This window comes from Arthrobacter sp. YA7-1 (assembly GCF_025960325.1).
Classification (GTDB): Bacteria; Actinomycetota; Actinomycetes; order Actinomycetales; family Micrococcaceae; genus Arthrobacter; species Arthrobacter bambusae_A.
The window spans coordinates 2,687,328-2,801,385 of the sequence record NZ_CP110114.1 but is presented as its reverse complement, the minus strand read 5'-3'; the positions used below and the strand labels follow the sequence as shown (position 1 = coordinate 2,801,385).

Below are 114,058 nucleotides of genomic sequence, written 5' to 3'. Positions count from 1 at the left end.
GGCCGCAAGGCTTCCACGTACTGGCCCTTCGCGGACGAGAGCGGATCAGTGGCGGAGTCCGACGGCGGGTGGGTGGCCCGGGGTCCCGGGTCTGAGGCCTTTGCCGGGCTTGCACCTCCGCTTGCCATGAACGAGGCGGATATCCACGCCGTGATTTCGGATTTCGCGGCGGCGGCTTCACGGGCGGTGGACGCCGGCTTCGACACGGTAGAGATCCACGGTGCGCATGGCTACCTCCTGCACGAATTCCAAAGCCCCCTCATCAACACGCGCAACGATGCGTGGGGAGGCAGCGAGGCCGGCCGAAACCGTTTGATGCTCGCGGTCGTCGACGCCGTCCGCGCTGTCATCCCCGATTCGATGCCGTTGTTGCTGCGGATTTCCGCGAGTGATTGGGCTGAGGGCGGCGTCGACATCGATGCCTCCGTGCGGCTCGCGCGGGCGGCGTCGGAGCATGGCGTGGACTTGGTGGACGTCTCCAGCGGGGGCGCTGTGGCCCACCAGCGGATCAAGGCCGGCCCTGGGTACCAGACGGGATTCTCGGAGCAGATCCGGCGCGAAGCGGGGGTTTCCACCGGTGCAGTCGGCTTCCTGACGTCCTCGGGGCAGGCAGAACATACGGTGGCCACGGGCCAAGCCGACGGCGTGTTCATGGCACGGGCTGCCCTCCGCGATCCGCACTGGTGGCTTCGCGCGGCTTTTGAACTCGGGTTCCCCCTGGATTGGGCGCCGCAGTATCAGCGTGCGGTTCCACGGCACAGCTTCTAGGCGCTAGTCCTTTGGGATGAGGCGGCTCCCGAAAGGCGCTCCGTAGTTCCCCCTCCGGGACGACCCCTGGAAGCGTGCCCGGGGCTAGGCTGGCTGCATGACTGTCCAGCTTCCCGGTTCTCCCCTAAACTCCCCGGTGCCCGCCTTGGCCCTGCGCGGCCTGGCGAAACGCTTCGGTGGCAAGATCGCGGTCGACGGGATCAGCCTGGACGTTCCCGCCGGCTCCTTCTACGGGGTTGTTGGTCCCAACGGGGCGGGCAAGACGACAACGTTGTCCATGGCCACCGGGCTCCTGCGGCCGGACTTCGGAACGGCACATGTGCACGGCGTGGACGTGTGGGCGAAACCGCTCGAAGCCAAGAAACTGATGGGAATACTGCCCGACGGCGTTCGCCTCTTCGACCGCTTGACGGGTGAACAGCTGGTCACCTATGCCGGCTTGCTCCGCGGCATGGACAGGGACGTCGTTGCCCACAGGGTGGGAGAACTGATGGCCGCGCTGGACCTGAGCGGCGACGCCGGCACCCTCGTGGTGGACTACTCCGCCGGCATGACAAAGAAGATTGCCCTCGCCTCGGCCCTCATCCATGCGCCCAGGCTGTTGGTACTGGATGAGCCCTTTGAGTCCGTCGATCCCGTGTCGGCAGCCAACATCAGGGGAATTCTTGACAACTATGTGGCCTCGGGAGGGACGGTCATCGTCTCGAGCCATGTCATGGACCTGGTGCAGCGCATGTGCGACCACGTGGCCGTCGTGGCTGCCGGCAGGGTCCTCGCCGCCGGAACCGTCGACGAGGTCCGCGACGGCGCCTCTCTCGAGGACCGCTTTGTGCAGCTCGTGGGCCGCGGAAACCAGACGGGAGGCCTCGAATGGTTGCGCACCTTCTGAGCCTGAAGTGGCGGCTCCTGCTGAACGGTTTCCGCCGCAGTCCGGCCCAGCTTGTGGGAATCGCGATCGGCGGACTCTATGCGTTGGGTGTTGTCGTGACCCTCGTGGTGACACTCGTCGCCCTGCGGTGGGCCGACGCCGAGACGGCCCACACCGCCGTCGTCCTCGGTGGCGCAGCCGCGATCGTTGCCTGGGCTGTGGTGCCGCTGATGGCTTCGGCCGCGGACATGACGCTTGACCCTTCCCGCTTCACCACGTCGACGGTTCCCATGCGCCAGCTACTGACCGGACTTGCCCTCGCCGGATTCATCGGATTGCCGGGCCTGTCCACAGTGATTGTGGCGTTGTTCACGGCGGCAACATGGTGGCGCAGCGTGCCGGCGGTGCTGGGCGCACTGCTGGGCGCCGTGCTCGGCGTGCTGAGTTGCGTGGTCTTGTCGAAAGTCATCACGACGGCGACTGCCGGCCTGGCTGCCTCCCGCCGCTTCAAGGATGTGAGCAGCATTGTGGTCTTTGTGCCGCTCGTGCTGATGGGACCGATTGTTGCCGGCGTCTTCAGGGGAGTGTCCGGTTCCACCGGCTATCTTCCCGAGCTTGCCCGGATGGTCTCCTGGACTCCGCTCGGTGCTTCCTGGTCGCTTGGCGGCGATCTCGCGTCGGGAGATGTTGCGGCTGCCGGCCTGAAGGCCTTGATCGCCCTGGCAACCCTCCTCGTGTTGTGTGCCGCGTGGAATGCCTTGCTCAAGCGGGCACTCGTCACTCCGCCGTATTCCGGTGGCTCGGGGAAACGCGGCGGAAAACTCGGCTTGTTCGGGCTGCTGCCGGCAACTCCCACGGGGGCCGTGGCTGCGCGGTCCCTCAGCTACTGGATCCGCGACCCGCGCTACGCAGCGTCGCTCATCGTGGTCCCGTTGTTGCCCGTGATTTTCCTGTTCCAGTCCGGGCAGTCCGGAAGCTATTCGATGCTGGTGATCCTGGGGCCAATCGCTGCGTTTATCCTCGCATGGTCGATCGCCGCTGATGTTTCCTATGACAACACCGCATTTGCCTTGCATCTGGCCACCGGGGTCCGCGGCATCCATGACCGGCTCGGCCGGGCCTTGGCCTGCCTGGCATTCGCCCTCCCGGTGGTGGTGATCTTCGCCGTCGGGCCCTTCTTCCTGACGCGGGATTGGAACTGGTCACCCGGTGTCCTGGGCCTTTCCCTGGGCGTCCTGTTTTCGGGCCTTGGCTTGGCCTCCATCGTGTCGGCGCGCTACACGTCCAACGTGCCGTTGCCCGGTGACAGCCCCTTCAAGAAGCCGCCGGGAAACGTTGCCCAGACGCTGGCGGTCCAGTTCGGGGGGATGGCGGTGCTGTTCCTCTTGGTGCTTCCTGAACTTGTCCTGGTCATCGTCCAGTCCGTCACGGGCGATCCGCTGTGGGGATGGATCAATCTAGCCATTGGTACGGTTCTCGGGGTGGCCTTGTTTGTGGCCGGTGTCCGGATCGGTGGCCGCTGGCTTGACCGCCGCGGGCCGGAGCTCTTCGCGCAATTGAGCGTCAACCGTTGATTCCATGACCAACAATGATAATTTATAGGACATGGGATAACCTCGAGTTTGAACCAGTCGATCCGGGAAACACAGCTAGAAAGGTCGTGGACGATGGAAGTTGTCATCCTTCCGGGAAGCAAGCAGATCGGGGCGCTCGCCGCGGACGCCATCGAGGCGCTGCTCCTCCGAAAGCCGAACGCCGTCCTGGGCCTCGCCACAGGGTCCTCTCCGCTCCCCGTTTACGACGAACTGGCGCGCCGCCACCAGGAAAGAGGCCTCGACTTCAGTCAGGCGCACGCCTTCGCCCTTGACGAATACGTCGGGCTCAAGCCGGGGCATCCCGAGTCGTACCGTGAAGTCATCCGCCGTGAATTCACGGACCGGGTTAATATCGACCCTGCCAATGTCCACAGCCCGGACGGTACCGCGGCGGACCTTCCCGCAGCCTGCGAAGCGTACGAAGACTCCATGCGCGCACTCGGCGGCGTTGACCTTCAGATCCTTGGTGTGGGCACCGACGGCCATATCGGGTTCAACGAACCCGGCTCCTCGCTCGCTTCGCGGACCCGGATCAAGACGCTGATCGAGCAGACCCGCAAGGACAACGCCCGCTTCTTCAAGAGCATCGACGACGTTCCGCACCACGTCGTCACACAGGGCTTGGGAACGATCATGGACGCCCGGCACGTGGTCCTGATTGCCACCGGGGCGCAGAAAGCCCAGGCGGTCAGGGACTTCGTCGAGGGACCGGTGGCGGCCATTTGCGCGGCATCCGTGCTGCAGATGCACCAGCACGCCACCATCCTCATCGATGAAGCTGCCGCGTCTTCGCTCAAGCTCGCCGACTACTATCGCCACACCTATGACAACAAGCCGAAATGGCAGAGCATCTGACACGGTGCATCTGATCGCGAAGCATCAGCGGCTAAGATGGATGGCATGACGACGCTGCCTCCGGACCCATTCGAAAACGATCCCATGCGCGAGCTTTCCGGAGCCGGAACTTCCACTGCAACCATTGAGCGCGAGGAATTGCGCCAGGAAGTGGAACCCGGTGACCGGGAGCGTTTCTCGCACTACGTCCGCAAGGAAAAGATCATGGAGTCTGCCCTCACAGGCGAACCCGTGATTGCACTATGCGGCAAAGTGTGGACCCCAGGCCGGGACCCGCAGAAGTTCCCGGTCTGCCCCGAGTGCAAAGAAATCTATGAAGGACTTCGCCCCGGTAACGACGGCGGAGACAAAGGCGGCTCGGGCGGCTCCAAGTAGCGAGCAAGCCCCAGTAGTAAGAAATCCCTGGTAGTCGGGTATTTCCTGATAGTAGGCGGGGGAGTGCTTTTCCCTGCCTGTGTGCTGCCCCGCGTGATTCGGCGCATCCGGAACAGATTGGTGTCTTTTGTGGTTATTTGGGCTTCGCTGGCTGCAGCGGCCTTGCTTGGAATCGTTGCTGGTCGGGGGGAAACCGCGTGACTGAAACGCTCTTCGGCGGCCCCGCGCTGCCCCCGGCCTATCCGGAACGCGCAGCCTGGGGAACCGCCCCGAAGTTGCGCGCCTGGCAGCAGGAAGCGCTGGACCTGTACCTGAACGCCAGCCCGCGCGATTTTCTCGCCGTGGCAACCCCGGGCGCCGGTAAGACCACCTTCGCCTTGCGGATTGCGTCGATGCTCCTTGACAGTGGAACCGTGAACCGCGTGACGATCGTCGCACCTACGGACCACTTGAAACGGCAGTGGGCGGACGCCGCGGCCAAGGTGGGCATTGCCATCGATCCGAACTTCAAGAATGCCGACGGCCAGCACGGCAGGGGCTTCGTCGGCGTCGCGGTGACCTACGCGCAAGTGGCCAGCAAGCCCATGCTCCACCGGGCGAAGACCGAGGCCGCCCGCACCCTGGTCATCCTCGACGAAATCCACCACGGCGGCGAAGCGTTGTCCTGGGGCGATGGATTGCGCGAGGCCTTCGATCCCGCTGCGCGGCGCCTGGCCCTCACGGGAACGCCTTTCCGTTCCGACACCTCACCCATCCCTTTCGTGGAATACGCCGAAGACCGGGACGGCATCCGCCGCTCGAAGGCGGACTACACCTACGGCTACGGCAATGCGTTGAGGGACCACGTCGTCCGGCCCGTGCTGTTCATGGCGTATTCGGGCCAAATGCGTTGGCGTACCAGCGCCGGAGACGAAATGGCGGCTTCCCTTGGCGAGGCTGCCGTGACCAAGGACATCACCTCCCAGGCCTGGCGTACTGCCCTGAACCCGAGCGGCGAATGGATTCCCGCCGTTCTTGCCGCCGCCGACAAGCGCCTCAGCGAGGTCCGCCGTACCGTGCCCGACGCCGGCGGCCTGGTGATCGCCACGGACCACGACGACGCCCGCGCCTACGCCGGTCAGCTCAAGAAGATCACGGGCCAGTCGCCCACGGTGATCCTGTCCGATGATTCCAAGGCTTCGCACAAGATCGAGGAGTTCACGGCGAGCGACAAGCGCTGGATGGTGGCGGTCCGCATGGTGTCCGAAGGCGTTGACGTCCCCCGGCTTTCGGTCGGCGTCTACGCGACGTCCACCTCCACGCCGCTGTTCTTCGCCCAAGCCGTGGGCCGTTTTGTCCGTGCCCGCAAACGGGGGGAAACGGCGTCGGTCTTCTTGCCGTCCGTGCCGCCGCTCATGGCCTTGGCGAACTCCATGGAAGCCGAGCGGGACCACGCACTGGACCGGCCCGAGAAGGAAGACGCGGACGGCCTCTTCAACCCCGAAGAAAACCTGATGGCCGAGGCCAACCGCGAAGAGAAGGCCTCTGACTCCCTGGAAAAGGGTAAATTCGAGGCCCTCGATTCCCAGGCATCCTTTGACAGGGTGCTGTTCGACGGCGGCGAATTCGGTACGGGAGCAGACATCGGCTCCGAGGACGAACTGGACTTCCTCGGGATCCCCGGGCTGCTCGACGCCGAACAGGTCGGAACGTTGCTCCGGCAGCGGCAGCACGACCAGCAGTCGAGGAAGAAGCGCCAGTCTCCGTTGGCCACCGCCGCGGCGCCGGCGGTTCCGGACCACCGCATGCTGATGGATCTGCGCAATGAGCTCGCCAAAAACGTCGCAGCATGGTCGGCCCGCACCGGCACCCCGCACGGCGTGGTCCACAACAAGTTGCGCGAGGTGTGTGGCGGACCGGCCGTGGCCCAGGCAAACGAAGAGCAATTGCAGTCGAGGCTGCGCAAGCTCCAGGATTGGTTCATCGGCCGGAAGTAGCTCTGCCTGGCAAGGCTACTGGCGCTTAGCGCTGCCCGAGTTCGACGCCGTTCTCTTCCAACTCGGCGTAGGTCTCGTCAAGATCCTCCGCGATGCCGGCGGTGAGCTCACCGATCACGGTCACGGAGTAGCCCGCCTGCACGGCGTCGAGCGCGGTGGCCCTGACGCAGTAGTCCGTGGCAATGCCGACCACCACCACTTCTTCCACTCCGTGGCTCTGCAGCCAGTCATCGAGCCCGAGGGCGTCCTCGTCCAGCTCGACGGAGGGGACGGCGCCGGGCGCGAGCTCGCCCATGGGCACTTCGTCTTCGGGTGCCAGGACTCCTTCGAACCCCGAATAGGCCGCTGTGTACTGTCCCTTGCGGAAGTACGCCTGGATGTACTCGGCGTCGAGATCCGGATGGAGTTCGGCGCCTTTGCTCCCGGCGCGGCAATGCGGCGGCCAACTGTCCACGAGGTCCGGTGTCTCCGAAAAGTGGCTGCCGGGATCCACATGCCAGTCCTGCGTGGCAACAACGTGGTCGAAGTGCTGGTGGTTGGCGTCAAGGTATTCGCTGATGGCGGCGGCGGTGGCTGCGCCACCTTCCACGGCGAGGGACCCGCCCTCGCAGAAATCATTCTGGACGTCCACGATAATCAGGGCACGGGACATTCAGTCCTCCTCATAGACGGTGGGGATCGCGGGCTCGCCGCGCTGCAACCTCCGGACTACCGGCGGGAGTTCGTTCATGGTGGCAGCGTGGCGTTCCTGTGCCCGGACCACGCCCTCAGGGCCTGTCCATCCAGGGAGCAGTTCGCCGTTCTTGATGAACTGCTGGAGCAGCGGGCGATCGTTGCCGTCGTCTTCCGGCCGGTGTCCGATGCCCACGATCTCGTGGGTCGCGATGCCGAGTTCGTTGAGTTTGCGCAGGGCGTATTTGCGACCACCCACGCTGGCCTTGTTCTTGGCTACTTTGGCCACGGGAACGAATTCGCCGGCGTCGTTGGTCCGGCTGACGAGCTTGTACACCATGCTGGCCGTCGGAGCTCCCGATCCGGTGACCAGGGAGGTGCCTACGCCATACACGTCCACCGGTGCCGATTGCAGGGCCGCGATCGCGAATTCATCGAGATCCGAGGTGACGACGATCCGGGTGTCGGTGTTGCCGAGGTTGTCCAGCAGATCGCGGACCCACTGGGCCTGGGCCACGAGGTCGCCGGAATCAAGGCGGACGGCCCCGAGCTTGTCACCCGCGAGCTCCACCGCGGTGCGTACCCCGACCTCGACGTCGTAGGTGTCTACCAGGAGCGTGGTCCCCGGTCCGAAGGCGGAAATCTGGGCTTGGAAGGCTTCGCGCTCGGTGTCATGCAGGAGCGTGAACGAATGGGCGGCCGTCCCTACGGTCTTGATGCCGTAGCGGCGGCCGGCCTCGAGGTTGGAGGTGCTGCCGAAACCGGCGATGACGGCGGCGCGGGCTGCCGCCGTCGCGGATTCCTCCTGGGTGCGTCGGGAGCCCATCTCGATGCACGGCCGGTTACCGGCCGCGCTGGTCATGCGGGAGGCAGCCGAAGCAATCGCGGTGTCGTGGTTGAGCACGGACAAAATGTACGTTTCCAGGATGCACGCTTCCGCGAACGTTGATTCGACGATCAGGATGGGGGAGCCGGGGAAGTAGGCTTCGCCCTCCGGATAGCCCCAAATGTCGCCCGAAAACCTGTAGTCCGCGAGGAAGTCCAGCGTCTGCCTGTCAACTACTTTGTGTTGATCGAGGAACGTGAGTTCGGCGTCTCCGAAACGGAAGTCCCTGATGCCCTCAAGCAGCCTGCCCGTGCCGGCGACGATCCCGTAGCGGCGGCCATCGGGCAGGCGCCGGGCGAAGGCCTCGAAGACGGAGCGCCGGTGTGCCGCGCCCGAATGGAGGGCAGCTTCGAGCATTGTCAGCTCATAGTGATCGGTGTACAACGACGTGCGGGGGTGGTCCCAGGCGACGGATCTGCTCACGGATTCACTCTAGTCCCCGGCGGCTCCCACGTCTCGCTGCGCTCAACGCGGGGCCCTCGCCGCCGTGGGCCCATCCAGCGGCTCCCACGTCTCGCTGCGCTCACCGCGGGGCCCTCGCCGCCGTGGGCCCATCCAGCGGCTCCCACGTCTCGCTGCGCTCAACGCGGGGCCCTCGCCGCCGTGGGCCCATCCAGCGGCTCCCACGTCTCGCTGCGCTCAACGCGGGGCCCTCGCCGCCGTGCGTGCAAGCGCCACCATTAGAATGGACAGATGACCACTACCGTCGGCCCCGGCACAGCCCCCGGCACCTATTCAGCCAGCAACACAGTCACAGACGCAGGCTTAAAGGGAAAAGAACGGACGGACATCTCGGAGCAGTCGTCCACCGACCTCCTCAGCGCCGCTGACATCCCTTGGAACCTCGTGATCTGGAACGATCCCGTCAACCTCATGAGCTACGTGAGCTACGTCTTCCAAAGCTACTTCGGCTATTCCGAGGCAAAATCCAACAAGCTCATGCTTGAGGTCCACAAGAAGGGCCGGTCCATCGTGGCGTACGGTGGCAAGGAACAAGTGGAGCAGCACGCGGTTGCCATGCACGGCTATGGTTTGTGGGCAACAGTTGAAAAGGCAAGCAGCGGCGACGGCCGGGGACGCAAGGGCGGCGCACGTGGCTAAGGCTTTCAAGTACGGACTCAAAGGCATCACCGGGTACCTTGAGCCCGCCGAGCGCGATCTCCTGCGCGGACTCCTGGATGACGTCATTTCAATGCTCGAGCCGGAGCTGTCGAGGAACGAAGATCCCCTGACGGCCTTGATCGGCCTGGACATGGACGTCAAGGAACCGTCCGACCGAGCCCTTTTGCGGCTGTTGCCGAACGTCATGAAGAACGACGACGCCGCGTCCCTCGAGTTCCGCCAGCTCACCGAGCGCTCGCTGAGGGAAGGAAAAATCGGCGCCCTCCGGGCCGCCGCGATGGGCCTGGACCGAAACGAGCTCGTCCTCACCCCGGAGGAGGCGAAGCTTTGGTCCATGGCCCTCAACGATGTCCGTTTGGTGCTGGCGGAGCGCCTCGATATCCGCGACGAAGCGGATGCCGACCATGTCCACGCCATGCAGGACTGGTCCCAGGCCGAAGACGTAGAGAGCTACCTGGCGCTCGTCTACAACTTCACCACGTGGCTCCAGGAATCGTTGGTCCAGGCCATGATGACCTCGATGGACCGGAAGCCCTGAGTGGAATTGCCGGGCCTTGTGGGCCTCCGTGTGACAAAACAGACACGAGGCCCCCGCCACATGTCATGGCTGCAGCACATGCCTTGGCTTATTCTTCTAGAATCATGAACTCAGCATCGGACCCGGTATCGGGTGGGGAGAGCGCCGCCGCCGCGCGGGAATCACAGCGCAAGCCGGATTCGCTGCGCAAGCCGGAATCACTGAACAGCCAGGCACACAACCCCTTGCTGGGATCACGCCCCATCGGTGTCTTCGATTCCGGTGTCGGCGGACTGACCGTGGCACGGTCCATCATCGACCAGCTGCCCCATGAGTCGATCATCTATGTGGGGGACACTGCCAACGGACCGTACGGGCCGCTCCCCATCGCCGAAGTCCGGGCCAATGCGCTTGGCGTCATGGACGAGCTCGTGGACTCCGGTGTCAAGCTCCTGACCATCGCCTGCAACTCGGCTTCGGCCGCGGTTTTGCGCGATGCCCGCGAACGCTATACGGCCCGTTACGGGATTCCCGTCATCGAGGTCATTCAGCCCGCAGTCCGCCGCGCTGTGTCCGCGACAAGATCCGGCCGGATCGGCGTCATCGGGACATCCGCCACAGTGGGTTCCCGGGCCTACGAGGACACCTTCGCCGCGGCGCCGGACCTGACGATCACTTCGGTGGCCTGTCCGGAATTCGTGAGTTTCGTGGAAGCCGGCATCACCACCGGTCCCGAACTGCTGGCCGCGGCCCACGAATACCTGGAGCCGCTCAGGGACGCAGGCGTGGACACCGTGGTGTTGGGCTGCACGCACTATCCCTTGCTCACCGGCGTGATCTCCTTCGTCATGGGGGAAGACGTCACCCTTGTGTCGAGCGCCGAGGAGACCGCCAAAGACGTTTACCGCGCCTTGGCCACCCACGGGATCCAGAGGACCGATCCCGGTGTGCCGCGGCACGACTTCATGGCCACGGGCGACGCTGTCCAATTCGAAACCCTGGCGCGCCGTTTCCTCGGCCCGGAGGTCCTGTCCGTACGCCACGTGGACCACGTGGCCGCCCAATACCCGACCGGAAGCCTCGCGCGGATCACTCCGGAAATGTTGGAGGCCGCCCGCGCCGGCGGCCATCATGCGAGGACGTCCAATTTCGTTGATCCTGCAGCATTCACCATGAACGAATTCGGCGCGGCCCGCGGGGGCCGCATCCAGTGAAACTGACCATTGTTGGCTGCACGGGTTCCTTCCCCGGTCCCGGCTCTCCGGCGTCGTGCTATCTGCTGACGGCGCACGACGGTGAGCGCCAGTGGAAGATCGTCATGGACCTTGGCAGCGGTGCCCTCGGGGCCATCCAGCGCTACACCGACCTCGAAGATATCGACGCCATCTTCCTGACCCACTTGCACCCGGACCACTGCATGGATCTCTGCGGACTGCACGTGGCCGTCCGCTGGAAGCCGGGTGGCTGGGGACGGGAGAGGATCCCCGTCTGGGGTCCCGCCGCGACAGCAGACCGTATGGCCACCGCCTACGGTTTGGAGTTGGACCCGGGAATGCACGAGGAATTCGACTTCAGCAACTGGAGTGAACGCCAATCCGTTCAACTCGGGCCGTTCACCGTGACACCGTACGCCGTGAACCACCCGGTGGAAGAGGCCTACGCCTTGCGCGTGGAGGTCACAGAGCCGGACAAAGACGGCAAAGCCGTGAGCCGGGTCCTCACGTACTCGGGAGACACCGACTCGTGCGCCGGACTCGAAGACGCCGCCCGCAACGCCGATCTCTTCCTGTGCGAGGCCGCTTTCGAAGAAGGGCGCGACGACGGCATCAAGGATGTGCACTTGACCGGCAAACGGGCGGGCCAGGCCGCGACGGCAGCAGGAGCCCGACGCCTCCTGCTGACCCATATCCCGGTCTGGACATCGCAGACCAAAGTCATGGCCGAGGCGCGGCCCGAGTTCGCCGGCGATGTCGCCGTCGCGGTTGCCGGAGTCCACTACACCGTCTGAAGGCCGCCGCCCGACGACGGGATCCGGCTGCGTCGTCCGATGGCGCAGTCCAACTGTGCTGTCCGGCGAGGGCCACGGGATCGCTAAGCTTGCAGTATGACTTCCGAAGCCACATCTGTCCCCGTCATCCGTGCCGACGGCCGCACACCCGATCAACTCCGTCCCATCAGCATCACCCGCGGCTGGTCCAAGCAGGCCGAAGGTTCTGCCCTGATCGAATTCGGCAACACCCGGGTGCTGTGCACGGCTTCCCTGACCGAGGGCGTTCCGCGCTGGCTTAAGGGCGAAGGCCGCGGCTGGGTCACGGCCGAGTACGCGATGCTGCCGCGGGCCACGAACACCCGTTCCGACCGTGAGTCCGTCAAGGGCAGGATCGGCGGACGCACGCACGAAATTTCGCGCCTGATCGGCCGCTCGCTGCGTTCCATCATCGACACCAAGGCCCTGGGCGAGAATACGATCGTGCTGGACTGCGATGTCTTGCAGGCCGACGGCGGCACGCGCACCGCGGCGATTACCGGCGCCTACGTGGCGCTCGCCGAAGCGATCCGCTTCGCCCGCGAGAACAAGATGATCGCGAAGAACGCACAGCCGCTGATCGACACCATCGCTGCGGTTTCCGTGGGAATCATCGATGGCATCCCGATGTTGGACCTGCCGTACGTGGAGGACGTCCGCGCGGAAACCGACATGAACGTGGTGGTCACGGGCTCCGGCAAGTTCGTTGAAGTGCAAGGCACCGCGGAGGGAGCCCCCTTCGACCGCGACGAACTGAATGCCTTGCTGGACCTTGCCCTGATCGGCACCGGCGAGCTGGCGGCAATCCAGCGCGAGACCCTGGCCGAGGCCCCGTGAGCGGGTCGACCACGCCGCGGCTCGTTCTCGCCACCCACAACAAGGGAAAACTGCGCGAACTCCGGGAACTCCTCAGGGGGCAAGTGCCAGGACTCGACGTCGATACCCAAGTGGTCGATGCGGCCGCAGCCGGCGCTCCCGATGTTGCCGAGACCGGCGTGACGTTTGCCGAGAACTCCCTCCTCAAGGCACGGGCCGTGGCTGAAGCCACAGGTATGGTGGCAATCGCCGATGACTCGGGACTGGCCGTGGACGTCCTGGGCGGAGCGCCGGGCATCTTCTCGGCCCGCTGGTCCGGCCGGCACGGTGACGATGCCGCCAACCTCGAGCTCTTGCTGGCGCAACTCTCCGACGTCCCCGACGCCCACAGGGGAGCCGCGTTCGTGTGCGCCGCGGCGCTCGCTGTACCGGCCGCCGTCGACGGCGGGGCGCGCGAGGTGGTCGAGTACGGACAGCTGGAAGGCACTCTGTTGCGCGAACCGCGCGGCGCGGGCGGATTCGGGTACGACCCCGTGCTGCAGCCCGAGGGGCTGGACCGCAGTTGCGCGGAGCTGAGTTCCGAGGAGAAGAACGCCATCAGCCACCGTGGCAAGGCGTTCAGGGCGCTGCTACCGGCCATCGTGGACGCCTTGCGCTAATACTCCCGCCCGGCATTAACCGGAAAAGGCGCCCCGCAACTGCAGGGTGCCTTTCCTATAAGTCAGCGGGTTTAGCGCTCGCCGTGCTTTCCGGCGTCGCTTCCGTCGACGAACTCCTCGGTGGGTTGCGCGCCCCGGTCCGTGGCTTTGCGCTTTGCCAGGATGCCGCGGAGGACCTCGACGGCCACGGGGACCACTGAGAGGAGCACGATGACCACGAAGATGATGTCCAGGTTGTCCCGGACCCACGGGACCTTGTCGCCGAGCAGGTAGCCGAGCAGCGTGACGCCGCCGCCCCAGAGCGCCGCCCCGATGACGTTGAAAATGAAGAACTTGCGCTTGTCCATCTGGGCGACGCCGACAATCACCGGGACGAAGGTGCGGATGATCGGAACGAAGCGGGCAAGGACCAGGGCCTTGCCACCGTGCTTTTCGAAGAAGGCGTGCGCGCTCTCGACGTTCTCCCGCTTGAACAGCTTGGAATCAGGCTTGTTGAAGATGGCCGGTCCGGCTTTGGAGCCGATGAGGTAGCCGCTCTGGTTGCCGATGATCGCAGAAACGACGATGAGGGCGGCAAGAGCCCAGATATTGAACTTGATGGTATCCGTGGCGACGAGGAGCCCGGCGGTGAAGAGCATCGAGTCGCCAGGCAGGAAGAAGCCCACCAGGAGTCCCGTTTCGGCGAACACAATGCCGCACACGAGCAGGACTACCCATGGGGCCAATGCGGGGTCGGCCAGGAAGACCTGGGGGTTCAGCCAGTCGGGGAGGAGCGCGGACATATGCGGCTGCACCTGCCCTGCACCCCCCAAAGCGGATACGGCAAAGTCGTTCATCGCAGAAAGGGTCACCCTTCAAGGGTACGGGACAACCGCCGTCGGGCCCTTGCGACTGTGCCTGGGGGTGTCTGACAGACACTGCCACCAATCGCCCGACATGCGTAGCGTGGTGGACGTGGAGAGAAGAGACGAGAACTTCTGCGTCCGCAGCCAACTGACCATGAATGACGAGGAAGAACGTTTGATGCGCGACGTAGCAATTCCCAGGACAGCGGCCACGGTCGCTCCTGCGTCAGCTCCGGTGTTCCCGTGGGGCGGTCTCCTGATCCTCGCCGCAGCAGGCTTCACCGCAGTGACTACGGAACTCCTCCCGTCCGGGCTGCTGCCGCAGATCAGCAGGGACCTGGGGGTAGACGAATCGGCCGTTGGCTCCCTGACGGCCGCTTATGCCGCAGTCATCGTCTTCACGGCCCTTCCCCTGTCCAGGCTCCTCGGCGGACGAGTCCCCCGTAAGGCGTTGTTGATCGGCACCGTGCTCGCGTTCGCGCTGAGCAATGTCCTGTTGGCGTCGAGCCCGAGCCTGGGATTGGCAGTTGCGGCAAGGCTCCTCGGAGGCGTGGCCCACGGGATGCTGTGGTCAAGCATGGCCCCCTACGTCGCCAGGATCGTTCCAGCGCGCTCCGTCGGAAAAGCAATGGCCATGGTCTTCAGCGGTAACAGCATCGCGCTGGCCGTCGGCGCCCCGATCGGCACGCTCATGGGCTCGGTCCTCAGCTGGCGCGCCTCCTTCCTTATTCTGGCCGGAGTCGGTGCGGTTCTCGCGTTCCTGGCTATTTGGTTGCTTCCTGGCACCCCCGACGAGGACAGTACTACGACGCCGACGCTCCGCGGGGCCCTGAAGCTCCCCGGCGTGATCGCGGTGGCTACAGCCTGGCCGCTCTTGCTTTTGGGCCACTTCACCCTCTTCACCTACATCGCGCCGTTCCTCCATGTCTCCGGCCTGCCGGATGCCTTCACGGGCATTTCGCTGTCCGTGGTGGGGGTCGCCAGCCTCGTGGGGATCTGGATTGCCGGCCTCACTGCGGATTCCCATCCGCGGCGCTCCCTGATTTCCGCGGTCGCCCTGCTGGTGCTGGCCTTCGGCCTCTTGCCGCTGCTTGGCGGCACGTGGGTGGGTGAGCTCGTGCTCGTGACCGTGTGGGGAACCGCCTTCGGGGCCGTCGGCATCTACAACCAGGCAGCAATCCTTCGCGCCGGCGGAGAGCACAAGGACGCCGCGAACGGCTTGACCGTGGTGACCATTCAACTAGGCATCGCCGTCGGCGCCGGATTTGGCGCCCTGGCCCTGACTACTGTCGGAGCCCTGTGGGTGCCGCTAGCTGCAGCCGTCCCGACGGCGGCAGCGCTCGCAATCATCCTGGCCAGCCGCCGCGGCGGCTACCCCGCCGGTCCCCGGGAGAATCGGCCCCGCTCCATCGCGAAGCGCGGGCGCTAGGCCTCGCCAGCTTCCTCCGGCGGGGCTACCTTGGGCGCATGAACGAAGAGCGTGCGCCAAGGCGCCATGGGCGGGAAGAGGAAGGGAAAGCCCGGGACAAGGCGGGCAAGACTATCCCGGGCGAAAGCCCGGGCGTCAAGGTGGACCCGGACTTCATCCCGGATGAAAGCTCTGAAAACCCTAATGAAGAGCGCGCCCGGGAAACCCCCGAAGAGACCGGAAGCTGATTCTCCGGACAGGCATCCGGCAACTGACCGCGTGATGCCGAAAGACCCCGTTCCATCATGTGTTCAGTTCCATCATGAGGGGCGGTAGTTCGTCGGCAAGTTCCCGGGCGAGGTATCCGGGGCTTCCTTTCCGGCTGGCCAGCCTGTCCCCGGCTGCGGCATGGAGGTGCGAACCCCAGCAGGCTGCCTGCGCATCCGTCGTTCCGCGGGCCCGGAGTCCGGCGATGGTGCCGGCCAGGACGTCTCCGCTACCGGACGTTCCAAGTCCTCCGGAACCGGTGGTGATCTCCCAGCAATCCGTGGACCCGGCTGTATCCGCCGGGCCGGTGTTCGGGGGTTGGACAATGACGCCCTGGCAACTGACCACCGCCTGGTACTGGTGGGAGACTTCGGCGATGTCGTTGCGGATGTCTTCAGGATCCTGCCCGAGGAGCAGGCCCAACTCGGTCAGGTTCGGAGTCAGGATGAGATGCCCGGCCCATGGCTGGATATCAGGCAAGAGTCCCCTCAGGACCCCCAGTGCGTAAGCATCGAGGACAATCGTCTGGTTCCCGTGGATCCGTTCCTTGACTACAAGGTTCCGGAGCAGTTGGGCCGTCTCGTCCGCGTCATCAAGGCCAGGCCCGATCAGCACTGCTTCCGCTGATTCCAGTTCCGGCTGCAACGCCTCGTGGGCTGTCGAACGGACGGAGCCGGAGGACGTTTCGGGCAAGCCGATCACCCCTGCCTCCGGCAGGGCGACTGCCAAAGCAACGGCCGTGGATTCAGCAACGGCAAGCGTGAGGCGGCCCGCGCCGGCACGAAGCGCGGCGGTGCCGGCGAGGAGGGCGGCCCCCGGTGTTTTGCGGCTCCCACCTACGACCAGCACCGTCCCCCGATCGAGCTTGTCCGAACCTGGTGCCGGCAGCGGCCAGCTTCGCAAAAGGGTGGGGGTTACCGGGATGGCCGGCAGGTCACGGACGGACATCGGCGTCGCTCCCGTGCTCGGTGAGCGTGACTCCTTGCTCCAGGAGATGGTCTGCGATATTGAAGCTCTGCAGCGTCCAGGGGCCGTGACCTTCGGCGCGGATATACCGCGTAACGGAAGCGTTCAGAATGGTGTTTGTGCCGGCTATATCCAGCAGTTCCTGTTCGGAAAGCCCCTCCAGAAGGTACCGGAAAAGCAGGATGACGGCGTCATGGCCGACCACGAGGACCCGTTCTCTTCCGGAGATCTGTTCAAGATCGGAGAGAAAGCTCCGCAGCCGCAGCGCGACATCGGTCCAGGACTCGCCACCCGGAGGCCTGTAGTAGAACTTCCCCAACCATCGGCGACGCCGGGCCTCATCGGGCAGCCTCAGCTCCACTCCCTTGGCGGTCAGCATGTCCAGGACGCCAAGCTCGCGGTCCCTGAGCCGCTCATCCACGAGGAGCGACACCTTCCAGCCCGCCGCCCCTACGACCATTTCCGCGGTGCGACGCGCCCGGGCGTACGGAGAGCACAAGACCACGTCCGGGCACTGCGACGGTGGGAGCCGGCTGAACGAACTACCGAGAGCGGTGGCCTGCTCGTAACCGAGGGGGGACAGGTCGACGTCGGCATCCCGCGCCGGGACCTCAATGACTTCCGCGCCGGACAGTCCAGCCTTCGAGGCTGCTACGTTTCCCAGGCTCTCCCCGTGACGCACCAGGATCAGCTCGACGGCTCCATGGCCGGATAGTGCCCGCATGCTTTCGCTCACAAGAATCTCCTTCGTCGAGACAGGGACCGGACTGCTTCGGTGTCGCCCCGATAGCCACACGGTCATCGGCGTCGCCGGAGGACGGCGTCTAGCCAAGTTCGGCGCCGCGTCCTTCCCTTGGGTCTATGCTACTGCTAAGCATGCTTATTATTCCGCGATGCTTGAGTTGACATGGGGAGGAGCAAAATGAACGTCCTGATCAAACTACTTGGCCTGGTTGTGGGCATGGGTGCCGGAATGGCGGCGAACAAGGCCCTGGAGGCCATCTGGAGCAAGTCCACCGGGAATTCCGCGCCGAAGGATGCAACCAATCTGGAGGACTCCCTGCCCGGCGTGGTGCTGTTCGCCTTCGCTGGGGGCGCCGTAGGGGCGGTCATCCACGTCCTGACCCAAAGGACAACCAAGAAGGCGTTGATCAGGCTGCAGAAGACGGCGGACGAGGTCTGAACGTTTGCAGGTGACAAGGCCAACAACCCCTGCTGCGCCATGCGGATCCCTTTCCACCTGTAACCTTGACCAGTGGCATTGGACTTTACGGCGATCGACTTTGAGACTGCGAACGGCTTCAGGGGTTCTCCGTGCTCGGTCGGCCTCAGCAAGGTCCGCGGCGGCGTCGTGGTGGAGGAAGCTTCATGGCTCATGCGGCCTCCGGTAAACCATGACCACTTCGAGTACCACAACACCCGGATCCACGGCATCCGCGCCGAGGACGTCGCCGGGGCTCCACGCTTTGGCGAAGTCTTCCCCGAAATCGGCGCTTTCATCGGCGACGATATCCTTGCCGCCCACAATGCGGCATTCGATCTCGGCGTCATCCGTTCCGGGCTCGAAGTCTCCGGTCTGCCGGGCCCCGCTTACGAGTACGTCTGCACGGTGATGTTGTCCCGGCGGTGCTACTCCTTGGTGTCCAATTCCTTGCCCTACGCGGCGGAGGAGGCCGGCGTTCCCCTCGTGAACCACCACGACGCCGCCGAAGACGCCCGGGCCTGCGCCGGAATCCTGGTGGACATCGCGCACCGGAACAACGCCAACAGCATCGCCGAGCTCTACTTGTCCCTCGGCCTGGCCATACCCCGGCAACAGGCTTTCCAGCCCGGAGACGGACTCTCCAAGCAAACCCTCGCCGCGCTCGCGGCCGTCGGTGGAGGGCGCAGCGCGGTCGCTGGCGGGTCCGGCGTCGGGAATGGCGCCGGCCAGCTTGGACGCGCCTGGGGCAATTGGCCTGAAGAAGGCGACAACCCGGCGCCCAACCCCGCAGCGGAACCGGGCCACCCGCTCTTCGGGCAGACAGTCGTTTTCACCGGCGAGCTTGCGATGGCCCGGCCGGAAGCGAAACAGCGGGCAGCGGAGATGGGAGCGAGCCCGGAAAGCCGTGTGACCGGAAGGACAACGGTCCTGGTGGTAGGCGACGGCTTTGTTGCCGGCGATCTCCGGAACGGCCGCCTCACGGGCAAAGCAAAGCGGGTCCTTGAGCTGCACAGCCGAGGCCAGCAGATCGAGGTACTTTCCGAGGGTGAGTTCCTGCAGATGGTCGGCGGACGCTAGCGGCCGCAAAATTCACACGGAGCAACAAAGCTTCCTGTTGTGTAGCAGCGCTCCTAGCCTTGAGCCATGGCACAGGGAAAACAGGCCGATACCGCAGGGTTCACCGCAGCTCCGGCAGGCAGCCGATGGCGCGCCGCCTTCGCCTTCCCCAATCCGGTCAATGAGTATGCCGCCAGGATCACGGCCGGGCTCGTGGTTCTTGCGGCAGTTGCCACCCTCCTGAGCGGCCTCGGTGGGGGACTCGTGCTGATCGCGGCAGGGTTCTGGCTGCGGGTGTTGTTCGGTCCGAGGATCTCGCCGTTCGCTGTGCTATCCGTCAAATTGCTGGCCCCCCGGGTGGGGCCGGCCAAGCTTGTCCCGGGGCCGCCCAAGCGATTCGCACAGGGAATCGGCGCTGCGCTCAGCACGGCCGCCGTGGTCCTGTTCTTCGCCGGTTTCGCCTTGGGCGCCTGGATCCTGCTCGCCTTGCTGATTGTCGCGGCGTCCCTTGAATCGTTTGCGGGATTCTGCCTGGGCTGCGCCATCTTTGGTTTCCTGCAGAAGCACGGACTTATCCCCGAAGACGTGTGCGAAGCGTGCAACAACATCGCGCTTCGCCGGGTTTGACGCGCTCATTGGTTTTGGGCCTCCGGCCACCTAGCCCACGGTGACAGCGATAAGCCGTTGCGCCATGCCACGGATGACCTCAGGGGCCTCAAGGGCTTCAAGCCAGTCCGAGGGCAAAGCTTCTTCGCCATGGAATGCCCCGAGGATATTGCCCGCGATCGACGCGGTGGAGTCACTGTCACCGCTGTGGTTCAGCGCCACGGCTATGGCCTGGCGGAAATGGGCGGCCGGATCCAGCTGGCCCCCGGCGGTGGCGCCGGTTGCCAGCACCGCATAGAGTCCGACGGCGAGTGCCTCCTCCGCCACCCAGCCCTCGCCCAGGTGCGCCGTGAGTTCTTCCGGGCTGAGCAGGGTGCCGGCCGAGGACATCTCCAGCGCCTGGCGGAGCCGCTCGAGGAGTTCGGGAGCCGCATCGGGCAATGCCGACACCACGCCCAGGGCATGTTCGGCCGCGGTCCGTGGATCGGAACCCGCTGTCAGTTTGTGTACGAGGACGCTGAAGGCACCGGCAGTTTGCCGGGCTGAAGGGTGTCCGTGAGTCAACGATGCGGCATCAGTGCTCAGCTTGTAGACGGTGGCTTCGGAAATGTGCGGGACCAGGCCGAAGGGAGCGGACCGCATGACCGTGCCGCAGCCCTTCGATTCCGGATTGACGGGCCGAAATTTGGTCCCCATCTGGCCCGTGGCGAGTCCGCTCAGGCAGGCGTTGCCCGGATGCCTGCGATGCCGGAGGACCTCCTGGCTGTCGATCCACCGCGGTTGGGGAACAGGGGCTGACGACGGCAACACGATGCCCTGGGTCGCGAGCCATCGCAGGTAGGCCAGCCATAGGCACGCCGTTTCATCCGCCGCGACGCCGTCGTTGGCCCATTCGAGGGCCTCCACGATGCCGTCGACGGTGTACAGCGTCATCTGGGTGTCGTCCGAGAAGTGGCTGCCGCCGTCGAGCTGGCCGAAAGAGGTGAGGCCTGCGGCGCCGAAGCGCGAACGGATGGTGGCGACGTCGTCGAACTCGACGGCGTAGCCAAGCGAATCACCCAAGGCACCACCCAACAGGCACCCGCGGACGCGGGACTCGAAGGATGGCACGGCGGAGGGGGACGGTTCAGCACTCATAGTGGTAATTTACCGTGGCTGCTTCGTCGCTCTTCACCTGCCCGCTTATTCGGTGGCTCGCGAACCAGGAGGCAGTGATGCGTGAACCCGCGTGGCGGAAAACCGAAAAACTCCGGACTACAGATTCTCCCTCGCAAATGAGCGGACCTTTTTTGCGTGGATCCGTACTTCGTTGGCGCTGCGGGCCGGTGCTGTCGCCATCGACCAGCTTGCTCGGAACATCGCGCCGCAGCCCGTGCGCATTGTCTTGTGCGTGGTGCTGTCCATCATCGGCGCGGGGCTCGCGACCCTTGCCTCCCGGAGGTGGGCGCAGATGGAGGCGGCGATGCGCAACGACCAGGCGTTGCCGTTCTTGATGATTGCAAGCGCCCTGTCCATCACCGCCCTCGCCTGCGCTGCGGTCGCCGCAATCGCGTTGGGCGGCTAGGCTCGGATTCAGGAAGCGTCCAGACTGGGCTGACACGATGCTGCGGGGCAAGGATGCGGTCCGCCGCGTGGCGTTGCCCTGGCTGGAGCATTCGCCTCCGCAAAAGAGAACCCGAACTTCGAATTAAGGAATCCCTCGAGATGACCACGACTGTGTCCATTCCCTCCTCCCGCGGCCCCGGGCTCCTTGCCCGGTCGTTCGCTGAAGCTCTGGGGACGCTGTTCCTTGTGGTTGTTGGCTTGGGTGTGTTGATCTTCATCAACCCCCAGGCGGTTCCGATGCCGGCCTCGCTGGCAAGCGGCCTGACTGTCGCCGCGGCCATGCTTGCTTTCGGTTACCTGTCGGGCGGCCACTTCAACCCGGCCATCACGGTTGGCCACCTGGTTGCCGGCCGGATGAAGCTCGTTGATGGGGCCGCATACGTGGGGGCCCAGATTGCGGGCGGCCTCTTGGGCGCTTTGGCGCTCTTCGCCGTCGTACGGACTGTGCCAAATATCCCGGATAGCCGAGCCGTCTTTGAAACCTCGACGTCGGGTTTCGGTGCGCATTCCCCCTTCCAGGTTCCGGTGACCGGTGTGATGCTCGTAGAGGTCCTCGGCGCTGCACTCCTGGTGGGGGTCTTCCTGGGGGTAACCGCCCGGCGCAATCCCAGCAAACTCGCCGCGCCGTTCGCAGTCGGCCTGACCGTCGCAGTCCTGCTGCAGCTGGGTCAATCCACCGGCAATCTCGCCTTCAACCCGGCCCGTGCCACTGCGTCCGCCGTCTTCAGCTCAAGCTGGGCGGTGGAGCAGCTTTGGCTCTTCTGGGTCGCACCGCTCGTGGGCGCCGCGATCGCCGGCCTCATCTTCCGAGGGTTCGGCGAGTCGACTCCTGCGGCTGTGACCGAGGTCGAGGAACCCGCAATTTCTGAGGACGCAGAATCGTTGCCGTCCGACGCCTGGGATGAAAAGTCCGACGACGACGCTGACCCGGCCCTTCCGGAAAGTGCGGCCGACGTTTCCGAGCCCGTTCCGACGCCCGTCGATGAGCCTGCCGAAGCCCCCGCCGCGGCACCCGTCGAAGAGAAGCCCGTCGTCGACCCGGCCCGTGAATTCTTCGATGGCAAGCGGGGCTGACGCAGGTATTCAGCTGCCGGGAACGCCCAGTTACGGCCGGTGCCGCCGCGCCGCACCATTAATGTCCGTGCCTCCGCTTAGCGTGAAAACATGAGGCTTTTGCACACGTCGGATTGGCATCTTGGACGATCGTTCCATGGCGTCGGGATGCTCGATGCCCAGCGCAACTTCATCGAGCAGATGCTGGCAGTCATCCGCGAGCAGTCGGTGGACGTCGTCCTGATTGCGGGCGACGTCTACGACCGCGCCCTCCCCGGCCTGGATGTCGTCAAGCTTCTGGACGACGCCCTCGTGCGCATCACGGACGCCGGGGCCAAGGTGGTGCTGACAAGCGGCAACCACGATTCCGCGATCCGCCTCGGGTTCGCTTCACGCCTGCTGGAGCGCGGAGGAGTCCATTTGAGGACCCGCGTGGAGGACCTCGATTCTCCCGTCCTGTTCCCCTTGGATAGCAACAGCGACAGCAACGACAACGCAGCCCAGGCCGGCGCGCCGGTGCTCGCCATCTACGGCATTCCGTACCTCGAACCGAGGCTTGTTTCCGAACGGCTCGGTACTCAAACCGCGAGTCATTTTGACGTCACCCAAGCCGCGGTGCAGCTCATCCGTGAGGACACTGCCCGGAGAAGCGAAGCAGGCCCGGTGCACTCCGTGGTGTTGGCACACACCTTCGCGAGCGGCGGCATTACCTCGGACAGCGAACGCGATCTGAGCATCGGCGGTTTGGGGGCAGTGCCCCTGGATCTCTTCGATGGCTTCGGCTACACGGCCCTGGGGCACTTGCACGGGCGCCAGGAACTTTCGGAGCACGTCCGGTATTCGGGTTCGCCGCTGGCGTACTCGTTCTCCGAAGCCAAGCACCGGAAGGGTGCATGGTTGATTGACATCGGCATCGACGGTGTTGAGGGCGTCGAGGAAGTACTGTGGACAGCTCCTCGGGAGCTGGCGATCCTCCGCGGGAAGCTTGCGGAGCTTTTGGAGTCGGAGCAATATTCCTGGGCCGAGACTGCGTATTGCCAGATCACCCTCACGGACTCAGCGCGGCCGGCGCAGGCCATGGAACAATTGCGTGCCCGGTTCCCGGACACCCTGGTGCTGGGCTTTGACCCCGAAGACGCCGCCGGAAGGGTCAAGGCCAGCTACAGCAGCAGGCTTGCCGAAGCCGAGGACGATCTGGGTGTGTGCTGCGGCTTCCTCGACCATGTGCGGGGAAGGCCCGCTGACGAGACCGAACTTTCCGCACTTCGTGAAGCCTTGGAAGCAGTCCGGCTGGAAGGAGCAGAGCTGTGAGAATCCACCGACTCGACATTGAGGCATTCGGGCCGTTTGCCGGACTTCAGTCGATTGACTTCGACCAGCTGGGGGCCCAAGGTTTGTTCCTCTTGAACGGTGCTACGGGTGCAGGAAAGACAAGCGTGCTCGACGCCATCTGCTTTGCGTTGTATGGCTCCGTCCCGGGCGCCCGCCAGGATGGCAAACGCTTGCGCAGCGACCACGCGGAGCCGGCTGCGGAGCCGCGGGTTGTCTGCGAATTTTCGGCGCGGGGCAGGCGCTTTGAGGTTACCCGTTCCCCGGCCTGGGACAGGCCAAGCGCCCGTGGACGCAAGGGCTTCACCACCCAGCAGGCCAAAACCCTTCTGCGCGAACGGGTCAACGGCTCGTGGGAGGAAAAGACCTCGCGCAACGACGAAGCCGGCATGGAAATCGGTGACGTCCTGGGGATGGACCGGGAACAATTCACCAGGGTGGTCATGCTCCCGCAGGGGGACTTCGCGGCCTTCTTGCGTTCCAAGGCATCCGACCGGCTCGATCTTCTGCAGAAGCTCTTCGGAACCCAGCGCTTTGAAGCGATCGAGCAACAGTTGGCACTCCAGGCAAACGCCGCGCGCGCGCAAGTGGAGGACAACCGGAACGTCCTGGAGTTGCTCGTGCAAAGGGCGGAGTCGGAGTACGCCCAACTTGGCATTGAAGAGGCCGACACGGCGGATCTTGATGGTCAAGGATCCAGTGGGCCCGCGCCTGAACTCCGGCTCGGGAACCTTGAAGCCCTGGCCCGGGCCGAATCTTTGGCGCGGCAGCAAGCCGCCGGCACTGCCGATGCCGTCCGGCTTCACCTGGCAGACAAGCTCACCTCCGCCCGGGAACGGGTCCAACGGCACGCGAAGCTCGACGCCGCCACGCGACGGCGCGAAGTGCTCTCCTCGAGCGCGGGCGAAGTGCGGGAAACCCGCGAGCGGCTCGGGCGCCACCGGAAAGCCGCCGTACTCGGCGGACAGCTCGACGCCGTAGACCGCGCCACGAACGCCCTCGGCCTGGCGGGCTCAACGGCAGAGTCGGCGACGGCGAAGCTTCGTGCCGCCGCCCTGGACCCAAGCGACCCCGGCACGTCCCTCGCCAGGATCCACGAAACGATGGCGGTCGTGGAAGCCCGGATCGGGGACGAACAAAAGCTCGAGGACATCAGTGCCAGGCTGGACGCACTCACCTTGTCGGCAGGGCAGCGCGAGTCGGCCAAAGCCGAACGCGCCCTTGCTTTGGCCGGCCTCCGTGGCGAGGCAATTGCCTTGGAGGGTGAACTGGCCCCGCTGGAAACGGCCGCTGTGGGGCTGCCCGTCCGCGAAGGCGAAGCAGCAGCAGCGGGGAACACCGTCAAGACCGTAGCCCGTTACGCCATCGCCCGGGATTCCTTGGCCGCGGCAGTGAAGCGCCACGCGTTGGCCCGGGCGCTTTCCCAGGACCTTCGCCAACTCTGGCTGGATCTCCGCGAGTCCCGGCTGGCCAATGCCGCCGGCGAGCTCGCCGCAAAGCTGCGGGATGGCGACGCCTGCCCGGTGTGCGGAAGCGCCGAGCACCCATCGCCGGCGGCTGCCGGGCTCACCGCGCTGGCACTTGCCGAGGAAGAGCAATCCGCCCACGAACGCTATGACGCGAGCGAACACGAACTGCTTCAGGCTTCGGCCGAGCTCGCGTCCGCCGAGCAGGAAGTCGCCGTACTCGCCGCCCAGGGCGGAGACATCGATCCGAAGGAAGCTGCTGCGGCGGAGGCGCGGGCCAAAGACGCCCTGGCTTCGGCGCGTTCCGCCGTCGAAGGACTTGAACGGGTCAAGGCAGACCTCGCACGCACCGCGGAGCGTATTTCCCGTTTGGAGGAGGAACAAGTCCGGGAGGACACTGCCGCGGCTCAGGCCGAATCCACCATGGTTCTGCTGGACGAGCAACGTGAGGCCTTGGACGCCATGCTTGGCGGTCTCCGTGATGGCTTCGACACGCTACGCAGCCGGATAGAGGCATTGACCGCGCAACGCGATCTCCTGCAATCGGCTGTGGCCGCGGGCGTCCAGCTGGAACGTGCCCGGGAGGCTGTGGATGATGCGTCCACAGCTTTGGACCGCGCCCTTTCGGCGAACGGGTTCGAGACCGCGGAGGCTGCGCGGCTCGAAATCCTCGACGAGCAGCATGCCGCCAGGCTTGAGGAAGCCATCAGGGCCGCCGAGACCGAGAACGCAAGACTCGCGGAACTCTTCGAATCCGAGGACCTCGTGCTCGCCGCAAAGGAAGCGCAGATCGGAGAGGTGCCCCTGACCGCCGTCGAGCTTGCCGCCCTCGAACAGGAGGCCGGGCAAAGCGAAGAAACGGCCCGCCGTTTGGCTCTATCTGCCGGGCTGGCTGCACGGACCGTGACCAGCCTGGCCGCAATCCGCTCGCAGTACGAAGAGGCTGCCGACGCCGGGCGCGGCCCCCGCGAACGCGCCCGGGTTCTCAACGAACTCGCCGAGACCGCCAGGGGGGCAGGTGACAACGGTTACAAAATGAGTCTCAACAGCTATGTCCTGGCCGCTCGCCTTGAACAGGTCGCGGCTGCGGCCTCGGAGCGGCTGATCGCCATGAGCGATGGCCGGTACACCCTGCAACACACCGACGCCAGGGCAGCACGCGGCGCGAAATCCGGCCTGGGCCTGGAAGTCGTGGACGAGTGGACGGGCCAGCGGCGGGACACCGCAACGCTGTCCGGCGGGGAGTCGTTCATGGCTTCGCTCGCGTTGGCCCTCGGGCTCGCGGATGTGGTCCAGCACGAAGCCGGAGGCGTGGACATCGAGACCTTGTTCGTGGATGAGGGCTTCGGGAGCCTTGACGAGCAATCCCTTGAGCAGGTCATGGATGCGCTCGAAGGACTGCGCGACGGCGGCAGGGTAGTGGGGCTTGTCAGCCACGTTGCCGAGATGAAGCAGAGAATCGGCAGCCAGTTGCAAGTGACCAAGAACCGGAATGGCTCCACTGTGCGGATCGTCGACGCCGCGGCGGCCTGACAATGCCGGTTTGAGGCGCTCCCGCAGGACCCGGCCCGCTGGAAAAGGCACAGCCGTCCGGTAGACTTGGAGGGTTACACCGGGTCGCGCGCATCGGGAGGAGGGACGATGCGCACCTTTCAGCGAACCCGGAATCATGAACTCCTCCCCACAGAACTCCACGGCGAGCACCGCACTGCAGGCTGCCTCTTCAGTTCCATCCGCGCCCCCGAAAGTCGCGCCCGCGAAGGCCGCGCCCCGTCGTTCGCGTCTGCCTGGCCGCTTCGCCCGCCTGCCTGAGCTCGCCGGCCGGAACTTCCTGCCGTTGGGACTCTTCGCACGGCTGCCCCTCGCCATGCTGACTGTCGGCACCCTCACCCTCGTCACGGCCGTCAGCCATTCCTACGCCATCGGCGGCCTCGCCGCGGGAGCCGTCGGTATCGGATCGGCCTTGGGAGCACCGGTGCTCGGTTCGCTCGCTGACCGCTCAGGGCAGCGCCCGGTCCTGCTCGTAGCCGCGGCTGTCAATGCGGTGACAGTCATCGCATTGCTCGTTGCCGCGTACCTGACGCCCGATTTCAGCACCCCCACGGACGCGGCCGTCATTTTGCTGACTGCGTTCCTGGCCGGAGCGAGTTGCCCGCAGGTGGGGCCCATGGCCCGTGTCCGGTGGATGGCGCTGACTGCCGGGAACTTGAATCCACGGAATCCGAACACTGGAGTCGGGGCGAATCCCACGGGTCACGGAAGTGTGGCGTCCAGCCGCGCAGACCTGGACACCGCTTTGTCCTACGAGGGCACCGCGGACGAAGTCACTTTCGTCCTGGGTCCGGCGTTGGTCGGCATTCTCGCCAGCCTCGTGGCCCCTTGGCTTCCGCTCGCATTGGCGGCCGTCCTGACAGCAACTCTCGTACCGGCCTTCGCCGTCCATCCCTCGCAATTGGCTGTGGTGCCGGCAAAGCGCAAGGCGCGCACCGGCGTCGTGAGCATCCCTGCCGAGCGGAAGTCGGGTGCCTTGGCGTGGCTGAAGGTCGCCGTTCCTGTGCTGGCCATGGTCTGCATGGGAACATTCTTCGGGGCAACCCAGAATGCCTTGAGCGCTTACTCCGCCCAGTTCGCCACGGCGGAAATTGCGGGACTGATGTATTCCGTCATGGGCCTGAGCTCCGCCGTCGCCGCGCTGTCCGTTGCCTATTGGCCGCGGCGCTTCGGCCTGGCCATCCGTTGGGTGCTCGCCGCGGCCGCGATGACGGCCTTCTCTCTGCTGTTGTTCCTCCCCGCCGGGATCTGGCCGATGGCCATCGTTCTCTTGGTGCTCGGAATCCCCGTGGGACCCGTCATGGTGACCGTCTTCAGCATCGGGGGAGTCGTGGCTCCGGCAGGTCGGATGGCAACCGTGATGACCGCCCTGGCGAGCGGCATCGTGGCAGGTACTGCGTTGGGCGCCTATCTTGCCGGCCAGTTGGCCCAGACGCAGGGCCCGGGCGCCGCATTTGTGGTGTCGACCGCTGCTTCGGGCGCGCTTCTGGTGCTCGGCATCGTTGCAGGACTGGTCCTTCGGCGCAAGCCAAGCACCCAGCACTAACGACGCCCGCTCACTTATGGGCCGCTTTCGGGGAACCCTCTTTCAGATCATCTGCACGAGCGTTGCCGGTTTTGGCCTCATACGTGAGCGAGCGTTGGAAGGGGACGGTGCGAGCCCATCGGCGGGGTCCGTTGCCTGGAGCCCACGGGCGGGTCCTTACGCCAGCTGGGCCCCTATGCGGGCCGCGCTCGCTGCCAGTGCTTCGCCGACGGCGGCCTGGTCCTGTTCGCGGCGGATGTAGACGACGGCGATCGCGGCGGGCCGCCCACCCGGCACCTGGATTGGGGCGGCCAGGGAAGACAATCCGGCGATGACCTCGTCGTGGCTTGCCGCGTAGCCGAGCCTGCGGGCTTCGGATGCTTCCGGGCGATAGGGCAGGCCAGGAGCGCGGACGGCCCATTCTTCCTTGCTCATGGTGGACTGGATGGCGATCCCAGGCGCCCCGGTGTTCACGGGGTGGCGCGTGCCGGGATGTTGTGCCAGGGTGGCGGCCGAGTGGCGCGGCTCGACCGTGACCAGCGTGACGCAGTCCTGATGGTCCCAGACCGCGACGAAAGCCGTCATGTTCAGGGTGTTGGCAAGCTGGGTCAGCTCCGGAAGGGCGGCCGTCTGGAGGTCGCGGGAGACACCCCTGGCCAGCACCGCAAGCCCGGGCCCGGGCTGGACACGTCCGGCGTCGTCGCGCACCAGCAGGGAGTGATCCTCCAGCGTGCGGAGGATCCGGTAGGCCACCGAACGATGAACACCCAAGGCGCCGGCGAGTTCCGCAATGGTCAGGGGGCGCTCGGCAGCCGCCAGGATTTCGAGGGCCTGGATGCCCCGGGAGAGGGTCTGCGACGGCGAGACTGTCGCCGTCGTTTCCTGCAGGCTCTTAGCGGCGCTGGGAGACATCATGCGCTCCATCCTATGTTGGGGCTAACGCGGCTTGCCCGCCGTCTTGTGCTGTGACACGCAAGAGACTATGGTTCTTTATGAGAATTTGTTGTTCAAATATAGAACAAATCCACATATAGAACAATCTCCTAGAACAATCTCCAGCCAGGGATCAACGATGATTGCCAAGTCCAGCCAGAATGCGGAGCCGGGACCCCTCGGCCGCACCTCGAGGCCGCGGGCACATCATTTCCGCGGCAGCCTGGGCCGCTTCGCCACAGGCGTTGCCATCGTGACATTCGACGGCGTCAGCAAGCGGCATGGCATTACCGTCAATTCCTTCACCTCGGTGTCCATGGAACCGCCGCTGGTCCTCGTCAGCATCGCCCGCAACACCAAAGCGCACGACGAGCTTGCCGGGCGCCCATTCACCGTCAATATCCTGGGCGCCGAACAGAAGCAGTTGGCCCTGCATTTCGCGGGCCGTCCAGGGCCCGAGCCCCATTGGGTCGAAGGCGACATTGCGCCCCGGCTATCCAACGTCCTCGCCTATTTCGAATGCACGCCATGGGCTGCCTACGACGGCGGTGACCACACCCTCTACCTGGGTCAAGTGGTGGATTTCAACTACCGCAGCGGCGACGCACTCGCCTTCGCCAACAGCTCCTTCACCACCATCCCGGAAAGCCAATTGGGAATGGAGGATCTTTTGTAGTTGATGCGGGGCCCGTCGACGTCGCATCCATATGCCGTTTCAGCTCAACCATCATTGGAGACAACCATGGGAATCCGGACCGGACAGCAGTACCTGGACAAGCTCAACTCGATGAACCCCCACGTCCTGATCGACGGCGAAACGGTCACCGAGAAGATCGCCGACCACCCGTCATTCAGGAACGTGGCCCGCACGTACGCGAAGCTCTTCGACATGCAGCATGACCCGAAGTATGCGGACGCCCTCACCTATGAGTCCCCGACGACCGGCGACCGGGTGAGTGCCTCGTTCCTGGTGCCGCGCAGCAAGGAAGACCTCGAGCATCGGCATGCAGCTATCCGCACCTGGGCTGAGTATTCCCTTGGATTCCTGGGCCGGACGGGCGACTACATGAACGGCGCCCTCACGGCGCTTGCCGCCGCGGAAAAATGGTTCGCCCAGGCCGATCCGATGTTCGGCGAAAACATCCGCAAATACTACGAGCATTGCCGCGAAAACGATCTCCTGGCCACGCACACCCTGATTCCACCGCAAGTCAACCGTTCGGTGTCAGGTTCCGAGCAGCTCGGCGGCCAGCTCTCGGCCAGGGTGGTGGAAGAACGCGAAGATGGCATTGTGGTCCACGGTGCGCGGATGCTCGCCACGATCGCACCGATCGCCGACGAGCTTCTCGTGTTCCCCTCGACGCTTCTGCGCTCGACGCCGGAAGATGCTCCCTATTCCTACGCGTTTGCCCTCCCGAACGATGCGCCCGGCATGCGCTACCTGTGCCGGACGTCGCTCTACAACGGCGGAGGCACCCACGACGAGCCGCTCGCCAGCCGATTCGAGGAGATGGACGCCGTCGTCGTTTTCGACCATGTGTTCGTGCCCAACGAGCGCATCTTCATGCTCGGGCATCCTGAGCTGTGCAATGCCTTCTATTCCGAAACCGGCGCCGGGGCCCTCATGACCCACCAGGTGGTCACGCGGACCATCGCGAAGAGCGAGTTCTTCCTGGGCCTGGCCTCCGAGATTGCCGCATCGATCGGGGTGGACGGTTTCCAGCACATCCAGGAGGACCTCGCGGAGCTGATCGAGACCGTCGAAATCGGCAAGGCCCTCATGGTGGCGGCGGAAGCCCAGGCCGCTCCGAGCCCGGACGGCGTGTTCCTGCCGCACTGGCCCACCCTGAATGCGGCCCGCAACTGGTACCCCAAGGTTGCCCAGCGTTTCCCCGCGATCATCCGGAAGTTCTCGGCGTCCGGCCTCATGGCCCTGCCGGGCGAAGCGGACGTGGCCAGTGAGGCATTGCCGGACATCGAGCTGTACCTGCAGGCGAAGACGCTGACCGGCCCGGAGCGCGTGCGCCTCTTCAAGCTCGCCTTCGATGCCAGCATTTCCGCGTTCGCCGGGCGCCAGGCCCTGTATGAGTACTTCTTCTTCGGTGACCCTGTCCGCATGGCGGCCGCCCTGGTGAACAGCTATGACCGCGAGCCGGCCCGCGCGCGGGTGCGGGAGTTCCTCGAGCGGAAAGACTGAACGCGCCACGGCGCGGACGACGACGACGGCGGCGAGCGTCGCCGTCGACTTCCGGCAGCTGTGCGGGAGGATCTGGCCAAACAGAGGGGCGCCCGCCCACGGAAAAAGGGGACTGACGGTGCTGACCGTCAGTCCCCTTTTCCGTTGCCGGACCGCTCTCAGGGCCTGGGGTAGATGGCGTTGGTGCGGTAGAGGAAGGCCGCGGTGGCGTCGCGGGCGACTGCGATGCCGGGCCGGAATTCCGACGTGCCGTCAGGGAGGGCCCAGCCGGTGGTGATCTTGTTGTTGGCGAGCCAGGTGATTTCCTTGTAGAAGGGGTAGTTGGCAGGCACATCGATGAAGTTGCTGCTTACCGTGACTGCAGGACTTCCGTTGAGGCGATAGATGAAGGCTGCCATGGCATCGCGGTTGACAGTGCCTTGTGGATGGAAGGTCGGTGCCCCGTTGGGGCCGTCGTTATAGCCGGTGGTAATACCTTGGTCTGCCAGCCAGGACACTTCCTTGTAGTAGGGGCTGTTCGTTGGATAATCGGCGAACTTCGGTGTTGCCGGCGGGGTGTACGCAGGGCTGCCCATGTAGCGGTAGATGAAGGCGGCCATGGCTTCGCGGCTGATGGACTCCAAGGGCCGGAACTGGCGGGTCTGGTCCGGCATGGCCCAGCCGGTGGTGATGCCTGCGTCAGCGGCCCAGGTGATTTCCTTGTAGAAGGGGTAGCTCGAGGTCACGTCGGTGAAGGAATACGACGCAGACGCCGATTCATTCTTCACGATGAGGTCGTCCACGTAGATGTCGGCCTGCTGCGTCGGGTGTTCCGAGCCCAGCATCACACTGCTCACGGACGTTGCCGAGATGTTGAGGGTGCTGGAGGAGAAGACGGACTTGTCATCGAACCAGACTTGGGCCGCCGTGGCGCTTCCATTGGCGGTGACGTCCATCGCGATATGGTGCCAGCTGTTGAGCGCAACGGTCCCGACCATCGTTGTATAGCTGAAGGTGCCGTCCGGCGCAGTGACCCTCAACACGAAGTTGGACGTGCTGTTGTAACGGAAGATGTCCATGATCCGTGTCGCCCCGGAGAAGAAGCGGAAGTAGGGAACATCGTTGCCTGCCACACCGGCGGTGGTGATGTTGAACCAGCCGGCCGCGTAGGCATGGGTGGTGCCTGAGGGAAGGGGCACGGACATATTGGAGATCGAACCGGCATCAATCGTTGCGTGCAGGTAGGCGGAGCATGCGCCGTCGTGGGCCATGGTCGAGCTGACAGCGGCCGTTCCGGTCCCTTGCGTGACGGGTGAGTACGGGGACAAGGTCCCGGATTCGAAGTTGTCGGCAACCACCGTGGTGCCGGGGAAGCTGTCCGTAGGTGCAGCGGTTCCCGGCTGGCAGGTGACCGACGCTGCCTCGGCGGGTGCCGCAACAATTGCCGCGCTTGCACCCAAAGCGAGGCCGAGAATTCCGGAGAGTCCCAACCGGTACAGTCGTTTCATTGTCCGTCCTCCAAGCTACGGTCGACACCCGGCTTCCTCGGAGGTGCGAGGAAGCCGGCTTTGATCTGCCTGTGGCGAAAGTTGTTGCGACGGTCCCCGGCCCAGGCACCCGGCAATGCCGTCGAGAACCAATGGCACCATGGGTGCGGTTACAGTTGCGTTACCAAATCCAGGATTGCAGTGCTGGCCGGTGCGGATTCTCCGCAAGGTCAAAGTCGGGTGTTGAACACGTCCCGCCCGAAACTCCGCAGCCCGGGTGCTCCGGCATATCCGAGACGGGGGACGGCGAAGATGTCCTCCATGGTGGCGAGAAGGCTGTAATGGTTGTACATCGTCCCGCTCGTGGTGCCTGGACTGCTGAATGGAGACAGCACCAGCGCGCCGATAAGTCCTCCGGCTGTTCCCCCCGGCAGGCCCGAGGGGCCGGTTGCGTTACCGTCCGCCTCGTCGAAGGTGATGACGAGCGCGCCGTCCTGCCTGTAGGCCGGTGAGTTGAGGATCGCGGGGACTTGTTCCTTGAGCCAGGCGTCGGCGCTCTCCAGCCCGCCGGGCTGTCCGTCGACGCAGGGGCTGTCGTGGCCGTCGTGGCAAAGGTTGGGGCTGATGTAAGTCAGGTTCGGGGTGGTGGCGGCAGACTGCAGGTCCTTCGCGAGGTTGGAGTAGTCCACGACGTTGTTTTGGCAGTCGGTGGAGGACGTGATGCTGGCGAAATAGACGAAGGGATTGTGGCGGGTGGCATACTGGTCATTGATTTTGGCGTTCTGGGAAGTGTCCTTGGCGCCCGGGTTCGGGTGGCGGCACGCCGTGCCCATGTCTTCCATGTATCCCTTCCAGGTTTTCCCGGCGTTGCTGAGTTGCCCGGCGAGCGTCGGGACTGAAGCGGGGTAAACGCAGCCCGATCCGAGCACCTGGCCCGGGTCCGCGGTTCCTGTCTGGACGAACGGGGCATACGTCGTGCAGTCATTGCGCGTCATCGGGTTGGATGCCTGTCCGGAGATCTGGGCGAGATAGTTGGGGTTGGAATGGTGGGCGACGCCGTAGTACTGGGTCAGGAGGACTCCTTGGCTGCGCAGGGTCTGGGAGAGGTAGGGGGCTGCCGAGTCCGGGCCCCAGGTCTTGTCGTAGCTCTGGTTTTCCAGATTGATCACGAAGACGTGCCCGATCTTCCCCGCTGCCGCGGCCGTCGGCAGGGGGCTGTCGGTGGGCGACGGGGCCGCCGACGTCGGGACCGTGGACGAGCCGGTCGTGGCGGTGGTGCTCGGACCGGGAGCCGGTGTTCCGTCACCCGACGGACCTTGGCAAGCCGTGCCGACCACCAAGAGCGCGGCAACCAGGACGACGCGCTCAACCCTGGGTCGGCGGTGCTGCGGACGGACGCGGCCCGGGACTCTTCTGCCGGATGTCATTCTGAGTTTCATCTGATCCTGCTTCCTCCACGATCCTGCCGATCCCGGGCGGCAGACTTGGCCGGCATGCCGGCAGGTCCGCGCCGAACGGTGACGCTTCGTCTTGGCGGTAGCAGGTATCGCGGAAGCGTTCCGGTTCGGACACTTTTGCACACTATGTCCAACGGGGCCATGGTTACCGGCTTCGGGTTCGCTGTGAATTCGCAGCCAAGGCAATGGATGCTGCCGCTCCACGTCCCGATCATGGACGAAGAGGGCGGGCCTTGTATCGGCGTGGGTTTGCCGCCACACTGGCTCCCATGCACGTGGACGAGCGGCGAAACAGCAGGAATTTCAAGACTGCGCGCCGTGCGGGCATCCCGATCGTTCTCGTCGCTTCCTTGGCGCTGGTCCTCTCCGGGTGCGTCGCCGGACCCCCGGGTGGCCCGGCGTCGCCGGGCGCAAGCCGGTCGGCCGGAACGTCGACGGCGGGGGCCGGCGCAGGGCAGTCCCGGGCGACGGGACAAATGCCCGTGGGGGACCTGCCCGGGTGGCGGCAGGTATTCACTGAAGACTTCAGCGAAGGGGACGTTCCGCTGGGGAGTTTCCCCGGGCCCGCGTACAACGCCAAATGGAGTGTCAATTACGCCGACGGGACACCGGACACGGCCGGTCAGCAAAGCGGTGGCAAGTCGGGCTACTACCCATCGAAAGTGCTCAGCGTCAAGGATGGGATGCTCGACATGTACCTGCACAGCGAGAAGGGTATCTCGATGGGTGCGGCACCCGCGCCGAAGCTGCACCCTGCCAACGGGCGTCCGTACGACAGCCTGTTGTACGGCCGGTATTCGGTGCGGTTCAGGTCCGAGGCATTGCAGGGGTTCAAGACGGCGTGGCTGTTGTGGCCCGATAGCGGAGTCTGGCCGCAGGACGGAGAGATCGACTACCCCGAAGGCGATCTGTCCAAGTCCTTTTACGGCGCAGTCCACCAGGCTGGCTCGGACAAGAACATCTTCCATGAAAACCCGTCCGGTGCCCGGTTCACGGCATGGCATACCGCGACCACCGAATGGACGCCCGGGCGCGTTGAGTTCTTCCTCGATGGTGTCTCGATCGGTGTCAGCACGGTCGGCATCCCCGACAAGCCGATGCATTACATCCTCCAAACCGAATCCTGCCTGACCGGCTGCCCCGCGCCGGCAACGGCCGGGCACCTGCAGGTGGCCTGGGTGGCAATCTGGGCGAAAGCGTAGGCGCACTGTCCGCACGTTCGTTATGGCGCCGGTTCCTCTCGCCGCGACCGCCGGTCCACGGCAACGAGCAGGCCCAAGGTCAGCACGGCCAAGCCGGATACAGCCGCCGATGGATGCCAGAAACCGGCGTAAAGCATCGCCGTCGAGAGCAGGATGGCCAAGGCGAGGCTGAAGCTCACCGCTATCGCCACGGCCAACGGGAGCATCTCGAATCCGGTTCCTTTCCGGATGCGCCGGGGTTTCAGGAACAAGATGAGGGCCGTTCCCGGGCCGGCGAGCAGGAACGGGCCAATGACAGCAAGGCGAAGTCCCTCCGGGCCGGTGAAGGACAAAGGAATCGACGCCACTGCCATAACCGCCACTACCGCGCCGATCGTCGCGACGCTCCGGTGCCTAGATGCCATTCGGTGCTCCTTGCAGGTGGTAGACCACACCGCCGGCATTGCGGGACTCCAGCGACCAGCCTCCCTGGAGGGCGCACCTGTCGATGAAGTGTTGCAAGCCTTCGCTCGGCCCCGTGTTGAGAACACCGGATGCGCTGACCTGGCTTGCAGTGACGATCAAGTAGGCGCCCGCGGACGGGACGAGCTGGGTTATCGACAAGCAGCCGGGCTGCGGGTCCCCAGGGCGTGCCGGCTCCGCTGGGAGGACCGTTTGGTACCGGTATCCGGCGTAGTGCGCATACCTCCAGGCCGTGTCGTGAACGGCCTCGATGAGGACCGAGCCATGCGGGGCGGTGGCGTACAGCTGATTGACGAGGGCGATCTCATCCGGAGTGAAATTCTCGATGGCATCATTGCCATACCGGGTGGCGACTGTGCCCGTGGCGATGATCGATCCGAGCAGCAGGAGTACGCCCATCCGACGCAGTCCGGGCGGACTCGGGCCACGGGGAAGCAGCGGAAGCACGACCAGGCTCGCGGCGAACGGAAGGCTGAAGAGGTAGATCCGGAGCAGCAGCTCGCCGCCATACGACTGGAGCGGAAACATGACGAAGGGCGCCACGGTCCCCAGTGCGGCAGCCAGCCACGGCCTCCGCAGCCGTCGCCCGCGGAGGCTGCCTAGTCCTGCGAGGACCCAGACCAGGGCTCCCTCCGCGAGCCGGGAGTAGACGATGAACTGGTGGGCCGGACTACCGCCCACCCTGTTGAGCAACGAGGCTGAAGCGGCGGCGTTGATGTTGCCGATGGACCCGAAGAGCGTGTGCAGGTGGCCGATGAGGAAAGGGGTGGCGGCCAGGACCAGCCAGCAGACCGGAAGCAGTAGCGCCAGGACCGGAAGGAAGCGCAGCCGGCACCTTCCGCTCAGGGCGAGCAGTGCCAGGATGGGGATCGCGGCAAAGGGAGTGAGCTGATGGGCAACCGTCATCCCGGCCAGCAGCACTACGCACACTGCGGCCAAGGTGATGAAGGCAGACCCCGGCAATTCGCCTGGTATCGGCGCCGGTTTGCCTGGTTCGAGTCGACGGGCAAGATTCCTGAGCCGGCCGGCGGGCTTGCCCGCCGGCTTCCACGGCCACCCGGGGAAAACCGTCAGGACACAGGCGATCAAGGTCAGCAGCAGCAGCAAGGCGCAAGCCTGTGGGGAGAGGTAGTCCTGCCCCACCCAGCTGGCCAGGTAGAACATCCACACGGCGGCCCATGCTTGCCTGGGACTGGAGCCAAGGCGCAGGGCCAGCGCCAGCAGGGCAGGCATGAACAGGACGTTGACGCCGACCGGCGCCCACGTGGCAACCCAGGTCAGGTCATGGACTCCCGTGGTATTCGAGAGCATCGCCAGCAGCCCGAAAAACCCGGGCCAGTTGAAGTAAGCGTCCAGCTTCCGGTCCAGTCCTCCGGTTTGCGTGATGTAATCCGTGATGCCCAAGTGGCGGTAGCTCGCCTCCAAACGGGGCAGGCCATGGATGATCGGGTCGGCCCCATGCAGGACGACGATCAACACCAGAAGCTGAACGACGAGCAGCCACGGGCGAAGAACCTTGAGGCCGAGGGAACCGACGAACCCGGCGAGGCTCAGGCCCAGGGCAAAAAAATAGCTGGGAGGCAGGACCTGGATCAGGCCGGCACCGCCAATGTCCTGGGCGTTTACTGTTTTGAGCGCCCACACCCCCAGGATCAAGGCAGTTGCCGCCATCACCGCGAGGGCACCCGGAATCCGCGGGTCACCGCGCTCGGCCCGATGTTGGGCGGGATGCAGGCGCTTCGGGCCGGAGGCGACGAGGGGCAACGTCCCGACGTCGGATCGGTGCAAGCGGGTGGAGGAGACACTCCAAGGGGCTTGTACGGCCATTACGGTGCCGGTACTCCGTGCGCAGGCGACCCGGAAGTGCGCCCGATATTCCGTCTGGTCCAGGCGGTTCCGTGGCCCCGTGAGAAACGGTGCAAGCGGCCGCCGGCGACCACGGCTGCTCCCAGTTGGGAGACCAACCAGAGCACGGACACTCCCGTGAGGCCAAAGTGCTGGGCGACTGCGGGAGCAGGTGCCACCGCGAGGACGCACGCGGCAATCGCGACCACCGTGGCTTCAGCCAAACGCCCGGTGGAACGGCACACCCCGTAATAGACCTGTGTGACGCAAGTGAACATCAGCGCCGGGACCAGGAACGGCAGCAGCACCCACGCCGAGGCGTAGCCGGACCCCAACAACGGCAGCAGCAGGGAGCCGGCCGCCAGCAGCAACACCCCGGCAAGCCCGGTGAGGAAGAGGCTCATCTGCAAAGCCCTCCGGACCAGGCCTGGAGGTGAAGGAACGCGAGGATCGGACGTGTCGGCAGCAATAGCGGTCTGGAGTGAATAGCCAGCCGATTGGGGCACGAAAAAGATCGCTGAAGCCAGCATCCAGACGACGTACCAGGCTGCTGCGGCCGAGGTATTCAGCGCCGCCGCAACGACGAGCGGGAGAACGTAGCCCGGCGCGCGGTCGGCAAGCATCAGCGCGTGCTGGCGAAGGCCCGGACCCCAGACTTTCACCACTTCGCGCCAGTTCGCTTGCGTCCACTCCAGGGCGGTATCTGTGCGTCCGAGCTGGCGCAGGCCGAGGAGCACGCTCGCCAAGGCACCCATGGCCACGGCAACGACGATGGCGGAAGGATCCCGGTAGCCGGCGAACAGGCAGACGGCGAGGGTGCCAAGCTGGAACAGGGCCTGCACGAGACTGCGCGTCAACGCGCGATCCGCCCGCGCCTGGGCGACGGCGATGTGGTCGAACTGGTATGCGACGGCGGCGAGGAGCGCCGCGGCGAAGAAGGCGGCGCTCATCACGGGGTTCGTCCACGCGGTGCCGACGCCGGATCTCTGGAAAGAGGTTACGACGAGCAAGCCGGTGGCCATGAGGAGCGACGAAAAGCTCACGGCGGCGACGCTTGCCGGAATCAGGGCCCGGCCCTGGTCGGCTTGGGCGGGAAGCACGGACAGCGTGGCCGGGCCGACGCCGAGCATGCCCAGTTGCACGGTCAGCATGGTGGCTGCGACCACAGCCGAGGCCAGCCCCAGGCGGTCGGCAGGAATCACGACGGCGGCGAGGGCCCAGAACAGCAGCCCGGCCGCCATTGGCGCAATGCGGGCCGCCGCGAGCCACACGGCGTTCCCGCCGAGGGACAGTCCGTGCCTGGGGAGTCGCAGCAAGGTGCTGCCAAAAGCCCCGTAGTTGTAGAGGACGAAGCCGGCCCAATAGGGGAGGTATCGGGGAGCGGTGGCCAAGGAGAGAAGGACCCCGCGGGCCGTCGCGAGCAGGGGCAGGAATACCAGCCAGGCGGCGCGGCGCGGGTGCTTGTGCATCGTGCGCGCCAAACCGGCGCCGTCCTGAAGCCATTGGTCGCGGGCGTATTCGAAGCTGTCAGCGAACCGGTGCCTGACGAAGGTGGTGGGCGAGACGCCGAGGCGGTATCCACCGGCCTCGAGCCGGATCCGGAGTTCTATGTCTTCGCCGGACCGGAAGCTTTCATCGAATCCGGCGTCCAGCAGCACGCTGCGGCGCATGAGGGTGGCGCTGACGCCGAACCAGGAGCGGACCCTGCTGTGGTTATGGTGCCAGGCGAGGGCGGCACCCCAGTAGCCCGCGCCGTCGGGCTCGCTCACCAGTCCGAATTGCAAGCCGTCGAAGCCGCCCGCCTGGAACTCCTTCATCAGGTTCTCCAGAACGCCAGGGGGCACGATGACGTCGGCGTCGATGAGAGCGACAAGGTCGGCGTGCGCGGCCCTGGCACCGAGCATCCGCGCCGCCGGGAGTCCGCGCCCCTCGTCGGAGATGACGCGTGCCCCGTACGAACGGGCTATCTGCACGGTGGCGTCATGCGAACATCCGTCGATGACGATGACCTCGCGGGGGTTCTGGTCAAAGACGGACTCCAGGCATTCGGCGAGCCAGTTGGCGGCGTTACGGGCCGGGATCACCACAGACACGTCCAGGACGCTGCCGGCGTCCTCGTTCCTGCTCACGGCCCGCCATCCACCAAGGAGGTGACCGTGCCCGCGACATAGTCCGAGGTCTGGTCCGCGGACCACGCCACCGGAAGGCGCAGCACGAAGCACGGAACGTCACCCAGCGCCCTGGTGACTACGGAGGTTTTCGCGGAGAAGTGCTCGCCCAATGGCACGAGGCCAGTGGCCCCCAGGGCCTCGATGAGTCGCCGGGAAACCAAAGGCAATTCCGAATGGAAGTTGCCGACAATGCGGGCCGCCATCCAGGCCTCTGTGCGGCGTTCCAACCTGGCTTCCGCTCCGTCGAAACGTTCGAGGAAGACGGCGATCCGCGCAGGCGCCCGGGGAGCGATCTTCCCTGCGCCGAATACCTGTTCCGGGTGGACCATCCTGTGCTCGGGCGACCACCGCCGGGTGAACGCGGCAGTGCGTGGATAACGGACGATGACAGGGTGTACAGCGGTGGCCACACCGCTGATCGTCGACGTCAACCAGCCGGGCGCGAGCGGCTTGCGGACTCCCTGGAACAAGTCCGGATAGATTGGCCGGTGGTGGGGTTTGATGAACATCGGTTTCGCGTAGGACAGGAGCGTCCCCTCCGCAGTGATGAATCCCCAGTCATCGGCCATGAAGCCGACCTCCGGCATGGCCAGGAGTTTCGCGACTGTACTTGTCTTCCCGACCCCGCCCCATGCGGGCATCAGGATGCCCGCGCCCCGATAGTTCACCATCGCCGCGTGGACCATCGCGGTATCCTGCCGGATGCACAAGTGGTCCAACAACGGCACGACTGCCGTGAGGAGCTCGCCCGCCCCTTCGATCACGAATCCGTTGTCGGTCCGGGTCACCTGGACCCGGTCCTCCGGGAGGAACAAAGAATCGTCTGTATACCGGTAGGCGTCTTCGGCATGGGATTGCGAGGGAACCGGACTGACGCCGCCGCTGATGTCCAATTGCAGGGGGGACGTCGAAGGGCCCAGGAACGGGGCCAGCATGTCACGTAGCTGCGCCTCGCCTGGGGTGCCCTGGGCGACCCTGATGGCGACGCGTCCGTGGACGTCAAAGACAACTGCCGGTGACGAGGCAATCTGCTGGTTAATCACTGGGCCTGCCTCCACTGGTGTCGCGAATAAGCCGGTACAAAACGGAGCCGGACACCCGCACTTGGGGCGATGACGTTTCCCACAGGCTCTGCAGATAGCCGATCGCGGTGACAGCCAGAACCGCCACAATCACTCCGGCCCTGGCCAGCCCTCCCATGTCGCCGTCGCGCGTGCACGAGCGTAGTCCGGCAAGGACAGCTCGCGGCAGCACCCGGCGGACGTATCGGCGTTCCGGTCCAAGGATTTCGCCACGGCCGAGGAGCCGTGTCACCTGGGCCTTCGAAACACCTTCAGACCAGGCTCTCGCCAGCATGTAGCGCAGGGTGCCACGCGCAGCCGGCACATGGTGGCGGACCACGGCCGCCGGCTCGTAAACCACCCGTGTTCCCGGGGCGCCGATGGACGCCCGCAGGCACAATTCGGTTTCCTCGCATCCAAGCGGGCGGCCGCCTTGCCGGCCAAGGGACGCATTGAACCCGCCGACGCGCTCAAAGACATCGCAGCGGAAGGACATGTTCGCCCCGATCACGTTACGAACCTGCGCCGCGACCCTGGGCAAGCCCTTATAGGTACACCCGACAATCCAATCCAGCTCTTCGGGAAAGTGCGCCGGCCTGCCTGATTCCCACACGGGTTCAACCCGGCCACCGACCGCCAACACGTCCGGATCGTCATAGAACAGGACAAGCCGGGCCAGCCAGTCCGGGGCGGCTTCGGCGTCGTCGTCGAGGAAGGCCACAATGTCACCGGTCGCCGCCTTCACCCCGGTGTTGCGGGCGCCGGAAAGACCCCGCGGCCCGGAGTTCTCCACCACTTCGACTCCAAGAAGCGCGCCCGTCAGCCGCCGGTACAGTCCCAATCGCCGGTACAGGTCCTCGTTGTGGTCGACGACGACGACAACCTGTTCCGGCCGGAACGTTTGGGACTGGACCGAGGCGATCCCGCGGAGCAACAACTCCCACCGGGCTTCGGTGAAGCAACAGATCACCACGCTGACGCTTGGCCAGCCGGCGGCGCTCCCGGGCATCAGCCGTCCGCCAGCATCGCCAGGACCGTTTTCGGGTCGGTGGGAACATGGGGGAGCCTCATGTCCGGGTACCGGTACTTGACGCGCCGGAGCGCCTCCGGCCGTACCCCCGCCGTCGGCGCGTCCCAACCGACGCACTCACGGGTCAGTGTGCGCAGGACCCGCCAGCCGTCCCGGAAGGTCTGCAGATGTGAATTGCCCGAAATGCGGGACAACTCGTGGCTTGGCACCTCAGCGATCCGAAGCCCGGCCCGCGCCGCGCGGGACACCAACTCCGTCTCGATTTCGAAACCGTCGGACTTCAGTTCCAGGACCTCAAAGCACTCCCTGCGGAAAGCGATGTATCCGTAGCAAAGATCCGAGAAGTTACAGTGCAAGGCTTTGTTCGCGAGCCCCGTGAGCGCCCGGTTGCCCAGGTTGCGCAAACGCGTCAAGTCATCGGATCCGCCGCCGGTGACGTAACGGGAGCCCTTGACGAAGTCGTGGTCGTGCTGCAGGGGCGAAACGAACCAACCGATCTCCCTCGGATCCATGCTGCCGTCTGCGTCGAGCATGACGATGATGTCCCCGGTAGCGGCGGCGAACCCTGCCCGCATGGCGGCGCCCTTGCCGGCATGCAGCTCGTTCACTACGACGACGTCGAAGCGGAGCGCGCGAGCCACATCCACAGTAAGGTCCTCGGACCGACCGTCCACGATGATGACTTCGTCCACGTACGACGGCATCCGTCTGAGCACCCACGGCAGATTGAATGCCTCGTTCAAAGTGGGAATCACCACGCTGATCGAAGCCGCCGGGAGCGAAGTCCCTTGGGCCGAAGCGATTGGTGCCCTGCCGCTGGAAGGCTCCAATTGTCCAATGGACATCGCCTTCACCCCCGTCCGTTCAGCTGCACGAATGTAGAACACCTGCTGGGAAGCACCCGGGGGCCGCTTGTGCACGGTCGCCGGAAAAGGGGGCCTGGATTGTTCATGGCCGCACCTCGATTTCGCTCGCCGTTTACATGCGCCAGGTCAGGAGCATGTTCGGATGAGCATGGGACCGAACCCGTTACAGCACCGTTACACGCAGGCGTGGCTTTGCCGCGGTCGCTTCGGTCAGGTGCCTTCCGACGTCAGCGGGGACAAAATTCCATTACGAGTAAGTAGGGCATTCGTTAGGGATCCTTGATTCAAGTAGCGGCCACTCGTGACCGGGCCCGTGAACGCTGACTAGTGTCTGACGACGTACCGTTTTGCCCACCAGGAATCCGACGTTCGATTGGGGTACGAGACGTGGTTTCATCACCAGACCCTCAGTGGTCCTTGACCTTGCTCAATGGTTGGACCCTGAGCAGGGATGGCCGGCGCCAGAAAGTAGCGCACCGGCAGCAACGCCTTATCACCGCGCTGGCCCTCCTCGGCGAGCGGCCGCGCACGTTCCTCTCCGGGCTTCTCTGGCCCGATTCATCCGATGCCCAGGCTGCGGTCGGCCTCAGGGTGAGTATCTGGCACATCAACCACGAGCTCCCCGGCTTGCTTGATGCCGACGGAACCACGGAAGTCTCGGTGGCTCTCAGCGAGCAGGTTCTCGTTGATATCACCGAACTCGAGCGCGAGCTTCACGCCCCGGCGTCTGAGCTGACCGATTCGTATCACAGGTGGGAACGGCTGCGGACGGCGGAGCTGCTTCCGGGATGGTACGAGGACTGGATCCTGGCCGAACAGGAACGCTTCCGCGCAGTGCGGACCGCAGCCCTCGACTCCATCGCCGCGTTCCATCTCAGCCAGGGAAACGCCGAGGAAAGCAAGGCCGCCACCACTGTGGCAATCTCCCTTGAACCATTCCGGGAGTCCTCGTACCAGTTGTTGATCCAGGCACACCTCGCCACCGGCGACCTTGTCTCGGCCCTTCGCACCTACAAGAGCTATTCTGCGGAGCTGAGGCAGGAATTCGGGGTGGGCCCGTCCCCGTCCCTCGCCAAGCTCATCCGCCATGCCGTCGGGGCGAGCGGCCGTCAAAACGCCGTCGGAGGCTTCCCGTTTACCCAGGCATTGCCCTCGAGCCACAACGTGATGACGAACCGGCGGCCGACGGCGTAGTCAGGTCGGTCGTCGAACGCCTGTGTCCATCGGTTGGAACTACCCCGCCCGCTCCAAAAGCCGCACGGCGTCGTCGTCGGTCAATTGCTCGAAGTGCTCGTAGAACGCGCCGACGGCGTGGAACTTGCCCGGCGTGTGCACGCACATCATGAAATCGCACACCCTGCTGATGGACGCCTGGGCTTCGAGGGATGACACCGGAACGGCGGCAACCACAGTCGCCGCCCCTCCCGCGCGCACGGCCTCGACGGCGGCGCGCATCGTGGCGCCCGTCGCGAGTCCGTCATCGACAAGGACCACAGTCTTGCCCGAGAGATCGAAGTTGATGCCGGGGTAGGTCTTCACACGCCGGAGGAGTTCTCCGCGCTCGCGTGCCTCCACCGCGTCCAGCGACGCCTGGGTGATTCCGTGACGCAACATGCGTTCCGCAAGGGGCCGGTTGAGGATGCGCACGATCCTGCCGTTGGACCACGCGAGCGCGCCGAACGCTGTTTCTTCACGCCCCGGGATGCCGAGCTTGCGCACCAGGACGGCGCCGTACGGCTGGTGGAGCTCGACGGCGGCAGCGGCCGCCACCGGGATCCCGCCGCGGGCGAGGCCCAACAGGACGGTGTCCGGCCGTTGCCGGAGCTGCGGAAGCCCCGCTGCCACGCGGCGTCCGGCGTCCGCGCGGTCCTTGAAGCGCATGCCCATTCGTCCCACTTCCACGTCATCCAGCGCTGAATCAAGCCTACCTTTCTTGCCGGGACCGCTCGGCGCTGCCACGATGGGCCATGTGAACAAGCCGATCGGTTACTGGACCAAACGCCTGGATGCCGCATTGGAGGCGCATTTGGACAGCACCTTGGCGAGGTTGAAACTCAGCCGGAGGCAGTGGCAGACCCTCAATGTCCTGGCAGAGGCGCCACTCAGCCCCCAGGACCTTGACGGAACACTCAACCCCTTCTGGGGCGGCGACACGCGGCGTCGCGAAAATGAACTCGCCGCGATGGTGGGCCGCGGCATGATCATCATGGTGGACAGCCGCATCAGCCTCAGCGAACTGGGCCACGCGAAGCACGCGGAAGCGCAAAGATTCGTAGAAGAGGCGCGCCAGGACCTCTCGATGGGGATCGGTATCGACGAATACGCCATGGCCGTCAGCGTGCTGGAGCGCATGACGCTCAATGCGGAGCGGCTGGCGGGCTAGTCAGCCGCTCCGCATCTACGTAGACGCCTACCTAGACACCGAGGAACGCGACCGCTGCATCCTTGAAAACCCGGCTGGTCACGGCGTTGCTGTGGTTCCGCCCCGGCACAAGCAGTTGTTCAACCAAGCCCCCGCCGCGGGAAGCGATCGAAGCGAGCTCCGGCATGGTGACGGCGCGTTCGTCCTTTTCGCCGGCCACCAGGAGCATCGGCATGTGGGGCACGGCCTCGGCAGGATCGAACGGTTCGCCCTTGATGGCCTCGATAAGGGACAAGAGCGCAAAAAGATCGTTGCTCGGCAAGAGTTGTGCCATCTTGAGCAAGCCTGCGGTGGACTCGTCTTCAATGGGTGTGCCGTCCGCGAGGTAGCGCTGGGCTGCAGCGAGATCGAAGGACGCCAGGGGGTCTTCCTTGTTCGGGCCGCCCAACACCAGCCGGTGGACGAGTTCGGGCTGGGTTGCCCCGAATTCCCAGGCGAGCCGGGAGCCCAAAGAATAGCCGATGACGTCGAGCCCGCTGGTAGGGTCACCGGCGCGCACCGGGCGCGCACCGGCGTCGGCGACTATCTGTAGCAGGTCCGCACGGATCCGGCTCGGGGAGTAGGAGTCCAGGTCCTCGGGCGAACTGCTCCGGCCGTGCCCTGGAAGGTCTACCGTGATGACACGCCGTCCGGCGGATTTGAGGGTGGAAATCCAGCCGGTGTCGCCCCAATTGAGTTTGGTGGACGAGGAGAAACCGTGCAGCAGCAGGACAGGGCGCAGCCCCGCGTCGGTGCCTTCGGCAGGCTCATGGACTTCCACGAACAGATGCGGATCCGTTCCTTCCACCGTGTGGATGTGCTCTTCCGTGTGCCTGCCGCTCATGGTGTCAGTCCTCATCAAGTACAGCGCTCAGGCGGACCCTGCGCTTCGGTGCGTCATCCTTGGGAACGGTGCCCACGATGCCGGCTGCATTGTCCGGCACCTCGAACACCACCAGCGGCTCACCGACGTTGATGGTATCGCCCGGCGCGCCGTGGATACGGATCACTTTACCCGCCTGCGGGCTCGGCAACTCGAGGGCGGATTTACTGGTTTCCAGCTCCACGAGCGGCTGGTTCCGTTCCACCTGGTCGCCGGGGGAGACGAGCCAGTCCAGCACGGTCGCTTCGATAAGCCCTTCGCCAAGATCGGGCAGGGGGAAGCTGATTTCAGCCACGTCGATACTCCAATACTCGTTGGATCCCCAGGAGGATGCGGTCAATGTTAGGAATGTATTCGTCCTCCAGGTCGCCGGAGGGATACGGCACGTCGAAGCCGGTGACCCGTTCCACGGGCGCCTTGAGCGTGTCGAAGCAGCTTTGCGTGATGAGTTGGGCCACTTCGGCCCCCAGCCCGGAGGTCAGCGGAGCTTCATGCACGACGACGGCGCGCCGCGTCTTTCCGACGGACGTCGCCAGTGCTTCGGCGTCGATCGGCTTGAGCCAGCGCAGATCAAGGACCTCGACGTCGATTCCGTCCTCCGCCGCGAGTTCGGCGACCTGCAGGCACCGGGCCACCATGGCACCCCAGGCTACGAGCGTCAGGTGGCGGCCTGGCCGGACAATGCGGGCGCCGGTGAGGGTACCGCCGCCGGACGCATCGACGTCGCCCTTTTGCCAGTAACGGGACTTCGGTTCCATGAAGATCACCGGGTCGGGCCGCGAGGCCGCGTACTTGAGCAGGTGGTAGGCATCGTGCGGGTCCGACGGCGAAACAACCTTGAGGCCCGGAACGTGCGCGAAAAGCGCCTCGAGGCTTTCGCCGTGGTGTTCGGGGGCGCGGATGCCGCCGAAGCTGGGGACCCGGAGCGTGATCGGCATCGGCAGGGTGCCGCGGCTGCGGTAGTTCATCCTGGCGATCTGGCACACGATCTGGTTGATCGCGGGATACGCGAAGCCATCGAACTGTACTTCCGGAATCGGGTGGAAGCCGGCCATGGCCAGACCTACGGACATGCCCAGGATGCCCGATTCTGCGAGCGGGGTGTCAAAGACCCGGGATTCTCCGTGCTTGGCCTGCAGTCCGTCGGTGATGCGGAAGACACCGCCCAATTGACCGCAGTCCTCGCCGAAGACCACCGTCTTTGGATCCGTGGCGAGGATTTCGTCCAACGCGCGGTTGAGGGCCTGTTGCATGGAAAGCCTTACGGATTGCTCGTTCCGTGCCCCGGCTTCAAGAACGGCGGCGGTGCTCTCAGACATGTTCGGACTCCTCGCGCCAACGGGTGGCCTGGTTTTCAAGGGCGGGGGTGGTTTCCTGGAAAACGAAATCGAACATTTCGTGGCCGGGCCGGGGACCGAGGGCTTCGATTCCGGTGCGGATGGCTTCTTCCTCTGCCCGGGCCGCCTGGTTGGCGGCGGTGAAGAATGCCTCGTCGGCTATGCCCTCCGCCAGCAAACGCTTGCGGAGGCGTTCCAGCGGGTCCTCGCCCGCGTCGATCCGCTCGTCGTCGAGGCTCCGGTACCGGCCGGGATCGTCGGCGGTGGAATGCGGCCCGCGGCGGTAGGTCATGGCCTCAACCACAACGGGACCGTTTCCTGCGCGGCTGTGGGCGAAGGCGTTGCGGGTGGCCTCATAGACGGCGACAACATCGTTGCCGTCTACCTGAACGCCCGGGATCCCGTAGCCGGCCGCTCGTGCGGCTACCGAGCCGCCTGCCACCTGCCGTTCGGTGGGCACGGAAATCGCCCAGCCGTTGTTCTGGATGAAGAAGACAACAGGTGCTTTCATCACGGCGGCAAAGTTCATGGCTTCGTGGACGTCGCCTTGGGAGGATGCGCCGTCGCCGAAGTAGCTGAGGGCCACCCCGCGCTCTCCGCTCAGGGTCTGGCCGTGGGCCCAGCCGACGGCATGAAGGACTGAGCCTGCCACGACGGCCTGGATGGGCGCGAGGCGGCTTGCCAGGGGATCGTACATGCCGCCGTGCCACGTTGCTTTGTGGGTGGACATGTACGCCACCATGTCCACGCCCATGGTCCTTGCGACGCCCATTTCGCGGTACGTCGGAAAAGCGAAGTCGCGTGCAGTGTCGAGGGCGTAGGCGCTGCCGACCTGGGCGGCCTCCTGGCCGAGTTCCGGAGCGTAGCCGGGGATGATTCCCTGACGCTGCCAGGCGACAGCCGAGGTATCCAGGTATCGGACGGCAGCCATCAGGGAATAGAGCTCCCTGAGCTGTCCGGGGGACAGGGGCGCGGCGTCGGCTGCGGCCACGACGGGAAGAAGTGAGTCCATGGACGTGACCGTAGTCACTGTTTTGATCGTAGGCAATCCGCCTAATTAACCCTAGTCAAACTGCCATGGACTGCCAGTCTTCGTGCGGAAATACCTAGCAATTTGTGCACCTCCCAAGTAACTCGCAGTTGTTGTCGTTATGAGGGCTCAGAACGACAACAACTGCGAGTCAGTTGGGTTTGCTTAGGCGTTTCGGGCGGACTTCACCTTTGCGCCGATCCTGCAAGCCACGGCGATGCATGCGATCAACAGGAACGTGCCGATCAGCTGGCCCGCGCTCTCGGCATTCGAGAAGCCCACCGCGAAGATCAGGGCAAGCAGTGCCAGTCCGAAGACCGTGAGGAAAGGGAAGCCCTTCATGCGAAGCGGCAGTTCGGTTCCTTCGCGGTCGGCGCGTCGGCGCAGGATGAATTGGGACACGAGTGCCGTACCCCACACCACGAGGCAGGTGGAGCCTACGAGGTTGAGCAAGGCAGGAAGCACGTGCTCGGGGAAGAGCAGTTCCAGGATGGTGGCGATGAAGCCGAAAGCAACGGAAACCCCGACGGCGGCCATGGGCACCTGGGCGCCGCGCAGCCGCGACAGGAAAGCCGGCGCTTCGCCGCGTTCAGACAGGGAGAAGACCATGCGCGAGGCACCGTAAAGGTTGGCGTTCAGCGCTGAAAGCAGGGCCACGACGGCAACGAGGGTGATGGCCGCGCCGGCTCCCGGGATGCCGGCAAGGTTCAGGACACCGGCGAACGGTGATTTCAAGCCCTCGGAATCGGAGGGCAGCACTGCTGCAATGACGAAGACCGAACCGATGTAGAAAACCAGGATGCGCCACACCACCGTGCGGATGGCTTTGCCCACGCTGTGTGCGGGGTCCTGCGTCTCCGCAGCAGCCACGCTCACGATTTCGGTGCCGCCGAAGGCGAAAATCACGACAAAGAGGGCCGCCGCAATTCCGGACCAGCCGGACGGTGCGAAGTTGCCGGTCAGGTTTCCGAGGCCGGGGGAAGCTACGCCGGGCAGCCAGCCGAACAGCAATGCCGCGCCGATGACGAGGAAGGCAACAATGGCTGCGACCTTCAGGATGGCGAACCAGAATTCGAACTCACCGAAGTTCCGGACCCCGGCGAGGTTGATCGCGGTAAAGGCCACCATGAACACCAAGGCCAGCGCCCATACAGGAATGACCGGCCAGACGGAGAACAACAGCCCTGCTGCGCCGAGCGCCTCTGCGGCGATGACCACCACCAGCTGCAGCCACCACAGCCAGCCGACCGTGGATCCGGCCGTCTTGCCCATGGCCTTTTCCGCGTAGACCGAGAAGGCGCCGCTGTTGGGGTTGGCGGCCGCCATCTCGCCCAGCGCCCACATCACCACGATGATCAGGGTCCCCGCCACAAGGTAGGAGATGAGTACAGCCGGGCCGGCCGCGTGGATTCCGGCACCCGAGCCGAGGAAGAGTCCCGCGCCGATGGCGCTGCCCAGGCCCATCATGGTGAGCTGGCGCGGCTTCATCGAGTGGCCAAGGCCTTGCGAAGGAATGGAGGGTCGAACAGCGGTGGACTTCGTTGTCATTCGTGTTTGCCTTCTTGTGGATGGTTTGTCAGCTGGTCCTCGTAGGACTTATCGAATTTACCGCTTCCGAAGGAAAGTGGCGAAAAACACTCATGAGAGGATGGTTACAAGCTGGTGCAACATCTGGGCATGGAGTGCCGATTTGTATAGCTCATGGGCGGAAGTGGGAAAAACTGATGGTTGTCGACGAGCTGGATGCCAAGATTGTCCGATTTTTCACCGACTCCCCGCGGGCGTCCGTCCTCGAGGCATCCAGGGTCTTGAAGGTCGCGCGCGCCACGGTCCAGTCCCGGCTGGACCGGATGGCCGAGCGCGGGGTGGTGGCGCCCTGGGTTCCGCAGCCAGATCCCGCCGGCTTCGGCTATCCCGTGGTCGCCTTCTGCTCGCTGACCATCAACCAGGACCGCGGGCACGATGCCGTCGTCGAAGCTCTGGCCGCTATTCCCGAGCTCATTGAGGTGCACACAGTCTCCGGTAGTTCGGATCTCATGGTGCGGGTGGTGGGTAAGTCGAACTCGGACCTGCAGCGCGTCCTGGACAAACTCATCGCCACGAAGACCGTGCTCCGTTCGTCCTCGGTGATTGTGCTGAATACCCATTTCCAAGGCCGCACTTTGCCCCTCCTGGAAGCTGCGGCCAAAGAGAATGCGGGCTGAAACATTTGGACACTGTGCGCCGGCAGTCATACCATTAGTTCTAGTCATTTTGACTATAACTAGTTTTCTCGTCCCTACAGCAAAGAAGCGGGGTGAATACCGTGTACGCCACCTCCGCCAATGTCGCAGAGCGCAGGCTCGCGCCGCCGTCGTTGGCCATATCGACGGTGATCTTCGCCCTCCGCCCGAGTGAAAGCTCCGGCCGGCCCACGCTGTGGCTGCCGCTGGTGCGCCGCATCCGCGAACCGTTCAAAGACATGTGGGCACTGCCCGGCGGCCCCCTGCAGCACGACGAATCCCTCCAGGATGCCGCGTCCCGGAACCTGCGCGAGACCACCGGGCTGGCTCCCCAATACCTCGAGCAGCTCTACGCCTTCGGCGGCCTGCACCGCTCACCGGCGCAAAGGGTCGTCTCAATCGTCTACTGGGCCCTCGTGCAGCCCACGGAAGCCGCCCTGGCCGACGAATCCGAGAACGTCCGTTGGTTCCGGGCAGACCGGCTCGCGGAATTGGCCTTCGATCACAACGCGATCGTGGACTACGCCCTGTGGCGGCTGCGCAACAAGATGGCCTACGGGTCCATCGCCTATCACTTGCTGGGAGAATTCTTCACCCTGGCACAGGTCCGCGAAGTCTACGAGGCTGTCCTGGACCGTCAGCTGGATCCGGCAAACTTCCGCCGGCAAATCAAGGGAGCACCGGAAATCGAGGAAACCGGTGAATACCTCCAAGGCGGAAAACACCGCCCGCCCCGCCTCTACCGCTTCACCGGCACGCCCGGACTCGGGCCAGACAACAGGAGTACACCATGAGCAGCGTCAACACGGCTATCCAGCTGATCACGCGGGAAGAAGCCGAAAGCGGCCGTTCCGCGGCCGGCTCGACGTGCAGCCCCGCTCTGGCCAAGGGCCCGTGGGAGTACGACCTCGCTGAAGCCCTCGCCGGCATCCCGGCTTACGGTCCCGGCGCGTCCAGCTCCGATGACGCCCCGGAGGCCACGCCCCGCCAAGGCCAGTTGCCCGAAGAGTACAAGTTGGCCAGCGACGCCGAGCTCGACGCCCGGATCCGCGCCGCCAAGGAGACGCTGGGGGACCGGGCGGTCATCCTGGGCCACTTCTACCAGCGCGACGAAGTTGTGCAGTACGCGGATTTCGTGGGCGACTCCTTCCAGCTCGCCAACGCTGCCCTGACCAGGCCCGACGCCGAGGCCATCATCTTCTGCGGCGTGCACTTCATGGCCGAGACTGCGGACATCCTGTCCAGCGAGGACCAGGCCGTGATCCTGCCGAACCTGGCCGCCGGCTGCTCCATGGCGGACATGGCCGACGAGGACTCGGTGGAGGAATGCTGGGAACAGCTTGAGGAGCTCTTCGGGACCGCCCCCGATTCCGAAGGCCGTGCCCCGGTCATCCCGGTTACCTACATGAACTCCTCGGCCGCATTGAAGGCCTTCTGCGGCCGCAACGGCGGCATCGTCTGCACGTCCTCCAATGCCAAGACGGTCCTCGAATGGGCCTTCGAACGAGGCCAGCGGGTCCTCTTCTTCCCTGACCAGCACCTGGGCCGCAACACCGCCAAGGCCCTCGGAGTGCCCCTGGAGCAGATGCCCATGTGGAACCCGCGCAAGGAGTTCGGCGGAAACGACGAGCAAACCCTGCTGGATTCCCGCGTCATCCTCTGGCACGGCTTCTGCTCCGTCCACAAGCGCTTCAACGTGGGCCAGATCGAGAAGGCGCGCGCCGAATTCCCGGGCGTGAACGTCATTGTGCACCCCGAGTGCCCCATGGAGGTTGTCGACGCGGCCGACGGTGCAGGCTCCACCGACTTCATCAAGAAGGCCATCGCCGCCGCAACCGAGCCCACCACCTTCGCGATCGGTACCGAGATCAACATGGTGAACCGCCTGGCCGCGGAGAACCCGCAGCACACCATCTTCTGCCTCGACCCGGTGATCTGCCCTTGCTCCACGATGTACCGCATCCACCCCGGCTACCTCGCCTGGGTACTCGAGGAACTGGTGGAAGGCCGCGTGGTCAACCGCATCACGGTAGACGACTCCGTCAAGGACAACGCCAAGATCGCCCTCGAACGCATGCTCGCAGCACGGCCGCTCTAGGCCACACCCCGTACCAACCAGTCGAATCGAGCCTCACATGACTGCAGAACGCATTTCCGGCGCTCCGGCGCGGCGGCTCGTCGTCGTCGGAAGCGGCATCGCCGGCCTTTACTCCGCGCTGCTGGCCGCCGAGGCCGGTGCGGACGTCGTCCTGCTCAGCAAGGGGGCGCTTGCGGACAGCAACACCTTCTTTGCCCAAGGCGGGATTTCGGCTGTGCTGGACGAGCCTGCCCCCGGCGATACCGTCGCCGCGCACATCGCGGACACCCTCAAAGCCGGCGCGGGCCACTGCAACCAGGAGGCCGTGCGGGTGCTGTGCACCGAAGCGCGCCTCGACATCATGGGGCTCGAGCGTTTCGGTGTCCGTTTCGACGCGGACGACGACGGCGATCCCGCCTTGGGACTCGAAGCCGCCCACTCCGCGCCAAGGATCCTGCACACCGGCGGAGACGCCACCGGTGCCGGGGTCGCGAACGCGCTCATCCTGGCGGTCCTTGACGCGCAGGACGCCGGGAAAATCCAGGTGCTCGGACATGCCCAAGCTACTTCCCTGATCCAGTCCGAGGGGCGTGTGACAGGCGTCGAATTTTTGCGCAACGGCCGCCTTGGTATCGTATCCGGTGATGCCGTGCTGCTCGCCACCGGCGGGGCGGGGCAGCTGTTCGCCCAGACCACCAATCCCTCGGTCGCAACGGCCGACGGACTCGCGCTCGCATGGCGGGCAGGCGCCGAACTCGCAGACCTCGAGTTCTTCCAGTTCCACCCCACGAGCATGGTCCTCTCCGCTGCCGGAGGACTAGCTCCCCTCGGCGCAGATCCGCTCCTCATTTCCGAAGCGGTCCGCGGCGAAGGCGCCATCCTGGTGGACGCGAACGGCGAGCGATTCATGCCTGTCTACCACCCTGACGCCGAACTGGCGCCGCGCGACGTCGTCTCCCGCAGCATCGCCCTTCACCTCGCTTCCCTTGGTGATCCCAATGGCCACGTCTTCCTTGACGCCCGGGTCGTGGAAGCGAACAAGGGGGAGGGCTTCCTTGGGAAGCGCTTCCCCACGCTCAGCGCACGGACCCGTGAGGCCGGCCTCGACTGGACCCTCGAGCCCGTTCCGGTTGCCCCTGCCGCCCACTACTGGATGGGAGGAGTAGTCACCGATCTTTTCGGCCGTACTTCCGTTCCTGGGCTGCTTGCGGCCGGTGAAGTAGCGTGTACCGGGGTCCAAGGCGCGAACCGTTTGGCCAGCAACTCCTTGCTCGAAGGGCTGGTGTTCGGGCGGCGGGCTGTTGAGGGGTTTCTCGGCGAGGTGTCGCCCAAAGGCGCCCGATCGCAAAACGGCATTCCTCGGCGTGCTAATCCCCACGATCTCCCTAGCCTCGCAAGCTCGGCCAGGGAACCCGGATCGTGTGGGCCCACGGCCGCGGGCGGCCTCGCTTTTACGCACGCTGCCGGAACACCGTTCCGCGAGTTGGAGGCTGGCAGTCCTGCGCCCCGGCGGGATTTTGAGACGGAGTCCAGCACGAGTCCCTTCTCACGAACCGCGCTTCGTCGGCTTATGACTGCCAAGGCGGGGGTTCTCCGGACCGGGGGGTTGCTCCGGGAGGCTGCCGAGGCACTCGACGCTTGGGGCGACGTCGTACGCCCTGAAGCGGTTCCTGATTCCGCGGATCCGCGCGTGCACGAGGATGCTAATTTGCTCCTGGCTGCGCAGTTGTTGGTGCGGGCTGCGGGGGCGCGCCGGGGGTCGCTCGGGGCGCATTACCGGAGTGACGCGGCTGAAACCCAACGCGAAGAAATTGTTCAGAGATACACGATCCGTCGGAAAGCGAGCCTCGTCAATGACTAGCCTGACCCTCCCCGCAGCACCCGTCCGGGACATTCTGGAGCGGGCCTTCGCGGAGGACGCGCCGAGCGGCGACATCACCTCGCAGCTGCTCATTCCCGCCGAGGCCCGCGCCATCGCCGTCCTCAACGCCCGGGTTCCAGGGGTCTTCAGCGGCGGAACGGTGTTCCGTGACGCCATGCTGCTCATCGATCCGGACACCGAAGTGGAGCTGTTGCTCGCGGATGGCGAAGCGTTCGACGCCGGAACCCACCTCGCGCGGGTCAGTGGCCGCGCCCGCTCGGTGCTGCTCGCCGAACGCGTCGGGCTCAACCTGGCCCAGCGCATGAGCGCCATTGCCACCAAGACCGCGGAGTTCGTCAAGCTGGTCGATGGCACCAAGGCCCGCATTACAGACACGCGGAAAACCACCCCCGGGCTGCGGGTGCTCGAACGCTACGCCGTGCGCTGCGGCGGGGGAGCCAACCACCGTTACAGCCTGTCCGACGCCGTTCTGGCCAAGGACAACCACCTGGCCGTGATGACCGGCGGCGATTCCGCGAAACTCACTGCACTGCTCAAGGCCGCCAAAGCCCAGCTGGGCCACACCACACACTTCGAAGTGGAAGTGGACCGGGCCGAGCAGATCGAACCCGTGCTGGCGGCCGGTGTCGACACGATCATGCTGGACAACTTTTCCCTTGAGGAGCTCCGTGCCGGCGTGAGGCAGGTGGCTGGCCGCGCCGTCGTCGAGGCGAGCGGAAACGTCAACGTCAACACCGTGGCGGACATCGCCGCCGCGGGAGTCGATGTCATTTCCATCGGCGGACTCACGCACAGCGTCAACGCGCTGGACCTGGGCCTGGACGTGACGCTCGACGTGGCACCGGACCGATCCCTGGCTCTCGGCTGACGCCATGATCTTCCTCGACGCCGCGGCGACGACACCCGTCCGCAGGGAAGTCCTCGAAGCGATGTGGCCGTACCTGACGGGGGAGTTCGGCAATCCTTCAAGTCATCACAGCCTCGGCGAAGCAGCTGCGAACGCGTTGTCCGGGGCCCGCGCGGCGGTAGCGAAGGCCCTGGGTTGCCGGCCCGGGGAGATCACTTTCACTTCCGGCGGCACCGAGGCAGACAACCTGGCAGTGAAAGGAATCGCCCTTGCGAGGCGGGCGGCGGATCCTGCCCTGAACCGCGTTGTCATCAGCGCGATAGAGCATCCCGCCGTCGAGGAATCCGCGCTCTACCTGCAACGCGTCCATGGGTTCGAGGTGGACGTGGTCCCCGTGGACCGGCACGGTGTGGTGACGGCGGAGGCGCTCCGGGCTGTGTTGGGTCCTGCGACAGCCCTCGTCAGCATCATGTATGCGAACAACGAGATCGGGACCGTGCAGCCCGTGCGCCAACTCGCGGAGGTGGCTGCGGAACATGGCGTGCCGTTCCATACGGACGCCGTCCAAGCTGCCGGCTGGCTACCCATAGGCGTCAAGGAACTGGGAGTAGACGCCATGAGTATCTCGGGCCACAAGCTCGGCGCGCCCAAGGGCAGCGGCGTGCTCTATGCCAAAGGCAGGTTGCGCCTTGAGCCGCTGGTCCATGGCGGCGGCCAGGAGCGGGGCAGGCGCTCCGGGACGGAAAACGTGGCGGGGGCTGTTGCGCTGGCCACGGCACTGACTCTTGCACAAGCCGGACAGTCCGTACTGGCCGGGCGCGTCTCGGAGTTGCGGGATGCCTTCATCCGCGCTGTCCTTGAGGCTGTGCCTGGTGCAGTGCTGACCGGCCACCCCTCGCAGCGCTTGCCCTCGGTTGCGTCCTTCTGCTTCCCCGGCACGAGCGGGGAGTCGGTCTTGCTTGAGCTTGAGCGGCTCGGGGTGGTGTGCTCAAGCGGATCGGCCTGCGCCGCTGGATCCGACGCTCCCTCGCCCGTCCTGCTGGCCTTGGGAATCGAGCCCGAGGTGGCCCATACGGCTGTCCGTTTCAGCTTCGACTCCACGGTGACGTCAGCGGAACTGGAGCAAGCCGCGGAAGCCGTGGCTGCCGCCGTCGGGAGCGTGCAGGGGCTCGGTCGCCGCTGACCGCCCCCACCCCAACTAGCTCGCATTTGTTGTCGTTTAGACGGCTCAAAACGACAACAAATGCGAGCTAGTTGGGAATCAAACGTGGCGGGCCCGGCGGAAAATCCAATGCCGCAGCATGGTGAACCGCACGGCCGTCGCGACGAATCCGGACAGCGTGGTGGTCCAGAGGTCTTCGGCAAGGGTGGCTTCGGGCCGCAACGCATGCAGCACGCCCAAGCTCCCGCCCGTGATGACCAGCGCGACGGCGATCACGATCAGTCCGTTCAGGTGGTCCCGGGTCATCTTCCGGTTGCCGGTGATCTTGAAGGTGAGCCGCCGGTTCAGGGCCGTATTCATGAGCGAAGTGATGATCAGTGCTCCGGCGTTGGCAGGTTGGGGTCCCATCCACGGCCGGAACAGCGCATACAGCGCCAGCGAGGTGACGGTGCAGATGATCCCGACGCCGGTGAAACGGATGAGCTGCCTGACCACCGGATAGCGCAGCACGCCTTTGCGGCGATTGCTTGTCTTTGGCCTGGAAAGGGACGTCTGCCGCGTCTCAATTGCCGGCACGGCAGGAGGCTCCATGGCTCAAGCCTTTCATATCTAGCTGGGAAATTTCTCCCAAGATGCTGCAATTACGGGGTTGCTGAGCTCTCCGATGCCCTCGATGCGGCAAGTCACGAGGTCTCCGGGTTCGATCCTGGCGCACTCGGCCGGGAAGCCGGTGAGGACCAGGTCGCCGGGGTGCAAGGTCATGAACGACGTGAGGTAGACAAGGATTTCGTCTACCTTCCAGCCGAGGTCCGCGGTGCTGGCGGTGCGCAATTCCCGGCCGTTGTGCACGATGCCGATTGAAAGATCGCCGTCGTTGAGATCCGTGACGATCCACGGGCCAGCGGGGGTGAAGGTGTCCTGGCTTTTTGCGCTGATCCACAGTTCGTCGGTCTGCTGCAGGTCCCTCGCCGAGACGTCGTTGCCGATCGTGAAACCGAGGATGGCGTCGCGCGCGGTGTCGAGCGTGAGCCTGCGGACCTTGCGTCCGACGACGACGGTCAGTTCCGCTTCGGGGTCCACGTAGCCGACGTCCGAGGCGAGTTCGATGGCGTCACCCGGTCCGACGACGCTTGTGGCGGCCTTGTGGAACGCCTGGGCGGGCAAATCCCGGCCGGGCTGGCCGGTGTTGTGCGCCATGCCGAAGACATTGGCCGGAACAGATGGCGCCAGGAACGTGAACGCGTCCTCGGAAACTTCGGAGCCTCCAACCCAGCCGGGCCGCCCGGCGCTGCTGCGGTTTGCAGGGGAGCCCGGGAACGGGCTGTCCACCACGGTCCAGCTCCGGCCTTCCGCGGAGGCGAAGTCGACGGCGTCGTTCGCGACGAAGAAGTGTTCGTCCGGTGAGGCGGGGGAGAGCGGGCGGACGCGGGCGATCCGGCGGGCACGGGAGGAAGTCATGAAGACATCCTACGTCCTTCGGCCTCATGAGGCCGTCCCATTTAGACCGGCAGGTAGAGCTCCCCCACCGGGATGTCCGCGGCCAGGCGATTCGCCGGCCCGGCCAAGGGGCAGGCCCAGGCCTCGTTGTAGGCGCAGGACGGGTTGTAGGCGAAATTGAAGTCGAGGACGAACTCCTGCTGCCCGGTTCCGCGAAGGCCGTGGAAAGCGCCCTTGATCGTGTCCAGCAAATACCGGCCCGCGCCGTAGCTTCCTCCGGGTTTGCCGGCTGTCGCATCGCGGAAGGGCACGAAGATGCCGCCGCCATAGCTCCGCAGGCGCCACACGGCCAGCGAGCCAAGCTCGTCGAGGTCAAAGGTGCCGAGGCGGACAAACGGCACCACCCCGTCGGTACCGGTCCGGACGTTCATCTCCTGGCCCGCGCCCTCCGGCGAAAGGGCGGCATAGCGGCGGAACCGGGAATCGTAGTCCGCAGTGCGCAAGCCCGAGAAAGCCTGCTTGCTGGCGGGAGTCAGCGCCGAGGCCGGGTGGGTTCCGAACATGCGGTCCCGCTCCTGGCGCCAGTACACATGGGCCTGGAAGGGATCGTCCAACGCGATCTTGCGCACGTCGTCGTACATGGCGAACGTCCGCAAACGCCAGTCCGCGATGTCCACGGCGGAGATGTCCGCCACATTGTTTTCGTCCTCATCAAGCAGATCGGGAGCCATGCGTCCAGCCTAGTCCTACGATGCGGGCCCAAGCGGCGCCGGAGTCCGTCTGCCGGTTTCGCACATGCGAAACGCCGCCCCGGACGGGCAGCCGGCCGGCTCAGCGCCGCTAGGCTGGTGCGCATGAGAGCAAAGCGGATCCCGTTGAAGTTTTCAGTCTCCGTCCTGGGTGCGCTCATCGTGGTCGCCGCGGCTGGCTGCAGTTCCCAGGGCGCGGGCGGGCCGGTCTGGACGGCCGGGTCCAACAGCGCGGCACCCGGGAGCGGGTCGCCGTCGGGCTCCGGTACAGCCCCGCCGTCGGCCGGTTCCACTGCTTCGGGAAGCCCCTCCGCGGGAAGCACGGCGACGGCCGGGGCCACGGCCGCGGCGTGGAAGACGTACTCCGACGCAGCCAAGAAGGTCAGCTTCGATCTTCCGACAGACTGGATTGCGCAATCGGTCACGCCCGACGCCGGCTCCATGCCAGGCGCGCTGAAGATCGAGGTCAAAGACGCCAAGGGCGGGTATTTGGCGACGCTTCATACCGGGCTGCCCTCGGCCAGTCCGGCCGACTGCAATCCGGCCGCCAAGCGCCCCTACACGGTGGTCAGCAGCGTGCCCATTGACCTGCCCCACGCGGACGGCGATTCCATGATCCCGCCGCACGTGGTGTTCCGGGTCATCCAGGGCTACAAATTCTTCGGTTCGTACGGCATCACCAACCTGGTGGCCGGAACTGACGGCCAGGCCTGCCAGCTGCGGAACCTTGTGGTGGGGCCCGCCGGAAAGGGCAATTACTACTTCGGGGACATGCCCGCCGTGCATGCCTTCGCCACCGACGAAGTGGTTGCTCCGGCGAAGTCCTTCGATACCTTGGACCAAGCGGCCAAGTATGTTGACCAGAGTTCGGAATTCGCCAATGTCCAGCGGATGCTATTGTCTCTGAAGGTCAATCTGTAGAACCACGGTTGACAGACATTCGTCGGCGCCAACTCAGCCTCATTAGTGGGTTGTCCAGCCGCAACACTCCGGAGATCCATGGAACGCAACGTTGCTGCCCAGCTCGTTTTCAAGACCGTAGCCAATACCAAGGTGGCGATGGCAATAGCCGTGGCCAGCAATCCTGGCTACGAATCGTTGACCGAAGAGCTGTCAGTCACGGTGGAAGGCGAAGCTGTACCGCTGACTGAGCTGGCGGACCATCACGGCGGACGCTTCCACTACATGGAGTTCGCCGAACCCAGCGAGGTCACGGTTGATTACCGTGCCTCGGTGGAAGGCCTCGGTCTCCCCGATGAGTCCTCCCGGATGGAGCTCATCCGCTATGTCCGGCCCAGCCGTTATGCCGAGTCCGATCGGCTCCTTCCGACGTCGTATGCCGAGTTCGGCGGGCTGCATGGCGAGGAGCTGTTGCAGGCCGTCCGGAACTGGGTCCACGACGAACTCCGGTACGTCAGTGGTTCCTCGCGCGGGACGGACGGTGCGGTGGAAACGCTCCTGCACCGCAAGGGCGTGTGCCGCGACTTCGCGCACCTTGCCATTGCCCTCCTGCGCTCCAAGGACATTCCTGCGCGACTCGCCGCTGTGTATGCGCCCGGCCTGAGCCCCATGGACTTCCATGCCGTGGCCGAGGCACACCTCGACGGCACGTGGTACGTCATCGATCCCACCGGCCTGGCTCCGCGCGAATCCATGCTTCGCATCACAGCCGGACGCGATTCCTCGGACACGGCGTTCCTCTCCACGGTGGGCGGCAGCCTGTCGTTGAAGAGCTTGAAAGTCACCGCGGTGGTGGCCGACGAGTTGCCGGATGAGGATCCGGCAAAGCTCGTCGTCCTCCGCTAGCCGTCGCGCGCCTACTTGTGCGCGACGAACGCCTGCAGCTTTTCGGTCAGGCGTAGAAGCTCGCGCTGTTCGTCCGCTGTCAGGGCCGGTGCCACGAGTTCCGCGATGTCGCGGATGTGCTCGCGGCCGATCTCCTTCTGCAGTTCCTGCCCGGCCGCGGTCAGCCCGAGCAGGATCCCGCGTCCGTCGTCGGGGGCGATGCTGCGTTCCACGAGTCCGCGCTTCTCCAACCTGTCAACCAGCCGGCTCAGGCTGGATTGGCTGAGCAGGACGTGATCGTTGATCTCGTTCAGGCGCAACTTGCCGGTGGGGCAACGGGACAGAGTGAACAGGACGTCGTACTCCTTGATGGGAAGCTTCTTGAAGGCCGGCCCGGCCTGGAGCCGGCGCATCACCGCCACCTGGGAGCGGAACAAGGACTCCCAGGTCTCAGCGGCGAGGCGCACGGCGGACGAGGTGGGCGCGGTGGTGGTCACGGGTTCCGCCCGGCGGAATCGGCAACCGCCTCACTGGCGGACGCGAGCACGGATGCCGCCACCCGGGATGCATGGGTGGGTGCGCCAGGTACATGGGCCGGCTTGCGGTCCTCGAATTCCTTGCGCAGGACCGGCAGGACTTCCTCGCCGAAGAGGTCCAGTTGTTCCAGGACGGTCTTGAGCGGCAGTCCGGCGTGGTCCACCAGGAACAGCTGGCGCTGGTAATCGCCGAAGTATTCGCGGAACGTCAAGGTCTTTTCGATCACTTCCTGCGGGCTGCCGACGGTCAGCGGCGTCTGGGACGTGAAGTCCTCGAGCGAGGGTCCGTGGCCGTACACCGGGGCGTTGTCGAAGTAGGGGCGGAACTCCTTCACGGCGTCCTGGGAGTTCTTGCGCATGAAGAACTGTCCGCCGAGGCCCACGATGGCCTGGTCGGCGTTGCCGTGGCCATAGTGCTCGTAGCGTTCGCGGTACAGGCCGATCAGCTGCTGGTAGTGCTCCTTGGGCCAGAAGATGTTGTTGGCGAAGAAGCCGTCGCCGTAGTATGCGGCAAGTTCCGCGATCTGCGGGCTGCGGATGGAGCCGTGCCAGACGAAGGGCGCGACGCCGTCGAGCGGGCGGGGCGTGGAGGTGAAGTTCTGCAGCGGGGTGCGGTACTTGCCGCTCCAATTGACGGTGTCCTCGTCCCAGAGGCGGCGCAGCAGGGAGTAGTTCTCCACGGCGAGTTCGATCCCGTCCTGGATGTTCTTGCCAAACCAGGGGTAGACGGGAGCGGTGTTGCCGCGTCCCATGATGAGGTCCACGCGGCCATCCGCCAGGTGCTGGAGCATCGCGAAGTCCTCGGCGATCTTGACCGGATCGTTCGTGGTGATCAGCGTGGTGGACGTCGACAGCGTGATGCGTTCAGTCTGCGCTGCGATGTAGGCAAGCGTGGTGGTGGGGGACGATGAGAAGAAGGGGCGGTTGTGGTGCTCGCCGATCGCATAGACGTCCATGCCGATCTCTTCAACCTTCTTGGCGATCGCCACGGCGGCCTTGATGCGCTCGTTCTCCGTGGGGGTGTGGCCCGTGGTGGGGTCAGTGGTGATGTCGCTGACGCTGAATACGCCGATCTCCATGATGTGCCTTTCTGCCTGCCCGATTGGTGTCCGGGCTCTGCCAACAGTCTATCCCAAAATAGATGCATTTGCATGTATCACTGCCTGCAACAGGGCACAACGCCATTTTGTTCCCGGTGAGCCGCCCTACTCGGCGGGGCTGGAAGCGGACCGGCGGCCTGTGACTTTGGGAGTCATTCCGGTGGTCCAGTCCAGGTGCTCGCCCTCGCCATGGCCGGCGATGCCGTCCTTCACGACGTCGGGGCGTTGCGTGAGCGCCTTGAGCAGCGCCTTCTTCTCCCGCCGGCCTTCGACCAGCTTGTAGAGGACGGGAACAAGGACGAGCGTCAAAGCCGTGGACGACACAAGGCCGCCGATCACGACGATCGCGAGCGGCCGGGAAATGAACCCTCCGCCTCCCGTGAGGCCCAAAGCCATGGGCGTCAGGGCGAATACGGTCGCAAGCGCCGTCATGAGGATCGGGCGTAGCCGCTGCCTGGCGCCGTGGGTGATGGCATCCGCCACGCTCATCCCGGGACTGCCATCGTGTGGTTTGCGGTACTGGTTGATGAGGTCGATCAGGACGATCGCATTGGTCACCACGATTCCCACCAGCATCAGCATGCCGATCAGGGAAGGCAGCCCGAGCGGAACACCCGTGACGAGGAGCAACGCGATGGCGCCGGTCGCCGCGAACGGCACGGACACCAACAGGATGAGGGGCTGGATGAGGGACTTGAACGCCGCCACCATGATGACATAGACGATGGCGACGGCGGCCAGGAGCGCGAGGCCAAGCTGGCTGAACGAGTCCGCCTGCTGCGTCGTGGCGCCACCGATCGTGGCTGTGACGCCTGCCGGCAGCCGCACGGCGGCCAGCCGGTCACTGACTGCCGTGCTGACGGAGCCAAGGTTGGAGCCCGACGGCGTGACGGTCACCTTCGCGGTGCGCTGGCCGTTGCTGCTGGTGATGGATACGGGAGTGTCCACCTGCTCCACCGACGCGATACTGGACAGCGGAACGGGCCCGGCCGGCGTCGGGAGACTGATGGCGCTGACATCGGCAATGCTGCTGAAGTGCGTGCCCTCGCCGATCTGTACCGGGAAGTCCGTGGTGTCGATACGGACAGTTCCTGCGGGGATGGGACTGACCGTGGACGCCAGGACGCCGGCAACTTGTTCTTCGTTGAGCCCGGCTGCGACGGCCTTGGCGCGATCGACCTTAACCTGGACCACAGACTGGCTCGCGTCCAGGTTGGTGGCTACCTCGGCGCTTCCGGGCACGCCGTCCATGGCCTTCGCGACGGCGTCGCTTGCCGTTTTGAGATCCGCTGCGTTGGCGGCGTTGATGGTGATGTCCACGCTGGAAGACGTGCCCAGGCCGCCTTGCTGTGCGCCGACAGTGACCTTCCCGGCAGCCGAGGCGCTGGCGAGCCGGGACCGGACCGTGTCCTGCAGTTTCTGCTGGTCGGCCTTGTCGTCGGTCACCACCGTGAATGTCGAATTGGAAGCCCCGCTTGAGGTGAGTGCGGCGAAGCCCGTTTGGGCGTTGCCCGACGTGACCTGGACATCCTTGATGCCATCGATGCCCCGCAGGACCGATTCCACCTGCGCAGCGGCGGCGCCGGTCTGCTCCAGGCTGGTGCCCGCAGGAAGGACCTGGCGCACGGTCATGCTGTTCTGGCCGGAGTCGCCGAGCAGGTCCGTGGCGAGCAACGGGGACATGGCCGCAGTACCACCCAATACCAGGACAGCGGCCACGATTGTGATGACCGGGTGCTTCTGGGTTGTGGACAGGATGGGCAAATAGCCGCGCTGCAGCCGGCTGCGTTGCTCTGCCTCGTGCGCCCTTGTCCGGGCGTTCTCCGCGGCATGGGCGTCCACGGCCGCGGCAGCGGATGGCGACTTGAGGAACCAGTAAGCCAACACCGGAACGATGGTGAGGGACACGAGCAACGAGGACAACAGGGCGATGGTCACCGTCAGGGCGAAGGGCCGGAACAGTTCGCCTGCCAGGTTGCCCACGAAGGCGATCGGCAGGAAGACGGCAACCGTGGTGAGGGTGGACGCCGTGATGGCACCGGCGACTTCCCGGATGGAATTGAGGATCGCCGCGAGCTTGTGTTCGCCGTAGCTCAGGTGCCGCTTGATGTTCTCGATCACCACGATCGAATCGTCCACCACCCGGCCGATCGCGATGGTCAACGCTCCGAGGGTGAGGATGTTGAGCGAGTAATGGGTCGCCGATATTCCGATGAACGTGATCAGGAGCGACAACGGAATGGACACCGCCGTCACGAGCGTAGAGCGCACGGACATCAGGAAAACGAGGATGACTGCGACTGCGAAGCCAAGTCCAAGGAGGCCTTCAGTGGTGAGGTCCTTGATGGATTTCTCGATGTACGGGGCCTGGTCGAACACCGGCGTGAAGTGCGCATTGGAGCCGAGCTCGGCTTCCATCTGGGGAATGGAATCCTTGACGGCGTGTGAAATGGCGACGGTGTCGCCGTCGGGCTTCTTCGTGATGGACAGGGCCAGCGTCGGTTTACCGTTGGTCCGGGTAATGGATGTTGCGGCGTCGTCCTGGATGCTGACGTCGGCAACGCCGCCGATGGTGGTGCCGGCCTTCGCCCCGGTGAGGGGCAAGCCCTTGATGACGTCGAGGGAGTCCACCGGGCTCCCGATCTGCAGCGAGAGGGTCTTGCCCTGATCCTCGATGGTCCCGGCCGGGACCAGGGTTCCGTTGTTCTTGAGGGCATTCGTGAGCGATTGGACCGTGGCGCCGCTGGCGGCCATCGCCGGGGCTTTGGGCTGGATCAGGATGTGCTGGGTGGCCCCGCCTGTCACGTCAGCGCTGCGGACCCCGTCCAGCTTCTGGAGCCGGGGAACGCTCAAGCGCTGCAGGTCCGTGTTCAACTCGCTGAGAGGCTTGTCCGAAGACACGGCCAAGTACACGATCGGGAAGTCGCTGATGCTGCCGGCGAAAGACTGCGGCTCGACGTCGGCCGGCAGCACACGTTTCGCATTGGAGATGGCCCGATCGATCTGGTTGCGTGCCCGGTCCAGGTTCGAACCGTACGTGAACACCATGGTGATCTGCGAAACACCGTTCCGTGACGTCGACGTTGTCGACTCGAGGCCCTCGACGCTGTTCAGCGCTGTTTCGAGCGGGCGGCTGAGTTGCTTGTCGACAACCTCCGGGGACGCGCCCGGCATGGACGTGATCACCGAGATCTGCGGGAACTCGATCGAGGGAATGAGCTCCTGCTTCAGGGACGACATGGTGATCACGCCGAACACCGCCGCGAAGACGGTGATCAGCGCGATCAATGCCCTGTTCGCCAGTGAAAGCCTTGCCAGACGGAACATTGCACTGTCTCCTGGGATCTACGGTCTGTCTCTTGTCTCGAACCGGCCGCAGCCCGGACGGCTGCTAGTGCTGGACGGCGTCGGCAGGCTCAAGCTGGAGCGAACGGGCAGTGCTCGCTTCCAACTCGGCCGCAAGTTCCGGATTGTCGTTCAGTTTGACGCCGTAGCCCGGCATCATTTCCTTGAGCTTGGACTGCCAGCCCTTGAAGTTCTTCGGGAAGGACCGCTGGAGCATCTCGATCATGATGGGGACGGCAGTGGAGGCTCCGGGGGAGGCCCCGAGCAGTGCTCCGATGGAGCCGTCGCGGGCCGTGATCACTTCGGTGCCGAACTGCAGCACGCCGCCCTTCTTGGAGTCTTTCTTGATGATCTGCACCCGCTGGCCCGCGGTGATGAGCTCCCAGTTGGCGCCGTCGGCCTGGGGGTAGTACTCGCGGAGGGACTCCACCTTGGCGTCGTGGCGCTTGGCCACTTCCTTGATCAGGTACGCAGTCAGGTCCATGTTGTCCTTGGCCACGGCCAGCATCGGGATGATGTTGCCGGGGCGGATGGACAGCGGCAGGTCGAGGTAGCTGCTCGTCTTGAGGAAGTTGGTGGAGAATCCGGCGTAGGGGCCGAAAAGCAGGGAACGCTTGCCGTCAACGTAGCGGGTGTCAAGGTGCGGCACGGACATGGGCGGGGCGCCCACGGAGGCCTGGCCGTAGACCTTGGCGCCGTGCTGGCCGGCGATGGCCTCGTCAGTGCAGCGGAAGAACTGTCCGGACACCGGGAAACCGCCGTAGCCCTTGCTTTCCGGGATGCCCGATGCCTGGAGCAGGTGGAGTGCTCCACCGCCGGCGCCGACGAAGACGAACTTGGCGTGGATCCGGCTGTGTTCGCCGGAAGCCGGGTACTTGAGCGAAAGGTCCCAGCCGCCGTCGGAGGCTTTGCTCACATTGGTGACGTCGTGGCCATAGTTGACTTCAACGCCGTTGGCGGCGAGGTAGCCGGTCAGCTCCCGGGTCAAGGCGCCGAAGTCGACGTCGGTGCCTTCCGCGGCGCGGGTGGCGGCAACGCGCTGCTTGGCGTCGCGGCCCTTGACGATCAGCGGAGCCCACTTGGCGATCTGTGCCTGGTCTTCCGTGTATTCCATGCTGCGGAAGAGTGTGTTCGGCTTGAGTGCTTCATAGCGCGTCTTGAGGAAGTCTGCGTGCTTGTCGCCGATGACGAAGCTCATGTGCGGAACCGTGTTGATGAAGCCCTTGGGCGAGCCGATCAATTTGTTGTCCACGAGGTGGGACCAGAACTGCCGGGAGAGCTGGAATTGCTCGTTGATGTGGAGGGCCTTGGATGGGTCAACGGACCCGTCTTTCGCTGCTGGTGAGTAATTAAGCTCACAGAGCGCTGCGTGCCCGGTTCCCGCGTTGTTCCACGGTCCGGAGCTTTCCAGGCCGGCTTCGTCGAGTCGCTCAAAGAGGGAGATGGTCCAGCTGGGTTCGAGTTGCTTGATGAACGCACCCAGGGTTGCGCTCATGATCCCGCCCCCAATAAGGACGACGTCAGCGTGGTGTGTCTTGGAAATGAAGGTCACGATCTATCTCCGATAGCGGCGGCACTGGCTGTCACAGAATATCCCCGCGTGGGCACATAACTGAAATTGCGGCGGGACGTCAAGACTTCAGGCGAACGTTTGTAAAAACTTCGTTTAAGACAGGCGATGCCGGGTACTTCTCCACGCGGTCGGAGAGGGCCAAGGCCGAGATGGGGAATGCGATGGGCACTGCCGGGACGGTCGCCGCGATCTGGGCATTGATGGTCTGGTACTGCGAGTTGCGGTCAGCGCCTTCGGGGAGTCCCCGGGCCCGGTCGATCTTCGAGAACACCTGTGGATCGCTGTAGCCGAACTCGCCGTTGCTCTCTCCGAAGAGGGTGCCCACGAAATTGTCCGGGTCCGAGTAGGCGCCGTTCCAACCGAGCAAGTGGAGCGCGTGGTCGCCGGGGGATTGAACCTTCTGGAGGTAGCCGTCATCCCAGTTCACGGGTACCGGCTTGATGTTCAGTCCGATGGCGGTGAGCTCGGCGCTGATCTCCGCATAGATCTTCTCCGGAGTGGGAAGGTAGGCGCGCGTGACATTGAGCGGGTAGTAGAACTTGAGTTCCTCGCCTTTGTAGCCGGACTTGGCGAGCAACTGCTTGGCCTTGTCCGGGTCGTATCCCAGGGACGGTGCGTTGTTGTTGAAGCCGCTCAGCTTGGGGGGAACGAACTGGGACGCCGGTGAGGTGTTGTCGATGAAGAACTTGTGGATGAGGGTGTCTTTGTCGATGGCCATCTCGATTGCCTGGCGCACCCCGAGGTTCTGGAGGGGCGCCACGGACTCGTTCATCCCCAGGTACATGACGGAGAACGGGTCCCGTTGGACAATTTGCATGCCCTTCTTGACGAGTTGGTCGAAGGTGCCGGCGGTGACGAGGTCGTATCCATCGATGGTTCCCGCGAGCAGGGCCTGGAGCCGGGCCTGCGGGTAGTCGAACGGAATGAAGTTGACCGTGGCAATCTCTCCGCGGTCGCCCCAGTAGCCCTTGTAGCTCTTGAGCGTGATCCGGTCTTGGCTCCACGAGGAGAAAATGTAAGGGCCGGTGCCCACAGGGTGCGAGGCGTAGGCCGACGCCGGCTGTCCTGACAGTTTCTTGTCTAGGACGTTGGCGGTCTCGTCGGCCAAGGCCTTCGGGGAGGACATGGCGAACGCCGGCAGCGTCAAGGCCTGCAGGAAGCCCGTGAAGGGCTTGGTCAGGTTGATTTGGACGTGGCCGGGGGAGACGACCTTGCAGTTCTTGAAGAGGGAAAGCGAAGCGTCGTCCGAGAAGGACTTGAAGACGCTCTTGAATGCGATGCCCGGTGCCTGCTGACGCAGCGTTGCCGGAAAGTTGAACCAACGGTTGAAGTTGCTGCAGACGGCGGCGGCGTCAAAGGCGGTTCCATCCTGGAAGGTGACCTTCGACCGCAACGTGAAGTCGTAGCTGAGTCCGTCATTTCCTTGTGACCAGGAGGTGGCAAGCAGGGGTGTTGGTTGGCCGGTGGAAGCATCGACCCCCACCAGGCCTTCCATGACTTGCCGCGTGATGCGATACGACTCGGAGTCGTTCGTCAATGCGGGGTCGAGTCCAAGGGGCATCGACGGGGTACCGAAGTTGAAGGTCTTGCTCGGCTCTGCCGAAGCGCCGCCCGCGGCCGAGGTTGACGGTGCTGGTCCAGGACTTACCGTGCACGAGGTCAAGGCAACGGCCAGAAGGCCTGCGCCGATTTGTAGCGTGATTCGGCGAAGCTTGCTGCTTACCACTCTTGTCCCCTCAAGGCAGTTGGACGGGCTGGGGCCCGCGGCAGCCGGACCGCAGTCCAGTCTAGTTCAGGGCCCTGAGTCCCGGCTGGAAAGCGGAAGTGCCCCGGCCGAGGACCGGGGCACTTCCTGAAAGTGCGCAAGGGGGGACTTGAACCCCCACGCCCGAAGGCACAGGAACCTAAATCCTGCGTGTCTGCCAATTTCACCACTCGCGCTGGTGTCGGTACCCGGACCGGGAGTCGGGGCTTCCGCTCCGGTCATATACCGGCCTCCATTGTACCCGCGGTTTCGCGTCGGCCGATTTAATCGTGGCGGCCGCGCGTCTGTGCCGCAGGGTGGCGGCTACTTGTCGATTTTGAGGTCCCTCCGGAGCTTGGCCACGTGGCCCGTGGCCCGCACGTTGTACTGGGCCGCCGCCACCTTGCCGTCGGGATTCACCACGATGGTGGAGCGGATCAGCCCTTGGTACGTGCGCCCATAGTTCTTCTTTTCGCCCCAGGCGGCATAGGCGTCAGCGACCCTGTGCCCTTCATCGGAAAGCAGGGGAAAGGTCAGCGCTTCTTCGGCCACAAACTTTTCCAGGTCCTTCACGGTGTCCGGGGAGATTCCAAGGACGTCGTAACCGGCGGCCTGAAGGCTGGCGAGGGAATCGCGGAAGTCGCAGGCCTGCTTGGCGCATGCAGGAGTTGACGCCGCGGGGTAGAAATAGATCACCGTACTGCGGCCGCGATGCGAGGCCAGGCTGACCTCGCGCCCCGTGTGGTCCTTGAGGGTGAAATCCGGGGCGGTGTCCCCTGGAATGAGTCTTTCAGCCATGTGTGCTCCTTGCTCGCGTCCGCGACCACCAAGCTTAGTGACGGGCCGGGCGCTTCACGAATTGAACTACCCCCGGCCGGATCTTCGCCGGGCGGTCTATATACTGGCCTTTATGCCTGATATGGAAAGGTGGCCCACTGGGCGCCTGCTCTCAACGGCCGCGCGCCTCGTGGAGCATGCCTGGAACGAGAAACTGCGCGGTATGGATCTGACCCATGCCGGGGTCATTGTCATGGAAGTACTTGCCGTCAACGGACCGACCACCCAGTCGATGCTCGCCCAGATCGTCCGGGTTCAGGCGCAGACGATGGGGAAGACGCTCACGAGGCTGGAGGCCCATGGGCACGTCAGCCGCGCACGCAGCGTGTCCGACCGCCGTAGCCAGGTGGTCAGCCTGACCGAAGCGGGGGAGCGCACCCTCGGCCTCGCCACGCAGTTGGAACGCGAAGTTCTTGCACCGGTTCCCGTGGACACGGCCAAGCTGCGGCGGGAACTGCAGGCGCTGGTACGCGAATTGGCGAGTAATCATTCTTCGGCAATTGTCAACGACATTGTTGCCGCAGTGGATTCAGGCGCGGCGGCGAGCGAGGCTTCCAACTAGGCCTGCGAAGCCCTGGTCCGCGAAGCGAAGCTGGCCGAAAAACAAAAAGATCCCTGGACGGCCATTCAGCCATCCAGGGATCTTCCCTTTGGTGCACCCCCCGGGACTTGAACCCGGAACCCATTGATTAAGAGTCAATTGCTCTGCCAATTGAGCTAGAGGTGCAATTGCTTGTTGCGCACAATGCAAAGAAATAACCCTTGAGCGGCTGTTGCCGCTCAAGGGCCCTTCCCTTTGGTGCACCCCCCGGGACTTGAACCCGGAACCCATTGATTAAGAGTCAATTGCTCTGCCAATTGAGCTAGAGGTGCATTTGTCGATTTCGATCCGCGGAGGGCTTTTCTTCCCTCGTTGATCTCCGCAACGACATGTAACTCTACACGACACTTGCCGAAGTGTGAAATCGACCAGCGCCTCCCTCGCCGCTCTGCCTGGGAGGCGTCTCTTTAGCTCCTTGAGGCTCTCAGCGGCGGTTCCTGCGGGGCGGCCGGAAGCCTGCTGCCTCCGCGTGGGCGCTCGAAACGAACCAGACCTCGGCTTTGACCTCGTCATAGGACGGGCTGTCTTCATCGTGATAGGTCATGGTGTCCGCATTGCCTTTGACGGTGTAGCCATCGGGACCGCTCCCGTCAGCGCCCGCCGCAGCCGACCCTTCACCGTATGGCTGATCGGCGGCGAGATGCCCGCCCAAAGGCGACGCGCCCGTCGAGTCCGGGGCCTGGGCCCTCGGCTCAGCAGGGGCCGAGGCGGCCTCGGGAGTTCCCGCCCGGTCGTCCCGTGTGCCTTCCGCGGCAGCGTCGACTGCCTCCGCCGCAGCGGATTCGGCCCCGGGAAGCGTCGGTGCGTGGGCGTCGGTGTACTCGCGGTGGTGGATCGGCGCGGGGGTGGCCGGGGCGCCGCCTTCGCTCCAGGTGGCTTCCCACTCTGCGCTGTCGGCCGACTGTTCGGGAGTGGTTGGCTCCGTGGCCGCCGACGCCTGAGCGCCGGCGTCGGCCGGAACGGAAGGTCCGGCGTCGGCTACTGCGACGTCGTCGGCCGTCACGCCCCCTTCAAGTTCCGGCTCGGCGCCGGGAGGCTCGGCGGCTTCGGACACCGCGGCCTCGGACAGTACGGGTTCCGAGAGCGTGGGCTCCTCGATTGCGGGTTCCTCCACCGGGGTTTCGGCCGCGGGGGACTCTTCCGGGGCCGCCGCTCCGGTTTCGGGAAGCGGGGCCAGTCGCTCCCAGTCGTCGACGTCGCCCGCTTCGGTAGTCGGTTCCTGCTCCGGTTCGCGTTCGGGTGCGGCCGTTCGTGATGCGGCCGGGTCTGGATCGGCAGCCGCGGTGGTGGCCACCAACGGGGCGGAGCCTGTCAACGCGGCGGAAGCGACGTCCATTTGTGGCGATGCGGCGGTAGCGGATGGAGAGGACGAGGCCGCGGCGCCGGCAGATGACTTCGAGCTATTTCGGCTCAAGAGCCACCAAACAATTGCGACGATCAACACAATGACAATGACCCAGATCAACCAATCCATGGGAGGAGCCCTTCTGTTCGAGTGGCGCAGGTGTGTGGTGATTTGACGTTACGTCCGTGTCGCGGGGCTGTCTAGATTAGTGAATCCACATAGGTCAATCGAATCCCTGCCTTCCGGGCTCCTGCGATCCAGATGGACGGAATTGCAGATGGCCATAAAATGTTCGTCTCACATATTGAGACGAGCGTCCATTATTTGAATGAAATATTGCACGAAATAGGGACAAATTCGCCTTAACCCGCCAAGCGTGTTCGTTCGCCGCAGCTCAGGAGTCATAGACTCATGCCCATGAGTGACCACACCCCCATTGCGACAGACAACCAGCCGGACATCAAGCCACGCAGCCGGGTCGTAACGGACGGCATCCATGCCGCCCCCGCGCGAGGCATGTTCCGGGCCGTAGGGATGGGCGACGACGACTTCGCCAAGCCCCAGATCGGCGTCGCGAGCTCGTGGAACGAAATTACGCCGTGCAACCTCTCGCTCAACCGACTCGCCCAGGGCGCCAAGGAAGGCGTCCACGCCGGCGGCGGATTCCCCATGCAGTTCGGCACCATTTCCGTTTCGGACGGCATTTCGATGGGCCACGAGGGCATGCACTTCTCCCTTGTTTCCCGTGAAGTCATTGCCGACTCCGTTGAAACGGTCATGCAGGCCGAGCGCATCGACGGCTCCGTATTGCTGGCCGGCTGTGACAAATCCCTCCCGGGCATGCTCATGGCAGCCGCGCGCCTGGATCTCGCCAGCGTCTTCCTTTACGCCGGTTCCATCATGCCGGGTTGGGTCAAGCTCGAGGACGGTTCGGAGAAGGAAGTCACCCTCATTGACGCCTTCGAAGCCGTGGGTGCGTGCGCTGCGGGCAAGATGAGCCGCGGAGACCTCGACCGCATCGAACGCGCGATCTGTCCTGGTGAAGGCGCCTGTGGCGGTATGTACACGGCCAACACCATGGCGTGCATCGGCGAGGCCCTCGGCATGTCCCTGCCGGGCTCGGCCGCCCCGCCCTCGGCAGACCGCCGTCGTGATGACTTTGCCCGCAAGTCCGGCGAGGCAGTGGTCAACCTGCTCCGCCTCGGCATCACCGCCCGGGACATCATGACCAAGAAGGCGTTCGAGAACGCCATCGCGGTCACCATGGCCTTCGGTGGTTCCACCAACGCCGTCCTGCACTTGCTCGCAATCGCCCGCGAGGCCGAGGTCGAGCTGACCCTGGACGACTTCAACCGCATCGGCGACAAGATCCCGCACCTGGGCGACCTCAAGCCGTTCGGCCGCTACGTCATGACCGACGTCGACAAGATCGGCGGAGTGCCCGTCATCATGAAGGCGCTGCTCGACGCCGGCCTGCTGCACGGCGACTGCCTGACGGTCACCGGCAAGACCCTCGCCGAGAACCTGGAGTCCATCAACCCGCCTGACCTCGACGGCAAGATCCTGCGCGCCCTGGACAACCCGATCCACAAGACCGGCGGCATCACCATCCTGCACGGCTCCATGGCTCCGGAAGGTGCCGTCGTGAAGAGTGCCGGCTTCGACGCCGATGTCTTCGAGGGATCCGCCCGCGTGTTCGAACGCGAGCAGGGTGCGCTCGACGCTTTGGACAAGGGCGAGATCAAGGCCGGAGACGTCGTCGTGATCCGTTACGAAGGACCCAAGGGCGGCCCGGGCATGCGTGAGATGCTCGCCATCACCGGCGCCATCAAGGGCGCGGGCCTCGGCAAGGACGTGCTCCTGCTGACCGACGGCCGTTTCTCGGGCGGTACCACCGGCCTCTGCATCGGCCACGTCGCGCCCGAAGCCGTCGACGGCGGACCCATCGCCTTCGTCAAGGACGGCGACAAGATCCGCGTGGACATCGCCGCCCGTTCGTTCGACCTCCTGGTGGACGAATCCGAACTCGAGTCCCGCAAGATCGGTTGGGAGCCCCTCCCGGCCAAGTTCACCAAGGGCGTCCTCGCCAAGTACGCCAAGCTGGTGCACAGCGCCTCCACGGGTGCTTATTGCGGGTGATTCCGGGTTCCGGCCCAACTGACTCGCAGTTGTTGTCGTTTTGACGCCTCATAACGACAACAACTGCGAGTTAGTTGGGCAGCCGGGGTAGGACCAATCCGTGGACAACGGCGTCCATATAGTGAGATGGCGTCATTATCGTTTGACACCTATCTCACTAAGAGGGAACACTGAACGCATGATCGCATTCGTTACTGTCGGCGCCACCGTGGGCACTGTCGTACTTACCAAGCGCGTGGCCTCCTAGCCCGACTGGTAACGAACCGTCACGCGCAACCCCTCGAAGAGCCGCAAGGCTGAGGGGTTTTTTTATTTCCCGCAGGGGACGGCGCATTTGAGCAAGAACCCGCATGAACGCAGTACCCGCAGTAACTTTCACTAATTGAAGATCCCCAAAGGAAGAGTCCGATGAGCAAAGGATCGCCGATCAGCCCCTCGCTGATGGCTGCAAAGTCCGCTGGAGCCCCCAAGGCTCCGGAAAAGGTCGACCGTCCGGCTGACGCCGTCGTCGACACTGCTGCAACTCCCTCTCCTGTACTCGGGCCGAACAACGTTGTACCCCCAACGGTGATGACCGGCTCGGAAGCTATTGTCCGCTCGCTCGAAGAACTCGGCGTCGACGATATTTTTGGTTTGCCCGGTGGCGCGATCCTCCCCACCTATGACCCCTTGATGGCCTCCAAGATGAATCACGTCCTGGTCCGTCACGAACAGGGAGCCGGCCACGCAGCGCAAGGCTACGCCATGGTTACCGGACGGGTTGGCGTCTGCATCGCCACCTCTGGCCCCGGCGCCACCAACCTCGTTACCGCCATCATGGATGCCCACATGGACTCCGTGCCCCTCGTTGCCATTACCGGCCAGGTATCGGCTTCCGTCATCGGCACCGATGCCTTCCAGGAAGCGGACATCGTCGGCATCACCATGCCGATCACCAAGCATTCCTTCCTGGTGACGGATCCCAACGACATTCCGCATGTCATGGCCGAGGCTTTCTACCTTGCGAGCACCGGGCGTCCCGGTCCCGTATTGGTGGACATCGCCAAGAACGCCCAGCAGGGCACCATGACCTTCTCCTGGCCGCCCAAGATCGATTTGCCGGGCTATCGTCCGGTGGTCCGCGGCCACAACAAGCAGGTGCGCGAGGCTGCCCGGCTGATCGCTGCGGCAAACAAGCCCGTCCTGTATGTCGGCGGCGGTGTGGTCAAGGCCCACGCATCGGCCGAACTTCGTGAGCTCGCGGAACTCACCGGCGCTCCAGTGGTGACTACCCTCATGGCCCGCGGCGCGTTCCCGGATTCCCACCCCCAGCACGTCGGGATGCCCGGCATGCACGGCACGGTTTCTGCGGTAACCGCGCTGCAGCAGTCTGATTTGTTGATCACCCTTGGTGCGCGCTTCGATGACCGCGTGACGGGTGTCCTCAGCACGTTCGCTCCGCACGCAAAGATCATCCACGCTGACATCGACCCCGCGGAGATCTCCAAGAACCGTACGGCCGACGTTCCGATCGTGGGCTCCGTCAAGGAGATCATTCCGGAACTGAGCGAGGCTGTCCGTACCGCTTTCGAACTGTCCGGCACCCCGGACCTCGGCGGCTGGTGGGCCTTCCTCAACAATCTCCGCGATACCTACCCCCTGGGTTGGACCGAACCGGATGACGGACTCAGCGCCCCCCAGCGGGTCATCGAACGCATCGGTGCGCTCACTGGTCCGGAAGGAATCTATGTCGCGGGCGTTGGCCAGCACCAGATGTGGGCTGCCCAATTCATCAAGTACGAGCGTCCCCATGCCTGGCTGAACTCCGGCGGTGCCGGCACCATGGGTTATGCCGTGCCGGCAGCCATGGGCGCCAAGGTCGGCGAACCCGACCGCGTGGTGTGGGCGATCGACGGCGACGGCTGCTTCCAAATGACGAACCAGGAACTGGCCACCTGCGCCATCAACAAAATCCCCATCAAGGTTGCCATCATCAACAACTCCTCGCTGGGCATGGTGCGCCAGTGGCAGACCCTCTTCTACGAAGGCCGCTACTCCAACACCGACCTGAACACCGGCCACGACACCGTCCGCATCCCGGACTTCGTCAAGCTGGCAGACGCCTACGGCTGTGCCGCGTTCCGCTGCGAACGGGACGAGGACATCGACGCCACCATCCAGAAGGCCTTGGAAATCAATGACCGTCCCGTGGTCATCGACTTCGTGGTCAGCCCGAACTCCATGGTGTGGCCGATGGTCCCCTCCGGAGTCTCGAACGACCAGATCCAGGTTGCCCGCAACATGACCCCGGAATGGGAAGAGGAGGACTAGCCATGAGCCGCCACACACTGTCCGTTCTGGTCGAAGACAAGCCCGGCGTGCTGACCCGCGTGGCCAGCCTGTTCGCCCGGCGCGCCTTCAACATCAACTCCCTGGCCGTCGGTCCCACCGAGGTCTCCGGGATTTCCCGGATGACCGTCGTCGTCGACGCCGATGGCGACCTCATCGAGCAGGTCACCAAACAGCTCAACAAACTGATCAACGTGATCAAGATCGTCGAGCTGACTTCAGAATCTTCCGTGCAACGTGACCACATCCTGGTCAAGGTACGTGCGGATGCCGCGACACGCCTGCAGGTCACCCAAGCTGCAGACTTGTTCCGTGCCTCAGTGGTTGACGTTTCCACAGACTCGGTGGTCATTGAGGCAACCGGTACCCCGGAAAAGCTCGCAGCGCTGCTCTCAGTGCTCGAGCCGTTCGGCATCCGCGAAATAGTGCAGTCCGGCACCTTGGCCGTTGGGCGGGGATCCCGCTCCATGAGTGACAGGGCTTTGCGCTCCGCTTAGGACACTGTCCCAGGCACAGCGCAGCAGCCCGATACCGAACCACAGACAATATCTACAAAACCACTCAAGAGGAGTTACGCAAGTGACTGAAATGTTCTACGACGACGACGCAGACCTGTCGATCATCCAGGGTCGCAAGGTTGCCATTGTCGGCTACGGTTCCCAGGGCCACGCCCACGCGCTGAACCTGCGCGACTCCGGCGTCGAGGTTGTCATCGCGCTCAAGGAAGGCTCGAAGTCGATCGCCAAGGCCGAGGACGCAGGCTTCACGGTCAAGAACGTTGCCGACGCCGCCGAATGGGCCGACGTCATCATGATCCTGGCGCCGGACCAGCACCAGCGCGCGATCTACAACGACTCCATCAAGGACAAGCTGACGGCCGGCAAGGCCCTTGCGTTCGCCCACGGCTTCAACATCCGCTTCGGCTACATCGAGGCGCCCGAGGGTGTTGACGTCATCCTGATCGCCCCGAAGGCTCCCGGCCACACCGTGCGTCGCGAGTTCGAAGCCGGCCGCGGTATCCCGGACATCATCGCCGTCGAGCAGGATGCTTCCGGTTCCGCCTGGGAGCTGGCCAAGTCCTACGCGAAGGCAATCGGCGGCACCCGTGCCGGTGTCATCAAGACCACCTTCACCGAAGAGACCGAAACCGACCTCTTCGGCGAGCAGGCTGTCCTGTGCGGCGGCGTCTCCCAGCTGATCCAGTACGGCTTCGAGACCCTGACCGAAGCCGGCTACCAGCCGCAGATCGCCTACTTCGAGGTTCTTCACGAGCTCAAGCTCATCGTCGACCTCATGTGGGAGGGCGGCATCGCCAAGCAACGCTGGAGCGTTTCCGACACCGCGGAATACGGCGACTACGTCTCCGGCCCGCGCGTCATCGACCCCCGTGTCAAGGAAAACATGGCCGGCGTCCTCGCCGACATCCAGTCCGGTGCCTTCGCCAAGCGTTTCATCGACGACCAGGACAACGGTGCAGTCGAGTTCAAGGAACTGCGTGCCAAGGCAGAGCAACACCCGATCGAGGGCGTCGGCCGCGAGCTGCGGTCCCTGTTCTCCTGGCAGCAGCAGGACGAGGACTACGTCGAAGGCTCTGCAGCCCGCTAGTCAAGGCAACCGTTGAAGCAGCGGCAAGAGCCGTAGCAATTCAACACAGAACGCCGTTCGGGATAGGCTCGAAATGAAGCCGCCCGGCATGGAGGCCGGACCCGGTATACCGGGTCCGGCCTTCGTCGTCAAAGAATCGTTTCACCAAAACCCCACCTGAAAAAGAGAGCTAAAGAGGTCACCGGTGACTAGCACCAAGCCAGTAGTACTCCTCGCTGAGGAACTTTCGCCCGCCACGATCGAAGCCCTTGGTCCGGACTTCGAAATCCGCCAAACCGACGGTGCGGACCGCTCCCAGCTGCTCTCCGCAATCGTCGACGTCGACGCCATCCTCGTGCGTTCAGCCACCCAGGTGGATGCCGAGGCAATTGCCGCAGCCAAGAACCTCAAGATCATCGCCCGTGCCGGCGTGGGCCTGGACAACGTGGACATCAAGGCCGCCACCCAGGCCGGCGTCATGGTGGTCAACGCCCCGACGTCGAACATCGTGTCCGCCGCTGAACTCACGGTCGGCCACATCCTCAGCCTTGCCCGCCACATCCCGCAGGCCAGCTCCGCCCTGAAGGGCGGCGAGTGGAAGCGCTCCAAGTACACGGGCATCGAACTTTTCGAGAAGAAGATCGGCATCATCGGCCTCGGACGCATCGGCGCGCTCGTGGCCGCCCGCCTGCAGGGCTTCGAGACTGAGATTCTCGCCTACGACCCGTACATCACCTCCGCCCGCGCCGCCCAGCTCGGCGTCAAGCTCGTCACCCTGGATGAGCTTCTGGAGAAGTCGGACTTCATCACCATCCACATGCCCAAGACCCCGGAAACAGTGGGCATGCTGGGCGCAGATGCCTTCAAGAAGATGAAGGAAACGGCGTATGTGGTCAACGTAGCCCGTGGCGGCCTGATCGACGAAGAAGCCCTTCATGAGGCTTTGGAAGACGGCCAGATCGCCGGCGCAGGCGTCGACGTCTTCGTCAAGGAGCCGAGCACCGACCTGCCGTTCTTCGGCATGGACAACGTCATCGTGACGCCCCACCTGGGCGCCTCGACGGACGAAGCCCAGGAAAAGGCCGGCGTTTCCGTGGCAAAGTCAGTGCGCCTCGCCCTCGCCGGCGAACTCGTTCCGGATGCCGTCAACGTCGCCGGGGGCGTGATTGCCTCCGACGTCCGCCCCGGAATCCCCCTGATCGAGAAGCTCGGCCGGATCTTCACGGCCCTGACCCACGCATCCCTGACGCAGATCGATGTCGAGGTCGCGGGCGAAATCTCCAGCCTCGACGTGAAGGTCCTCGAGCTGGCAGCGCTCAAGGGCGTTTTCGCCGACGTCGTGACCGAGCAGGTCTCCTACGTCAACGCACCCGTCATCGCCGAGCAGCGCGGCATCAACACCCGCCTGATCACGACGCCGGAAGCCGAGGACTACCGCAACGTCCTGACCATCCGCGGGGCACTGAGCGACGGCTCCCAGATCTCCGTGGCCGGGACGCTCACCGGGCCCAAGCAGGTCCAGAAGCTCGTGGGCGTCAACGGCTACGATGTCGAAATCCCGATCAGCGAGCACTTGGTGGTTGTTTCCTACGCGGACCGTCCGGGTGTCATCGGCACCATCGGCCACATCCTGGGCATGAACAACATCAACATCGGCGGCATGCAGGTGGCCCGCCAGAGCGAAGGCGGCCAGGTTCTGGCGCTGCTCACTATTGACACTTCCGTGCCGCAGCAGGTCCTTGAAGCCATCAAGGCCGGCATCGGCGCGGACATGGTCCGCGAAGTGGATCTGGAAGACTAGCATCCCAACCGCTTGAGCTAGAAATGTGTGCCGCACTTCACATCGGCGACATATTATTGGCCGGTCTGCCTACAATGGCTTGGTCCGAAATTCGGAACCGGCGGCAGGCCGGCCAATAACTTTTGCACGCACCCGGTGGATTCCTCTTGCCTCGGCATGGTTCCTGGGACAGCAGTGTGCACACCCGCAATCCAGGACTCAGGGAGCCCTATGAACGCCGTCCAGAGGTTCATCAGAAGCCGTGTGCTTCTGCTGACCGCGGCCATTTTGATCGTCGCCATGTGTTTGTCCGTATTCATCCAGAGCCAGTCGCAGGCCGCACTGAACCGGACAGTGGATGAGAACTCACGCGGCCTGTACGACATTCTGGTCCAGGCCAAGTCCGCGAACACCAAGGACGGCGGGGCCCTCCTCCAGCCGGACATCGCGAATGGCCAGGGTGGCATCAGCTTCCCGCAACTCGAGAAGATCCGCGGGCTGAGCGGTGCGGCCGTCGCGGCGCCCATCAGCCTCGTCTCCCGGGTGACGCAGAACCTGGAAACTCCGCGGCTTGATGCCATGGATTACCTTGGCTACAACGCGGGCCTGGCTGGTGGAGCCACTGCGGGGGATCCGACTGGAACGGACGCCAAGAAATGGCCCGCACCGGAGTCCGTGCTCCCCGCGCAGCCCAAGAAGTACCGCCTGACCGCCACCGCCGTGAGCTCCGACGGAGTGTCCCAGCAGACCCTCTTCCAGACCAGTGCTGAAGGCACGCTCGGCAAGGGGCAGGTCATAGAACAGCAGACTGCCGGCGGCAAGAGCATCCGCATCGCCGGCCCGGCGGGGGAGACCGGCATCAAGTTCCCTGCGCCTGCCGGTGGCTCGGAACACAACCTTTTCAATCTTTCCGTGGCGCTGCCCATGGCTCCCCAGGTCACCGAGTCGGTTGTCGCCGTCGACCCGACAGCTGAACGCGCGCTCCTGGGCTCGGCCGGAGACTTCCTCGCCCCGCTGCAGAAGGCTCCGCCGCCCGACACCCGCAACGCCGGAGCCATCGGCCGCTACTTCGAACAACTCTTCGCGAAGAGCCCTACGCAGCAGGAACTCGAACAAGGCCCGGATTTCATGGGCGTCAACCTCAAATACTGGGCACCCCTCATGACCCAGTACCAGCAGGCAAAGCTGTCCGGCCAGATCACGGATGCCTCGCAGGCCATCCCCTTGATCGTCCGGCAGGGAACTTCGCTGGATCTGAAGTATTCGGTCAAGATCCAGGAAATCGACGATTCGGGCAATGTCGTCAACGACGTCGGCACTGTCTCGCGTTCGTTGGACAAGGATTACCTGCCCTTCGTGTCAAAGTCGCCCTTCGCCCTGGAATGGCCTGGATCAACGGACCACAGCCAGTTGCTCGGCAACACGGGCAACTTCAGCCAAGGCCTGTACCAGCCCGCCGAGTGGAGCACGGACTTCGCAGGGGCACCCAAGTACACGGACGGCGCAACCTCCGCGAATGGCGCCGTCGGCAAGTCCGCAACACCGGGCGACTGGGTAACCGTCAACAAACTGCCCGAGAAATCGGCCTTCGGGGCGATCGTGGACCAGAGCCAGCGCAAGCCCGTCGACGAACGTTCGTACCGGGAGAACCTCTCCACCGGCTCGAAGCCGGCCACTCCGCTGCCCATGGTCTATGGAACGTTCGATCCGGCCCAGATCCAGAAGGCGGCCGGCGACGTCAACAAGCTGCCCTTGGGCGGCTATGACCCGGCACCGATGACGCTCCAGAAGGATGCTTCGGGCAATGACACCGCAGCCAAGGGCCTCAAGCCTTCGTTGAGCGCCACCGGCCTGGTCAGCCAGTCCGCCGGCGCCATCACCGACTACTACGGCCTTGCCGCAGCGCGCGGTTACGACTCCAACGCCAACGTCATCGACGCCGTCCGGGTCCGCGCCAGCGCGCCGGGCAACTGGAAACAAGCCCAACCGGAGGTCGACAAGCTCGCGGCCCAGATCCGCGACATGGGTCTCGAAGCCACAGTGGTGGCCGGCTCCGCGCGTGAAGACGCCAACATCTTCGTTCCGGGATACTCCAAGGACGACGCCGGCAAGGAATCCGCGCTGGGCACCGTGCAACAGTCGTGGGTCCGGCAGGATGCCGCCGACGCCGTTTCCGGTTCCCTGACGGGCACCAATATCACCCTCCTCTTCCTGACGCTGTGCGGGGCCACCCTCCTGACCGGCGCTTCGACAGTCAGCTATATCCGCCAGCGTCGCAGCGAAGCGGGGATACTCCGTGCCATGGGCTGGACCCAAAGAAAGATCCGCAGCTGGGTCCTTGAGGAGTTCGGCATCGGTGCGGCGATCGTTGCCGTGGCCGGCATTGCGCTGAGCCTTCTGAGTTGGAACCTGGCTACCGTCATTGTTTCCGCATCAGTGCTGCTCATCTACTGCGGAGCTGCGTACATCGCGGCCCAGCAATTGCGGCACCGCGACGTCGTCGACCAGGAACCCCAACACGACGAGCGGCTGATCGCAGTTGATTCGCCCCTGACGTTTGCGTACCGCCAACTGGTCACCCACCGGTTCAGCTCGGTGGCGCTGGCCGTGGCCGTGGGCGTGTTCGGAGCGGCCGTTGGTGCCCTGATCGCCTTGCTCATCGACATCCCGCGCGCGGCCGGGGCCAGTGCCCTCAGCGGCCTTGCCTCCGCCACCGTCGCGCTGCCGAGCGTCATCCTGGCAGTCTGCGGAGTGCTCGTGGGCCTCGTGCTGACCTTGGTCACCGGTCGCTTCGAGCTCCAGGCCAGGCGCGAGCAGCTCGGCACGCTCAGGGCCATGGGCTGGAACCCGGACATGCTGGGACAGGTCCGATTCTTCGAAAATGCCTTGGTCGGAGCCGCGGCACTGATCCTGGGCGTCCTGGGGGCGCTGGGCCTGGGCCTGCTGCTCGCTCCCTATGCCGCACTTTGGGCCGCTTTGGCCGGAGTGGTGGCAGTACTTTGCTGGATTCCCATTGCAACGAAAGTGGTCAAATGACTGACAATCTCGAACCCGATCTGACCGCGACCACGGAATCCACCGACGAGTCGTTCCAGACCCGCGCCAACACCATCGTGAGGGCTGCGGACCACGGCATGCCCTTGCAGTTGAGCAACATCACCATCCGCTACGGCGGCGACAAGGGCGGGGCGGAGCCGGTCACCGTCGTCGAGGACTTCAACCTGACCTTGCACGCCGGTGAGATGCACTGTGTCGCCGGGCGAAGCGGCTCAGGCAAGACCAGCATCCTGACGGTGGGAGCGGGGCTCACGCTTCCGACGTCGGGCCGTGTCCTCTGGGAGGGCGACTCCCTCGAGAAGATGGGCGACGACGAAATCGCCGACCGCCGCCGCGCCCTGATCGGGTACGTGGACCAGGGCGGCGCCTTGATCGACGGCATGAGCGCTTTGGAGAATGTGCTGTTGCCGGCCGTTCCCGACGGCGAAGTGGAGCAGCGCACCGAAATGGCCAAGGACCTGCTGGACCTGGTGGGCCTCGGCCGGCGCATGCGCCACCGTCCGGCACAGCTTTCCGGTGGTGAGCGCCAGCGTGTCGCGATCGCCCGCGCCTTGATCCTGGGCACCCGCGTCCTGGTGGTTGACGAGCCAACGGCCAGCCTGGACCGCACCTCTGCCAACCGCATCATCAGCATCCTGAAGGACACCACCAGTGACGGGATCGCCGTGCTGGTGGCGTCGCACGACCATGAGCTTGTCAGGCTCAGCGATACGCTGACTGAATTGAACTAGCAACCGATGCCTCCGGACCGGTCGTCATAGGCGGCCGGTCCGGTCTTCCATCTCCAAGAGAAGGTAACTTCGTAGAGTGACGTCTCCAGATAAACCCCCGTTCTACATCACCACTGCCATTACGTATCCGAACGGCGAGCCGCACATCGGGCATGCCTACGAGTACATCGCGACCGACGCGATGGCCCGTTTCAAGCGCCTCGATGGCTATGACGTGATGTTCTTGACGGGCACGGACGAGCACGGCATGAAGATTGCCCAGGCGGCGGAGAAGGAAGGCATCACGCCGAAGCAGCTCGTGGACCGGAATGCCGAAATCTACAAGGCTGCCCACGCTGCCTTGGGTATTTCCTACGACCGCTTCATCCGCACGACGGACGCCGATCACTACGCCGCTTCCCAGGCCATCTGGAAGAAGATGGAAGCCAAGGGCGACATCTACTTGTCCAAGTACGAGGGCTGGTACTCAGTCCGCGACGAGGCTTATTACACCGAGGACGAGACCGTCCTGAAGGACGACGGCGGCCGCTACTCACGCGATACCGACACGGAAGTGACCTGGACCGCGGAGGAGAGCTACTTCTTCCGGCTGTCCGCCTACCAGGACAGGTTGCTGGCCTTGTACGAGGAGCAACCGGAATTCGGCGCTCCCCAGTACCGCTTCAACGAGGTCATCAGCTTTGTCAAGCAGGGCCTGCAGGACTTGTCCATCAGCCGGACGACTTTCGACTGGGGCGTCCCGGTTCCGGGGAACGACAAGCACGTCATGTACGTGTGGGTTGATGCCTTGACCAATTACCTGACCGGGGTCGGCTACCCGGATGCCGATTCGGAGGCGTTCCGTAAGTTCTGGCCGGCAGACGTCCACATCATCGGCAAGGACATCTCCCGGTTCCATGCGATCTTCTGGCCCGCCTTCCTCATGAGCGCCGGCCTGGAACTGCCCAAGCGGGTCATGATCCATGGCTTCCTGACCAACAATGGCGTCAAGATGTCCAAGTCCCTCGGCAACGTGGTGGCGCCCAAGGACTTCGTGGATCAGTACGGCCTGGACCAGGTGCGCTTCTTCTTCCTCCGCGAAGTGCCTTTCGGCGCCGACGGCAGCTACAACCACGAGGCCATTGTGGGCCGCATGAACGCGGACCTTGCCAACAACTTCGGCAACCTGGCGCAACGTTCGCTGTCCATGGTGGCCAAGAACTGCGAGGGCAAGGTGCCGGTTCCCGGTGAGCTCTCGGCCGAGGACTCGGCGTTGCTGGCACAAACGGGCGCACTGCTGGACGTGGCCCGCGCCGCCTTCGAGAAGCAGGAATTCAGCCGTGCCCTCGAGGCGATCTGGGCCGTCCTGGGTGACACGAACGCGTACTTCGCCGAGCAGGCCCCGTGGGTGCTGCGCAAGACCGACGTCGAGCGCATGAACACGGTCCTGTACGTCACGCTGGAAGTAGTCCGGATCGTGGCGATACTCGTCCAGCCGGTCATGCCGACGTCGGCGGCCAAGCTGCTTGAGGTGCTGGGACAGCCCGACGGCGAGGCGCGCCAGTTCGCGGCCATCGCCACGCCGATCGTCCCCGGCACGGAGCTCCCGGCTCCAGCCCCGGTCTTCCCGCGTTACGAAGAGCCCGCCGAATCCTAAACGCCCGCTCACTTATACCGCCTTTTGGGCGAACGCCCGCTCACATATCGGGTGTCTGACGCAAACGCCCGCTCAGCTATACGGTGTCTGACGCAAACGCCCGCTCAGCTATACGGTGCCTGACGCGAACGCCCGCTCGGATCCGGTCCGTCGGCCGTGCAGATCGGAGCGGGCGTTTGTCTTTTCTCCCTCTTATGTGAGCGGGGATCGACGGAAGGTGCCATATATGTGAGCGGGCGTCGGGAGCCCGGGGCGTTCAAATGGTGAGACGATTTTGACCAGAATGTGGATGCGTTGGCAGTCTGAAAACATGAGCGCAACGCAATCCGCCGCAACGATCAACCTGGCTGTCATTCCCGGCGACGGCATTGGCCCCGAAGTCATTGCCGAAGCCCTCAAGGTCCTGGAAAAGGTCGTCGCCGAAGAGGGCGTCACCCTGGAGCAGACCGAATACAAGCTTGGAGCCCAGCATTGGCTCGAAACCGGCGAAACCCTCCCGGACGAGGTCCTGGCCGATCTGCGTACCCGCGACGCCATCCTCTTCGGCGCTGTCGGCGCGGCCCCGGGGGACACCCGCATTCCTTCCGGCATCATCGAACGCGAGATGCTGCTCAAGCTTCGCTTCAGCCTCGACCACTTCGTGAACCTGCGCCCCTCGCGGCTCTACGGCACGGTGGGCAGCCCGCTCGCCAATCCCGGCACCATCGATTTCATCGTGGTCCGAGAAGGTACCGAGGGGCCGTACGTCGGCAACGGCGGTACGCTGCGCGGCGGGACCCCCCATGAGGTGGCCACCGAGGTATCGCTCAACACTGCCCACGGCGTCGAGCGCGTGGTCCGTGACGCCTTCCGCCGCGCCAGCGAGCGTCCCCGCAAGCATGTCACCCTGGTCCACAAGCACAATGTCCTGGTCTTCGCGGGCCATTTGTGGAAGCGCACTGTCGAGGCCGTGGCCAAGGAATTCCCCGAGGTCACCCACGATTACCTCCACATCGACGCCGCCACCATCTTCATGGTCACCGATCCCTCCCGCTTCGACGTGATCGTCACCGACAACCTCTTCGGCGACATCATCACCGACCTCGCCGCTGCCATCACCGGGGGCATCGGGTTGGCAGCCTCCGGCAACATCAATATGGACCGGACTGCGCCGTCCATGTTCGAACCCGTCCACGGTTCCGCCCCGGACATCGCCGGGCAGCAGAAAGCGGATCCGACCGCTGCCATCCTGTCCGCGGCCCTGCTGCTGGACCACCTCGGCTACACGGCGGCCGCCCGGAGGATCGAAACCGCCGTCGTCGCCGATATCGAAAGCCGCGACGGCGATAGCCGCAGCACTGCGGCCATCGGCGACGCCATCGCTGCCGCACTCTAGGGCCCGTACTGGCATTTTGGGGTCGGTGCCCGGGCGTAAGCTTTACTTGAATTATTTACCTGCTGCCGTGGTCCGTCGCTGAACCATATCCTCCAAGAGATGGTTCGCTCTGCCTGGTAGCCGACTGGAGGAAACATGACTCAGACTGCCCACGGCGTCGAATTCAGCCAGCAGCTCTCGGAGACCCCGAAGTCTGCTGAGGAGCGTGCAGCTATCCTGGCAAACCCGGGATTTGGCGACTACTTCACCGACAACACCGTCATTGTCGACTACAGCGTTGACACAGAGGGCAAGGGCGGTTGGCACAGTGCCCGCGTCGAGGCCTACGGACCGATTTCCCTGGATCCGTCGGCGGCAGTGCTGCACTACGGCCAGGAGATCTTCGAAGGACTCAAGGCTTACCGCCACGCTGACGGCTCCGTGTGGACGTTCCGTCCCGAGGCCAACGCTGCCCGCCTGAACAAGTCGGCGCGCCGCCTCGCCCTCCCGGAACTCCCCGAGGAATACTTCCTCGGTGCCATCCGCGAACTCGTGCAGGCGGACAAGGAATGGGTTCCGTCCGGCGACGGCGAAGCCCTGTACCTGCGCCCGTTCATGATCGCGACGGAGGCGTTCCTGGGTGTCCGCGCGGCCCGCGAGGTCTCGTTCCGGGTCATCGCTTCTCCGGCCGGCAACTACTTCGGCGGCGAGCTCAAGCCGGTATCCATCTGGATCTCCCGTGAATACGCGCGCGCCGGCCGCGGCGGCACCGGTGCTGCCAAGTGCGGTGGAAACTACGCCGCATCACTGATTGCCCAAATGGAAGCCGAGGAGAACGGCTGCAAGCAGGTCCTCTTCCTGGACCACTTCAACGACGACGCTGTCGAGGAACTCGGGGGCATGAACGTCTTCTTCGTCATGAAGGACGGCTCACTCGTCACTCCTGCACTCACCGGAACCATCCTCGAAGGCGTGACCCGTTCGTCCGTCATCCAGGTGGCGAAGGACATGGGCCGCGAGGTTTCCGAGCGCAAGATCACCCTCGCCGAGTGGCGCGACGGCGTTGCCTCCGGTGAAATCGCCGAGGTCTTCGCTTGCGGCACCGCGGCTGTCATCACGCCCATCGGAGTTCTCAAGGACAAGACCGAGTTCATCGGCTCCGAGGACGCCAAGGCCGGCGAAACCACCATGGCCATCCGCCAGCAGTTGCTCGGCATCCAGACCGGAACGGTCGAGGACAAGCACGGCTGGCTCACCCGCCTGGCTTAAGGTTCAGCAGAGCGCCCGACGGCGGCCTCCCACTGCGGTGGGCGGGTCGCCGTCGTCGGTTAACCCGCAAGCGGGCTGTTGCCGGGGCTGCCTTGCCGGATCCGCGGTTCGATGAGTGCTTCCATCTTGGACTGCAGATACTGCTGGCCCGCTGCGGACGGATGATCGCCGTCGGAACCAATGAGGTCCGCCGCGTCGTTCATGATCCAGCCGAGGTCGATGGGATCAACGAAGTCGGCGCCGGCTTTCGCGGCAGCGGCCCTGTCCTGGTCGCGGATGTTGAGCCTTTCCGCCTCGGGCGTGCCCGTGTACGACGGCGGCCCGACCACCACGATGTCGGCGTCGGGAGCGCGGGACTTGACTGAGGCAAACGCGCGCGCTGCCGCGGCCTCGGTTTCCCCTGGGGTGGTTCCCATGTCATTTTCGGAACCGAAGAACAACACCAAGCGCGTCGCTTCCGTTACCGCCGTGTCCACCTGGGAACCGAAGGTCGATCCGTTGTCGCCAGCGCTGACATAACCGCTGCCATCATGCGCGGCATTGACGATGGTCGCATGGAACTGTTGAAAGGCGGGGTCCTTCTCCACAAGATTGGGCCACGCACCGGCTGGGGAAGTACCGTGTCCCGTGCTGAGGGAGTCTCCGATAATCACCACAGTGGGCTGGCCCGGGGCCGCGGCGGACCGTGGTCCGGTGTCGGAGGAACAAGCGCTGAGGAAGGCGAGGGCTGAAAGACAGACCGTTGCGATCGCCGTCGTCCGGAGTCCGTGTCTCCGGGTTTGCTTCCGCAGCAATTCGACCACTCCTCCGCAACTGTCGCCGAGCGTCCTTCCCGATGCCTTGGCACCATGCTACGTCGTATGCCGTGCCGGCCCCGAGGCACCCGGCTTTCCGTTCCCGGGTCCGTCCACGCCGTGTGCCAAGATGGAGAAGTGAATCCGGCCAGTGACTCCTCTTTCCAGAACAGCAGTCCCTTCACCCGCTCGCTGCTCGCACCCAATCCGGGCCCGATGAGCCTCGACGGCACCAATTCGTACATCATTGCGGGTCCGGACGCCCGGGGAGTTGTCATCGTCGATCCCGGACCGCTCGACGAATCCCACCTGGCGGCACTCGCCGCTGCAGGAACGGTGGAACTCGTTCTCATCACCCATCGCCACAAGGACCACACGGAGGCCTCCGTGCGCTTCCATGAACTCACCGGCGCGCCCGTCCGCGCGGCGGATCCGGTGCAGTGCCATGGCGGCGAACCGTTGCGGGCTGGCGAGGTCATCCATGCCGCGGGAGTGGAGATCCGCGTGCTGGCCACGCCGGGCCATACCTCCGACTCAGTCTGCTTTCACCTTCCGGGCGACGGGCCGGACGGCTCGGTGCTGACGGGCGATACCATCCTGGGGCGGGGCACCACCGTCCTGGACTATCCGGACGGAAAGCTGGGGGACTACCTCTCCAGCCTCGACACACTCGAAAGCCTCGGTCCGGCGACGCTGTTGCCCGCGCACGGCCCCGTCCTTCCGGCCGTCGACGCGGTATGCCGCGAGTACCGGGCCCACAGGGAGATGCGCTTGGACCAGATCCGTGAGGCCCTGGCGCGGCTCGGGGCCCAAGCCGGAGTCCAGGCAGTCACCGATGCGGTGTATCCCGACGTCGATCCTTCCGTTCGGTGGGCCGCTGAAACCTCGGTGGCGGCGCAATTGGACTATCTGCGCGGCTAGCAGACGCGTCCGCAGTGCGCGCGTAGCGTCCGCCTGCGGACGGTACGCTAGAACCCATGCGTATCGCCCGGTTTGTTGTTGATTCTGATCCCGTCTACGGCGTCGTTGAAGGTGAGCCCGGCAGTGAAGTCATCACTGTCATCCACGGCGACCCCTTCTTCAACGGCGTCGAGCGGACCTCGGTCCGCCACAAGCTGGAGGACGTGCGCCTGCTGGCACCGATCATTCCGCGCAGCAAGGTCATCGGCGTCGGGCGGAACTTCGCCGAACATGCCCGGGAACTCGGTAATGAAGTTCCGCAGCACCCCTTGCTGTTCCTGAAGCCGAACACCGCCGTCGTTGGCCCGAACGATCCGATCGTGTTGCCGGAGTTCTCGGAGGAGGTCTCCTTCGAAGCGGAACTCTGCGTCGTCATTGGCCGCATTTGCAAGGACGTGCCCGAAGACCGCGTGGACGACGTCATTTTCGGTTACACCTGCGGGAACGACCTCACGGCCCGCGACGTCCAGAAGACGGACCTGCAGTGGGCCCGTGCCAAGGGCTTCGACACCTCCGCGCCGCTCGGCCCGTGGATCGAGACGGAACTCGATCCCGAGGACCTGGCCATCAAGGGCTGGCTCAACGGCGAACTCCGCCAGGACGGCAGCACCAACCAGATGATCCGCAGCGTGCGGGAGCTGGTGTCGATCGTTTCGCAGGCTTTCACCCTGCTTCCCGGTGATGTCATCATGACCGGGACTCCGGCCGGCGTCGGGCTGGTCCAGGAGGGCGACCGCTACGAGATCGAGATCGAAGGCATCGGCCGCTTGTCCAACCCGGTAGTGCGCCGGTAAGGCTTTGGCGGGCCGCCGCAGGTCCCCCCGCCCCTAGTGGCACTGGGCATTCCGCCCACTGCCACGGGGTAAAGTTGGAACCATTATGACTACTGTTGCTGCGTCGAACTCTGCCGCCATTCCTGCCGTGACCGCCGAAACCCCGGTCCGCGTCCGGTTCTGCCCGTCGCCCACCGGAACTCCGCACGTTGGATTGATCCGTACGGCCCTGTTCAACTGGGCCTACGCGCGGCACACCGGTGGCAAGCTGATTTTCCGGATCGAGGACACCGACTCCGCCCGCGACAGCGAGGAGAGCTACCACCAACTGCTTGACGCGCTGAAGTGGCTCGGCATCGACTGGGACGAGGGCGTCGAAGTTGGCGGTCCGCACGAGCCGTACCGCCAGTCGCAGCGCGGCGACATGTACCAGGACGTCATCGCCAAGCTCAAGGCCGGCGGCCACATCTATGAGTCATTCTCCACTCCCGAGGAGATCGAGGCACGACACCGGGCTGCCGGGCGCGATCCCAAGCTCGGCTACGACGGCTTTGACCGCCATGTCACCGAGGAACAGCTCGCACAGTACAAGGCCGAGGGCCGCAACGCCGTGTTGCGCCTGCGCATGCCGGACGAAGACCTGACCTTCAACGACCTCGTGCGGGGGGAGATCACGTTCAAGGCCGGATCGGTGCCCGATTTTGCCGTGGTTCGTGCCAACGGAGCCCCGTTGTACACGCTGGTGAACCCCGTGGACGATGCACTCATGGGGATCACGCACGTCCTCCGCGGCGAGGATCTGCTCAGCTCCACTCCGCGGCAGATCGCCCTCTACCGTGCGCTCTACGCCATCGGCGTGGCCGAATACATGCCCGAGTTCGGCCACCTTCCCTACGTCATGGGCCAGGGCAACAAGAAGCTTTCCAAGCGCGATCCGGAATCCAGCTTGTTCCTGCACCGGGAACGCGGCTTCATCCGCGAAGGATTGCTCAACTACCTGTCCCTCCTGGGCTGGTCCCTGAGCGCTGACGAGGACATCTTCACCGTGGAGCAGCTCGTGGCCAGCTTCGACATCCACGATGTCCTGGGCAACCCTGCGCGCTTCGACATCAAGAAGGCCGAAGCCATCAATGGAACGCACGTCCGCATGCTCAGCCCGGAGGATTTCCGCCAGCGGCTTGTGCCGTACCTGCGTGCCGCAGGCTTCGTGGGGGAGATCCTGACTCCGCGCCAGGAAGAGATCCTCGCCGAGTCCGCGCCGCTGGTCCAGGAAAGGATCACCCTGCTGGGCGAGGCTCCGGAGATGCTCGCCTTCCTGTTCAAGAACGACGACGCGATCGACGTCGCCGACGACGCCCGCAAGGGCCTCCCCGAGAACCTCAGCGAGGTGCTGGACGCCGCATTGGCAGCATTGGAACCGCTCGCGGACTGGACAGCGGAAAGCATTCAGACAGCCCTCAAGCAGGCTTTGGTGGAGGATCTTGGCATCAAGCCGCGCCTTGCATTCGGCCCCGTGCGCACGGCAATTTCCGGCCGCCGCATATCGCCGCCGCTGTTCGAATCGATGGTCATCCTGGGCAAGGAATCCTCGCTCACCCGCTTGCGCGCGTTCCGCGGCTAGTTCAGGCACGCCGTGATCCACGCACTTCATGAGTCGTTCCGCACGGTCCGGGGCGTCCTGTTCGACATCGACGACACCCTGGTGGACCTTGAATACGCCATGACCACGGCCCTGCGTGACGTCAGCGAACACCTCCTGCCCGGCCTGGACCAGGCCGGGTGGGAGAAGTTCGGACGGATCTTCACGCACGAAACCACGCATTTCTATGACCGGTACCTCGCCGGTGAATTGACGTTCAACGAGCAGCGGCTGCTGCGCGGCCGTGCGGCGCTGGGGCACTTCGGCGTCGAGCTTGGCGGTGAGGACTCCCACACGTGGCTCAACGACTACTCGCGCCTGCAGCCCAGTTATGTCAGGGCCTTCAGCGACGTCCTGCCGGTCCTCGATGCCCTGGACGGCCTTGGCATCCCTTATGGCGCCGTGAGCAACAACGTCCATGACTACCAGCGGGTCAAGCTCGACAGCGCAGGACTCGCGCGGGTGTCGGTTCTCGTCGGCACGGACACCGTGGGCGTGCCCAAGCCGGACCCCGCCATTTACCTGGAAGGGGTCCGCCGCTTGGGCACCACCCCGGCTGAGACCCTTTTCGTGGGCGACAACCGACTTCTCGACGCCGACGGCGCCACTGCCGCCGGATTGCGCGGCATCTGGCTGAACCGCACCGGCGAGCCCGACTCCGATTTCTCCGGCCGGGAAATAGATTCCTTGACGCGGTTGCTCGCCTGAGGCTTCCGCTACCCGGCCAGCCGGAACTTGCGCAGGAAAACGAACGCCCCGACGGAACCCGCCCCCAGGACGCCCACAAGCCCGAGCGCCGTACCGGTTTCCGATTTCTCGGTCATGCTCGACGGCGATACCGCCGCAGCTCCCTGATGGAGTTCCGTGGTGCCCGCCGCGATTCGCGCATTTCCATCCGCGAGTTTGTTGGCGCCGGTGGACAACTGGGCCGAGCCCGCCGCCAGTTTGGCATTTCCATCCGACAACTTGGAGGCACCCGCTGCCAACGCAGTGGACCCGTCCAGGAGGCCGGGGGAGGAGGGATCCGCGGGGCTGCCCTTGATTCCCGTCATCAACGAGTCAGTGCCCGCAGCCAAGCGTGACGTTCCGTCCGTCATGCTGGCGGTGGCCTTGAGGAGACCCGGATGCTCGGGGTCGCCCGGTACGCCGTCCATCCCCACACGGATCTTTGCAGTCCCATCGGCGAGCATTTGGGTTCCCAGGACAACGCCCGGGGACGCTGGATCCTGGCTGTTGAGCTTCTGGGCGAGAGTGGCGAAACCGGCCGTCAGCTTGCCGGTCCCTGCGGCCAGCTTCCCCGTGCCGTCGGCAAGCCGGCCGGTGCCGTCATGCAGTTGGGTCGCTCCGGCCGAAAGCTGGCCCGCGCCGGCCTGCAATTGCGAAGCTCCCGCGTCAAGGCGGTGTGCGCCATCGTTGAGTGCATTGATCTGGGCCTTCAGCGCTGCCAGCGGCACCACGCCCTGGATGCCGTTGGCGGCGTCGGCGAGCTGCTGTAGCCCTTGGGCCAACGCGGCGGAGCCCGTTCCCTTGGTGGGGTCGTCGCCGGCTCCGGGGTAACCTTTGAGCTGATCGGTGCCCGCAGCGAGCCTGGAGGCGCCCGCGTCGAGTTGCGCAGCACCGGCGTCGAGCTGGGCGGCTCCGTTGTTGAGCTGGTTCGCGCCGTTGTTCAGTTGAGTGGCGCCGTCGCCGAGATTGTTCTCAGCGTTGCCGCCGGGCGTCGGAGTCAGCGCCGCGGAAAGTTGCACGGCACCGGCTGCGAGCTTCTGCGCGCCGTCGTCCACTTTGTAGACCCCCGGCGCAAGCTTGGCGTTGACGTCATTCTGGATTTTCACGGCACCTGTAGCGAGTTTGTCTGCTCCGTCCTTTAGCTGCTGGGCTCCAGGGGCCAGCTTGCCCTGGATTCCGTTCTGGACTTTTGAGGCGCCATCCGCCAGCTTCGCCGCACCTGTCCCGGCTTCCGCAGCTCCGCCTGCAAGCCTCGCTGCGCCGTCTTTTAGCTGGCCGGCGCCGGCAGAGGCCTGTGCGGCACCGTCATCGAGCTGCGCCGACCCTGCCGCGATCTTCCCGATGACCAAGGTATAGAAGCCGAGGAGGGCTATGAGCAGAAGTGCGAGTACGGCGATGGCGACGATCTGGGCACGGCTTCGTGTTCTGGTGGCATTGGCAGGGTTCGGTGTCATGGGCAATTCCTCTCGATGACTTCCCGGCAGCGGCACTGCTGCCGGGGATCCCCCCATGTGACGCAGCCAACAGGCGTTCCGGCCTGGAGCTGTGCCACGAAACAAGTGCGTGGCGTTGGTTACCGATTGGTAACTTACCGAGAGTAAACCTAGGATCCGGTCGATTGCAAGGGTTTTTCCCGGTTCGTCCGTTCGCTCGGGATAGGGCCGGGCCGGCCTCGCACCTGGGTGCTCGATTTGTGTGCATCGAAAGTCTCGGGTAAAGTAACTACTCGTGCTGAGGGGCACGGAGCGAAGGTTTAAGCCATCGAATCCGGCCTAAAAGTGCCAATGGGATATGGTGTAATTGGCAACACTACGGTTTCTGGTACCGTCATTCTAGGTTCGAGTCCTGGTATCCCAGCTCTGAATAATCCGCATATTTGTGCGGGAATTCGGAGTTTCTCATCGGTTTGCCGATTTGAAACAAGGCTGAATGTGTGAAATACTCATTCAGCTTGAATACCGGAAGCGGAATTCACAAAGCGGTAAAACACAGTGCAAGGCCCCATCGTATAGCGGCCTAGTACGCTGCCCTCTCACGGCGGTAACGCGGGTTCGAATCCCGCTGGGGTCACCAATGAATCCCCCGGAACCAACAGGTTCCGGGGGATTTTTCTTTGTGTCGGTTGGATGGAACGTCGGACGCCGTACCTTTCTCCCCTTGCTTGCTGCGCGAAAGTCCAGGGGTGCCGCGATTCGCCGTGTCACAAACGCTTTTCCGGCTCAAAAGAGGGAACGCCGTACGGGTGGCGCTCAGGTGGTCTTTTGGAGGGCTTCCGCGGCGTCCCTGACTTTGATGAGCGTGCGCAGGTTCCGGGTGGTGGTGCTCGCTTTATAACGCGCCTTGGCGGCGAGCTTGCTGAAGGGGCTATCCAGGGTGCCTCCCGCCGGGGCGAGCCATGCCGAGGCCTCGGGACCCAGCCGGACATGCTCGACGCCGCCGTGCCCTGGTGCCCCGAGAGCCGTGCCGGCGTCGAATAGTTCATCCAACATGGCAGTGTCAGAGGCGAGGGTGATGTAGCTGTGCGTGGCTTTGTCGTCGGCCGGGTAGGGGCAGGCTTCGACTAGTTCGGCGACCCTTTCGGCGGTCAGGACCACCACCCAGGCGTCGTAGCCAAAGGCTTCCCTCAGGCACTTCTCAAACTGCTCCTTGACTCCCGCGGCGTCGAGCTCGCTCTTGAGTACCGCGTTGCCACTGGCCAGCAGGGTCTTGACCTCATTGAAGGGATACGCCGCGAGGGCCGCTTTGAGGTCGGCCATTTTGATGTTGATCCCGCCCACGTTGATCCCGCGCAGGAACACGGCAAAGCTGTCCATGCGCCTACCCTACATGCGCCCCTCGACGAGAGGGGCGCCACGGCGAAGCAGTCGGGAATCGGGACGCGGCTAGTCGTTGTTTTTACGCAGGGCTTCGGTCAATACCCGGGCGGCGTTGCAGACGACTTCGGCGTGGAGTCTTCCGGGCTGACGGGTCAGGCGCTCGATGGGGCCGGAGATGGATACCGCGGCAATGACGCGGCCGGAAGGGCCGCGCACGGGTGCGGACACCGAGGCGACGCCAGGCTCGCGTTCACCGAGGCTCTGGGCCCAGCCCCGGCGTCGTACTCCCGCCAGGACGGTGGGCGTAAAGCGGGCGTTCTGGAGTCCGTCCAGGAGGCGGTCGTGGTCTTCCCACGCCAACAGGATCTGGGCGGCGGAGCCGGCCTTCATGGAGAGCTGGGTGCCCACGGGAATGGTGTCGCGCAGGCCGATCGGGCGTTCCGCCGAAGCGACGCAGACGCGCCAGTCGCCCTGGCGGCGGAAGATCTGGGCGCTTTCGCCCGTGGCGTCCCTCAATTGGATCAGGACAGGGCCGGCGGAAGCGATGAGCCGGTCCTCGCCGGCTGCCGAGGCAAGCTCGACAAGACGGCTGCCGAGGACGAAGCGTCCTTGGATATCGCGGCTCACGAGGCGGTGGTGGACGAGCGCCAGCGCCAGCCGGTGCACGGTGGGGCGGGCCAGTCCCGTTGCTGCCACAAGTTGAGCCAAGGTGGTTGGCCCCGCCTCAAGTGCGTCGAGTACTTGGGCTGCTTTATCGATGACGCCGACTCCACTAGAATTGTCCATGTAATGATATTGCCGTCTCAATATCTGAGATGCAAGTTGTTTCACTGGCGCAGTTCGGATCGCTGATGTTCAGTGGAAGTAGTCAAGCCAACCGCAGTGAAGGGAGCAGGCCGTGGGAAAGACACTGGCCGAGAAAGTTTGGGATGCGCACGTGGTGCGCAAGGGCGAAGGCGAAGGAGCCAACGCCCAGCCCGATCTTCTGTTCATCGACCTGCACCTCGTGCATGAGGTGACCTCCCCGCAGGCCTTCGAGGGCTTGCGCCTCGCCGGACGCCCCCTGCGCCGCCCCGACCTCACCATCGCCACGGAGGACCACAACACGCCGACCCTGGACATCGACAAGCCGATCGCCGACCTGACCAGCCGGACGCAGATCCAGACCCTGCGCAACAACTGCAAGGAGTTCGGAGTCCGCCTGCACTCGCTCGGCGACGCCGAGCAGGGCATTGTGCATGTTGTCGGCCCGCAGCTGGGCCTCACCCAGCCCGGCATGACGGTTGTCTGCGGGGATTCGCACACCTCGACCCACGGTGCCTTCGGGGCACTCGCGATGGGCATCGGCACCTCCGAGGTGGAACACGTCATGGCCACCCAGACGCTGTCCCTCAAGCCGTTCAAGACCATGGCCATCAACGTTGAAGGCACCCTGCGCCCAGGCGTGTCGGCAAAGGACATCATCCTGGCAGTCATCGCCAAGATCGGCACCGGCGGCGGCCAGGGCTACGTCCTGGAGTACCGCGGCTCGGCCGTCCGGGCCCTCTCCATGGATGCCCGCATGACCATCTGCAACATGTCCATCGAGGCCGGCGCCCGCGCCGGACTGGTGGCTCCGGACCAGACGACGTACGACTACATGTACGGCCGCCCGCACGCCCCGCAGGGCGAGGAGTGGGATGCCGCCGTCGAATACTGGAACACGCTGCACACTGACGATGACGCCGCTTTCGATGTCGAGGTGGACCTCGACGCCGATACCTTGGAGCCGTTCGTGACCTGGGGGACCAACCCGGGCCAGGGGATTTCGCTCAACGAAGCCGTGCCCTTCCCCGCGGACTTCGGTGACGAGAACGCCAAGCTGGCCGCGGAACGGGCCCTGCAGTATATGGGTCTCGAAGCCGGCACGCCCATGAAGGACATCCGGGTGGACACGGTCTTCCTGGGCTCCTGCACCAACTCCCGCATCGAGGACCTCCGTGCCGCGGCCGACGTCATCCGCGGACGGGAAAAGGACCCGAAGGTCCGGATGCTGGTGGTTCCCGGTTCGGCTCGTGTCCGCCTGGAAGCCGAAGCCGAGGGCCTGGACAAGGTGTTCAAGGAATTCGGCGCTGAATGGCGCTTCGCCGGCTGCTCCATGTGCCTGGGCATGAATCCGGACCAGCTGGAACCGGGGGAGCGCTGCGCGTCCACCTCGAACCGCAACTTCGAAGGACGCCAGGGCAAGGGCGGCCGCACCCACCTGGTTTCGCCGGTCGTCGCCGCAGCCACGGCAGTACGCGGAACGCTGAGCTCGCCTTCGGACCTGGAGCCCGCCTCTGTTTCCGCATCCACCACCACCGACGCCGCCTAGGAGGATCCCCATGGAAAAGTTCACCACCCACACCGGCATCGGTGTCCCGCTGCGCCAGAGCAATGTTGACACCGACCAGATCATTCCAGCGGTCTACCTGAAGCGGATCACGCGTACCGGTTTCGAAGACGCCCTGTTCTCGGCGTGGCGCAAAGACCCGTCCTTCATCCTGAACCAGGAACCCTTCAACGCGGGCTCCGTGCTTGTGGCGGGACCCGATTTCGGTACCGGTTCGTCCCGCGAGCACGCGGTCTGGGCATTGAAGGACTACGGGTTCAAAGCTGTATTGTCTTCCCGGTTCGCGGATATTTTCCGCGGCAACTCGGGAAAGCAAGGGCTCTTGGCGGCCGAGCTTGCCCAGGACGACATCGAGCTCATCTGGAAGGTCCTCGAAAACGCGCCCGGCACCGAAGTCAAGGTGGACCTCGTGTCCAAGACGGTTGAGTGCGGTAACGTCGTGGCACCCTTCGAGATCGATGACTACACCCGTTGGCGCCTCCTCGAGGGCCTGGATGACATCGGGCTGACGCTCCAGCACGAGGAAGACATCACGGCCTACGAGGCCACGAGGCCTTCCTTCAAGCCGAAAACCCTCCCCGCGCGAATCCAGTAGCTCGCATCAACGAGCTTCTGCGCCGTGAAAGGACCGGCGCACCCGAAGGAACGGGTGCGCCGGTCCTTTTCGTGTGCGTGGCACTCCGGTTCGCCGGGCACGAACGCGGGGTCACTTAGGGCCCATGCCGCGCGGCAGCATGGGCCCTAAGTGACCCCGCGTCGCGGAAAGGCCAGCCCGCCGTCGTCGTATGTGGAAAAGTCCGCCATGCAATGCCGATTCCGTCCCCTTCAGCACCAGCAAACCCGCCTTCGCCACGCCCCTCCATTTCGAATCGGTAACGTCAGCTTTTATGCTTAGCTGGAGCCTTCGTAAGTGTGGGGGCATCAACTCGTGAGGAAACCGGTATAGATGAGTAGTGTTCTGACAATCCGCGGCGGCGTCCCCTTGACCGGCCGCGTCACCGTCAGAGGTGCCAAGAACCTTGTTCCCAAGGCCATGGTGGCTTCCCTCCTCGGCAACGAACCCTCGGTGTTGAGGAACGTTCCGGAGATCAAGGACGTGGAGGTCGTCACCAGCCTGTTGCAGCTTCATGGCGTGACTGTCCAGAAGGATCCCGTCACCGGCGATCTCACTCTGGACCCCAAGAATGCGAAGACTGCGTCCAGCACCGCTATCGACGCACACGCCGGCGACTCCCGCATCCCGATCCTGCTGTGCGGTCCGTTGATCCATGCCATCGGCGAAGCATTCATTCCCGATCTCGGCGGCTGCAAGATCGGCGACCGGCCGATCGACTACCACTTGAACGTGCTCCGCCAGTTTGGCGCCGTCGTCGAAAAGCGCCCGGGCGGCATCCACATCTCCGCTCCCAAGGGCCTCCATGGCGCGAAGATCTCCCTCCCGTACCCGTCGGTGGGAGCTACGGAGCAAGTCCTGCTGAGCGCCACGCGGGCAGAGGGCATCACCGAACTCAGCGGTGCCGCCACCGAACCGGAAATCATCGACCTCATCGCGGTGCTCCAGAAGATGGGCGCCATCATCAGCGTCCAGACCGATCGCACCATCCGGATCGAGGGCGTCCGCGACCTGGGCGGCTACGACCACCGCGCCCTGGCAGACCGCAATGAATCGGCGTCGTGGGCTTCCGCCGCCTTGGTGACGCGTGGAGACATCTTTGTTGAAGGTGCTTCCCAGCGGGACATGATGACTTTCCTCAACACCTACCGCAAGGTGGGCGGCGGCATGGACATCCGCGAGGACGGCATCCGCTTCTACCACCCCGGCGGAAAGCTGAGCCCCCTCGTCCTTGAAACGGACGTGCACCCGGGCTTCATGACCGATTGGCAACAACCACTCGTGGTCGCCTTGACGCAGGCTGAAGGCGTATCGATCGTCCACGAAACCGTGTACGAGAACCGTTTCGGCTTCACCGACGCGCTGACCCGCATGGGCGCAACCATCCAGGTCCACCGCGAATGCCTTGGAAGCGTGCCATGCCGCTTCGGCCAGCGCAATTTCCTGCATTCCGCCGTCGTCTCGGGACCTACTCCGCTGCGGGGCACCGACATTGACATTCCCGACCTCCGTGGCGGATTCAGCCACCTTATTGCGGCGCTTGCCGCGACCGGTACGTCCAGGGTGACCGGGATCGACATCATCAACCGCGGCTACGAGCGTTTCACTGAAAAACTTGCCGGGCTGGGCGCCGATTTCGACCTCACCGAATCCAAGTAACGGGGGATACCTTGAAGGAATCGGCCCAGAGCCGTGCCATGTTCGCTGTTCTTGCGGGAGTTGCGCGACCGCTCATGAACATCCTCATGGCAAAGAAGTGGGAGGGGACCGAAAAGCTCCCCGCGCGTGGCTTCATTGCGGCCCCGAACCACTGCACCGAAATCGACCCGATTGTGGTGGGGCACATGCTCTACAACATGAAGCGTCCACCGCATTTCCTCGCGAAATCCGGCCTCTTCAAGGTCCCCGTCCTGGGTAGCCTTTTGCGCGCTGCGAACCAGATTCCCGTGGAGCGCTCGACGGCGGGGGCGAACCGTTCGTTGCAAGCCGCCCAGGAAGTGGTGGATGCCGGCGGTGCCATCATCATTTACCCTGAGGGCACGCTGACGCGCGATCCTGATTTGTGGCCGATGAAGGGTCACACGGGAGCGGCGCGCCTGGCGCTCCAGACCGGTGCTCCCGTGGTTCCCATCGCCCATTGGGGTGCCCAAGAGGTGTTCCCCCGTTACGCCAAGCGCCTGCATGTCTTCCCACGGAAGACTTCCCGCATCCTGGTCGGCGATCCGGTTGATCTCAGCGCTTTCGAAGGCCGACCGCTGGATCGGGCCACCCTGGTTGAGGCTACGGACGTCGTCATGGACGCCATCACGGAGCTCCTTGCAACCTTGCGCGGGGAAGAACCGCCCAAGGAACGCTGGGACCCTGCCGCCCACAACCAGTCGAAGCACGGTCGCTTCCAAGCGACTGAAGGAACCTCGGGCGCCGACGCCACGGACGGACAGAAGTGACCTCCGGGGAAGAACTCATAGGCGATAACGGTGTTGTCGCCGTGCTTGGCGCGGGATCCTGGGGTACCACGTTCGCGAAAGTCCTGGCGGATGCTGCGATAGCCACCGGTGCGGAGCGGATCATCCGGATTTGGGGCCGGCGGGACGAAGTGGTTGCCCAGATCAACACGGAGCACCGTAACGCCCAGTACTTGAAGGACATTGCGCTGCCCGATTCCATCACGGCCTCCACGGATGTGGCCGAGGTCCTTGCGGGCGCCGGGCTCGTGATTCTGGCCGTGCCGGCGCAGTCGCTTCGGCTTCAACTGCGCAAATGGAAACCACTCGTGGCTCCCGGCGCCGTGGTCGTTTCCCTCATGAAGGGCCTTGAACTCGGTACCGATTCCCGCATGAGCCAAGTGATTTCCGAGGAACTCGACATTCCGCAGGAACGGGTCGCCGTCGTTTCAGGCCCCAACCTGGCAATGGAGATCGCGCGCCGGGAACCCACGGCCTCCGTGGTGGCGTGCAGCGACGAAACAACGGCCGCATCATTCGCGCTCTACTGCACCGCGCCGTACTTCCGCCCCTACACGAGCAACGACGTGGTCGGCGTCGAAATCGGGGGAATCGTGAAAAACGTGATCGCCCTCGCCGTCGGCATCTGCGAAGGCAAGCAAATGGGCGACAATACCAAGGCATCCGTGATCACTCGCGGCCTTGCGGAAACCTCCCGGTTGGCGCTTGCCCTCGGTGGCGAGGCACGCACCATTGCTGGCCTCGCCGGGCTCGGAGACCTGGTTGCCACCTGCTCTTCGCCCTTGTCCAGGAACCATACGGCAGGACGCTTGCTCGGCGAAGGTTTGACGCTGGAACAGGTCACCGAGCGCATGACCCAGACGGCGGAAGGCATCAAATCCGGGTACGCTGTCTACGAACTAGCCGGAAAACTCGGCGTCGACATGCCGATCACCGCGGCCGTGGTAGCCGTCCTCGAAGGCAAACTGTCCGTTGATGAACTTGGGCCCAGACTCCTGGCCCGCTCCCTGAAGTCCGAAGGCGATTACTGACTGTGACCGAAGAATCCCTGTCTGCCGGAACTGCCGAGACTGCCGCTTCCACCGGAACTGCCGAGTCGACGATGCCGGCCGCTCCCCGGCGGCCCCGCGTCGCCGTGCTCTTTGGCGGTCGGTCCAGTGAACACGCAGTCAGTTGCGTGACGGCGGCCGGCGTCATGGGCGCCATCGACAAAGACAAGTACGACGTCGTCCCCATCGGTATTGCCAAGTCGGGCCAGTGGGTGATCCCCTCCGCTGACATCAGCCAGTGGTCGCTGAGCGCAACGGCGTTGCCTGAGGTGCCTCCTTCGGGGAAGACCGTCGCCCTCGCCGAGGTGGGTGGAGCCCACCAATTGATCGTCACGGCGCCGAACGCAGTGCCTGAGGAACTTGGTTCCGTGGACGTCGTGTTTCCGCTCCTGCACGGGCCCTGGGGCGAGGACGGCACCATCCAGGGTCTTTTGGAGCTTTCCGACACCCGCTATGTGGGAGCCGGAGTGCTGGCATCCGCCGTCGGCATGGACAAGCATTTCATGAAGGTCGTTTTCGAGGCCGCCGGCCTTACGGTGGGGCCGTATGTGGCAGTCACTGACCGTGATTGGATCAATGACGCCGAAGCCGTGCGCAAGCGTGTTGACCGCCTCGGCTTTCCCGTGTTCGTGAAGCCCGCCCGGGCCGGTTCCTCGATGGGGATCTCCAAGGTTGACTCGATGGACGAATTGGATGCCGCCATCGACGAGGCACGGAGGCACGACCTCAAGCTCGTGATCGAGGCCGGCATTGTGGGCCGCGAAATCGAGTGCGCCGTCCTGGAAGGACGAGGCACCGCGGTCCCGCGAACCTCCATGCCCGGGGAGATCGCCGTAGCTCCAGGCGAACACGAGTTCTACGACTTCAACGCCAAATATGTGGAGGACGGCGCCGCAGCCCTGAGCTGCCCGGCCGATATTCCCGCCGAGGCCATTGCACGCGTCCGTGAGCTCGCTGCGGCTGCCTTCGACGCTGTCGGTGCAGAAGGCCTCAGCCGCGTGGACTTTTTCTACACGCCGGACGGCGAACTCATCATCAACGAAATCAATACGATGCCCGGATTCACCCCGAAGAGCATGTATCCGCAAATGTGGGCGGCCTCCGGGCTTGGCTACGCCGAGTTGATCGACGAGCTCATCTACCTGGCGCTCAACCGCAAAACCGGCCTGCGCTGACAGCAGGCTGTCGCTGACAGCCTGCTGCGGCACGCCTGCTACTTGCCGGGGGCGCCGGTGGGCAGGTTCTGCAGCAGCTCAGGCTGGCCGACGCACTTGCGGACGGCCTTGATCTTCGACGCCGCCGGTGCAAGGTCCGCAAGGACCGTGGCGGAGCTGATCTTGTTCGGGTCCATGAGGATCTCCGTGGCGGGCTCGCGACCATAGGTGGTCAGGGTCCATGCCGGGTTGCCTTCCTTGATGACCCAGTCGACGTCGTTCACGGTGACGCAGCGGTCCGTGGTGGGGCCGGGCACATTGACCCCGCAACGCAGAATCAGCACCGACGGGTCGCCCCATGCCGCCGTGGCCTGGCTATTGGTCTTCCGCAGCGCGGCATCGCCGATCGTATCCGGGAGCGCCACCATCATGGGCGCGCAGGCGGCATTCGCGGCATCGGCCGCGGGCTGGACGTCGACCACGGGGGAGCAGGCTGCAAGGCTGAGGACCGAAACCGCCGCGGCTGTCAATGAACAGAGGACGCGAACGTACACAGCGGCTTTCGTTTGTTGCATTGATCAAGCCTATCGCGGCTGCGGCAAACCGAGGATCGGAGCAGCGGGCGCCAGCGGACAGCCCTTTGATGTCGGCGGTTCGCGATAGCGTAGAGCTGTGTCCATAGAACAACAGACTGTCGGTGAGCTCTCCGAAGGGGAGCTCCTCGCACGCATCTTTCCGCGACTGAAGCACAGCAGCAGCGTGCTGCTCGGGCCGGGCGACGACGCCGCCGTCGTCGCTGCCCCGGACGGCCGGACCCTGATTTCCATCGACACCCAGACCCAGGACCAGGACTTCCGGCTGGAATGGAACAACGGATACCGGACCACCGGGTATGACGTCGGCTGGAAGTCGGCGGCACAGAATCTTAGCGACATCAACGCGATGGGCGGCACTGCCGTATCCCTCGTCGTCAGCCTGACCATGCCGCCCGGAACTCCGGTCCTGTGGGTCGAGGACTTCGCCGATGGCCTGACGGCCGGCATCGTCGGACTGGGGGCACCCGATTGTTCAGTCGCCGGGGGAGACCTCGGCCGTGGCCGCGAAATCGCGGTGACCGTCGCCGTCGTCGGGACGATGCATGGGCTGCCCGCCGTCCTCCGCTCCGGGGCCCGTCCCGGTGACACCCTGGCCCTTGCCGGAACTGTTGGACGAGCTGCAGCGGGACTTGCCCTCCTCGAAAGCACCATACCCGTAGGCCAGCTGAACGCTGCCCAGCGCGCACTCATGGACAGCCAGTGCCGGCCGCAGCCGCCCCTCGCCGCAGGACCGCTGGGTGCCAAGGCAGGCGCAACCGCCATGATGGATGTCTCAGACGGGCTCCTGCGCGACGCCGGCCGCCTCGCCGTAGCCAGCGGCGTCGTCCTCGACCTCGACCCCATCGCGCTCAAGGCCCTCGCCACTCCGTTGGAAGCCGCCTCGGCTCCCCTTGGCCTCGATCCCATGGAATGGGTCCTGGGTGGCGGAGAGGACCATGGACTGCTGGCGACATTTCCAGCAAATGTTCAGCTACCTTCCGGCTTCACTGCGATAGGCTCGATCCAGGCCGTTGCCGAAGGACAGCACAGCGGCGTCCGGATAGCGGGAATGCCCGCTGACACCGCGGGATGGGATCACTTTGCAGACTAAGATTGCCGCCAATACGCACGCCATGAAGCGGTGGCTTGGCAAAGCTGAGACGACGCTCGGGAACCACAGCGACCGTCTCAACGCCATCAACATCTTCCCGGTGGCAGACGGCGACACCGGAACCAACCTCTACCTCACCGTCCGCGCCGCTGCCGCAGCTTTCTCTGATCGTTCCACCGCGGACGAGCCGGTCAACGACGTCGGCGTCGTTCTGGCCGCGGCGGGGCGGGCGGCCATGGAACAGGCCCGGGGGAACTCCGGGACACTCTTTGCCGTCTTCTTGTGCGCACTGGCCGAGCCGCTGGCAGGGCACACGCGCCTTAGTGCGCCGCTGCTTGCCGCCGCCTTGAACCGGGCCCAGATCCGGGCTTGGTCGGCCTTGAGCGAGCCTGTACCGGGCACCATGCTTTCCGTCCTCGAAGCTGCCGCGAGGGCAGCCGGCGAATGGGATACCGCGCACAACGGGGATGACAGCAACCAGGCGCTCGGCCTGGCCCTCGACGCCGCCGTCAACGCCGCGCTGGATGCGGTGGTGCAAACCGAGGACCAACTCGCCACGCTGCACGCCGCCCGGGTAGTGGACGCGGGCGGGGTGGGCATGTTGCTGATCCTGGACTGCCTCCGTTCGGCCGTGCTCGGCGAGGAACTCCAGGATGAGCTCCTGGACGGGCTGCACGGCTATGACCTCCAGGATCCGCATATCCACGCCGGGATGCCTGCCGACGACGGCGTCGAAGTCATGTGCACCATCAGCCTTTCACCATTGTCCGCTGCCACGCTCCGTCAGCGATTGGACGAACTCGGCGACTCCGTCATCATGAGCCAAGTGGGCAGCGCGAGCAACCCGTCGGGATCGAACGGTGCCGGGGACGACGACGATGACGATGAGGACGCTGCGGAAGCCAGCTACCGCTGGCGCGTGCACGTTCACGTTCCGGACGCTGAAGCCGCTGTGGCCGTCATCCGCTCACTCGGCGACCCCACCGACATCTCCGTCAGCCAGCTCTCGATGCCGCGCGACCCAGGGCTTCCGGCGGGCCAGCACGGGCATGAATACTGAGCTCCACCTTCCCCTCGAGCGGCGGATCGGCAAACGCTCCGCGTCCGTCATCGGGAAGCACCTTGGCCTGGACACTGTCGGGGAGCTGCTGAACTACTTTCCCCGCCGTTACTTGAACCGTGGGGAACTGACGCCCATCAGTAAACTGCCGTTGGATGAAGAGGCCACCCTCATTGCCAGGGTCCTGTCCAACTCAACCCGGCAAATGCGGGCGCGCCGGGGATCGTTGACGGACGTCGTGGTCACGGACGAGGCCAGCGGCGAACAGATCCCCGGAACATTGAAGATCAGTTTCTTCAACGGCTTCCGCGCCCGCAGCGAGCTGCAGCCGGGGCGCCGCGTGATGTTCTCAGGCAAGGTGAGCCGCTACGGCGGATCCCTGGGCATGACCAATCCGGACTTCATGCTCCTCGACGAGGACCCGGAGCTGGGCGGTTCCGTCGATCCGGAAAAGCTGGCTGCCATGCCCATTCCCGTTTATCCAGCCACCGCGAAACTCACCAGTTGGTCCATCCACAAGGTCATCACGACGCTGCTGGACACCATCGACGTGGACAGCATCGAGGATCCGCTGCCTGCCGAAATCGGGTCCCGGGAGAAGTTCCTGGCGGTGGGGGAGGCGTACCGGCTGATCCATTCCCCGGAAACGGCAGCGGACTGGCAGCGTGCCCGTGACCGTTTCCGCTACCAAGAGGCACTCGTCCTGCAGGCTGCGCTGGCGCGGCGCCGGGCCCAGTTGGCTGCCGAGGAGGCCACCGCCCGGCGGCCGTTGCCCGAAGGGCTCCTTGCCGCCTTCGACCGGCAGCTTCCGTTCACGCTGACTGCCGGCCAGGCCGCCGTGGGAAAGACGCTTTCCCACGAGCTGGCACAGGACTCGCCCATGAACCGCCTGCTTCAGGGCGAGGTCGGTTCCGGAAAAACGATCGTGGCCTTGCGGGCCATGCTGCAAGTGGTGGACGCCGGCGGACAGGCTGCACTGCTGGCACCCACGGAGGTCCTCGCGGCCCAGCACTTCGATTCCATTCGGAGGACCCTGGGCCCGCTGGCGCGCGACGGGTTGTTCGGCGGCGCCGGGATGCTGGGTGGCGCCGGATCGTTGGACGGCGGGGCGGGGAGCGGCCCCGGGTCGGTCCAGGTCGCCTTGCTGACGGGCTCCATGCCGCCGGCTGCCCGCAAGCAGGCCATGCTGGACGCGGCCTCGGGCAACGCCGGCATCGTGATCGGCACCCACGCACTGTTGAGCGACAAGACCTCATTCCAGGACCTCGGCCTGATTGTGGTGGATGAGCAGCACCGCTTCGGGGTGGAGCAGCGCGACGCCCTGCGGGCCAAGGCCAACCGGCCGCCGCACCTCCTGGTGATGACTGCCACCCCGATCCCGCGCACGGTTGCCATGACCGTCTTCGGCGACCTTGAGACGTCCGTGCTCGACGAACTTCCAGCGGGCCGGGCACCCATCTCCACCCACGTCGTCGGACTCGCGGAGAATCCGGGCTGGGCGGCCAGGATCTGGAAACGCTCGCGGGAAGAAATCGACGCCGGTCACCAGGTGTACGTTGTTTGTCCCAAGATCGGAGACGACGACGACGGCGACTTCAGCCCGGGCGAAGCGGAACCAAGCGACGCCGGACTTTCGGACGAAGGCCCGGCGCGCGAGCTCGCTTCGGTGACCGCCGTCGTCGAAACTCTCGGCCAGGAGCCGGTCCTGCGCGGCGTCCGGGTGGAGCCCCTTCACGGACGGCAGGATTCGGCGCTCAAGTCCGAAACCATGGCCTCGTTCACCGCCAACCAGACCCAGTTGCTGGTGTCCACCACCGTCATCGAGGTGGGCGTGGACGTCCACAACGCCACGCTGATGGTGATCCTTGATGCCGACCGCTTCGGCATTTCCCAACTCCACCAGCTCCGCGGGAGGGTGGGCCGCGGCGGTCTTCCGGGCACATGCCTGCTGGTCACGACGCTCGAACCCGGCCACCCCAGCCGCAGGCGCCTTGACGCCGTAGCGTCCACTACCGACGGCTTCGAACTTTCCCAGGAAGACCTCAAGCTGCGGCGCGAGGGAGACATCCTTGGCGCCTCGCAATCCGGCGGGCGCTCCACGCTTAAACTGTTGCGGGTCCTGGAGCATGAGGACGTGATCGCCCGCGCCCGCACGGATGCCCAGGGGCTCGTTGCCAACGATCCCGGGCTCGAGGGCCAGCAGGCCCTGGCCGCCGCAATTGACGAATATCTGAACCCCGAAAAGGAGGCGTTCCTTGAACGCGGCTAAGGAGTCCATTCCGGAAGGCGCCGCGGTGTGCGCAGCCCCAGGGGTTGGCCGATGAGCAGGATCATTGCCGGCGTGGTCGGTGGCAACCCGCTGGTCAGCGTCCCCGGAAACGCCACCAGGCCCACGACGGACCGCGTCAAGGAAGCCTTGTTCTCGCGGCTCGAGGCGCTCGACGCCATCGACGATGCCCGGGTTCTGGATCTTTATGCGGGTTCGGGTTCGCTCGGCATCGAAAGTGCCAGCCGAGGCGCGCGCTCTGCCGAACTCGTGGAATCTGATGCACGCGCCTCCGAGGTCTGCCAGCGGAACGCAAACATGGCCAACCAGGTCCTGGGACGCAGGATTGTCTCCGTCATTCGTTCCAAAGTGGAGTCCTTCCTGGAACGCGCGGCGGATGACGTCCTCTGGGACCTCGTGTTCCTGGATCCGCCCTATCCCTTGGATGAACCTTCCCTGAAGGCAGTCCTCGCCAAGCTCGCCTTCCACCTTGATGAAGGTGCGGTGGTCGTCGTCGAGCGTTCCTCACGGTCTCCGGAACCGGACTGGCCGGACACCTTGGAACGGTTTGCCGACAAGAAGTACGGCGAAACCAAGCTCTGGTTCGCCGAACCCGTCTAGCGCAGTGCCGGCAGGTCCGGCGCTGGCCCGATAGGCGGCGCTAGCTGGAAATCCGGTCCAACTCCACTCCGCTCAGCACGGCTGCCGGGTGCGGCCCCCGGGCCAGGAGTTCCGCTGTCCACTCGGCGGGCCAGGGCCGGCGCGTTCCCACCAGGATGATGTTGCCGGGGTAGCGGCCGGCGAACATGCCGCTCTCGGCGAACGCAGCAACGTCGGGCATCGCCCTGCGCATCGCGGCGACCTGGCTGCGTACCAGGGTCAGGGCCGCTTCGTCGCCGACGTTGACGATGAGCACTCCCTCGGGCCGGAGCCGCGCCGCGGCCTCTTCGTAGAACTCCTGGCAGGCGATATGCCCAGGAGCCTCCGGACCGGAGAAGATGTCCAGGATCACGACGTCGAACTCGAGTTCCGCGGGCATCTCGGCGAGGGCTTCCCGCGCGTCGCCGATATGGGTCTCCAAACGGGTGCCGTCGGGCATGGGCAACTTCTGCAGCACGAAGTCGAGCAATTCACGTTCGAGCTCGACGGCGTGCTGTTCCGAACCGGGCCTTGTCGCCTCGATGTAGCGGGCCAGGGTCAAGGCCCCCGCTCCGAGGTGCAGGGCGGTGATGGCTTGCCCGGCTGGCGCTGCGAGATCCACCACATGGCCGATCCTGCGGAGGTACTCGTAGAAGATTTCCGCCGGTTCCGCGAGATTGACATGGGATTGTTCTGCGTCCCCGATGCGCAGGATGTAGGCGCCGTCGATCAAGGTGTCGGTTTCGATCGCGGCATGTTGGCCGGTGGTCCGGAGGAAACGCCGCCCCTCGTGGATTTGCCCGGCGGACATGGTCAAAGCTTGTCCCGCAGGGTGGCCAGTCTGGCGGCGGCTTCTTCCAGTACTTCGGTCTTCTTGCAGAACGCGAATCGGAGCAGGCTGCGCGTCCTCTCCGCGCCTTCCGGGTGGCAAAACACCGGAACAGGAATGGCCGCCACTCCGACGAGCTCCGGCAGCCTTCGTGCCAGGTCCACTGAGTCGCTGATGCCGAGGGGCGCGGTGTCCACGTTGATGAAGTATGTTCCCTGCGGAGTGTAGACGCCGAAGCCGGCGGCCCGTAGTCCCTCGGCCAGGATGTCCCGCTTGTGCTGGAGGGCGGACGCGATGCCGGCGTAGAACTCATCGGGCAAGGCGAGGCCTACAGCAATCGCACTTTGGAAGGGGGTGCCGGAACTGTAGCTGAGGAATTGTTTGACGGTGCGGATCGCCGCTACCAGATGGGCAGGTCCGCTGAGCCATCCGATCTTCCAACCGGTGAAAGAGAAGGTCTTGCCGGCCGAGGAAATCGTGACGCTTCGCTCGGCCGCTCCGGGGATGCCGGCGATCGGAAGGTGCTGCACGCCGAAGGTGAGGTGCTCGTAGACTTCGTCGCTGAGGATCACGGCGTCGTATTTCCGGGCGAGCTCAACGACGCGTTCCAGCACCTCGCGAGGGAAGACCGCGCCCGTGGGATTGTGCGGGTTGTTGAGGAGGACAACCTTGGTGCGTTCACTGAATGCGGATTCCATGGCATCGATGTCCGGAAGGAAGTCCGGTGCCAGCAGGGGAGCGGTCACGTGCTTGGCCCCGGCAAGCCCGATGATGGCGCCGTAGGAGTCGTAGAAGGGCTCGAAGGTGAGGACCTCGTCGCCCGGTTCGATGAATGCGAGCAGTGACGCGGCGATGGCTTCAGTGGCCCCGGTGGTCACGATGACCTCGGTCTGCGGGTCCGGGGTGAGTCCGTAGAAGCGTTCCTGGTGTGCAGCGACGGCTTCGCGGAGTTCAGGGATGCCTTTGCCGGGCGCGTACTGGTTGGCTCCCGCCGTAATCGCTGCTAGGGCCGCTGCCTTGATCTCCGCGGGGCCGTCCTCGTCCGGGAATCCCTGTCCCAGGTTGATGGCGCCGGTGGACAGTGCCAAGGTGGTCATTTCTTCGAAGATGGTCACTCCGAGGCTGCCGTCGGCCGAAAGCAGGTTGGCTCCGCTGGCGGCTCGCTGCCAAGGCGCGGCGGACGTGTTCTGGCTGAGAGAGGCCGGGCTCGTCACTGTGGGGCTGCCTTCCTGGGGTGCTGGCTTCCGGCTCCTCCGGCCCGCCGTTCCAGCCATGGTATCGCCATAGTGCCTGCGGCCCCGGATGGGGTAGGTTCGAACCATGAGACGCGCTGTGTGCCCTGGCTCCTTCGACCCCATCCACAACGGACATTTGGAAGTCATCGCGAGGGCCGCCGGCTTGTTCGATGAAGTCGTCGTTGCGGTGTCCACCAACTACGCCAAGAAGTACCGCTTCAGCCTGGAAGAGCGCATGGACATGGCCCGGGAGACACTGGCTTCCTTGCGGGGGATCATCGTGGAGCCCATGGGTGAGGGACTGCTCGCCGAATACTGCAGGCACCGGGGAATTTCGGCGATTGTGAAGGGCCTGCGTTCGTCCTCGGATTTTGACTACGAACTTCCCATGGCCACCATGAACCGCCAGTTGTCCGGCGTCGAGACTGTCTTCCTTCCGGCGGAGGCCCACTACTTGCACTTGTCGTCCACGCTCATCAAGGAAATCTCCCTCCTCGGCGGCGATGTCTCCGATTTCGTGCCGAAATCGGTGCTCAGGAGGCTCCTCGCTGGCGGGTCGGCTGCGGAGTAGCCGCACAACGGGTAAGCTGGATCGGTACCTCGGGCAGAACGCGTTGCAATTGACCCGGTTTGAGTCCGTTCACGCGTTCAGGCTAAGATGGTACGTCGGTCATATGTTCTACAGGAGTTCTCATTAAGCGAGATGCAAGTTCGCCTTTGACGCTGGAGGTCAAGGACCTCGGACGTAGTCCAGGAAGCATGCGGACGCTCACGGAACATGTACCCGCGCCAAGTGACCTTGGCGTGGCACTCATTGGCGTTCAGGAAGGCTCGGATATCGAGCTCGACCTGAGGCTTGAGGCCGTACACGAAGGAATTCTGGTATCTGGAACCGTATTCGCTGAAGTCAAGGGCGAATGCGGACGATGCCTGGATCCCCTTGCGTATGACCTTGAGGTCAATGTGCAAGAACTTTTCTTCTATGAGGGCGTGGAGCTTTCGGACGAAGAAGACGATGAAGAGCAACGTCGAGTCGAGCACGATCTAATCGATCTTGAACCGGTGTTGCGGGACGCGGTTGTAACCATGCTGCCGTTCCAGCCGGTGTGCCGGGAAGACTGCCAGGGCCTCTGCTCAATATGCGGAGTGCGTCTGGAAGACGAGCCGGGGCACCACCACGAGGACCTGGATCCTCGCTGGGCTGCCCTAGCTGAACTGGCTAAGACCGACCGGCAAACTGATTAGTAAGTGCTGACTAAAAGAGAAATGAGATAGCCGTGGCTGTTCCCAAGCGGAAAATGTCTCGCGCAAATACACGCGCCCGCCGTGCCCAGTGGAAGGCAACTGCCCCCAACTTGGTCAAGACCATCGAAAACGGCCAGGTTGTTTACAGCCTGCCGCACCAGGCAAAGGTCGTCACCGACTCCGCCGGGACTGCGCTGTTCCTTGAATACAAGGGCCGCAAGGTCGCAGACGTCTAAATCCGCCACAAGGCTGACAAGGATGTCTTCAACTGAAGAGCTTCTGAAGCGTCTCGGTGTCTCCATTGACGCCGAGACGCTTCGTCTTGCTCTGACACATCGTTCATACGCGTATGAAAACGGCGGGATTCCCACCAATGAGCGCCTCGAATTCCTGGGCGACTCCATCCTGGGCTTTTCCGTGACCGATTCGCTGTACCGCGACAACCCTGCACTCCCGGAAGGCGAACTGGCGAAGCGACGCTCCGCCGTCGTCAGCACCCGCGCCCTCGCAGGTATCGGCCGGGATCTCGGCATCGGCGAATTCATCTACCTCGGGCAGGGCGAGAGGCTCACCGACGGTAAGAACAAATCGTCAATTCTTGCCGACACCATGGAAGCGCTCATCGGCGCCACCTATCTTTCCAACGACATTGAGACCGCCCGGCAGCTCGTCATGCGGCTCGTTGGTCCCTTGCTCAAGGACGCCGCGGCCCTTGGGGCCGGCACCGACTGGAAGACCAGCATGCAGGAGCTTGCCGCCAGCCGTCAGCTCGGGTCCATCTACTATGCCGTCGAAGGCTCCGGTCCGGACCACGCCCGCACCTTCGAAGCCGTCCTCCAGATCGGCGGCACCCCCTACGGCAAAGGCGCCGGCCACTCCAAGAAGGAAGCCGAGCAGGAAGCCGCCGCAGACGCGTGGCGCACGCTGAACAGCAAAGCCGACGCTCCGGCTGATCCTGCGCACAGCGCCTGATTCCACATGCCGGAACTGCCCGAAGTCGAAGTGGTCCGCCGCGGCCTGGCACGTTGGGTGCGCGGCCGGACGATCACTGGGGTGGAGGTACTGGACGCCCGCTCGATCCGCCGCCACGCGTTGGGCACGGAAGACTTTATCGGCAACCTTGAGAACTCCACGGTTTTGGACGTCGTCCGCCGCGGCAAGTTCCTGTGGATGCCCCTGCGGACCGAGGAACCCGGCGGCACAGCAAGTACCCCCGAAGCGCTTCCCGGAGTGGCGCTGATGGCGCACCTCGGCATGAGCGGGCAGCTCCTCATGCAGGATCCGGGGGTTCCCGATGAGAAGCACCTCAAAGTCCGTCTCCGCCTCAGCAGTGCGGACGGCATGCCTGAGCAGCTGCGGTTTGTGGACCAGCGGATCTTCGGCGGACTCTTTGTCACCTCGCTTGTACCGACGCCCGACGGCGGTCCCGGCGGCCAGGGCGAGACCCCCCTTCCGGAAATTGCCGAAGAAGCCTCGCACATCGCCCGCGATCCTTTGGATCCGCACTTTTCCTTTGATGACTTCTACCGCAAGGTCAAATCCCGCAAGACCGGGCTCAAGCGGGCCTTGTTGGACCAGGGTGTCATCTCGGGGATAGGCAACATCTACGCCGATGAATCCCTCTGGCGGGCCAGGCTCCACTACGCCAAACCGACTGATACCCTCAAGCGGGCCGATGCGCTGAGGCTCGTCGACGCCGCCAAGGACGTCATGAGCGACGCCCTCGCCGCCGGCGGGACGAGCTTCGATTCGCTCTACGTCAATGTCAACGGAGCTTCGGGATATTTCGCCCGGTCCCTGGATGCCTATGGCCGGGCGGGCGAGCCGTGCAGGCGTTGTTCCGCAGCCGGACTTCCGGGTGTCATCAAACGCGAGCAATTCATGAACCGCTCCTCGTACACGTGCCCGATCTGCCAGCCGAAGCCGCGCAACGGCCGCTGGTAGCAAGGATTCGCGGGTTTGCCCCGCAAATCCGCGGATTTCCGCCGTCGGGCAGTAGATTTAGGCCGTAAAGCAGCCACTTCCGCCATTGAAAGTGATCCGAAACACCTTGCATCTGAAAAGTTTGACTGTCCGGGGATTCAAGTCGTTCGCGTCGGCCACGACGTTCGACTTCGAGCCGGGCGTCACCGCCGTTGTCGGCCCCAACGGTTCGGGCAAGTCCAATGTGGTTGACGCGCTGGCCTGGGTCATGGGCGAACAAGGCGCCAAGACCCTGCGCGGCGGCAAAATGGAAGACGTCATCTTCGCCGGCACCTCGG

The 114,058-nt window shown here is 64.7% G+C and carries 104 protein-coding genes and 5 tRNA genes (2 of these 109 only partly in view); 68 read left to right on the top strand and 41 right to left on the bottom strand.

From position 1 onward, the window contains the following. The 6 genes from OIT41_RS13140 to OIT41_RS13115 form a co-directional block, all read left to right on the top strand. On the top strand, window positions 1-768 hold the 3' portion of the coding sequence (locus OIT41_RS13140) for an NADH:flavin oxidoreductase/NADH oxidase (RefSeq protein WP_264636594.1). Its footprint begins 336 nt before the window's first position; 768 of the gene's 1,104 nt are visible here — the last part of the coding sequence; its start codon lies off the left edge, out of view; it ends in the stop codon at window positions 766-768. A 97-nt stretch (window positions 769-865) separates the two neighbouring features. Beyond that, window positions 866-1,657, top strand: coding sequence for an ABC transporter ATP-binding protein (locus OIT41_RS13135; protein WP_264636593.1), 792 nt, complete (start codon window positions 866-868; stop codon window positions 1,655-1,657). After that, complete coding sequence (locus OIT41_RS13130; protein WP_264636592.1) at window positions 1,639-3,210, top strand: transporter; 1,572 nt, start codon at window positions 1,639-1,641, stop codon at window positions 3,208-3,210. Before OIT41_RS13135 ends, OIT41_RS13130 begins: the two co-directional genes overlap by 19 nt. Before the next feature lie 93 nt (window positions 3,211-3,303). After that, the gene (gene nagB, locus OIT41_RS13125) at window positions 3,304-4,086 is read left to right on the top strand and encodes a glucosamine-6-phosphate deaminase (protein WP_264636591.1); all 783 of its coding nucleotides are present in this window, start codon (window positions 3,304-3,306) and stop codon (window positions 4,084-4,086) included. A 36-nt stretch (window positions 4,087-4,122) separates the two neighbouring features. After that, complete coding sequence (locus tag OIT41_RS13120) at window positions 4,123-4,461, top strand: DUF3039 domain-containing protein (RefSeq protein WP_059387622.1); 339 nt, start codon at window positions 4,123-4,125, stop codon at window positions 4,459-4,461. 197 nt (window positions 4,462-4,658) lie between these two features. Further along, window positions 4,659-6,437, top strand: a complete 1,779-nt coding sequence (locus OIT41_RS13115) for a DEAD/DEAH box helicase (protein WP_264636590.1) — start codon at window positions 4,659-4,661, stop codon at window positions 6,435-6,437. A gap of 25 nt (window positions 6,438-6,462) precedes the next feature. Here the strand turns inward: OIT41_RS13115 and OIT41_RS13110 are convergent, their stop codons facing one another. Together OIT41_RS13110 and OIT41_RS13105 are read right to left on the bottom strand one after the other, a co-directional pair. Beyond that, window positions 6,463-7,089 (bottom strand): isochorismatase family protein, encoded by a 627-nt coding sequence (locus OIT41_RS13110; protein WP_078108495.1) that lies wholly within the window; start codon window positions 7,087-7,089, stop codon window positions 6,463-6,465. Then, on the bottom strand, window positions 7,090-8,418 hold the full coding sequence (locus OIT41_RS13105; RefSeq protein ID WP_264636589.1) for a nicotinate phosphoribosyltransferase: 1,329 nt from the start codon (window positions 8,416-8,418) through the stop codon (window positions 7,090-7,092). A 270-nt stretch (window positions 8,419-8,688) separates the two neighbouring features. Here OIT41_RS13105 and clpS point away from each other — a divergent pair, with 270 nt between their 5' ends. From clpS to rdgB, 6 genes are all read left to right on the top strand, one after another. After that, on the top strand, window positions 8,689-9,096 hold the full coding sequence (gene clpS, locus OIT41_RS13100; protein WP_078108496.1) for an ATP-dependent Clp protease adapter ClpS: 408 nt from the start codon (window positions 8,689-8,691) through the stop codon (window positions 9,094-9,096). Continuing rightward, window positions 9,089-9,655 carry a DUF2017 domain-containing protein gene (locus OIT41_RS13095; RefSeq protein WP_078108497.1) on the top strand — a complete coding sequence of 189 codons (567 nt, stop codon included), beginning with the start codon at window positions 9,089-9,091 and terminating at the stop codon, window positions 9,653-9,655. The genes clpS and OIT41_RS13095 overlap by 8 nt, the downstream gene beginning before the upstream one ends. A 104-nt stretch (window positions 9,656-9,759) precedes the next feature. Beyond that, window positions 9,760-10,848 (top strand): glutamate racemase, encoded by a 1,089-nt coding sequence (murI, locus tag OIT41_RS13090; RefSeq protein WP_264636588.1) that lies wholly within the window; start codon window positions 9,760-9,762, stop codon window positions 10,846-10,848. Then, window positions 10,845-11,642, top strand: coding sequence for an MBL fold metallo-hydrolase (locus OIT41_RS13085; RefSeq protein ID WP_241707423.1), 798 nt, complete (start codon window positions 10,845-10,847; stop codon window positions 11,640-11,642). The genes murI and OIT41_RS13085 overlap by 4 nt, the downstream gene beginning before the upstream one ends. A 96-nt stretch (window positions 11,643-11,738) precedes the next feature. After that, on the top strand, window positions 11,739-12,497 hold the full coding sequence (rph, locus tag OIT41_RS13080; protein ID WP_078108499.1) for a ribonuclease PH: 759 nt from the start codon (window positions 11,739-11,741) through the stop codon (window positions 12,495-12,497). Next, entirely contained in the window at window positions 12,494-13,135 is a 642-nt protein-coding gene (rdgB, locus tag OIT41_RS13075; protein ID WP_241707424.1) for an RdgB/HAM1 family non-canonical purine NTP pyrophosphatase, read from the top strand. Before rph ends, rdgB begins: the two co-directional genes overlap by 4 nt. 71 nt (window positions 13,136-13,206) lie before the next feature. On the opposite strand, the gene OIT41_RS13070 is transcribed toward rdgB, so the two are convergent. Beyond that, on the bottom strand, window positions 13,207-13,971 hold the full coding sequence (locus OIT41_RS13070) for a DedA family protein (RefSeq protein WP_264637960.1): 765 nt from the start codon (window positions 13,969-13,971) through the stop codon (window positions 13,207-13,209). A gap of 187 nt (window positions 13,972-14,158) precedes the next feature. On the opposite strand from OIT41_RS13070, the gene OIT41_RS13065 reads away from it, so the two are divergent. Together OIT41_RS13065 and OIT41_RS13060 are read left to right on the top strand one after the other, a co-directional pair. After that, window positions 14,159-15,409 carry an MFS transporter gene (locus OIT41_RS13065; RefSeq protein ID WP_413542331.1) on the top strand — a complete coding sequence of 417 codons (1,251 nt, stop codon included), beginning with the start codon at window positions 14,159-14,161 and terminating at the stop codon, window positions 15,407-15,409. Window positions 15,410-15,447: 38 nt separating this feature from the next. Continuing rightward, on the top strand, window positions 15,448-15,636 hold the full coding sequence (locus tag OIT41_RS13060; protein ID WP_241707426.1) for a hypothetical protein: 189 nt from the start codon (window positions 15,448-15,450) through the stop codon (window positions 15,634-15,636). A gap of 55 nt (window positions 15,637-15,691) precedes the next feature. Here the strand turns inward: OIT41_RS13060 and OIT41_RS13055 are convergent, their stop codons facing one another. After that, the gene (locus tag OIT41_RS13055) at window positions 15,692-16,603 is read right to left on the bottom strand and encodes an NAD(P)H-hydrate dehydratase (RefSeq protein WP_264636586.1); all 912 of its coding nucleotides are present in this window, start codon (window positions 16,601-16,603) and stop codon (window positions 15,692-15,694) included. Further along, complete coding sequence (locus OIT41_RS13050; RefSeq protein WP_264637959.1) at window positions 16,590-17,345, bottom strand: histidine phosphatase family protein; 756 nt, start codon at window positions 17,343-17,345, stop codon at window positions 16,590-16,592. The genes OIT41_RS13055 and OIT41_RS13050 overlap by 14 nt, the downstream gene beginning before the upstream one ends. A gap of 198 nt (window positions 17,346-17,543) precedes the next feature. Here OIT41_RS13050 and OIT41_RS13045 point away from each other — a divergent pair, with 198 nt between their 5' ends. From OIT41_RS13045 to OIT41_RS13035, 3 genes are all read left to right on the top strand, one after another. Then, window positions 17,544-17,804, top strand: coding sequence for a DUF4235 domain-containing protein (locus tag OIT41_RS13045; protein ID WP_264636585.1), 261 nt, complete (start codon window positions 17,544-17,546; stop codon window positions 17,802-17,804). A 72-nt stretch (window positions 17,805-17,876) separates the two neighbouring features. Beyond that, the gene (locus OIT41_RS13040; protein ID WP_264636584.1) at window positions 17,877-18,902 is read left to right on the top strand and encodes an exonuclease domain-containing protein; all 1,026 of its coding nucleotides are present in this window, start codon (window positions 17,877-17,879) and stop codon (window positions 18,900-18,902) included. 66 nt (window positions 18,903-18,968) lie between these two features. Beyond that, entirely contained in the window at window positions 18,969-19,508 is a 540-nt protein-coding gene (locus tag OIT41_RS13035) for a DUF4395 domain-containing protein (RefSeq protein WP_241707430.1), read from the top strand. A gap of 30 nt (window positions 19,509-19,538) precedes the next feature. Here OIT41_RS13035 and OIT41_RS13030 read toward each other — a convergent pair whose 3' ends face one another. Further along, window positions 19,539-20,624: an ADP-ribosylglycohydrolase family protein gene (locus tag OIT41_RS13030; RefSeq protein WP_264636583.1), complete on the bottom strand. Its 1,086-nt coding sequence runs from the start codon at window positions 20,622-20,624 to the stop codon at window positions 19,539-19,541. Between the two features lie 91 nt (window positions 20,625-20,715). Between OIT41_RS13030 and OIT41_RS13025 the strand changes: the two genes are divergently transcribed. The 5 genes from OIT41_RS13025 to OIT41_RS13005 all read left to right on the top strand — a co-directional run bounded on the left by OIT41_RS13025 (window position 20,716) and on the right by OIT41_RS13005 (window position 28,037). Beyond that, window positions 20,716-21,051 (top strand): YidH family protein, encoded by a 336-nt coding sequence (locus OIT41_RS13025; protein WP_264636582.1) that lies wholly within the window; start codon window positions 20,716-20,718, stop codon window positions 21,049-21,051. Between the two features lie 140 nt (window positions 21,052-21,191). Further along, entirely contained in the window at window positions 21,192-22,166 is a 975-nt protein-coding gene (locus OIT41_RS13020) for an MIP/aquaporin family protein (protein WP_241707433.1), read from the top strand. A gap of 90 nt (window positions 22,167-22,256) precedes the next feature. Beyond that, window positions 22,257-23,456 (top strand): exonuclease SbcCD subunit D, encoded by a 1,200-nt coding sequence (locus OIT41_RS13015; RefSeq protein WP_241707434.1) that lies wholly within the window; start codon window positions 22,257-22,259, stop codon window positions 23,454-23,456. Next, on the top strand, window positions 23,453-26,473 hold the full coding sequence (locus tag OIT41_RS13010; RefSeq protein WP_241707435.1) for an AAA family ATPase: 3,021 nt from the start codon (window positions 23,453-23,455) through the stop codon (window positions 26,471-26,473). Before OIT41_RS13015 ends, OIT41_RS13010 begins: the two co-directional genes overlap by 4 nt. 136 nt (window positions 26,474-26,609) lie before the next feature. Continuing rightward, window positions 26,610-28,037: an MFS transporter gene (locus OIT41_RS13005; protein WP_241707436.1), complete on the top strand. Its 1,428-nt coding sequence runs from the start codon at window positions 26,610-26,612 to the stop codon at window positions 28,035-28,037. A gap of 156 nt (window positions 28,038-28,193) precedes the next feature. On the opposite strand, the gene OIT41_RS13000 is transcribed toward OIT41_RS13005, so the two are convergent. Further along, a complete protein-coding gene (locus OIT41_RS13000) occupies window positions 28,194-28,928 on the bottom strand; it encodes an IclR family transcriptional regulator (RefSeq protein ID WP_241707526.1) in 735 nt (244 codons plus the stop codon). 160 nt (window positions 28,929-29,088) lie between these two features. Here OIT41_RS13000 and OIT41_RS12995 point away from each other — a divergent pair, with 160 nt between their 5' ends. Together OIT41_RS12995 and hpaB are read left to right on the top strand one after the other, a co-directional pair. Beyond that, on the top strand, window positions 29,089-29,625 hold the full coding sequence (locus OIT41_RS12995) for a flavin reductase family protein (RefSeq protein WP_078108511.1): 537 nt from the start codon (window positions 29,089-29,091) through the stop codon (window positions 29,623-29,625). A gap of 66 nt (window positions 29,626-29,691) precedes the next feature. Next, the gene (gene hpaB / locus OIT41_RS12990) at window positions 29,692-31,146 is read left to right on the top strand and encodes a 4-hydroxyphenylacetate 3-monooxygenase, oxygenase component (RefSeq protein WP_078108512.1); all 1,455 of its coding nucleotides are present in this window, start codon (window positions 29,692-29,694) and stop codon (window positions 31,144-31,146) included. Between the two features lie 158 nt (window positions 31,147-31,304). Here hpaB and OIT41_RS12985 read toward each other — a convergent pair whose 3' ends face one another. Then, entirely contained in the window at window positions 31,305-32,633 is a 1,329-nt protein-coding gene (locus OIT41_RS12985; RefSeq protein ID WP_241707437.1) for an S-layer homology domain-containing protein, read from the bottom strand. Between the two features lie 209 nt (window positions 32,634-32,842). After that, window positions 32,843-34,051 carry an alkaline phosphatase family protein gene (locus OIT41_RS12980; protein ID WP_241707438.1) on the bottom strand — a complete coding sequence of 403 codons (1,209 nt, stop codon included), beginning with the start codon at window positions 34,049-34,051 and terminating at the stop codon, window positions 32,843-32,845. Window positions 34,052-34,338: 287 nt separating this feature from the next. Between OIT41_RS12980 and OIT41_RS12975 the strand changes: the two genes are divergently transcribed. Then, window positions 34,339-35,271 carry a glycoside hydrolase family 16 protein gene (locus OIT41_RS12975; protein WP_241707439.1) on the top strand — a complete coding sequence of 311 codons (933 nt, stop codon included), beginning with the start codon at window positions 34,339-34,341 and terminating at the stop codon, window positions 35,269-35,271. A gap of 20 nt (window positions 35,272-35,291) precedes the next feature. On the opposite strand, the gene OIT41_RS12970 is transcribed toward OIT41_RS12975, so the two are convergent. Genes OIT41_RS12970 through OIT41_RS12945 form a run of 6 tightly spaced genes read right to left on the bottom strand, consistent with a single transcriptional unit; the run spans window position 35,292 to window position 42,685 of the window. Then, entirely contained in the window at window positions 35,292-35,675 is a 384-nt protein-coding gene (locus OIT41_RS12970) for a hypothetical protein (RefSeq protein ID WP_241707440.1), read from the bottom strand. After that, complete coding sequence (locus OIT41_RS12965; RefSeq protein WP_241707441.1) at window positions 35,665-37,560, bottom strand: hypothetical protein; 1,896 nt, start codon at window positions 37,558-37,560, stop codon at window positions 35,665-35,667. Before OIT41_RS12965 ends, OIT41_RS12970 begins: the two co-directional genes overlap by 11 nt. Then, window positions 37,560-39,707, bottom strand: coding sequence for a glycosyltransferase (locus OIT41_RS12960; RefSeq protein ID WP_241707442.1), 2,148 nt, complete (start codon window positions 39,705-39,707; stop codon window positions 37,560-37,562). Before OIT41_RS12960 ends, OIT41_RS12965 begins: the two co-directional genes overlap by 1 nt. Continuing rightward, window positions 39,704-40,792 carry a hypothetical protein gene (locus tag OIT41_RS12955; protein ID WP_241707443.1) on the bottom strand — a complete coding sequence of 363 codons (1,089 nt, stop codon included), beginning with the start codon at window positions 40,790-40,792 and terminating at the stop codon, window positions 39,704-39,706. Before OIT41_RS12955 ends, OIT41_RS12960 begins: the two co-directional genes overlap by 4 nt. Continuing rightward, on the bottom strand, window positions 40,785-41,819 hold the full coding sequence (locus tag OIT41_RS12950; RefSeq protein ID WP_241707444.1) for a glycosyltransferase family 2 protein: 1,035 nt from the start codon (window positions 41,817-41,819) through the stop codon (window positions 40,785-40,787). Before OIT41_RS12950 ends, OIT41_RS12955 begins: the two co-directional genes overlap by 8 nt. Then, complete coding sequence (locus OIT41_RS12945) at window positions 41,819-42,685, bottom strand: glycosyltransferase family 2 protein (protein WP_264636581.1); 867 nt, start codon at window positions 42,683-42,685, stop codon at window positions 41,819-41,821. The genes OIT41_RS12950 and OIT41_RS12945 overlap by 1 nt, the downstream gene beginning before the upstream one ends. A gap of 408 nt (window positions 42,686-43,093) precedes the next feature. Between OIT41_RS12945 and OIT41_RS12940 the strand changes: the two genes are divergently transcribed. Beyond that, a complete protein-coding gene (locus OIT41_RS12940; RefSeq protein WP_241707446.1) occupies window positions 43,094-43,900 on the top strand; it encodes an AfsR/SARP family transcriptional regulator in 807 nt (268 codons plus the stop codon). A gap of 39 nt (window positions 43,901-43,939) precedes the next feature. Here OIT41_RS12940 and OIT41_RS12935 read toward each other — a convergent pair whose 3' ends face one another. Continuing rightward, complete coding sequence (locus tag OIT41_RS12935) at window positions 43,940-44,593, bottom strand: phosphoribosyltransferase (RefSeq protein WP_241707447.1); 654 nt, start codon at window positions 44,591-44,593, stop codon at window positions 43,940-43,942. 82 nt (window positions 44,594-44,675) lie between these two features. Here OIT41_RS12935 and OIT41_RS12930 point away from each other — a divergent pair, with 82 nt between their 5' ends. Further along, the gene (locus tag OIT41_RS12930) at window positions 44,676-45,089 is read left to right on the top strand and encodes a MarR family transcriptional regulator (RefSeq protein WP_264636580.1); all 414 of its coding nucleotides are present in this window, start codon (window positions 44,676-44,678) and stop codon (window positions 45,087-45,089) included. Between the two features lie 31 nt (window positions 45,090-45,120). On the opposite strand, the gene OIT41_RS12925 is transcribed toward OIT41_RS12930, so the two are convergent. From OIT41_RS12925 to OIT41_RS12905, 5 genes are all read right to left on the bottom strand, one after another. Further along, window positions 45,121-45,951, bottom strand: a complete 831-nt coding sequence (locus OIT41_RS12925) for an alpha/beta fold hydrolase (protein ID WP_264636579.1) — start codon at window positions 45,949-45,951, stop codon at window positions 45,121-45,123. Between the two features lie 4 nt (window positions 45,952-45,955). Next, complete coding sequence (locus OIT41_RS12920) at window positions 45,956-46,285, bottom strand: biotin/lipoyl-containing protein (protein WP_264636578.1); 330 nt, start codon at window positions 46,283-46,285, stop codon at window positions 45,956-45,958. Then, window positions 46,278-47,309 (bottom strand): alpha-ketoacid dehydrogenase subunit beta, encoded by a 1,032-nt coding sequence (locus OIT41_RS12915; RefSeq protein ID WP_264636577.1) that lies wholly within the window; start codon window positions 47,307-47,309, stop codon window positions 46,278-46,280. Before OIT41_RS12915 ends, OIT41_RS12920 begins: the two co-directional genes overlap by 8 nt. Beyond that, the gene (locus OIT41_RS12910; RefSeq protein WP_264636576.1) at window positions 47,302-48,339 is read right to left on the bottom strand and encodes a thiamine pyrophosphate-dependent dehydrogenase E1 component subunit alpha; all 1,038 of its coding nucleotides are present in this window, start codon (window positions 48,337-48,339) and stop codon (window positions 47,302-47,304) included. Before OIT41_RS12910 ends, OIT41_RS12915 begins: the two co-directional genes overlap by 8 nt. A gap of 183 nt (window positions 48,340-48,522) precedes the next feature. Then, complete coding sequence (locus tag OIT41_RS12905; RefSeq protein ID WP_241707451.1) at window positions 48,523-49,905, bottom strand: amino acid permease; 1,383 nt, start codon at window positions 49,903-49,905, stop codon at window positions 48,523-48,525. 176 nt (window positions 49,906-50,081) lie between these two features. On the opposite strand from OIT41_RS12905, the gene OIT41_RS12900 reads away from it, so the two are divergent. From OIT41_RS12900 to OIT41_RS12875, 6 genes are all read left to right on the top strand, one after another. Beyond that, a complete protein-coding gene (locus OIT41_RS12900; protein ID WP_241707452.1) occupies window positions 50,082-50,561 on the top strand; it encodes an Lrp/AsnC family transcriptional regulator in 480 nt (159 codons plus the stop codon). Window positions 50,562-50,662: 101 nt separating this feature from the next. Continuing rightward, a complete protein-coding gene (locus tag OIT41_RS12895; protein WP_241707528.1) occupies window positions 50,663-51,373 on the top strand; it encodes an NUDIX hydrolase in 711 nt (236 codons plus the stop codon). Further along, on the top strand, window positions 51,370-52,677 hold the full coding sequence (nadA, locus tag OIT41_RS12890) for a quinolinate synthase NadA (protein WP_241707453.1): 1,308 nt from the start codon (window positions 51,370-51,372) through the stop codon (window positions 52,675-52,677). Before OIT41_RS12895 ends, nadA begins: the two co-directional genes overlap by 4 nt. 37 nt (window positions 52,678-52,714) lie before the next feature. Further along, window positions 52,715-54,517 carry an L-aspartate oxidase gene (gene nadB, locus OIT41_RS12885; RefSeq protein ID WP_241707454.1) on the top strand — a complete coding sequence of 601 codons (1,803 nt, stop codon included), beginning with the start codon at window positions 52,715-52,717 and terminating at the stop codon, window positions 54,515-54,517. Further along, on the top strand, window positions 54,510-55,406 hold the full coding sequence (nadC, locus tag OIT41_RS12880; RefSeq protein WP_264636575.1) for a carboxylating nicotinate-nucleotide diphosphorylase: 897 nt from the start codon (window positions 54,510-54,512) through the stop codon (window positions 55,404-55,406). The genes nadB and nadC overlap by 8 nt, the downstream gene beginning before the upstream one ends. 4 nt (window positions 55,407-55,410) lie before the next feature. After that, window positions 55,411-56,568 (top strand): cysteine desulfurase family protein, encoded by a 1,158-nt coding sequence (locus tag OIT41_RS12875; RefSeq protein ID WP_264636574.1) that lies wholly within the window; start codon window positions 55,411-55,413, stop codon window positions 56,566-56,568. A gap of 78 nt (window positions 56,569-56,646) precedes the next feature. Here OIT41_RS12875 and OIT41_RS12870 read toward each other — a convergent pair whose 3' ends face one another. Genes OIT41_RS12870 through OIT41_RS12860 form a run of 3 tightly spaced genes read right to left on the bottom strand, consistent with a single transcriptional unit; the run spans window position 56,647 to window position 58,715 of the window. After that, complete coding sequence (locus tag OIT41_RS12870) at window positions 56,647-57,138, bottom strand: GtrA family protein (protein ID WP_078108562.1); 492 nt, start codon at window positions 57,136-57,138, stop codon at window positions 56,647-56,649. An 18-nt stretch (window positions 57,139-57,156) separates the two neighbouring features. Beyond that, complete coding sequence (locus tag OIT41_RS12865) at window positions 57,157-58,005, bottom strand: fumarylacetoacetate hydrolase family protein (protein ID WP_264636573.1); 849 nt, start codon at window positions 58,003-58,005, stop codon at window positions 57,157-57,159. Window positions 58,006-58,046: 41 nt separating this feature from the next. Further along, on the bottom strand, window positions 58,047-58,715 hold the full coding sequence (locus tag OIT41_RS12860; protein WP_264636572.1) for a DUF1684 domain-containing protein: 669 nt from the start codon (window positions 58,713-58,715) through the stop codon (window positions 58,047-58,049). Window positions 58,716-58,838: 123 nt separating this feature from the next. Between OIT41_RS12860 and OIT41_RS12855 the strand changes: the two genes are divergently transcribed. Together OIT41_RS12855 and OIT41_RS12850 are read left to right on the top strand one after the other, a co-directional pair. Continuing rightward, entirely contained in the window at window positions 58,839-59,654 is an 816-nt protein-coding gene (locus OIT41_RS12855) for a hypothetical protein (protein ID WP_264636571.1), read from the top strand. Between the two features lie 78 nt (window positions 59,655-59,732). Next, window positions 59,733-60,539, top strand: a complete 807-nt coding sequence (locus OIT41_RS12850; RefSeq protein WP_264636570.1) for a transglutaminase-like domain-containing protein — start codon at window positions 59,733-59,735, stop codon at window positions 60,537-60,539. Between the two features lie 11 nt (window positions 60,540-60,550). On the opposite strand, the gene OIT41_RS12845 is transcribed toward OIT41_RS12850, so the two are convergent. From OIT41_RS12845 to bcp, 7 genes are all read right to left on the bottom strand, one after another. Further along, complete coding sequence (locus OIT41_RS12845; protein ID WP_078108567.1) at window positions 60,551-61,015, bottom strand: MarR family winged helix-turn-helix transcriptional regulator; 465 nt, start codon at window positions 61,013-61,015, stop codon at window positions 60,551-60,553. Next, window positions 61,012-62,133, bottom strand: a complete 1,122-nt coding sequence (locus OIT41_RS12840) for an LLM class flavin-dependent oxidoreductase (RefSeq protein ID WP_264636569.1) — start codon at window positions 62,131-62,133, stop codon at window positions 61,012-61,014. The genes OIT41_RS12845 and OIT41_RS12840 overlap by 4 nt, the downstream gene beginning before the upstream one ends. 126 nt (window positions 62,134-62,259) lie before the next feature. Beyond that, window positions 62,260-65,481 (bottom strand): efflux RND transporter permease subunit, encoded by a 3,222-nt coding sequence (locus tag OIT41_RS12835; protein ID WP_241707464.1) that lies wholly within the window; start codon window positions 65,479-65,481, stop codon window positions 62,260-62,262. A 64-nt stretch (window positions 65,482-65,545) separates the two neighbouring features. Further along, window positions 65,546-67,051 (bottom strand): malate:quinone oxidoreductase, encoded by a 1,506-nt coding sequence (locus tag OIT41_RS12830; RefSeq protein ID WP_078108570.1) that lies wholly within the window; start codon window positions 67,049-67,051, stop codon window positions 65,546-65,548. A 79-nt stretch (window positions 67,052-67,130) separates the two neighbouring features. Further along, a complete protein-coding gene (locus OIT41_RS12825; RefSeq protein ID WP_264636568.1) occupies window positions 67,131-68,798 on the bottom strand; it encodes an ABC transporter substrate-binding protein in 1,668 nt (555 codons plus the stop codon). A 133-nt stretch (window positions 68,799-68,931) separates the two neighbouring features. Then, window positions 68,932-69,013: transfer RNA gene (locus OIT41_RS12820), tRNA-Leu, on the bottom strand. Window positions 69,014-69,140: 127 nt separating this feature from the next. Then, window positions 69,141-69,614, bottom strand: coding sequence for a thioredoxin-dependent thiol peroxidase (gene bcp / locus OIT41_RS12815; protein WP_241707466.1), 474 nt, complete (start codon window positions 69,612-69,614; stop codon window positions 69,141-69,143). Between the two features lie 112 nt (window positions 69,615-69,726). Between bcp and OIT41_RS12810 the strand changes: the two genes are divergently transcribed. Further along, window positions 69,727-70,215: a MarR family winged helix-turn-helix transcriptional regulator gene (locus tag OIT41_RS12810; RefSeq protein WP_241707467.1), complete on the top strand. Its 489-nt coding sequence runs from the start codon at window positions 69,727-69,729 to the stop codon at window positions 70,213-70,215. 89 nt (window positions 70,216-70,304) lie between these two features. On the opposite strand, the gene OIT41_RS12805 is transcribed toward OIT41_RS12810, so the two are convergent. The 3 genes from OIT41_RS12805 to OIT41_RS12795 form a co-directional block, all read right to left on the bottom strand. Continuing rightward, window positions 70,305-70,380, bottom strand: a tRNA-Lys gene (locus OIT41_RS12805). Between the two features lie 70 nt (window positions 70,381-70,450). Continuing rightward, a tRNA-Lys gene (locus OIT41_RS12800) sits at window positions 70,451-70,526 on the bottom strand. Window positions 70,527-70,678: 152 nt separating this feature from the next. Next, entirely contained in the window at window positions 70,679-71,728 is a 1,050-nt protein-coding gene (locus OIT41_RS12795) for a hypothetical protein (RefSeq protein WP_264636567.1), read from the bottom strand. A 288-nt stretch (window positions 71,729-72,016) separates the two neighbouring features. Here OIT41_RS12795 and ilvD point away from each other — a divergent pair, with 288 nt between their 5' ends. The 10 genes from ilvD to OIT41_RS12745 all read left to right on the top strand — a co-directional run bounded on the left by ilvD (window position 72,017) and on the right by OIT41_RS12745 (window position 87,477). After that, on the top strand, window positions 72,017-73,738 hold the full coding sequence (ilvD, locus tag OIT41_RS12790; protein WP_264636566.1) for a dihydroxy-acid dehydratase: 1,722 nt from the start codon (window positions 72,017-72,019) through the stop codon (window positions 73,736-73,738). 408 nt (window positions 73,739-74,146) lie between these two features. Next, window positions 74,147-76,048, top strand: a complete 1,902-nt coding sequence (locus OIT41_RS12785) for an acetolactate synthase large subunit (protein WP_241707470.1) — start codon at window positions 74,147-74,149, stop codon at window positions 76,046-76,048. Window positions 76,049-76,050: 2 nt separating this feature from the next. Then, window positions 76,051-76,563, top strand: coding sequence for an acetolactate synthase small subunit (ilvN, locus tag OIT41_RS12780; protein WP_028264679.1), 513 nt, complete (start codon window positions 76,051-76,053; stop codon window positions 76,561-76,563). Window positions 76,564-76,645: 82 nt separating this feature from the next. Next, window positions 76,646-77,671 (top strand): ketol-acid reductoisomerase, encoded by a 1,026-nt coding sequence (gene ilvC / locus OIT41_RS12775; protein WP_078108575.1) that lies wholly within the window; start codon window positions 76,646-76,648, stop codon window positions 77,669-77,671. Between the two features lie 184 nt (window positions 77,672-77,855). Next, window positions 77,856-79,451 carry a phosphoglycerate dehydrogenase gene (gene serA, locus OIT41_RS12770; protein ID WP_241707471.1) on the top strand — a complete coding sequence of 532 codons (1,596 nt, stop codon included), beginning with the start codon at window positions 77,856-77,858 and terminating at the stop codon, window positions 79,449-79,451. A gap of 210 nt (window positions 79,452-79,661) precedes the next feature. Continuing rightward, on the top strand, window positions 79,662-82,466 hold the full coding sequence (locus tag OIT41_RS12765) for an ABC transporter permease (protein WP_241707472.1): 2,805 nt from the start codon (window positions 79,662-79,664) through the stop codon (window positions 82,464-82,466). After that, window positions 82,463-83,218 (top strand): ABC transporter ATP-binding protein, encoded by a 756-nt coding sequence (locus tag OIT41_RS12760; RefSeq protein ID WP_078108578.1) that lies wholly within the window; start codon window positions 82,463-82,465, stop codon window positions 83,216-83,218. The genes OIT41_RS12765 and OIT41_RS12760 overlap by 4 nt, the downstream gene beginning before the upstream one ends. 76 nt (window positions 83,219-83,294) lie before the next feature. Continuing rightward, on the top strand, window positions 83,295-84,854 hold the full coding sequence (metG, locus tag OIT41_RS12755; RefSeq protein ID WP_264636565.1) for a methionine--tRNA ligase: 1,560 nt from the start codon (window positions 83,295-83,297) through the stop codon (window positions 84,852-84,854). Between the two features lie 310 nt (window positions 84,855-85,164). After that, the gene (locus OIT41_RS12750; RefSeq protein WP_372489618.1) at window positions 85,165-86,229 is read left to right on the top strand and encodes a 3-isopropylmalate dehydrogenase; all 1,065 of its coding nucleotides are present in this window, start codon (window positions 85,165-85,167) and stop codon (window positions 86,227-86,229) included. A 135-nt stretch (window positions 86,230-86,364) separates the two neighbouring features. Next, window positions 86,365-87,477: a branched-chain amino acid aminotransferase gene (locus OIT41_RS12745; RefSeq protein ID WP_236811593.1), complete on the top strand. Its 1,113-nt coding sequence runs from the start codon at window positions 86,365-86,367 to the stop codon at window positions 87,475-87,477. Between the two features lie 59 nt (window positions 87,478-87,536). On the opposite strand, the gene OIT41_RS12740 is transcribed toward OIT41_RS12745, so the two are convergent. Then, on the bottom strand, window positions 87,537-88,271 hold the full coding sequence (locus tag OIT41_RS12740; RefSeq protein ID WP_264636564.1) for an SGNH/GDSL hydrolase family protein: 735 nt from the start codon (window positions 88,269-88,271) through the stop codon (window positions 87,537-87,539). 138 nt (window positions 88,272-88,409) lie between these two features. On the opposite strand from OIT41_RS12740, the gene OIT41_RS12735 reads away from it, so the two are divergent. The 4 genes from OIT41_RS12735 to OIT41_RS12720 all read left to right on the top strand — a co-directional run bounded on the left by OIT41_RS12735 (window position 88,410) and on the right by OIT41_RS12720 (window position 92,351). After that, complete coding sequence (locus tag OIT41_RS12735; RefSeq protein WP_264636563.1) at window positions 88,410-89,192, top strand: MBL fold metallo-hydrolase; 783 nt, start codon at window positions 88,410-88,412, stop codon at window positions 89,190-89,192. Between the two features lie 56 nt (window positions 89,193-89,248). Then, a complete protein-coding gene (locus OIT41_RS12730; protein WP_241707477.1) occupies window positions 89,249-90,025 on the top strand; it encodes a fumarylacetoacetate hydrolase family protein in 777 nt (258 codons plus the stop codon). An 85-nt stretch (window positions 90,026-90,110) separates the two neighbouring features. Further along, entirely contained in the window at window positions 90,111-91,625 is a 1,515-nt protein-coding gene (gltX, locus tag OIT41_RS12725) for a glutamate--tRNA ligase (RefSeq protein WP_264636562.1), read from the top strand. Window positions 91,626-91,637: 12 nt separating this feature from the next. Further along, window positions 91,638-92,351 (top strand): HAD family hydrolase, encoded by a 714-nt coding sequence (locus OIT41_RS12720; protein ID WP_264636561.1) that lies wholly within the window; start codon window positions 91,638-91,640, stop codon window positions 92,349-92,351. 8 nt (window positions 92,352-92,359) lie between these two features. Here OIT41_RS12720 and OIT41_RS12715 read toward each other — a convergent pair whose 3' ends face one another. Next, a complete protein-coding gene (locus OIT41_RS12715) occupies window positions 92,360-93,823 on the bottom strand; it encodes a hypothetical protein (RefSeq protein WP_264636560.1) in 1,464 nt (487 codons plus the stop codon). Window positions 93,824-94,154: 331 nt separating this feature from the next. On the opposite strand from OIT41_RS12715, the gene OIT41_RS12710 reads away from it, so the two are divergent. Continuing rightward, window positions 94,155-94,226: transfer RNA gene (locus tag OIT41_RS12710), tRNA-Gln, on the top strand. 140 nt (window positions 94,227-94,366) lie between these two features. Continuing rightward, a tRNA-Glu gene (locus tag OIT41_RS12705) sits at window positions 94,367-94,442 on the top strand. Between the two features lie 176 nt (window positions 94,443-94,618). Here the strand turns inward: OIT41_RS12705 and OIT41_RS12700 are convergent. Together OIT41_RS12700 and OIT41_RS12695 are read right to left on the bottom strand one after the other, a co-directional pair. Further along, window positions 94,619-95,182 carry a DUF1697 domain-containing protein gene (locus OIT41_RS12700; protein ID WP_264636559.1) on the bottom strand — a complete coding sequence of 188 codons (564 nt, stop codon included), beginning with the start codon at window positions 95,180-95,182 and terminating at the stop codon, window positions 94,619-94,621. 69 nt (window positions 95,183-95,251) lie between these two features. Continuing rightward, window positions 95,252-95,971, bottom strand: a complete 720-nt coding sequence (locus OIT41_RS12695; RefSeq protein ID WP_028264661.1) for an IclR family transcriptional regulator — start codon at window positions 95,969-95,971, stop codon at window positions 95,252-95,254. 112 nt (window positions 95,972-96,083) lie between these two features. Between OIT41_RS12695 and leuC the strand changes: the two genes are divergently transcribed. The 6 genes from leuC (at window position 96,084) to OIT41_RS12665 (ending at window position 102,858) form a co-directional block, all read left to right on the top strand. After that, window positions 96,084-97,538: a 3-isopropylmalate dehydratase large subunit gene (gene leuC, locus OIT41_RS12690; protein ID WP_264636558.1), complete on the top strand. Its 1,455-nt coding sequence runs from the start codon at window positions 96,084-96,086 to the stop codon at window positions 97,536-97,538. Between the two features lie 10 nt (window positions 97,539-97,548). Next, window positions 97,549-98,151, top strand: coding sequence for a 3-isopropylmalate dehydratase small subunit (gene leuD / locus OIT41_RS12685; RefSeq protein WP_078108589.1), 603 nt, complete (start codon window positions 97,549-97,551; stop codon window positions 98,149-98,151). Between the two features lie 351 nt (window positions 98,152-98,502). Then, entirely contained in the window at window positions 98,503-99,828 is a 1,326-nt protein-coding gene (murA, locus tag OIT41_RS12680; RefSeq protein ID WP_059387657.1) for a UDP-N-acetylglucosamine 1-carboxyvinyltransferase, read from the top strand. Window positions 99,829-99,839: 11 nt separating this feature from the next. Next, window positions 99,840-100,616 (top strand): lysophospholipid acyltransferase family protein, encoded by a 777-nt coding sequence (locus OIT41_RS12675; RefSeq protein WP_264636557.1) that lies wholly within the window; start codon window positions 99,840-99,842, stop codon window positions 100,614-100,616. Beyond that, entirely contained in the window at window positions 100,613-101,665 is a 1,053-nt protein-coding gene (locus OIT41_RS12670; RefSeq protein ID WP_264636556.1) for an NAD(P)H-dependent glycerol-3-phosphate dehydrogenase, read from the top strand. Before OIT41_RS12675 ends, OIT41_RS12670 begins: the two co-directional genes overlap by 4 nt. A gap of 71 nt (window positions 101,666-101,736) precedes the next feature. After that, window positions 101,737-102,858 (top strand): D-alanine--D-alanine ligase family protein, encoded by a 1,122-nt coding sequence (locus OIT41_RS12665; RefSeq protein ID WP_264637958.1) that lies wholly within the window; start codon window positions 101,737-101,739, stop codon window positions 102,856-102,858. Window positions 102,859-102,896: 38 nt separating this feature from the next. On the opposite strand, the gene OIT41_RS12660 is transcribed toward OIT41_RS12665, so the two are convergent. Beyond that, window positions 102,897-103,412: a DUF3515 family protein gene (locus OIT41_RS12660; RefSeq protein ID WP_241707484.1), complete on the bottom strand. Its 516-nt coding sequence runs from the start codon at window positions 103,410-103,412 to the stop codon at window positions 102,897-102,899. A gap of 97 nt (window positions 103,413-103,509) precedes the next feature. On the opposite strand from OIT41_RS12660, the gene thiL reads away from it, so the two are divergent. Genes thiL through rsmD form a run of 4 tightly spaced genes read left to right on the top strand, consistent with a single transcriptional unit; the run spans window position 103,510 to window position 108,470 of the window. After that, window positions 103,510-104,523 (top strand): thiamine-phosphate kinase, encoded by a 1,014-nt coding sequence (gene thiL / locus OIT41_RS12655; RefSeq protein ID WP_241707485.1) that lies wholly within the window; start codon window positions 103,510-103,512, stop codon window positions 104,521-104,523. Window positions 104,524-104,545: 22 nt separating this feature from the next. Then, the gene (locus OIT41_RS12650) at window positions 104,546-105,583 is read left to right on the top strand and encodes a DAK2 domain-containing protein (RefSeq protein ID WP_264636555.1); all 1,038 of its coding nucleotides are present in this window, start codon (window positions 104,546-104,548) and stop codon (window positions 105,581-105,583) included. Continuing rightward, window positions 105,573-107,852 (top strand): ATP-dependent DNA helicase RecG, encoded by a 2,280-nt coding sequence (locus OIT41_RS12645; RefSeq protein WP_264636554.1) that lies wholly within the window; start codon window positions 105,573-105,575, stop codon window positions 107,850-107,852. The genes OIT41_RS12650 and OIT41_RS12645 overlap by 11 nt, the downstream gene beginning before the upstream one ends. A 51-nt stretch (window positions 107,853-107,903) precedes the next feature. Continuing rightward, window positions 107,904-108,470 (top strand): 16S rRNA (guanine(966)-N(2))-methyltransferase RsmD, encoded by a 567-nt coding sequence (gene rsmD, locus OIT41_RS12640; RefSeq protein ID WP_264636553.1) that lies wholly within the window; start codon window positions 107,904-107,906, stop codon window positions 108,468-108,470. Between the two features lie 40 nt (window positions 108,471-108,510). Here the strand turns inward: rsmD and OIT41_RS12635 are convergent, their stop codons facing one another. Next, on the bottom strand, window positions 108,511-109,299 hold the full coding sequence (locus tag OIT41_RS12635; RefSeq protein ID WP_264636552.1) for a spermidine synthase: 789 nt from the start codon (window positions 109,297-109,299) through the stop codon (window positions 108,511-108,513). A gap of 2 nt (window positions 109,300-109,301) precedes the next feature. Beyond that, window positions 109,302-110,591, bottom strand: coding sequence for an aminotransferase class I/II-fold pyridoxal phosphate-dependent enzyme (locus OIT41_RS12630; RefSeq protein ID WP_264636551.1), 1,290 nt, complete (start codon window positions 110,589-110,591; stop codon window positions 109,302-109,304). Window positions 110,592-110,637: 46 nt separating this feature from the next. On the opposite strand from OIT41_RS12630, the gene coaD reads away from it, so the two are divergent. From coaD to smc, 6 genes are all read left to right on the top strand, one after another. Next, a complete protein-coding gene (coaD, locus tag OIT41_RS12625; protein WP_059387664.1) occupies window positions 110,638-111,123 on the top strand; it encodes a pantetheine-phosphate adenylyltransferase in 486 nt (161 codons plus the stop codon). Window positions 111,124-111,269: 146 nt separating this feature from the next. Next, a complete protein-coding gene (locus OIT41_RS12620; protein WP_264636550.1) occupies window positions 111,270-111,797 on the top strand; it encodes a YceD family protein in 528 nt (175 codons plus the stop codon). 32 nt (window positions 111,798-111,829) lie between these two features. Continuing rightward, window positions 111,830-112,033, top strand: a complete 204-nt coding sequence (rpmF, locus tag OIT41_RS12615; protein ID WP_028264646.1) for a 50S ribosomal protein L32 — start codon at window positions 111,830-111,832, stop codon at window positions 112,031-112,033. A 22-nt stretch (window positions 112,034-112,055) separates the two neighbouring features. Further along, the gene (gene rnc, locus OIT41_RS12610) at window positions 112,056-112,769 is read left to right on the top strand and encodes a ribonuclease III (RefSeq protein WP_264636549.1); all 714 of its coding nucleotides are present in this window, start codon (window positions 112,056-112,058) and stop codon (window positions 112,767-112,769) included. A 6-nt stretch (window positions 112,770-112,775) separates the two neighbouring features. Next, a complete protein-coding gene (mutM, locus tag OIT41_RS12605; RefSeq protein ID WP_264636548.1) occupies window positions 112,776-113,741 on the top strand; it encodes a bifunctional DNA-formamidopyrimidine glycosylase/DNA-(apurinic or apyrimidinic site) lyase in 966 nt (321 codons plus the stop codon). 106 nt (window positions 113,742-113,847) lie between these two features. Next, window positions 113,848-114,058, top strand: the 5' portion of a protein-coding gene (gene smc, locus OIT41_RS12600; RefSeq protein ID WP_264636547.1) for a chromosome segregation protein SMC. Its footprint extends 3,383 nt past the window's final position; only the first 211 of its 3,594 coding nucleotides appear in the window; the start codon lies at window positions 113,848-113,850; its stop codon lies off the right edge, out of view.

Bases quoted from the DNA above. Each gene is read 5' to 3' on its own strand.
- OIT41_RS13135 (WP_264636593.1), top strand. From the start codon at position 866: ATGACTGTCCAGCTTCCCGGTTCTCCCCTAAACTCCCCGGTGCCCGCC.
- OIT41_RS13130 (WP_264636592.1), top strand. From the start codon at position 1,639: ATGGTTGCGCACCTTCTGAGCCTGAAGTGGCGGCTCCTGCTGAACGGT.
- nagB (WP_264636591.1), top strand. From the start codon at position 3,304: ATGGAAGTTGTCATCCTTCCGGGAAGCAAGCAGATCGGGGCGCTCGCC.
- OIT41_RS13120 (WP_059387622.1), top strand. From the start codon at position 4,123: ATGGATGGCATGACGACGCTGCCTCCGGACCCATTCGAAAACGATCCC.
- OIT41_RS13110 (WP_078108495.1), bottom strand. From the start codon at position 7,089: ATGTCCCGTGCCCTGATTATCGTGGACGTCCAGAATGATTTCTGCGAG.
- clpS (WP_078108496.1), top strand. From the start codon at position 8,689: ATGACCACTACCGTCGGCCCCGGCACAGCCCCCGGCACCTATTCAGCC.
- murI (WP_264636588.1), top strand. From the start codon at position 9,760: ATGAACTCAGCATCGGACCCGGTATCGGGTGGGGAGAGCGCCGCCGCC.
- rph (WP_078108499.1), top strand. From the start codon at position 11,739: ATGACTTCCGAAGCCACATCTGTCCCCGTCATCCGTGCCGACGGCCGC.
- OIT41_RS13070 (WP_264637960.1), bottom strand. From the start codon at position 13,971: ATGAACGACTTTGCCGTATCCGCTTTGGGGGGTGCAGGGCAGGTGCAG.
- OIT41_RS13065 (WP_413542331.1), top strand. From the start codon at position 14,159: ATGCGCGACGTAGCAATTCCCAGGACAGCGGCCACGGTCGCTCCTGCG.
- OIT41_RS13060 (WP_241707426.1), top strand. From the start codon at position 15,448: ATGAACGAAGAGCGTGCGCCAAGGCGCCATGGGCGGGAAGAGGAAGGG.
- OIT41_RS13055 (WP_264636586.1), bottom strand. From the start codon at position 16,603: ATGTCCGTCCGTGACCTGCCGGCCATCCCGGTAACCCCCACCCTTTTG.
- OIT41_RS13050 (WP_264637959.1), bottom strand. From the start codon at position 17,345: ATGCGGGCACTATCCGGCCATGGAGCCGTCGAGCTGATCCTGGTGCGT.
- OIT41_RS13045 (WP_264636585.1), top strand. From the start codon at position 17,544: ATGAACGTCCTGATCAAACTACTTGGCCTGGTTGTGGGCATGGGTGCC.
- OIT41_RS13035 (WP_241707430.1), top strand. From the start codon at position 18,969: ATGGCACAGGGAAAACAGGCCGATACCGCAGGGTTCACCGCAGCTCCG.
- OIT41_RS13030 (WP_264636583.1), bottom strand. From the start codon at position 20,624: ATGAGTGCTGAACCGTCCCCCTCCGCCGTGCCATCCTTCGAGTCCCGC.
- OIT41_RS13020 (WP_241707433.1), top strand. From the start codon at position 21,192: ATGACCACGACTGTGTCCATTCCCTCCTCCCGCGGCCCCGGGCTCCTT.
- OIT41_RS13015 (WP_241707434.1), top strand. From the start codon at position 22,257: ATGAGGCTTTTGCACACGTCGGATTGGCATCTTGGACGATCGTTCCAT.
- OIT41_RS13005 (WP_241707436.1), top strand. From the start codon at position 26,610: ATGAACTCCTCCCCACAGAACTCCACGGCGAGCACCGCACTGCAGGCT.
- OIT41_RS13000 (WP_241707526.1), bottom strand. From the start codon at position 28,928: ATGTCTCCCAGCGCCGCTAAGAGCCTGCAGGAAACGACGGCGACAGTC.
- OIT41_RS12995 (WP_078108511.1), top strand. From the start codon at position 29,089: ATGATTGCCAAGTCCAGCCAGAATGCGGAGCCGGGACCCCTCGGCCGC.
- hpaB (WP_078108512.1), top strand. From the start codon at position 29,692: ATGGGAATCCGGACCGGACAGCAGTACCTGGACAAGCTCAACTCGATG.
- OIT41_RS12985 (WP_241707437.1), bottom strand. From the start codon at position 32,633: ATGAAACGACTGTACCGGTTGGGACTCTCCGGAATTCTCGGCCTCGCT.
- OIT41_RS12980 (WP_241707438.1), bottom strand. From the start codon at position 34,051: ATGAAACTCAGAATGACATCCGGCAGAAGAGTCCCGGGCCGCGTCCGT.
- OIT41_RS12975 (WP_241707439.1), top strand. From the start codon at position 34,339: ATGCACGTGGACGAGCGGCGAAACAGCAGGAATTTCAAGACTGCGCGC.
- OIT41_RS12970 (WP_241707440.1), bottom strand. From the start codon at position 35,675: ATGGCATCTAGGCACCGGAGCGTCGCGACGATCGGCGCGGTAGTGGCG.
- OIT41_RS12965 (WP_241707441.1), bottom strand. From the start codon at position 37,560: ATGGCCGTACAAGCCCCTTGGAGTGTCTCCTCCACCCGCTTGCACCGA.
- OIT41_RS12950 (WP_241707444.1), bottom strand. From the start codon at position 41,819: ATGCCCGGGAGCGCCGCCGGCTGGCCAAGCGTCAGCGTGGTGATCTGT.
- OIT41_RS12945 (WP_264636581.1), bottom strand. From the start codon at position 42,685: ATGTCCATTGGACAATTGGAGCCTTCCAGCGGCAGGGCACCAATCGCT.
- OIT41_RS12935 (WP_241707447.1), bottom strand. From the start codon at position 44,593: ATGGGCATGCGCTTCAAGGACCGCGCGGACGCCGGACGCCGCGTGGCA.
- OIT41_RS12925 (WP_264636579.1), bottom strand. From the start codon at position 45,951: ATGAGCGGCAGGCACACGGAAGAGCACATCCACACGGTGGAAGGAACG.
- OIT41_RS12915 (WP_264636577.1), bottom strand. From the start codon at position 47,309: ATGTCTGAGAGCACCGCCGCCGTTCTTGAAGCCGGGGCACGGAACGAG.
- OIT41_RS12910 (WP_264636576.1), bottom strand. From the start codon at position 48,339: ATGGACTCACTTCTTCCCGTCGTGGCCGCAGCCGACGCCGCGCCCCTG.
- OIT41_RS12905 (WP_241707451.1), bottom strand. From the start codon at position 49,905: ATGACAACGAAGTCCACCGCTGTTCGACCCTCCATTCCTTCGCAAGGC.
- OIT41_RS12900 (WP_241707452.1), top strand. From the start codon at position 50,082: ATGGTTGTCGACGAGCTGGATGCCAAGATTGTCCGATTTTTCACCGAC.
- nadA (WP_241707453.1), top strand. From the start codon at position 51,370: ATGAGCAGCGTCAACACGGCTATCCAGCTGATCACGCGGGAAGAAGCC.
- nadB (WP_241707454.1), top strand. From the start codon at position 52,715: ATGACTGCAGAACGCATTTCCGGCGCTCCGGCGCGGCGGCTCGTCGTC.
- nadC (WP_264636575.1), top strand. From the start codon at position 54,510: ATGACTAGCCTGACCCTCCCCGCAGCACCCGTCCGGGACATTCTGGAG.
- OIT41_RS12875 (WP_264636574.1), top strand. From the start codon at position 55,411: ATGATCTTCCTCGACGCCGCGGCGACGACACCCGTCCGCAGGGAAGTC.
- OIT41_RS12870 (WP_078108562.1), bottom strand. From the start codon at position 57,138: ATGGAGCCTCCTGCCGTGCCGGCAATTGAGACGCGGCAGACGTCCCTT.
- OIT41_RS12865 (WP_264636573.1), bottom strand. From the start codon at position 58,005: ATGACTTCCTCCCGTGCCCGCCGGATCGCCCGCGTCCGCCCGCTCTCC.
- OIT41_RS12860 (WP_264636572.1), bottom strand. From the start codon at position 58,715: ATGGCTCCCGATCTGCTTGATGAGGACGAAAACAATGTGGCGGACATC.
- OIT41_RS12855 (WP_264636571.1), top strand. From the start codon at position 58,839: ATGAGAGCAAAGCGGATCCCGTTGAAGTTTTCAGTCTCCGTCCTGGGT.
- OIT41_RS12850 (WP_264636570.1), top strand. From the start codon at position 59,733: ATGGAACGCAACGTTGCTGCCCAGCTCGTTTTCAAGACCGTAGCCAAT.
- OIT41_RS12840 (WP_264636569.1), bottom strand. From the start codon at position 62,133: ATGGAGATCGGCGTATTCAGCGTCAGCGACATCACCACTGACCCCACC.
- OIT41_RS12835 (WP_241707464.1), bottom strand. From the start codon at position 65,481: ATGTTCCGTCTGGCAAGGCTTTCACTGGCGAACAGGGCATTGATCGCG.
- bcp (WP_241707466.1), bottom strand. From the start codon at position 69,614: ATGGCTGAAAGACTCATTCCAGGGGACACCGCCCCGGATTTCACCCTC.
- OIT41_RS12810 (WP_241707467.1), top strand. From the start codon at position 69,727: ATGCCTGATATGGAAAGGTGGCCCACTGGGCGCCTGCTCTCAACGGCC.
- OIT41_RS12795 (WP_264636567.1), bottom strand. From the start codon at position 71,728: ATGGATTGGTTGATCTGGGTCATTGTCATTGTGTTGATCGTCGCAATT.
- ilvD (WP_264636566.1), top strand. From the start codon at position 72,017: ATGAGTGACCACACCCCCATTGCGACAGACAACCAGCCGGACATCAAG.
- OIT41_RS12785 (WP_241707470.1), top strand. From the start codon at position 74,147: ATGAGCAAAGGATCGCCGATCAGCCCCTCGCTGATGGCTGCAAAGTCC.
- ilvN (WP_028264679.1), top strand. From the start codon at position 76,051: ATGAGCCGCCACACACTGTCCGTTCTGGTCGAAGACAAGCCCGGCGTG.
- OIT41_RS12765 (WP_241707472.1), top strand. From the start codon at position 79,662: ATGAACGCCGTCCAGAGGTTCATCAGAAGCCGTGTGCTTCTGCTGACC.
- OIT41_RS12760 (WP_078108578.1), top strand. From the start codon at position 82,463: ATGACTGACAATCTCGAACCCGATCTGACCGCGACCACGGAATCCACC.
- OIT41_RS12750 (WP_372489618.1), top strand. From the start codon at position 85,165: ATGAGCGCAACGCAATCCGCCGCAACGATCAACCTGGCTGTCATTCCC.
- OIT41_RS12745 (WP_236811593.1), top strand. From the start codon at position 86,365: ATGACTCAGACTGCCCACGGCGTCGAATTCAGCCAGCAGCTCTCGGAG.
- OIT41_RS12730 (WP_241707477.1), top strand. From the start codon at position 89,249: ATGCGTATCGCCCGGTTTGTTGTTGATTCTGATCCCGTCTACGGCGTC.
- gltX (WP_264636562.1), top strand. From the start codon at position 90,111: ATGACTACTGTTGCTGCGTCGAACTCTGCCGCCATTCCTGCCGTGACC.
- OIT41_RS12715 (WP_264636560.1), bottom strand. From the start codon at position 93,823: ATGACACCGAACCCTGCCAATGCCACCAGAACACGAAGCCGTGCCCAG.
- OIT41_RS12700 (WP_264636559.1), bottom strand. From the start codon at position 95,182: ATGGACAGCTTTGCCGTGTTCCTGCGCGGGATCAACGTGGGCGGGATC.
- OIT41_RS12695 (WP_028264661.1), bottom strand. From the start codon at position 95,971: ATGGACAATTCTAGTGGAGTCGGCGTCATCGATAAAGCAGCCCAAGTA.
- leuD (WP_078108589.1), top strand. From the start codon at position 97,549: ATGGAAAAGTTCACCACCCACACCGGCATCGGTGTCCCGCTGCGCCAG.
- murA (WP_059387657.1), top strand. From the start codon at position 98,503: ATGAGTAGTGTTCTGACAATCCGCGGCGGCGTCCCCTTGACCGGCCGC.
- OIT41_RS12665 (WP_264637958.1), top strand. From the start codon at position 101,737: ATGCCGGCCGCTCCCCGGCGGCCCCGCGTCGCCGTGCTCTTTGGCGGT.
- OIT41_RS12660 (WP_241707484.1), bottom strand. From the start codon at position 103,412: ATGCAACAAACGAAAGCCGCTGTGTACGTTCGCGTCCTCTGTTCATTG.
- OIT41_RS12650 (WP_264636555.1), top strand. From the start codon at position 104,546: ATGAAGCGGTGGCTTGGCAAAGCTGAGACGACGCTCGGGAACCACAGC.
- OIT41_RS12645 (WP_264636554.1), top strand. From the start codon at position 105,573: ATGAATACTGAGCTCCACCTTCCCCTCGAGCGGCGGATCGGCAAACGC.
- rsmD (WP_264636553.1), top strand. From the start codon at position 107,904: ATGAGCAGGATCATTGCCGGCGTGGTCGGTGGCAACCCGCTGGTCAGC.
- OIT41_RS12635 (WP_264636552.1), bottom strand. From the start codon at position 109,299: ATGTCCGCCGGGCAAATCCACGAGGGGCGGCGTTTCCTCCGGACCACC.
- OIT41_RS12630 (WP_264636551.1), bottom strand. From the start codon at position 110,591: ATGGCTGGAACGGCGGGCCGGAGGAGCCGGAAGCCAGCACCCCAGGAA.
- coaD (WP_059387664.1), top strand. From the start codon at position 110,638: ATGAGACGCGCTGTGTGCCCTGGCTCCTTCGACCCCATCCACAACGGA.
- rnc (WP_264636549.1), top strand. From the start codon at position 112,056: ATGTCTTCAACTGAAGAGCTTCTGAAGCGTCTCGGTGTCTCCATTGAC.
- mutM (WP_264636548.1), top strand. From the start codon at position 112,776: ATGCCGGAACTGCCCGAAGTCGAAGTGGTCCGCCGCGGCCTGGCACGT.